The 80,749-nt window shown below is 45.7% G+C and carries 79 protein-coding genes, 1 tRNA gene and 3 pseudogenes (1 of these 83 running past the window's edge); 22 read left to right on the top strand and 61 right to left on the bottom strand.

The window, feature by feature from the left end:
• The 6 genes and pseudogenes from IPL71_RS15500 to IPL71_RS15480 all read right to left on the bottom strand — a co-directional run.
• A partial coding sequence (locus IPL71_RS15500; protein ID WP_345323142.1) for a hypothetical protein occupies nucleotides 1-205 on the bottom strand: 205 nt, incomplete at its 3' end.
• Between the two features lie 2,223 nt (nucleotides 206-2,428).
• Nucleotides 2,429-2,569, bottom strand: a complete 141-nt coding sequence (locus IPL71_RS15495) for a hypothetical protein (protein ID WP_345323140.1) — start codon at nucleotides 2,567-2,569, stop codon at nucleotides 2,429-2,431.
• A gap of 131 nt (nucleotides 2,570-2,700) precedes the next feature.
• On the bottom strand, nucleotides 2,701-2,868 hold the full coding sequence (locus IPL71_RS26060; RefSeq protein ID WP_514130797.1) for a Wzz/FepE/Etk N-terminal domain-containing protein: 168 nt from the start codon (nucleotides 2,866-2,868) through the stop codon (nucleotides 2,701-2,703).
• A 232-nt stretch (nucleotides 2,869-3,100) separates the two neighbouring features.
• A pseudogene (locus IPL71_RS15490) lies at nucleotides 3,101-3,655 on the bottom strand (sugar transferase).
• The gene (locus IPL71_RS15485; RefSeq protein ID WP_345323138.1) at nucleotides 3,652-3,774 is read right to left on the bottom strand and encodes a hypothetical protein; all 123 of its coding nucleotides are present in this window, start codon (nucleotides 3,772-3,774) and stop codon (nucleotides 3,652-3,654) included. The pseudogene IPL71_RS15490 and the gene IPL71_RS15485 overlap by 4 nt, the downstream one beginning before the upstream one ends.
• Before the next feature lie 101 nt (nucleotides 3,775-3,875).
• Nucleotides 3,876-4,379, bottom strand: coding sequence for a hypothetical protein (locus tag IPL71_RS15480; RefSeq protein WP_345323136.1), 504 nt, complete (start codon nucleotides 4,377-4,379; stop codon nucleotides 3,876-3,878).
• A gap of 446 nt (nucleotides 4,380-4,825) precedes the next feature.
• On the opposite strand from IPL71_RS15480, the gene IPL71_RS15475 reads away from it, so the two are divergent.
• From IPL71_RS15475 to IPL71_RS15465, 4 genes and pseudogenes are all read left to right on the top strand, one after another.
• Entirely contained in the window at nucleotides 4,826-5,602 is a 777-nt protein-coding gene (locus IPL71_RS15475) for an FAD-dependent oxidoreductase (RefSeq protein ID WP_345323134.1), read from the top strand.
• Nucleotides 5,557-5,926, top strand: a pseudogene (locus IPL71_RS26055) (NAD(P)/FAD-dependent oxidoreductase); the annotation flags it as partial. The gene IPL71_RS15475 and the pseudogene IPL71_RS26055, both read left to right, overlap by 46 nt.
• Nucleotides 5,900-6,421 carry a glutaredoxin domain-containing protein gene (locus IPL71_RS15470; RefSeq protein WP_514130803.1) on the top strand — a complete coding sequence of 174 codons (522 nt, stop codon included), beginning with the start codon at nucleotides 5,900-5,902 and terminating at the stop codon, nucleotides 6,419-6,421. The pseudogene IPL71_RS26055 and the gene IPL71_RS15470, both read left to right, overlap by 27 nt.
• A gap of 15 nt (nucleotides 6,422-6,436) precedes the next feature.
• Nucleotides 6,437-6,961, top strand: coding sequence for a hypothetical protein (locus IPL71_RS15465; RefSeq protein ID WP_345323130.1), 525 nt, complete (start codon nucleotides 6,437-6,439; stop codon nucleotides 6,959-6,961).
• Nucleotides 6,962-7,128: 167 nt separating this feature from the next.
• Here IPL71_RS15465 and IPL71_RS26050 read toward each other — a convergent pair whose 3' ends face one another.
• From IPL71_RS26050 to IPL71_RS26045, 5 genes are read right to left on the bottom strand one after another with little or no spacing between them, the layout of a single operon-like run.
• Nucleotides 7,129-7,284: an ATP-binding protein gene (locus IPL71_RS26050; RefSeq protein ID WP_514130796.1), complete on the bottom strand. Its 156-nt coding sequence runs from the start codon at nucleotides 7,282-7,284 to the stop codon at nucleotides 7,129-7,131.
• A complete protein-coding gene (locus tag IPL71_RS15460) occupies nucleotides 7,236-7,376 on the bottom strand; it encodes an ATP-binding protein (RefSeq protein ID WP_345323128.1) in 141 nt (46 codons plus the stop codon). The genes IPL71_RS26050 and IPL71_RS15460 overlap by 49 nt, the downstream gene beginning before the upstream one ends.
• A complete protein-coding gene (locus tag IPL71_RS15455; RefSeq protein WP_345323126.1) occupies nucleotides 7,363-7,557 on the bottom strand; it encodes a hypothetical protein in 195 nt (64 codons plus the stop codon). Before IPL71_RS15455 ends, IPL71_RS15460 begins: the two co-directional genes overlap by 14 nt.
• An 8-nt stretch (nucleotides 7,558-7,565) precedes the next feature.
• Nucleotides 7,566-7,832: a histidine kinase dimerization/phospho-acceptor domain-containing protein gene (locus IPL71_RS15450; RefSeq protein ID WP_345323124.1), complete on the bottom strand. Its 267-nt coding sequence runs from the start codon at nucleotides 7,830-7,832 to the stop codon at nucleotides 7,566-7,568.
• The gene (locus tag IPL71_RS26045) at nucleotides 7,787-8,041 is read right to left on the bottom strand and encodes a response regulator (protein WP_514130802.1); all 255 of its coding nucleotides are present in this window, start codon (nucleotides 8,039-8,041) and stop codon (nucleotides 7,787-7,789) included. Before IPL71_RS26045 ends, IPL71_RS15450 begins: the two co-directional genes overlap by 46 nt.
• Nucleotides 8,042-8,349: 308 nt before the next feature.
• On the opposite strand from IPL71_RS26045, the gene IPL71_RS15445 reads away from it, so the two are divergent.
• The 3 genes from IPL71_RS15445 to IPL71_RS26040 all read left to right on the top strand — a co-directional run bounded on the left by IPL71_RS15445 (nucleotide 8,350) and on the right by IPL71_RS26040 (nucleotide 9,825).
• Nucleotides 8,350-8,721, top strand: coding sequence for a hypothetical protein (locus IPL71_RS15445; RefSeq protein ID WP_345323122.1), 372 nt, complete (start codon nucleotides 8,350-8,352; stop codon nucleotides 8,719-8,721).
• A 232-nt stretch (nucleotides 8,722-8,953) separates the two neighbouring features.
• The gene (locus IPL71_RS15440) at nucleotides 8,954-9,562 is read left to right on the top strand and encodes a glucosamine inositolphosphorylceramide transferase family protein (RefSeq protein WP_345323120.1); all 609 of its coding nucleotides are present in this window, start codon (nucleotides 8,954-8,956) and stop codon (nucleotides 9,560-9,562) included.
• Nucleotides 9,466-9,825, top strand: a complete 360-nt coding sequence (locus tag IPL71_RS26040; protein ID WP_514130795.1) for a glucosamine inositolphosphorylceramide transferase family protein — start codon at nucleotides 9,466-9,468, stop codon at nucleotides 9,823-9,825. Before IPL71_RS15440 ends, IPL71_RS26040 begins: the two co-directional genes overlap by 97 nt.
• Nucleotides 9,826-9,928: 103 nt before the next feature.
• Here the strand turns inward: IPL71_RS26040 and IPL71_RS15435 are convergent, their stop codons facing one another.
• Complete coding sequence (locus tag IPL71_RS15435; protein ID WP_345323118.1) at nucleotides 9,929-13,165, bottom strand: beta strand repeat-containing protein; 3,237 nt, start codon at nucleotides 13,163-13,165, stop codon at nucleotides 9,929-9,931.
• Between the two features lie 337 nt (nucleotides 13,166-13,502).
• On the opposite strand from IPL71_RS15435, the gene IPL71_RS15430 reads away from it, so the two are divergent.
• Both IPL71_RS15430 and IPL71_RS15425 read left to right on the top strand, forming a co-directional pair.
• Complete coding sequence (locus tag IPL71_RS15430) at nucleotides 13,503-14,606, top strand: GNAT family N-acetyltransferase (RefSeq protein WP_345323116.1); 1,104 nt, start codon at nucleotides 13,503-13,505, stop codon at nucleotides 14,604-14,606.
• 10 nt (nucleotides 14,607-14,616) lie between these two features.
• Complete coding sequence (locus IPL71_RS15425; RefSeq protein ID WP_345323114.1) at nucleotides 14,617-15,759, top strand: GNAT family N-acetyltransferase; 1,143 nt, start codon at nucleotides 14,617-14,619, stop codon at nucleotides 15,757-15,759.
• On the opposite strand, the gene IPL71_RS15420 is transcribed toward IPL71_RS15425, so the two are convergent.
• The 12 genes from IPL71_RS15420 to IPL71_RS15365 form a co-directional block, all read right to left on the bottom strand.
• On the bottom strand, nucleotides 15,756-16,742 hold the full coding sequence (locus IPL71_RS15420; protein WP_345323112.1) for a polysaccharide deacetylase family protein: 987 nt from the start codon (nucleotides 16,740-16,742) through the stop codon (nucleotides 15,756-15,758). The two genes, IPL71_RS15425 and IPL71_RS15420, sit on opposite strands and share 4 nt — an antisense overlap.
• A 48-nt stretch (nucleotides 16,743-16,790) precedes the next feature.
• Nucleotides 16,791-18,266 (bottom strand): DUF4832 domain-containing protein, encoded by a 1,476-nt coding sequence (locus IPL71_RS15415; protein ID WP_345323110.1) that lies wholly within the window; start codon nucleotides 18,264-18,266, stop codon nucleotides 16,791-16,793.
• A 177-nt stretch (nucleotides 18,267-18,443) separates the two neighbouring features.
• Nucleotides 18,444-20,675 carry a cellulose biosynthesis cyclic di-GMP-binding regulatory protein BcsB gene (locus IPL71_RS15410; RefSeq protein ID WP_345323108.1) on the bottom strand — a complete coding sequence of 744 codons (2,232 nt, stop codon included), beginning with the start codon at nucleotides 20,673-20,675 and terminating at the stop codon, nucleotides 18,444-18,446.
• Between the two features lie 49 nt (nucleotides 20,676-20,724).
• Nucleotides 20,725-21,876, bottom strand: a complete 1,152-nt coding sequence (locus tag IPL71_RS15405; protein ID WP_345323106.1) for a glycosyltransferase family 4 protein — start codon at nucleotides 21,874-21,876, stop codon at nucleotides 20,725-20,727.
• Between the two features lie 2 nt (nucleotides 21,877-21,878).
• Nucleotides 21,879-23,042, bottom strand: coding sequence for a glycosyltransferase (locus IPL71_RS15400; RefSeq protein WP_345323104.1), 1,164 nt, complete (start codon nucleotides 23,040-23,042; stop codon nucleotides 21,879-21,881).
• A 170-nt stretch (nucleotides 23,043-23,212) separates the two neighbouring features.
• Nucleotides 23,213-24,217: a glycosyltransferase gene (locus tag IPL71_RS15395; protein ID WP_345323102.1), complete on the bottom strand. Its 1,005-nt coding sequence runs from the start codon at nucleotides 24,215-24,217 to the stop codon at nucleotides 23,213-23,215.
• A 3-nt stretch (nucleotides 24,218-24,220) separates the two neighbouring features.
• Nucleotides 24,221-25,693, bottom strand: coding sequence for a lipopolysaccharide biosynthesis protein (locus tag IPL71_RS15390; protein ID WP_345323100.1), 1,473 nt, complete (start codon nucleotides 25,691-25,693; stop codon nucleotides 24,221-24,223).
• The gene (locus IPL71_RS15385) at nucleotides 25,690-26,757 is read right to left on the bottom strand and encodes an O-antigen ligase family protein (RefSeq protein ID WP_345323098.1); all 1,068 of its coding nucleotides are present in this window, start codon (nucleotides 26,755-26,757) and stop codon (nucleotides 25,690-25,692) included. The genes IPL71_RS15390 and IPL71_RS15385 overlap by 4 nt, the downstream gene beginning before the upstream one ends.
• A 26-nt stretch (nucleotides 26,758-26,783) precedes the next feature.
• Nucleotides 26,784-27,188, bottom strand: coding sequence for a hypothetical protein (locus tag IPL71_RS15380; protein WP_345323096.1), 405 nt, complete (start codon nucleotides 27,186-27,188; stop codon nucleotides 26,784-26,786).
• A 56-nt stretch (nucleotides 27,189-27,244) separates the two neighbouring features.
• Complete coding sequence (locus IPL71_RS15375) at nucleotides 27,245-28,387, bottom strand: diguanylate cyclase domain-containing protein (protein WP_345323095.1); 1,143 nt, start codon at nucleotides 28,385-28,387, stop codon at nucleotides 27,245-27,247.
• 233 nt (nucleotides 28,388-28,620) lie between these two features.
• Complete coding sequence (locus IPL71_RS15370; RefSeq protein WP_345323093.1) at nucleotides 28,621-29,295, bottom strand: sugar transferase; 675 nt, start codon at nucleotides 29,293-29,295, stop codon at nucleotides 28,621-28,623.
• A gap of 5 nt (nucleotides 29,296-29,300) precedes the next feature.
• On the bottom strand, nucleotides 29,301-30,161 hold the full coding sequence (locus IPL71_RS15365; protein WP_345323091.1) for a diguanylate cyclase domain-containing protein: 861 nt from the start codon (nucleotides 30,159-30,161) through the stop codon (nucleotides 29,301-29,303).
• 187 nt (nucleotides 30,162-30,348) lie between these two features.
• Here IPL71_RS15365 and IPL71_RS15360 point away from each other — a divergent pair, with 187 nt between their 5' ends.
• The 5 genes from IPL71_RS15360 to IPL71_RS15345 all read left to right on the top strand — a co-directional run bounded on the left by IPL71_RS15360 (nucleotide 30,349) and on the right by IPL71_RS15345 (nucleotide 32,637).
• Entirely contained in the window at nucleotides 30,349-30,648 is a 300-nt protein-coding gene (locus tag IPL71_RS15360; RefSeq protein ID WP_345323089.1) for a glutaredoxin family protein, read from the top strand.
• 4 nt (nucleotides 30,649-30,652) lie between these two features.
• Nucleotides 30,653-30,763 (top strand): hypothetical protein, encoded by a 111-nt coding sequence (locus IPL71_RS26035; RefSeq protein WP_514130801.1) that lies wholly within the window; start codon nucleotides 30,653-30,655, stop codon nucleotides 30,761-30,763.
• Entirely contained in the window at nucleotides 30,712-31,560 is an 849-nt protein-coding gene (locus tag IPL71_RS15355; RefSeq protein ID WP_345323087.1) for an NAD(P)/FAD-dependent oxidoreductase, read from the top strand. The genes IPL71_RS26035 and IPL71_RS15355 overlap by 52 nt, the downstream gene beginning before the upstream one ends.
• A 48-nt stretch (nucleotides 31,561-31,608) precedes the next feature.
• Entirely contained in the window at nucleotides 31,609-31,875 is a 267-nt protein-coding gene (locus IPL71_RS15350; protein WP_345323085.1) for a glutaredoxin domain-containing protein, read from the top strand.
• A gap of 99 nt (nucleotides 31,876-31,974) precedes the next feature.
• Nucleotides 31,975-32,637 carry a hypothetical protein gene (locus IPL71_RS15345; RefSeq protein WP_345323082.1) on the top strand — a complete coding sequence of 221 codons (663 nt, stop codon included), beginning with the start codon at nucleotides 31,975-31,977 and terminating at the stop codon, nucleotides 32,635-32,637.
• Nucleotides 32,638-32,654: 17 nt separating this feature from the next.
• Here the strand turns inward: IPL71_RS15345 and IPL71_RS15340 are convergent, their stop codons facing one another.
• Entirely contained in the window at nucleotides 32,655-33,794 is a 1,140-nt protein-coding gene (locus tag IPL71_RS15340; RefSeq protein ID WP_345323080.1) for a sensor histidine kinase, read from the bottom strand.
• 13 nt (nucleotides 33,795-33,807) lie between these two features.
• On the bottom strand, nucleotides 33,808-34,491 hold the full coding sequence (locus IPL71_RS15335) for a response regulator transcription factor (protein WP_345323078.1): 684 nt from the start codon (nucleotides 34,489-34,491) through the stop codon (nucleotides 33,808-33,810).
• Nucleotides 34,492-34,758: 267 nt separating this feature from the next.
• On the opposite strand from IPL71_RS15335, the gene IPL71_RS15330 reads away from it, so the two are divergent.
• Entirely contained in the window at nucleotides 34,759-35,520 is a 762-nt protein-coding gene (locus tag IPL71_RS15330; RefSeq protein ID WP_514130800.1) for an NYN domain-containing protein, read from the top strand.
• Nucleotides 35,521-35,698: 178 nt separating this feature from the next.
• On the opposite strand, the gene IPL71_RS15325 is transcribed toward IPL71_RS15330, so the two are convergent.
• Complete coding sequence (locus IPL71_RS15325) at nucleotides 35,699-36,970, bottom strand: glycosyltransferase (RefSeq protein ID WP_345323074.1); 1,272 nt, start codon at nucleotides 36,968-36,970, stop codon at nucleotides 35,699-35,701.
• Nucleotides 36,971-37,071: 101 nt separating this feature from the next.
• Here IPL71_RS15325 and IPL71_RS15320 point away from each other — a divergent pair.
• The 4 genes from IPL71_RS15320 (at nucleotide 37,072) to IPL71_RS15305 (ending at nucleotide 40,126) form a co-directional block, all read left to right on the top strand.
• A tRNA-Thr gene (locus IPL71_RS15320) sits at nucleotides 37,072-37,147 on the top strand.
• Nucleotides 37,148-37,226: 79 nt separating this feature from the next.
• Nucleotides 37,227-38,078: a hypothetical protein gene (locus IPL71_RS15315; protein WP_345323072.1), complete on the top strand. Its 852-nt coding sequence runs from the start codon at nucleotides 37,227-37,229 to the stop codon at nucleotides 38,076-38,078.
• A gap of 129 nt (nucleotides 38,079-38,207) precedes the next feature.
• Nucleotides 38,208-38,600, top strand: coding sequence for a hypothetical protein (locus IPL71_RS15310; protein ID WP_345323070.1), 393 nt, complete (start codon nucleotides 38,208-38,210; stop codon nucleotides 38,598-38,600).
• Nucleotides 38,601-38,704: 104 nt separating this feature from the next.
• Nucleotides 38,705-40,126, top strand: a complete 1,422-nt coding sequence (locus IPL71_RS15305) for a PDC sensor domain-containing protein (protein ID WP_345323069.1) — start codon at nucleotides 38,705-38,707, stop codon at nucleotides 40,124-40,126.
• A gap of 269 nt (nucleotides 40,127-40,395) precedes the next feature.
• Here IPL71_RS15305 and IPL71_RS15300 read toward each other — a convergent pair whose 3' ends face one another.
• Together IPL71_RS15300 and IPL71_RS15295 are read right to left on the bottom strand one after the other, a co-directional pair.
• Entirely contained in the window at nucleotides 40,396-41,061 is a 666-nt protein-coding gene (locus tag IPL71_RS15300) for a Type 1 glutamine amidotransferase-like domain-containing protein (protein WP_345323067.1), read from the bottom strand.
• 207 nt (nucleotides 41,062-41,268) lie between these two features.
• Nucleotides 41,269-42,408, bottom strand: coding sequence for a hypothetical protein (locus IPL71_RS15295; RefSeq protein WP_345323065.1), 1,140 nt, complete (start codon nucleotides 42,406-42,408; stop codon nucleotides 41,269-41,271).
• 225 nt (nucleotides 42,409-42,633) lie between these two features.
• Here IPL71_RS15295 and IPL71_RS15290 point away from each other — a divergent pair, with 225 nt between their 5' ends.
• Nucleotides 42,634-44,631 carry a PAS domain-containing sensor histidine kinase gene (locus IPL71_RS15290; RefSeq protein ID WP_345323063.1) on the top strand — a complete coding sequence of 666 codons (1,998 nt, stop codon included), beginning with the start codon at nucleotides 42,634-42,636 and terminating at the stop codon, nucleotides 44,629-44,631.
• Nucleotides 44,597-44,857: an ATP-binding protein gene (locus tag IPL71_RS15285; protein WP_345323061.1), complete on the top strand. Its 261-nt coding sequence runs from the start codon at nucleotides 44,597-44,599 to the stop codon at nucleotides 44,855-44,857. Before IPL71_RS15290 ends, IPL71_RS15285 begins: the two co-directional genes overlap by 35 nt.
• 19 nt (nucleotides 44,858-44,876) lie before the next feature.
• On the opposite strand, the gene IPL71_RS15280 is transcribed toward IPL71_RS15285, so the two are convergent.
• From IPL71_RS15280 to IPL71_RS15155, 27 genes and pseudogenes are all read right to left on the bottom strand, one after another.
• Nucleotides 44,877-45,440 carry a hypothetical protein gene (locus tag IPL71_RS15280; RefSeq protein WP_345323059.1) on the bottom strand — a complete coding sequence of 188 codons (564 nt, stop codon included), beginning with the start codon at nucleotides 45,438-45,440 and terminating at the stop codon, nucleotides 44,877-44,879.
• 54 nt (nucleotides 45,441-45,494) lie between these two features.
• Entirely contained in the window at nucleotides 45,495-47,225 is a 1,731-nt protein-coding gene (locus IPL71_RS15275) for an aldehyde ferredoxin oxidoreductase C-terminal domain-containing protein (RefSeq protein WP_345323057.1), read from the bottom strand.
• Nucleotides 47,226-47,318: 93 nt separating this feature from the next.
• The gene (locus tag IPL71_RS15270) at nucleotides 47,319-48,683 is read right to left on the bottom strand and encodes an aspartate aminotransferase family protein (RefSeq protein WP_345323055.1); all 1,365 of its coding nucleotides are present in this window, start codon (nucleotides 48,681-48,683) and stop codon (nucleotides 47,319-47,321) included.
• Between the two features lie 97 nt (nucleotides 48,684-48,780).
• Nucleotides 48,781-50,064 carry an aspartate aminotransferase family protein gene (locus tag IPL71_RS15265; RefSeq protein WP_514130794.1) on the bottom strand — a complete coding sequence of 428 codons (1,284 nt, stop codon included), beginning with the start codon at nucleotides 50,062-50,064 and terminating at the stop codon, nucleotides 48,781-48,783.
• A gap of 65 nt (nucleotides 50,065-50,129) precedes the next feature.
• Nucleotides 50,130-51,565 (bottom strand): annotated as a pseudogene (locus IPL71_RS15260) (gamma-aminobutyraldehyde dehydrogenase).
• Between the two features lie 23 nt (nucleotides 51,566-51,588).
• Nucleotides 51,589-53,013, bottom strand: a complete 1,425-nt coding sequence (locus IPL71_RS15255) for an aldehyde dehydrogenase family protein (RefSeq protein WP_345323054.1) — start codon at nucleotides 53,011-53,013, stop codon at nucleotides 51,589-51,591.
• Nucleotides 53,014-53,051: 38 nt separating this feature from the next.
• Nucleotides 53,052-54,944, bottom strand: a complete 1,893-nt coding sequence (locus tag IPL71_RS15250; RefSeq protein ID WP_345323052.1) for an aldehyde ferredoxin oxidoreductase family protein — start codon at nucleotides 54,942-54,944, stop codon at nucleotides 53,052-53,054.
• 154 nt (nucleotides 54,945-55,098) lie between these two features.
• A complete protein-coding gene (locus IPL71_RS15245) occupies nucleotides 55,099-57,042 on the bottom strand; it encodes an ATP-binding protein (RefSeq protein ID WP_345323050.1) in 1,944 nt (647 codons plus the stop codon).
• Nucleotides 57,035-58,171, bottom strand: a complete 1,137-nt coding sequence (locus IPL71_RS15240) for a hybrid sensor histidine kinase/response regulator (protein WP_345323048.1) — start codon at nucleotides 58,169-58,171, stop codon at nucleotides 57,035-57,037. Before IPL71_RS15240 ends, IPL71_RS15245 begins: the two co-directional genes overlap by 8 nt.
• A 157-nt stretch (nucleotides 58,172-58,328) precedes the next feature.
• Entirely contained in the window at nucleotides 58,329-59,927 is a 1,599-nt protein-coding gene (locus tag IPL71_RS15235) for an APC family permease (RefSeq protein WP_345323046.1), read from the bottom strand.
• 118 nt (nucleotides 59,928-60,045) lie between these two features.
• Nucleotides 60,046-61,251, bottom strand: a complete 1,206-nt coding sequence (locus IPL71_RS15230; protein ID WP_345323044.1) for a saccharopine dehydrogenase family protein — start codon at nucleotides 61,249-61,251, stop codon at nucleotides 60,046-60,048.
• A 240-nt stretch (nucleotides 61,252-61,491) separates the two neighbouring features.
• On the bottom strand, nucleotides 61,492-61,962 hold the full coding sequence (locus IPL71_RS15225) for an Lrp/AsnC family transcriptional regulator (RefSeq protein WP_345323043.1): 471 nt from the start codon (nucleotides 61,960-61,962) through the stop codon (nucleotides 61,492-61,494).
• 152 nt (nucleotides 61,963-62,114) lie between these two features.
• The gene (locus IPL71_RS15220) at nucleotides 62,115-63,272 is read right to left on the bottom strand and encodes a polyamine ABC transporter substrate-binding protein (protein ID WP_345323041.1); all 1,158 of its coding nucleotides are present in this window, start codon (nucleotides 63,270-63,272) and stop codon (nucleotides 62,115-62,117) included.
• Between the two features lie 118 nt (nucleotides 63,273-63,390).
• Nucleotides 63,391-64,473 (bottom strand): ABC transporter substrate-binding protein, encoded by a 1,083-nt coding sequence (locus IPL71_RS15215; RefSeq protein WP_345323039.1) that lies wholly within the window; start codon nucleotides 64,471-64,473, stop codon nucleotides 63,391-63,393.
• Nucleotides 64,474-64,681: 208 nt separating this feature from the next.
• On the bottom strand, nucleotides 64,682-65,365 hold the full coding sequence (locus tag IPL71_RS15210; protein ID WP_345323037.1) for an ABC transporter permease: 684 nt from the start codon (nucleotides 65,363-65,365) through the stop codon (nucleotides 64,682-64,684).
• Between the two features lie 33 nt (nucleotides 65,366-65,398).
• Entirely contained in the window at nucleotides 65,399-65,575 is a 177-nt protein-coding gene (locus IPL71_RS15205) for a hypothetical protein (protein WP_345323035.1), read from the bottom strand.
• Entirely contained in the window at nucleotides 65,572-66,495 is a 924-nt protein-coding gene (locus IPL71_RS15200; protein ID WP_345323033.1) for an ABC transporter permease, read from the bottom strand. The genes IPL71_RS15205 and IPL71_RS15200 overlap by 4 nt, the downstream gene beginning before the upstream one ends.
• 3 nt (nucleotides 66,496-66,498) lie before the next feature.
• The gene (locus tag IPL71_RS26030; protein WP_514130793.1) at nucleotides 66,499-66,696 is read right to left on the bottom strand and encodes a TOBE domain-containing protein; all 198 of its coding nucleotides are present in this window, start codon (nucleotides 66,694-66,696) and stop codon (nucleotides 66,499-66,501) included.
• A gap of 104 nt (nucleotides 66,697-66,800) precedes the next feature.
• Nucleotides 66,801-67,547 (bottom strand): ABC transporter ATP-binding protein, encoded by a 747-nt coding sequence (locus tag IPL71_RS15195; protein WP_514130792.1) that lies wholly within the window; start codon nucleotides 67,545-67,547, stop codon nucleotides 66,801-66,803.
• Nucleotides 67,548-67,665: 118 nt separating this feature from the next.
• Nucleotides 67,666-68,334: an aminotransferase class III-fold pyridoxal phosphate-dependent enzyme gene (locus IPL71_RS15190; RefSeq protein WP_345323031.1), complete on the bottom strand. Its 669-nt coding sequence runs from the start codon at nucleotides 68,332-68,334 to the stop codon at nucleotides 67,666-67,668.
• Nucleotides 68,334-68,561, bottom strand: coding sequence for a hypothetical protein (locus IPL71_RS15185; protein ID WP_345323029.1), 228 nt, complete (start codon nucleotides 68,559-68,561; stop codon nucleotides 68,334-68,336). The genes IPL71_RS15190 and IPL71_RS15185 overlap by 1 nt, the downstream gene beginning before the upstream one ends.
• A gap of 7 nt (nucleotides 68,562-68,568) precedes the next feature.
• The gene (locus IPL71_RS15180) at nucleotides 68,569-69,027 is read right to left on the bottom strand and encodes an aminotransferase class III-fold pyridoxal phosphate-dependent enzyme (RefSeq protein ID WP_345323027.1); all 459 of its coding nucleotides are present in this window, start codon (nucleotides 69,025-69,027) and stop codon (nucleotides 68,569-68,571) included.
• Nucleotides 69,028-69,047: 20 nt separating this feature from the next.
• The gene (locus IPL71_RS15175; protein WP_345323025.1) at nucleotides 69,048-70,514 is read right to left on the bottom strand and encodes a CoA-acylating methylmalonate-semialdehyde dehydrogenase; all 1,467 of its coding nucleotides are present in this window, start codon (nucleotides 70,512-70,514) and stop codon (nucleotides 69,048-69,050) included.
• Between the two features lie 59 nt (nucleotides 70,515-70,573).
• On the bottom strand, nucleotides 70,574-71,902 hold the full coding sequence (locus IPL71_RS15170) for an aminotransferase class III-fold pyridoxal phosphate-dependent enzyme (RefSeq protein ID WP_345323023.1): 1,329 nt from the start codon (nucleotides 71,900-71,902) through the stop codon (nucleotides 70,574-70,576).
• A gap of 74 nt (nucleotides 71,903-71,976) precedes the next feature.
• The gene (locus IPL71_RS15165) at nucleotides 71,977-72,438 is read right to left on the bottom strand and encodes a hypothetical protein (RefSeq protein WP_345323022.1); all 462 of its coding nucleotides are present in this window, start codon (nucleotides 72,436-72,438) and stop codon (nucleotides 71,977-71,979) included.
• Entirely contained in the window at nucleotides 72,413-73,270 is an 858-nt protein-coding gene (locus IPL71_RS15160; RefSeq protein ID WP_345323020.1) for an aminotransferase class III-fold pyridoxal phosphate-dependent enzyme, read from the bottom strand. The genes IPL71_RS15165 and IPL71_RS15160 overlap by 26 nt, the downstream gene beginning before the upstream one ends.
• Nucleotides 73,271-73,350: 80 nt before the next feature.
• Entirely contained in the window at nucleotides 73,351-73,863 is a 513-nt protein-coding gene (locus IPL71_RS15155; protein ID WP_345323018.1) for an Lrp/AsnC family transcriptional regulator, read from the bottom strand.
• Nucleotides 73,864-74,072: 209 nt separating this feature from the next.
• On the opposite strand from IPL71_RS15155, the gene IPL71_RS15150 reads away from it, so the two are divergent.
• Nucleotides 74,073-75,635 carry a glycoside hydrolase family 36 protein gene (locus tag IPL71_RS15150; RefSeq protein ID WP_345323016.1) on the top strand — a complete coding sequence of 521 codons (1,563 nt, stop codon included), beginning with the start codon at nucleotides 74,073-74,075 and terminating at the stop codon, nucleotides 75,633-75,635.
• A gap of 31 nt (nucleotides 75,636-75,666) precedes the next feature.
• Here IPL71_RS15150 and IPL71_RS15145 read toward each other — a convergent pair whose 3' ends face one another.
• From IPL71_RS15145 to tkt, 5 genes are all read right to left on the bottom strand, one after another.
• Nucleotides 75,667-76,005 (bottom strand): 4a-hydroxytetrahydrobiopterin dehydratase, encoded by a 339-nt coding sequence (locus IPL71_RS15145; RefSeq protein WP_345323015.1) that lies wholly within the window; start codon nucleotides 76,003-76,005, stop codon nucleotides 75,667-75,669.
• The gene (locus IPL71_RS15140; RefSeq protein WP_345323150.1) at nucleotides 76,002-77,372 is read right to left on the bottom strand and encodes a phosphoglucose isomerase-related protein; all 1,371 of its coding nucleotides are present in this window, start codon (nucleotides 77,370-77,372) and stop codon (nucleotides 76,002-76,004) included. Before IPL71_RS15140 ends, IPL71_RS15145 begins: the two co-directional genes overlap by 4 nt.
• A 61-nt stretch (nucleotides 77,373-77,433) precedes the next feature.
• Nucleotides 77,434-78,684, bottom strand: a complete 1,251-nt coding sequence (gene tal, locus IPL71_RS15135) for a transaldolase (protein ID WP_345323013.1) — start codon at nucleotides 78,682-78,684, stop codon at nucleotides 77,434-77,436.
• A 113-nt stretch (nucleotides 78,685-78,797) separates the two neighbouring features.
• Nucleotides 78,798-79,190 carry a ribose 5-phosphate isomerase B gene (gene rpiB, locus IPL71_RS15130; RefSeq protein WP_345323011.1) on the bottom strand — a complete coding sequence of 131 codons (393 nt, stop codon included), beginning with the start codon at nucleotides 79,188-79,190 and terminating at the stop codon, nucleotides 78,798-78,800.
• Nucleotides 79,191-79,240: 50 nt separating this feature from the next.
• Nucleotides 79,241-80,749 carry the 3' portion of a transketolase gene (tkt, locus tag IPL71_RS15125; RefSeq protein WP_345323009.1) on the bottom strand. Its footprint extends 453 nt past the window's final position, so the window shows 1,509 of its 1,962 coding nt (coding positions 454-1,962); the start codon falls outside the window, past its right edge; its stop codon occupies nucleotides 79,241-79,243.

Below are 80,749 nucleotides of genomic sequence, written 5' to 3'. Positions count from 1 at the left end.
TAATCCCCTCAAGGAATGCGATAACCGTAACGGCGTATCCAACAAGGCCAAAATCATCCTCGGTTAATAATCGAGCGGCACAACTGTGCTGATGAAAACCATAAATTTCCGGTAAACAAGCAACATGGCGCCAGGCTGTGCCACGGTTGCCACCTTGGAAATATCGGCGTTTTGAAGTTCTCCAGCTCAACTGGAAGAACTCCATGGAATTTCCATTCTTCATCCGGCTTCATAATATTTGTCGTAATTTGCTTTTGGCTGAAATACAAAATGGCAACCAACATCCAGAACACATTGGTATACGCATTATTCTTGTAAATCGACATGAACATATATCCTGCAAGAGAAGCGAAAAGAGCTGATGTGATATACATCTCATCCCGCATCCCAATAATTTCAAAGTCTCTCTGCGCTTCCAAGAGCTTCATAAATATGGAAACCACCAATAAAAGAAATACACTGGTGCAATCACACCCTGCTCTGCTAATAATTGAAGATACAAACTCGCTGGTTCGCGCTCTTCACGACGAGGATCAAGACCAATCTCACGCGAATATTTGATATGGTTTTCTCCGTAGTTACTCAAGCCAACTCTAAAGATCGGATAATCTGAAAAACATCATCGCCGCAATGCTTCACTCGTACGTCCTCAAAGGACCATCAGCCACCACTGCAGTATCTTTTAAATGGATTCAATTCTGTTAAAGTTAGTATCCTTTCGGCAAAATTTCCCGGCAAAAACTGATTACGACAAGACTAAAACGGATACAACCAGCATTGCAGAAAAAAATTTGGACGATTAAATAGAAAATAAACAAAAATAGTGAATATTAAATTAGCAAAACCGCCGCGAGAATCGAAGTAAAGATTAAAGCCAACGCGCAAGTAACGCCCCCGCGCCTGCTACAAGACGTAATATTATTTTGATTCATGCCAGGTTCGATCCGCAAGCAACAATAAATATGATTGCCAACACTTGGGCATAAGGGTTTGGGTAAGATAGGGTCCAGTGATTTAGGGCGGCCCACATATCCAGAAAATTCATTTCCACCAAACCCCCAATATTCATTGCTAAATGTACCGGTCAAATTCTGATACACACTAATGGAGGCCATCAAAATCCCTGCAAAAATGACCGCCCAAATTGCGTTTCTCAGCGACGAAGATCCTTAATTATATAAATTGCCAGTGAAGAAATCAAAATATTCTGCGCAAGATCAATGAATTCCGTTGTTGCTGGCTCCATGTTCTGCGCCGCCAACGACCGAAACCATTAAAAACACAACATAAACTACAAGAATAAGCTGTTACGAAGCCAGTTAACGGAACGTTCGTTGAACAAGAGCATCCGAATTACGATAACCATTATTAAGAAAACCCACCAAAGGTTGTCCAGGGCCTGGCAACCCAAGAAATTCAGTAAAGGCTCTTTGGACTTGCAAAATTACAATAATAAGAGCCATCAAACCGAGGGTGATTGGAAACCGTACTAAACACCATTGCCAAAGCCGGTATCGTAACCAGTGTTAACCAGCCAAACTGCCCTACGGCAATTGAAATCAAAATGCCAAGAACTGATGCAATAACCACAGACATCAGTGACGCCTTGTTGATATCCAATAGGGATGATTTTTGCATCGGTATGGAATTTACTGTTTTGTCATTCGTAATCATTAATTATTAAACTCAATGAAACCAATTGTATTTATAAGTATCAAAAAATGCTGGAATTAATTAATGTCGTCTTTCTGAACCCAAAACGGACTACGCATTTCCCAAACATACACGGATTTAATTCATCACGTTTGGACTGATCAAGCGCTCCGATGGTTTTTTCAATCAACTCCTGCAGTAATTCCGTTACTGTATTCCCCACCACCGACATGGGGGATCCAGGTTAATTTTCGCATCATATTGATGTAAGTCTACAGGGACCAAAAGTGATTGATAAATTCGTTTAAAATATTCGGCTTGCAGATTCGGCGGAAGTCATGGGAAGCATGACAATGAAACTGTTGTCATTCCACCCCTGCCGATATTGTCGTTACCACGCAATTCTTTTCGTAAGGTATCGGTAACGCTGCCAAGCACCCGCAAAACTCCCTGAGGAGGAAGCGTACCTGTAAAATCTGACATTCCATTTAATTCGATAATACCAATCGAAAGCACATCAGATGAATTTTTGAGACTTCATCTTCCAACAAACGCGTAAAGTATCATGTTATATACGCCCGTGTCGACATCCATCTGCAAACGCTGACGATAAGCCTCAAGAGGAACTCGAATTTGTTCACTTAATATTGCCAAAACCGCCCCCTGCCAGCTCCAACAATAGCGACAACCCTGCATCCTGAAGCGGACTTGGACTATAAGGAGCAACAGGTTGTGCCGCTTCATCCAAAAGTTAAGTTCATAAATTCTATTAATACTACGGGGTAAACAAAATAGTCTGATAGCCTATTGCATTCGCCAAATCAGCCACCAATTGCGGGTCGGTTCCGGATACGTTTAACTCCAAAACACTGGACTCAGGAAGGACAACTGCATCAATGGTGTAATCCTTGGGCACGAAATTTAACACCTGGATAGCTCAACGAATCCACTAATATTCTCTGGCTACCCATAACTTCCGTGTACGTTGCGACAACAGAGGGCAAATCCAGTGTCTCCAGCCCGGCAATTGCAGTTTCCGGGCTGCCTTCACTTGTCAAGCAAAGACCCTGGTGTAATAATAAATCTTGCTGTCGTTTTATATCTAGGAATTGCCAGATATGAAGCAGTCAACGACGCAAGCAAGGAAACAAGCGCAACAAGAAGAACAAGCCACCACCCCCGTTGTAACATCCGAAAATAAAGTTTAAGTTCCATATAAATTATCCTTTCTGCTTTTTGGTAACTTTCAAAAATAAATCAAACAATCTCGAAAAACACAGACCTTGCATTTTTGCAAAGAAATAATATTATACCCGTAAGGATAATAAATTTTACTTAATGCTAGTACCAATGGGATACCCTCTTAAATTCTCGGCTCTATATCGGTAATCACTACAAAATAGATGATGCTGCACTCCCCCTCCCAAAACCCGAAACTCGCAATACGCTAATGAGCGCCTCTTTGTTTAAATACCGCAGTAACCGTATGAAAGAGAATGTTTATATCAAACCAAATGCCAGCCCGTTCGATATAGGCTATATCAAGGCGTAAACGATCATCAAACTCAAGTTGTGCGCGGCCAATGATCTGCCACAAGCCGGTCAAACCTGGCGCAACATCCAATCTTTCGGTATGCCACAGCTTGTAGGTCTCTGCTCCAAAAGAGGTTGGACGCGGTCCCACAAGACTCTTACTCGCCTTTTTAAGACATTGAACAACTGGGGCAGCTCATCCAAACTTGTCTTCGCAAGATCCTGCCTACTTTGGTGATGCGCGGATCATTGGTAATTTAAAATCCGGCCACTGCAGCTCGTTCAAATGAGCATATGTTTCTTTCAGCGCTTCAGCATTCGGAACCATTGAGCGGAATTTATACATGATAAAACGCTTGCCGCCTTTCCCGGTTCGTAATTGTGTAAACATTGCGGGGGCTCCGGGAGAGGTGATGGTAATAACTACCGCAATGACACAAATAACAGGAAGCCAAAATGGAGCACTCAAAAGGACCAGAGCAAGGTCAATCGTCCGCTTAAAGAAAAATAAGCACGCCCCGTAATGATGCGTTTCTTTGGATCAAAGGAATTAATCCATGCATTCTGATCGATAGGAGTTAGTGTCATACTTTGTCATTTTATAGCTTTCTCAGTGGCATCAATGGATCTTTGGGGTATCAACGATTGCTTTGAACGGTCTCGCGCCAAATGTAACAAGTCTTCAAAAGTTAATGCTTCATCAGGAAAGGATGCCACGCCGCAATTGACATGCAGTCCTGCGCGCTCTTCAACAATTTTACAAATGCGTTCAGCCAAAAAAATAGCGCTTTCCAAATCAGTTTCGGGCATAAAATAACAAACCGACCTACATGATCCCGAATAAGCAAATCGGTCTGACGAACCGCCTCACCAATTGACTGCCCAATACGTGCATTGGAAAGCCGGGATAATACATCGTGCTGCAAACTTTTCAACATCTCCCGTACAACTTCTTCATCTTTGGGATAGGCATGAACCACCAGCAAGGATAATGGCCGATGATAGCGCCTGCTTCGGGCAAATTCAATTTTCAACTGTTCTGAAGCAGATTCCATTTCAAGAGCACGATGAGGGAATGTCCCTTGAGCAAGAGCATCCATCAGCGATTCAGAACTTTCAATTCCAACAGCCAATTGATATGAAAGCCACACTCCAACTTCGAGTATTACAATTTCCAAAATAATTACTTCCATATCCAGTGTGGCTGTTAGTTCACGGTCAATGATCTGAAAAAGAGCAAAATAAATTGCGCCCCAGAAAAACATGGGAACAAAAACGGAAACCTTGTGCAGGAGGGAACGAAAATCATTACCGGCACAATAATGATGGCGGTAAGATAAAAATATGCAGCAAAGTTAATAATTGGCGTATTGGAACGATCCAGCTGACCAAGTACCAGTACAAGCAGCAAATAAAATGCAATCCAGAAAAATGATCTCTTAAGATTTGTCACGTTAGCACCTAAAAAATTACATATCAATTACATATCAAAATCAATGAACCGATTTTAACATAGAAATACGACAAATAAAATCGCATTCACGCTCCTTTTATATATAAGTTGTTTTTTTACAAAAACAGGTCGTCAACTGAGTAAGAATAAACGCTAAAAATCTATCTGTATACGAAAGGAAATAAAATGGACCAAAAACCGGAACTTTTCAACTTACAACCTTCTGTCATTACCATTTATAGCACTGCTTGGTGCCCTGACTGTAAACGGGCAAAAAAATTCTTTGGAGAGCATCGCGTACAATATATAAACATTGATATTGAAGAGATTCCAGAAGGGGTGACTTTTGTGGAAAATCTTAACAACGGGATGCGGGTTATTCCTACAATTATCTTCCCTGATGGCGAAATTCTTGTAGAGCCATCCAATTCCCAGCTTGCTGAAAAACTTGGACTAAAGGCCGAAGCAAGCAAAGAATACTATGATGTCATCATTATTGGTAGTGGCCCATCAGGACTAACGGCTGCGTTATATCTGGCGCGTGAGGGAATGGAGACTCTGGTTATTGAAAAATCAGGAATTGGCGGCCAGGCTGGTATAACGCAAACCTTGGACAACTTTCCGGGTTTTGATGAGGGCATCTCAGGAGCAGATTTTGCAGAGCGTTTGAGCAGGCAGGCGCGCAAATTTGGAGTGGAACTCCTGCAAGCACAGGAAGTAACCGAGATCAAAAGGGATGGGCAATACCATATTGTGCAGACCAGTTCAGGCAGACGTTATCACAGCAAGGCTATTCTGCTTACTTCTGGCGCACGTTATCGCCGTATGGATATTCCCGGTGAAGATGAGTTGATTGGCATAAACGTCCATTTTGCGCTACTTGTGACGGTGCTTTCTACAAAGGCAAGAAAGTATTGGTGGTCGGCGGAGGGAATAGCGGCTTCGAGGAAGGTCTTTTCTTAACCAGATTTGCCGCGCAGGTTGATATTATCGTAAACTCACAGGAACCAAAAGCAAGCAGAATATTACAGAACAAAGTGGCTGAGAAGGAAAATATGCGTGTCCTGCTTAATCACAACATCAAGGAGCTGCGCGGAAAAAAACAAACTTGAGTCTGTCATTGTTGAAGACAAAAATAAAAACGAAAGCAAAGAACTCAATTATGACGGCGTGTTTGTATTTATCGGACTAACCCCTAACAATGACCTGCTAAAAGGAACTGCCAATCTTGATCAATGGGGTTTTGTTAAAACTGAGTATATGATGACCAGCGTACCCGGCATTTTCGCTGCTGGCGACGTACGCGCCGGCTCCACAAAACAAGCCGCCTCCGCTGCGGGCGAGGGCGCCTCAGCCGCGCTCGCTATTCGAGAATATTTCAAAAACAATCGGCGAATAAAAGTAAATTACAATAATGTTTCGACTAAAAACGAGGAGAATAATATCTTGACTGATCTATACACCACACAACCATCACAGATTGTGATGTATGCAACCGAATATTGTCCTGATTGCCACAGGGCAAAGGCATTCTTTGACACGAATGGGATTCAATACCTGCGCGTCGGGCTGGAAGGTAACGATAAAGCAACTGAATTCGTAGTCACTGTAAACAAAGGAAATAAAAGCGTTCCAACCATCATCTTCCCTGATGGTGACGTGCTTGTTGAACCAAGCTGGGAAGAACTTCGGGCAAAACATCCAAAACATAAAAATCTACACTGTGTAAAACACAATCAAAAGCAGAGATATTCTTCAAGTGAGATTTATCTCTGCTTTTGATTTAAGCAATTTAATATGTATAATAAAAGTATGAAGAAAACATCTGCTTTCCTTATCCTTATATTTTTTCTAACTGCGTGTGATGCATGGGGTGTCTCTCCACAGCCATTCCCGGTGTGGACTCCCATTCCATCACGGACGCCGGGCATTATTACAGCCACACCCATGATTATCACGCCCACACTTTCCACCGAAATAGTACCAGGTGTAACGGTCCTTTCGCCGAGCACTCCCACAAATACCGAAATCCCATCCCCCACCTTAACGAGTACGCCGATCACCCCAACTGAAACGCCAACTCTTGCACTGATACAGTCTGTGACTGTGGATATTCTTGGTTGTAACACCAGTCTGGACATTAGCCACGGCATGGGTGAAGTGACAAACGCCTACGTCACTGTGAAAAACACAGGAACGGCGGATCTGCCGAATAATTGCGCTCTATTGCGCGCAATCGATGAAGATCGTGAACACCCCGACAAGCAGGTTTGTGTCACAAATTTACCTGCACAAAATCAAGTGACTGAAATTAACTGTTGACTCTGTGTATCAACAAAATACCATTATTCAAGTGGACATTTCTTCAAACGAAGTTGTCTTATTGCGCGTGGATAAACCATCCTGCACGGATATAGGTTTATTTGGCGGCGCTCCTTCAGATCTGGGTGTAATTAAACCAATTCAGCCTTAATGCTTCACTTCATTAATTATTTTGCCAGAGGCAGTGTAAATATAAAGACACTGCCTTTTTCTTTACCTGCACTCCTGGCCCAAATTCTGCCGCCATGTGACTCGACAAGATGCTTCGCAATCGTCAAACCAATTCCTGAGCCGCCGCGCGCGTGGGAGCGGGATTTATCCACAGGTAAAAACGATCAAAGATGCGCGCAAGATGTTCCGGAGGGATGCCATCGCCAGTGTCAGCGACGGAAATAAGCGCTTCATTTTTTGTCACGTTCAATCGAAATGGTCACAGTTCCATGCTCTGGTGTGTATTGCAAGGCATTACCGATCAAATTAGTAAGCACCTGAAGAATGCGCCCTTCATCAGCCAGAACATGTATGGGATCACGCGGCAGGCTCAAAGTCAGTTTGACACGCTTTTCATCGAATTGATATTTTAATCGCTTCGTCACCGTCTGAATTAAGAAGCCGAATCCACAGGGTGGATATCCAATTGAGTAGATCGGGATTCAACACGACTCAACTCCTGCAAGTCATCAACCAGACGGCTCAAACGTCCGGCTTCAGAATGAATCTGTTGATATGTTTCTGTAGATGCGGGGAGCACACCATCCATCAATGCTTCAGCAGTACCTTTGATCGCGGTCAGCGGCGTGCGAAGTTCATGCGCCACATCTCCGATCAATTGGCGGCGCATGGATTCAACCTGTTCGAGCTGCTCTGCCATTTGATTAAAACTTCCCGCAAACGCGAACAAACGTCAAACCCGTCCAAACCAGGCATCATAACGTCAAGGATGACAAGGTCCGGATGAATAGCATACGCCTGCCTTAAACCATCCTCGCCCAAATATGCCTGATGTACAGTAAGCTCAAGAGGCTTCAAAATTACCTCAACCAGCTTCCCTAGTTCGGGATCATCATCAATTACGAGCACTTTTTTGTTCAATTGGCTACCTCACCCTTACAATGTAATTTGATTGTTTTTCGCAGCTTAAAATTCACCCTTCCACCAATAAGATTGACATTTCCATCACTAAATTAATTATGAATTATTTCACGATTACTATATCATAATAGATTTCAAATTTCAAGTTTTAATCTGTTTGTGTGGCCTGCATAATCAGGCGGCATGTTTCCCCCTCCCCTGGCAACTTCCACAAAGTCAAAAGCCTGGGTTTTCAGGTATTTAATATAGTCGTAAGAGTAAGTTTGCCCAAGACCGAAAGATGGATGGGAGTTCGCATGGCATATGACAAAGCCTCTTCCGCTGTCAAACTCACCGAAGAACAACTCGACTTCGACAAATCCATCATTACAGTTGAATCTGAAAAAGGAAATCAATATTTACTCTCAAAGTTGATGAAGCGATTCAATTACGCAACACCCATCCCGCGGCAGGAGTATACGCCTTTGGCATCAGGTCATTGCCTGCTTCGGCTTGAAAGTCCCAAAAAGATAGAATGCCTGGAAAATCGAGAGTGGATAAATTTGCCACGGAAATATTTTGGCGATGGTGGTATTTCAAGCCCGTTTCATAGACTGGGCTTGGATCTGCAACACCTGTTGGATCGCGTCCTGATTTCTCGCTTCAGTCCTGACTGTGAACTGGTTTGAAAAATAATCGGTAGTGGTATACCGTATAGATGAAAAAGCGCGATTCAGTAACTGGAAAGAAATACCTCCAAGTCTCAGCAGGCGAGGTCAGAAGTTGAAAAAACAAATGACAATCAATATGATAGAATCTGTAAACAAATAGCCAATTCATTGCACAAAAATTTTTTTCACCATGAATGTCCTGACTAAAACATTTCCTATCCCTTTCCCTCCTAAATCGGTAGTTACCCATATGAAAAAAAACCTTATAACCCGCCTCATGAAACCGCGGCTCTTAAGCCGCATCTGGAATAAAATCCATTCCCTCTTTTATTTGGATCAATGGATTGTTCTCATAACTGCCAACACTGGATACAAATCCCTTGCGTGGGAAAATTTCAAACCCCTCATTCCACCGCTGGATCGCTTCTGGGCAGATCCTTTTATTTGGGAGCGTGAAGATAAATATTATGTGTTCATTGAAGAATTACCGTACTCAACCAACCGGGGAATTATTATCTGCATAACTCTGGATAAAGAGATGAATATCATCTCCAATCAAGTAGTGCTGGAAAAGCCATACCATCTTTCATATCCCTTTCTTTTTGAACACGAAGAACAGCTTTACATGATTCCGGAAACAAAACAAAATAACAGGATCGAACTTTATCGATGCGTTCACTTCCCGGATCAATGGGAGTATGAGAAAACGCTTATTCCCAATATTCAGGCGCTTGACACGACCCTGTTGAAAAAAGACGGGAAATGGTGGTTGTTTGCAAATATTCAGGAGGAAGGCGGCTCAAGCTGGGATACATTGCACCTATATTATTCAGACAACCCGCTCTTAACCCGATCGTAAAGGACATTTACTCCGCACGCCCTGCCGGACGTATCTTTTTAGATGGAGAACACATAATTCGACCTTCACAAGACTGCTCAGCTCTTTATGGGTATGCAATTAATTTTAATCGCATCATAACGCTTAGTGAAACCGAATACTCCGAGATTCGCGAGAGCGTATTCAAGCCACCAAGCAAAAGCAAAACCATCGCCACCCACACCTATAACTCCATTGGGAGACTAACCGCCATTGACGCAATTCAACTGAGACGCAGGTTTTGACAATCATCTTCACAGGTAAATCTTAAGTAAAATCAGTGAAACAAGAAGCTCCGTGAATTCACGGAGCTTCTTGTTTCATCTTTAGCTACACAAACAAAAAGAACTATTTTTGCACCAGCACAAATGTCCCTATAAAATTAACAGAACCTTCAAAGAAACCTTCTGCACTAACATGGCCGCCTTTTTGAACGATGCGTCCATCTCCAATATTCTGATTGTCCAATAATTCCACCCACTTCACGCCATCCCAATATAAAATCGCCAGGTCCAGGTTTTTCAAAGCATCGGGAATGGCAAAAAAGACTCGCATGAAAGGATAAATTCTATCTTCTGCGTCCACCCAGTCTGATCCGTCCCAATACACGATCTGTGCGGCAGGATCCTGCGTATTTGCATACCAGATCGAACCCGGCATATCAATAGGCTGCACAACCTGCCCATCCTTTGTGATGGATAGGTTAAAACTAGAAACCATGGTGTTCCCAGGAGGTAAATCTCCAGGCAAAGCATCCACCGGCAACTTCACCAATCGGGCAGAATCCACGATAAAACAGGGGATATAAGCGCCATCACCATTCACAAGAGTCACCAATGTACCTTGAAATTTAGTGCAGTCAAGAGCGACCGTCTGACCATCCTTGCCAATTAAATTATTGACCGGCAAAACCGGTAAAGACAGAGCATCAAAATCATCTCCAACATTCCCGCCATTATTTCCGCTACCATCATCATTATCATCATCTTCTCCATTATCTACGGGAGGATACGTAAAACACCCGTTTGAAACAAGGAGCAATTGGTCTTCATCAACACCAAGGTTACTATCAATACTTCCGCCAAAATCAACGCCATTCAAGGTAAGCAAACCCAGAAGATCAGCTTCAATTTCATATCCAATATTGTCATTCAAAACGCCACAAGTTACCGACGCAGATCCATCAGTTTCAATGTAAAGTCCATTCCCGCCATTAAAACCGGCGTACGTCTCATCAATGGCAACGTCAAGTACGGCATGCACAAAAAGGCCATCTGAATAATTATCATTAAATGTATTTACTCCAGACAATGTGAAGCTGCTCAACGAATAAAACTCTGCGCCATTCCCAAAAACGCCGCCAACACCATTGTTGTTCGCTGTAACATTCTCAACATCAATTTCGCCAAAAGCGTCCACATATAACCCAGTATTGTTATTCCCATTAAATACATTCGTGCCAACTAAAGAAAAACTTCCCAGTGTATATAACTCAGCGCCGTTTCCCAATGCATTATCAATACCATTATCGTTGACGGTCAAATTCTCAGCATTGATATCACCAACAGCATCAACATAAAGCCCAACACCGTCATTATTATTAAAAACGTTGTCCCCAACAATAGAAAGAGTGCCTGACAAATTCAATTCTGCGCCAATGGAATTATCAATAGCTGTCACATTTTCAACGTCAATATCACCAACCGCATCAATAAATAATCCTGCATCCTTGTTCCCGGTAAATGTATTCACGCCTGTCAAAGAAACACTACCCGACGAATTGAACTCCGCTCCAGTCCCAAAGATAGCGCCATTACCGCCAGCCGTTATGTTTTCAGCGTCAATATCACCGCCCGAATCAACAGATAGCCCGTTATCATTATTATCTTCAAAGACATTTGTTCCGGTCAGAGAAACATTACCTGTTGAAGAATCCAGTTCGGCACCACTGCCCGCGCCGTTACCGCTTGCGATTACATTTGAGACATCAATATCACCAAATGAATCCACAACCAGCCCTGATGTATTATTATCATTGAACACATTGGTCCCGGACAAAAACACAGCACCGGCTGAAGAACTCAAGTCTGCGCCATTGGAACCATTATTACTTGCGGTTATGTTTTCAGCATCAATATCTCCAACGACATCCACAAACAATCCGCTTTCGAAATTATCGTCAAAAAAATTTATCCCGGTCACAGAAACATTCCCCGTTGAAGAATTCAACTCTGCCCCTCCGCCAGAAACGCCCCCAGATCCATTGCCGCTTGCGGTTACGCTAATAATGTCAATATCGCCAAGTGCATCCACAACCAATCCCGTTACATCATTATCCACAAATATATTGCTGCCTGACAGAAAAACACTACCACCAGATGAATTCAAATCTGCTCCGCCGGCGCCATTATCGCTTGCGGTTATGTTTTCAGCATCAATATCTGCAAAAGCATCAACAAACAAACCAGTCAGAGTATTATCTTCAAAGACCAATGTGCCTATTAAATTAACGCCCCCGGCTGATGAAGCTAATTCGGCGCCACTACCGCCATTACCACTGGCGGTCACATTCTCCACATCAACATCACCTGTGGCCTCCACATAAAGCCCTGCATCAAAATTATCTTCAAAAGTATTTACCCCAGACAAAGTGACACTACCAGACGTTGAATACAACTCTGCCCCATTGCCAGCAATGCCGCCTGCCCCATTACCGTCAGCGCTTAAATTTTCTACATCGATATCATCAGTTGCGCTTATATATAAACCAGTATCGTCATTATCATCAAAAACATTTACACCTGTAAGGGTTACGCTCCCTAATGAAGTCAGTTCTGCACCATTGCCAGAATTATTAATGGAAGACACTTCATCCAGAGCAATATCACCAGAGGTTTCAATTTCCAAACCAGTTGAATTGGTCCCGTCAATTACAATTTGATTAATCGTGACTGGCCCGCCCCAATTAACAATGGAGACGGGAACAGAAAAAGTAGAGGAGCCAGAGACATTACTTCCAATCGTAGAGGTTCCATCCCAACCGCCCTGTAAAGTTAATGAATAATTACTCCATGTTGAAAAATTCAGGCTTGTACCATCAATTGAAATATCCGATGATGAAGCATCGTTGCCACCCATTATCCAAATTGTGCCATCTTCAGCAGGCTGGGGAATTACGCCGTTATCTATATCGTCAATTAATGAAAATAAATCCAAGTATGTAGTTGTGCAATTTCCCACACCAGGAATAGGCGGATCACCGTCTGGACACCATATCGGATCACCGACAACAAAAGTATTTGCTGCCTCCAAAGTAGCCATGGGCTCGATATGGTCATCCACCATAATGATCACGGTGATGTCTGCCGGAAGTTGGTCCAGTACCTCAGGCAATGTCGTCGGGATTTCTTGCACAACTGGATCCAGAGTTGCAGCCGGCTCCACCGTGGGAGGTATAACAGGCTCTTCAGTTGCCGTTGGCGGCGTAGAATCATCTGCAATTGCTGTTGCAGTAAAAAATAAAGATAATATCAATGAAATAGTTGTTGCCATAAACAATAGATTAAAAAATTTGTGACTTTTCATAAACTCTCCATTAAAAATATAACAAGAATACAATATAATACTGAATTTGAAAATTGACAATCAACTATTCGGGGGTAAAATCCGCAATCTTTGTGAAATTGAATACTAGTCAGATTTAAGGTTAAACTACAATCCTTGTTCCTTTTCAAAAGAATAATTCTATAATGGTACTGCCGAACCACGCAACAGTCTTGACGTAATAACAAGAATCGAATAACCTTTTAATATACGCAAGCATTCCCACTGCTAAATATAAGCCACGCCCAAAAAACATCAGGATTTTAATGCTCTTGATACTTAATAAGTTTCAACTCTACTTACAGGTGCTATTTATACGATGGTAAAAAAAACATCAATTCAACATATTCAAAGCTTAAAAGAATTCGAGGGGTTGAAACAAGACTGGGAGCATCTACTTGACCAGTATAAAAATGAAACTATATTCCTTACATGGGAATGGCTGTACGCCTGGTGGAAACATAATCAAGAAGGTAAAAGGTTATGGCTGCTAACCGCCCGGCAGGATAACAATCTGGTCGGAATAGCTCCATTAATGCTCTCATCCCAAAAAAAACACGGGATGTCTTTCCGCCTGCTGCAAACACTGGGAACACCCAATACAGATCAGAGTGATTTTATTGCACTAGATAATGACCCTGAAATTGTCATTCAGTTTTGTAATTATATTCTTACTCAAAAAAACACATGGGATGCAATTGAGCTGAACGAGCATAAAGATGAAGATGCAACCACCCATATTATTACCAACGCACTGGTAAATCACAAACTAATCACAAAAATCAACACAAACCTTCACCATCATGTAGCGATTACAGAATCCTGGGAAGGCTACTTAAAATCCCTGTCAAAAAACATGCGGCGCGACATGGAAAAATGCATACGGCACACAAAAGAAAAACAGTCGGTCAACTTAAAGTGTTTTCGCGGCCCCGATGTTAAATGGGAGCATTTTGAAACATTTTTTGAGATCAACAAAAATGGACATTTCCCGGAAAAATATAAATCAGAAACCGAACGCGCCTTCCACCGCGAATTATTTGAGATAATGCATACAAAAAACTGGATCGAGGTTGTACTGCTTTATTTCGATGATGTCCCCGTTGCCTATGAATACGGATTCAATCTCAATGGACGATTCGAGGACTGGAGAACTGGGTACGATACAAATTATTCAGACCAGGCTGTCGGCAAACTTCTGCTTATTCTATTAATGAGAGATCTATTTGAAAACGGCTACAATGATTTTGACTTTCTCCGTGGTGAGTACGAACACAAGGACCGCTGGAGGCCCTCAAGCCGCAAATTTCTCAACATTGTTGCAGTGCGCCCAAACCACCTTCAGGCGCGCATTGCATTAATAATACTTCCCAAAATATGGCATTGGGTAAAAAAACACATCCAACACAAACAAGGCAGCTAACGTTATAACAATGAACAAACTTATCATCAAAAACATACAAGACACTGAAACATTTAAGAGTATTCAAAAAAACTGGGACCAACTTCTTGCTGATAGCCCCACTAAAAGTGTATTTCTGACATGGGAGTGGTTATACAGTTGGTGGAAAGTAAACGGCAACAATAAAGAACTGTGGCTCATAACCGCCTGGCGCGGCGATGAAATCGTTGGTATTGCACCTTTGATGCGGGAAACCAGAAAAAAATTCGGGTTGTCACTACACGCCATCGTCAACCTGGGAACACCTCAAAATGACGTGGGGGGGTTTTTATTTAACCCGAAAGATGTTGATGTACCGCATTCCCTCTTTAACTATTTAGATCAAAATAAAGATAAATGGGATATCGTTGAGTTGAACGAATTCGCATCGAATGGACCTGAGCATAATCTATTAGAAAATCTGTCTCTAAATAACCGCCTCTTATGGCGTGAAGAAAAAAACTCGCACTACTTTATTACCCTTGAAAATAACTGGGAAAAATTTAGTGAGCGACTTGCGAGAAAATTTCGATATAATCTACGGCGCGCATTAAGACTGGCTGAAGAAATTGGAAAAGTTGAAATCGAGCACTTTTCTGGAAATACCGCAACCTGGGAGGCTTTCCAGACTGTTATTGAGATCAACCGTCATGCAAACTATCCGCGCTTATACAATTCCCCATCAGAACAGATGCTGATCAAGGAATTAATCGAACAAACGACATCAGGTCAAAGCTGGCTCGATATCTATATTCTTTCCGTCAACAATAAACCTGTCGCCTATGAATACGGTTTTGTATACGAGAAACGGTTTGAAGATTGGAGGTCAGGGTTTGACACAAGATTCCCGACCAATGTTTCAATCGGTAAAGTGCTTGCCATGCAAGTTGTTCAAAAATGCATTCAAGAGAATTACAACGAAATCGACTTTCTACGAGGCGACGAATCATACAAACAGGAGTGGATGCCCTCAGAAAGAAGTTTTAGCAATATCCGCCTATTTAACAATGGACGAATATTTGCCGTCTTTGCTTATTGGTGGCTTCAAAAAATCAAGCCCGCTTTAAAAAAGGGCAGGCTAAATATTAATGAAAAAAAAGATAAAATCAGGGATGAAAATAACGCAAACCCCTAATTCAAATCAAGAACTTGATGCGAAACTTCATTCATATTCAAACTTTGCATTCCATATCGTTTTTGTAATTCTTTAAATTTAACCAAAATTTTCTCTAGAAATAAAAAGTTGTCGGTTATATTGCTGCTAAAATCTTCGGGGTGCCACCAAAGGTGGAATATTTGACCCGACTGTGCGGCCTGCGTCATGGATGTCAAAATTCTTTTCAAACGTAATGGTTCAAGAATGCGAAACCGCCTCGAATAGGAACGCAGATATCTACTCGAAGGAAGATTCACGGGCAGCGATACTGCTTCGGGAAAGGGATAAGCATTCGTGCCTGAGATATTGACATACGCATCCATCAAACGCATAATACGGCGGAGCCATTGTCGATGCGCAGCCCTCTTCGATGTTCTGCGAAACCATACAGATTCATTACCGCGAAAAGCCAGTATCCCGTTTTTAGCACAAACTTCCAGATATGGATCATCGTATTGATTTCTAGGAAATACAATACTTTTTAATTTCTGATTATACTTTTCTGCGGCTCGGATGGCTGCGTGAAGGTCGCTTTCGAAATCAGAGATCGACTGACCATCTTCCAGACAATAGTAATGAGAAAAAGTATGGGTAGCCAGTTCCTGATAGGGGGTAGATAGAATTTCATGTATCAGAGAAGGGGCATAACACAGCAAATCCTCATCTTTATTGAATTCTGTTTCATTCAACAAAGAATCGTAGGGAGACAGGGTTTTATTTGAATATCCAGGCAGGGATTTAGGCAAAGCCGAAAGCAATTCAGCCTTTGATTCAAAAAAAAGAAAACCAACAGTTGCCCATGTGGCATGAATATCATATTTCTTAAACATCTCCAGCAGCATGGGAACAACCTGCCGGGTTGGTAAAATTTTATTCCTATTGCCAATCGACTCAAAGTCGCGTATTCCCCATGACAATTCAAAATCCAAGGAAATAACAAGAGCGCCTGATTTAGTAAGCATGACACCTCATTTTAATTAAATACTTTAACATAACATACCGAATGAAAACTAAGGAAGAACTACAAATTGGTCTGCACTTTCATCAACATTGCCCGAAGCGAGCAAATTCACCTCAATATTACCAACAAGATTATAGCCGTTCTGTTGTTCCCAAACTCCATCATTAGCAAAACGAACCGAATATTTCGGATTGTTTTGTAAACTAACATACGCATCAGGCATCCATAGTGCAAGTTTATATTCGCCCAGAGGAGCGTCTGCCGGTATTCGTAATCGGAAGTTAAATGATGAAACGGTATCAGGCGCCCAAAACCTTGGATCAACCGGCAGTAATGTTTGATAGCGCTCCGCTCCATCCAGAATTAAATACAACGGACGTGGGTTTTTCAAGTTTGAAAAACCACTATTGTTTAATTCCACTTTCAAGTTTAGGATTCCTCCGGGAAGTACAATTTCATTTACCACCGTAGAAATTAATGAAAAACGGTATCCCAATTTGCTTTCCACTTCATCATAACAACCTTGTTCAGCCCAGGAATTGAGCACTTCCGGATACCATCCATCGCCAATCTCATCAAAGTGAAAAAACGCCAACTCGCGCAATGCTGTCGGACAATCACTTCGAGGCGGGTTATACGCACAACTTTCGCCTCCGACAGGCACAAACCGAGTTGACAATGCCAAATATTCCACTTCTTCTTCATAACTATTAATGCCATCACGAGCATATGTGTTTTCATCATCATCACTGGCTAAAAAACAATCATTGTGAAATCCAACTCGCGCTTGATACGTACCATTAAAGGCATTCTGCGCAGATAAAGGTACTGGAAAGTTTTGGATAATATCCACAGGATAACGCAATAAAACCATCCGATCAGACGGAACGGCATCAAGCAGGGAAAATAGCACCTGCCGTTTTGCTTCAATATCATCGTCCAATCCATTCGTGGAGGTATGCCACTCTCCCCAAGCGCCGATGAAACCTGCCTCCAACCATACGATCACATCTGCATTTTTCCGAATCACAGGTGTAAGTTGTTGAATATGAAAGAGAATTTGCTCCAAATCAGCATCAGGTTCTGGAAATGGATAGGGGCCATCGTTGTAGGAAAAACGCAGTATTACCTTTACCCCACCAGCACGTATCAATGAAAACCACTCATCCAAATCAGAAAGAAATACCTGAGGCAGCTCGTTTGCCACATACTCATCCAGCCGAATAGTAGCATACACAAGCGTTGTTCCATCCTCGTAATATTGAAAGTAATCCGAATCCTCCAAGTCCAACTCGGTCGAAAACCCACGCTCTGGATTTTGTATCAATTCACTTGACGGCAGGAAAACTTTTGTAACAAGCGGTGGCTCAGAAGAGTCAAAAGGGATAGTTGCCTCAGTCTGAGGCGCAACGGGAATAAGCGGTGTTGGAGTAAAAGAAACGTTACTCAAAGGAAGATGTTCATTATTAAAAGAACAGGACACAACCCCCAATATAAGTAAAAAATTAAGTAGTACTTTTTTCATTCGTACAACTCCACGCACAACAAACGTTGAAAACAATAGATTTTATTGGAAATAACAGACTAGTACAATCCAGCGGATTCATTTCGAGCAATAGGTAATAAATAAATTGGGTGCATTTTAAAAAACGCACCCAATTTATTTGCTTTACACCACTGCCTTACTTTTATTACCTACCAATCATTTTTTATTGGGTGTCAACTTGCTTTTTCTATTGGTGTAAAGGGCAATCCCAATAACAACAAAAATCAAGAAAACAGTAACAACCAGCGCAATTGGCAATAATGCAGAGGCTGATGTGCGAGTACCTGTTGGAGTACTCGCAACATCTGTAGCAATAACATCTGAAGGAATAACGACAGCCGGCAAAGAAGCAGGATCATTTTCATTCGCGAACAAACGCGTATCAATTGAAATGACCTGCTCGTCTGTCACAACAGCAAAATTCCCGATTAATTTAGGACGGGCAGACTCGTCAAGTAAAGCATCCGCGGCCCAGGAAACTCCGAGGGGAGAATTCCCTAATACTGTAATAATTAGGTTTTCCGGGTTCCAGGGCGACGGCAATAGCTCCAAATATCCCGCCGGCATTTGAGGGTCAATTTGATAAACAACCTGTAATTCAGATTCTTGCGCAGTATCACTATCCGCTGGAAATGGAGCAGGCAACCTGTCATTAATCTCGTTCATAAATTTCATCTTGCTTGGAAAACCTATCACCAACAGATTGTAAATTGAGCGGGCAGCCTCTGGCACATCATCTGCATAAAAAACAGTGGGTGTAAAAATCACGCCATCTGAAGTTGCACCCAAATCGGCGGCAAGTTGAATGGCATAGCGCCAGGAATCAAAATTGTCTCTCTGTAACACAAAAGCAATCTGACTTAGTTCAGGCACCTGAACAAATGGGATTGGGTATCCGCCCAAATCAGGAACATCAATCGTGTTTACAGGAGCTGGCCCCAAAGGCAGGTATAAACGAGAGTCAGACCAAAGCGTAACGAATAGGCCGGCTTGATTTGGATCAGCACACTCTTCAAGCGGCTCAAGAACTGCGGTCACATCCAAAAAGTTTAATCCGGGTCGAACCGCAGAAGGCGGGACGGCAATCCGTACACGATTATTTGGTTTATTAGCGGTATCATCACTTAATCGAATGCTTCCAATCGGCTTGTCATTAAGTACAATAAACAAACCAGACCTGCTGTAATTCAAAAGCATACTATTACTTATGGAAATTTCAAAATAAGCTTCTGCAGTTACAGTTTGTCCTGTAGGAATATAAAACTGATAAGTTTCAGTATTCTCGCCGCGACCTTCAAATGTGGCGCTTTCATACCCTAAGCCGCCCAAGGTCTGGTCAACCGATGATTCGTTTATATAAACTCTGTCATTTACATCATCAATCAACGCAAGATTCGAAACATTATTTGGACGGATTACGCCGGTACTTAATGCCTGAGCAGCTTTTATCGTAGCCTGATCATTATTTCCAGAGACTACTAAAATAACCCGATCCGGACTCCACGGTGAGCTGATCATTTGCAAAACACCAGATTCTCCAGCGCTGGCAAATTGACCTTCATTTACCCCCAACGGTAGAAGAAGTTGATATAAGGCGGGCAAAGATCCGGCATTCCCCACCATAATTAAATGACTATCAGCCGAATTATCTGGAGTCAACCCACTACTGGAAACAACATCAATAAGCATGGAATTACCCGACCGCGCTTGCAAACCAGCAGCAACAGTTACAGCAGCCTGTAATTCAGCGGCAGTGGGCTGATCAGGAATAACGATACGTGCAGAGTCAACAAAAATCGAGTCTTGATATAGAGGGCGGGGAAAATTCGCCAAATTTGTATCTGGCTGAACAATCTCATGAGGAATGGTAAATCGTGAGCTGGAATGAATCACAACATCCATTTTTTGATCGATCAAACAAGCCTGGCTACTACTCAACAAAAAGGCTAATTCAACACGGCCATCCTCGCGAAGAGGGCGCAACACATCCAACGGAATAGAGATCACTTGCGTGACAGCGCCAGATTGATTTAATGGCAAAACAGCAACGGGTATGCCATTTATTGTGACGGTTAAAGTTCCACCGTATATGGAGCCGGCTTCAGCCTGCGTGGTTGAGTTTTGTATCGCAACCGTCATATTTAATTCAAGTTGGGCACCCTCCAGCAATTTCCAGTTTGCTGGCAATCCAAACAGTAAGGTTTCGGTTGCAAAAGGTCCGAACATACGTAATTCTTCCTCACGTAATTGAACAAACGTAAAAGAAGTTTCATCAGCTACAGGCATTACCACAGGATTTGCCTGAATACCCCGGGCAGACCCTATGGTGTTGGGCAACAACAACAGACAAACGCTAAAGATAATAAGAGATAATATTGATTTTTTCATTTTTTAAATTCCTTTCCGACATCAAATAATTAGCTACTGGACAAAAAACTTATTTCAGAACAGTTGCCTTTTGCATGTAGATTTTCTCAAGCGAAAGCAACATGGTTTCCATTGTGAACACTTCATCAATCTGTTTTTCAGCAGCACGACAGAGTGCCTCGGCCTGCTCAGTATCTTCAAGAATTTCGTTTATTGCATCAACCATTGCCTGAATATTTCCCTGCGGAACGAGTTTGCCGTTTCTGCCGGTCTCAATCAATTCACTTGTACCCAAGTTACTCGTCGCCACCACAGGAACTCCAGAGGCAAAAGCCTCCAAAATCACGTAAGGATACGCTTCCCATTGAGAAAGTAAAACAAAACAGTCAAAAATTCGATAAAGCGCAGGTACATCCGAGCGTTGTCCAAGCCAGTGAATTCGGTCATCCAAGCCCAGTTCGAAGGATAACTTTTTAGCCTCCAATTCCAGCGGGCCAGATCCAGCCCAGACAAAATGAACATTGGGTCTGATTTTATTTATACCAGCAGCCACCAATACAAAATCCAATGGCAATTTTGGAACCGCCAGACGACCCACTGTTCCAATTACCGGTGAATCAGCCGGAATATTAATGGTTTTCTTAATTCCGGAAATATCAATATCATTTCGAAAAGGACGCGCATCAATACCAGTGTGAATAACTGCGTACTTTTCGGGGGTACCAACCCCATACCTTAAAGCCAGGTCACGCTCATGTTGTGCGACAGCGACAATCTTTTCTGTGAAAATCGCCGCAAATTTTTCAAACAACGCAACCACCCAGGCTAAAATCCCGGGGGTGCCTTCGTGAAAAGCAAAGTTATGCGGGGAATAAATCACTGGAATACCTGTGCCAATGGCGGCCATCCGGATCAAAAATCCGGGTTTTGACGCATGTGCATGAATGATGTCATATTTTTCATGCCTGATATGAGAAGTTAATTTCAAGTAAACCCAAGCATCTGTTAATGGATTTACTTTATAACGATTCATTGCCAGATGAAAAGCTTTAACGCCATACCTTTGAGTTAACTCAGCTGCAAATTCTTTTCCATTTTCAGACAGGCACACTACCGTAATGATAAACAAATCCCGATTTAATCCACTTACCAAAGACTTAACGTAAGTGGCAACACCGCCGGTAGATTTTGAAACAATTAATAAACGAATTTTCTGCGGCATATTCAATTACCTGCTTCCGATATTTCGGAGAAATCAGAGATATCGAATCCTCTGGCTTGCAGAAGTTCAACATACAAAGAGGAAATTTTATCGATCATGGCGTTCAGACTATATTTCTTTATGACCCTCTCCTGCCCGGATTGACCCATACTTTGGCGCAGTGCCGGATTCTGAATCAATTTCAAACAAGCCTGTGCCAAATCTGCAGGATTTTTTTGAGGTACGAGAAGCGCTGTCTCATTGGGAAGAACTACACCGACAACACCATCCACTGAAGTGGATACAACCGCTCGGGCAGCTGCCATCCCCTCCAACAGAATTACCGGCAACCCTTCCCATAGTGAAGAAAGCACCAGTACATCCAAGGCCGCCAAGATCGCGGGAATATCTTTTCTCATCCCGGTAAAAATCAATGAAGGAAACAACCCCAGGCTCTTTGACTGTATTTCCAACTCTGATTGCAAGGGGCCATCCCCAACTACAAGAAAACGTGCGTTTGGCTGCTCTCGAAGCACTTCAACTGCGGCTAATAAGAATGTCGGTATATCTTTCTGAGGTTTCAATCTACCGATAATACCCAGCAAAGGCGCATCAGGCATAATGTCCAACTCTGCCCGAATACTTTTTGCCTTATCCTCATGCCCGGTAAACGCAGCAACATCAACTCCGTTTTCTATAACCACTATTTTTTGCGGTGAAACTCTGGTTTTCCTAAGATGAAACTCCCGTACTTCTGAAGAAACAGCGATAAGCCGGTCAGCCCAATACGCCGTGGCACCATAAAGACGACCGAGAAACCAGTTATTTGCCCATACATCATTGTTGTGTAAAGTTGATATGACTACCGGCACACCTGCCAAACGCGCAGCCAACCGTCCGTGAAAATCACTTTTAAACAAGTGAGTGTGTACAATTTCGGGCGGATCGCTTCGCATTAGTTTCACCATACGAAACATAAACACAGGATCGACCAAGCCCATTCGTGGAATATGCTTTAAGGTCAATCCTTTATCTGCCAACTCTTGAACAAACGGGCCGGGAGTACTATATCCAACCGTGATGCGATACCCGCGCCTTTCAAGCCCGGACGCCAAATCTCGCAGCAAGGTTTCTGCACCGCCAAAAGTCAAACCATCAATTAAGTGAAGAGCATGAATCTTTTTCATAGGAAATAATTTAATAATCTATAAGCAGCTATTTTTTTATTTGTCCAATAATTGAACATACAAAGACTCATACTGAGCGCCTACCACATTAAAATCGTAAACATCCAATATTCGCTGTTTTGCAAGTTCACCAAGCTGAAGGCGTTGTCGTTCGTTTTCAGCTAACTCAATCAATGTTTTTGACCAGGCCTGCACATCAAGCGCGGGGCCATTCTGCCATACTTACCTTTATCTAAAACTTCATTATTGCCACCCACTGGAGTCGCCACACAAGCCAGCCCGGAGGCCATAGCTTCAAGGAGTGCATTAGATATACCTTCGGTAATAGAAGGCAAAACAAATATATCCGCGGCTCGTAAATAAGGTTGTACATCCTTTTGATTGCCGGCAAAAGTAACCTGCCCTTTCATATTCTCAGCAATATCTTGCAAGAGCAGTCTTTCGGGACCGTCTCCAACAATCAACATATGCAATGAAGGGCAGGAGATTTGTGCAATCTTTAATGCTTCCAACGCTGTCGGCAAGGACTTGACCGGATCAAGCCGTCCAACAAAAAGTAGAACCGTTTTACCGGTCAGTCCCAATGATTCCTTTGCCGCAGCTTTTGATGTCTTATCAAAAACATAAGCACTTGAATCAATGCCATTATTAAAAAGCACGACACGGTCCAAGGGTATGCCAACACTGAGGGCTTCGTCGCGCATAATATCAGTGAGCACAACAACCACATCAGCCCAACGACGAATCGCAGCCAAACGCAAACGTCCTCTCCAGGTTTTACGGGAAACATTCACGTCGCCGATGGAATTGCTGCCGCCAAGTTTAACAATGACACGTTTACCCAACAAACGCCCCATAAGAACGGCAACAAATGCCGGGCCAAAAGCCAGATGGGCATGTAAAATTTGATATTGACGGCGCATTTGGTACAGAGTTATTAATGCGAACAACATAAAAGTAAGGGTGCGGATTTTTCCCGACCCTATGGTTCGCGGACGAATGATCTGAAATCCTTGACGCATTTCATTTGCAGCCAACCCAGGCGCCCGACGTGTAAGTACCCAGGTGGGCCATCCATGTCCAGCCATATAAATGGCAAGACGCTCTGCCTGTGTCTCCGCTCCACCAACTGGAAGAGGTGGAAATTCATTTACCAGCATCATTACGCCATTCACAGGTTAATTTCTCCCCAAGGCATCACGTAATCTATCCACGATGGACAAAATGATCTCGCGCTGAAAAATCCACAAACTGGCGATATAAACCAGTCCACCAACAGCCACATTTACAATCAATAAAAGCCATGGTTGTAGAAAAGCCTGAGTCTGACTCATCACCAACATAACGGCAATTGCCATAAGAGAACCCGATAATACAGCAGGACGCAATGCACTCCCAATCTCAATCATAGACAAACCAATCAACCGTGTTGCAATATAAAAATTCAGCAAAGCGCTTAAGAATGCGATTAATGCATGCATCCAACTTACCATGACAATGGACTGCGCTGACAGCACGGCCCATGATAAAGCAGGGAAAAGCATGGCAAGACGGGCCAGCCCCACCCACGTAAGAATTTGCGGGCGACCTTCAGCCCAATACACACTGCTTGTATTGTGAACAACCGAAAGGAGCATTGCATATATCGCGATTCCACGTACAACTGGTACGGCATCAATCCATTTCTCTGTAAAAAATGTGATGATAAATGGCTCAGCAACAAGAGCCAGCCCCAAACCCATTGGGATCGTCATTAAAGAGATGTAACGTGTTGCAAGAAAAAAAGCCCGTGACATATTGCCAGTTTGTTCACGCATTTGCGCATATATTGGAAACAACACATTACTTAAAGTACGGGCAAATTCAAGGATCAATAAATCAGGCATACGAAAAGCAAGAGTATAGACGCCAAGTTTCTCAGAGCCCAAATAACGGCCCACTAGTAAATAGTCTAGATTCATGAGGATAACCGCCAGCAGCTCTCCGGCTATAAAAACGACCCCATATTTTAGGAGAGCGTACCCCATCTTAAAATCAAGGATTAAGGAGGGACGCCAGGGAGTAACCACCCAATAGGAGATTGAAGAAATCAATGTGCCAATTAATTGTCCCCAGATCAAACTCCAGGGGCCAAATCCAGCCAAAGCGAATCCAATAGACGTCAACCCTTTGGCCAGAGATTTAACAAATGAAGGAATAAAGCTACGCTTAAAGGATAATCTTTTAAGTAAAACTGCTTCATGCATATATCCCAAAGCAAGGAAAGGGAAAGTTAACGAAAGAACACGCGTTATCTCCACCACACGCTCATCTCTGAAATAAATTGCTATGGCTGGAGCAAAAATCCAGGTTAAGCCGAAAAACAGAAAGCTTGTAATTTGATTAATCCAAAAGCCGCTGGAAATTCGTTTTTGATCGTCGGGAAAATAAATGATTGCAGCCGTCACACCAAGGTCACTAATCCCCTCAAGGAATGCGATAACCGTAACGGCGTATCCAACAAGGCCAAAATCATCCTTGGTTAATAATCGAGCGAGCACAACTGTGCTGATGAAAACCATAAATTTCCCGGTAAACAAAGCAACATAGCGCCAGGCTGTGCCACGGATTGCCACCTTGGAAATATCGGCGTTTTGAAGTTCTCCGCTCAACTGGAAAACTCCATGGAATTTCCAGATTCTTCATCCGGCTTCATAATATTTGTCGCAATTTGCGCGGCTGAAATACAAATGGCAACCAACATCCAGAACACATTGGTATACGCATTATTCTTGTAAATCGACATAAACATATATCCTGCAAGAGAAGCGAAAAGAGCTGATGTGATATACATCTCATCCCGCATCCCCAATAATTTAAAGTCTCTCTGCGCTTTCAAGAGCTTCATAAATATGGAAACCACCAATAAAAGAAATACACTGGTGCCAATCACACCCTGCTCTGCTAATAATTGAAGATACAAACTCGCTGGTTCGCGCTCTTCACGACGAGGATCAAGACCAATCTCACGCGAATATTTCTGATAGTTTTCTCCGTAGTTACTCAAGCCAACTCCAAAGATCGGATAATCTGAAAACATCATCATCGCCGCAATGTTTTCACTCGTACGTCCTCTAAAGGACTCATCAGCCACCACTGCAGTATCTTCTTTAAATGGATTCAATTCTGTTAAAGTTAGTATCCTTTCGGCAAAATTTCCCGGCAAAAACTGGATCACAACAAGACTAAAAACGGATATAACCAGCATTGCAGAAAAATTTGGACGATTAAATAGAAAATAAACAAAAATAGTGAATATTAAATTAGCAAAACCGCCGCGAGAATCAGTAAAGATTAAAGCCAACGCGCAAAGTAACGCCCCCGCGCCTGCTACAAGACGTAATATTATTTTTGATTCATGCCAGGTTCGATCCAAAGCAACAATAAATATGATTGCCAATACTTGGGCATAAGGGTTTGGAGTAAGATAGGGTCCAGTGATTCTAGGGCGGCCCACATATCCAGAAAATTCATTTCCGCCAAACCCCCAATATTCATTGCTAAATGTACCGGTCAAATTCTGATACACACTAATGGAGGCCATCAAAATCCCTGCAAAAATGACCGCCCAAATTGCGTTTCTCAGCGACGAAGATTCCTTAATTATATAAATTGCCAGTGAAGAAATCAAAATATTCTGCGCAAGATCAATCAATTCCGTTATTGCCGGCTCCATGTTCTGCGCCGCCACGACCGAAACCATTAAAACACAACATAAACTACAAGAATAAAGCTGTTACGAAGCCAGTTAACGGAACGTTCGTTGAACAAGAGCATCCGAATTACGATAACCATTATTAAGAAACCCACCAAAGGTTGTCCAGGGCCTGGCAACCCAAGAAATTCAGTAAAGGCTCTTTGGACTTGCGCAAAAATTACAATAATAAGAGCCATCAAACCGAGGCTTGGATTGGAAACCGTACTAAACGCCATTGCCAAAGCCGGTATCGTAACCAGTGTTAACCAGCCAAACTGCCCTACGGCAATTGAAATCAAAATGCCAAGAACCGATGCAATAACCACAGACATCAGTGACGCCTTGTTGATATCCAATAGGGATGATTTTTGCATCGGTATGGAATTTACTGTTTTGTCATTCGTAATCATTAATTATTAAATCCAATGGAAACCAATTGTATTTATAAGTATCAAAAATGCTGGAATTAATTAACGTCGTCTTTCTGAACCCAAAACGGACTACGCATTTCCCAAACATACACAGGATTTAATTCATCACGTTTGGACTGATCAAGCGCTCCGATGGTTTTTTCAATCAACTCCTGTGCAGTAATTCCGTTACTGTATTCCCCACCACCGACATGGGGATCCAGGTTAATTTTCACATCATATTGATGTAAGTCTACAGGGACCAAAAGTGATTGATAAATTCGTTTAAATATTCGGCTTGCAGATTCGGCGGAAGTCATGGGAAGCATGACAATGAAACTGTTGTCATTCCACCTGCCGATATTATCGTTACCACGCAATTCCTTTCGTAAGGTATCGGTAACGCTGCCAAGCACCCGCAAAACTCCCTGAGGAGGAAGCGTACCTGTAAAATCTGACATTCCATTTAATTCGATAATACCAATCGAAAGCACATCAGATGAATTTTTTGAGACTTCATCTTCCAACAAACGCGTAAAGTATCGATTGTTATATACGCCCGTGTCGACATCCATCTGCAAACGCTGACGATAAGCCTCAAGAGGAACTCGAATTTGTTCACTTAATATTGCCAAAACCGCCCCCCCCGCCAAGCCCAACAATAGCGACAACCCTGCATCCCGAAGCGGACTTGGACTATAAGGAGCAACAGGTTGCGCCGCTTCATCCAAAAAGTTAAGTTCATAAATTCTATTAATACTACGGGTAAACAAAATAGTCTGATAGCCTATTGCATTCGCCAAATCAGCCACCAATTGCGGGTCGGTTCCGGATACGTTTAACTCCAAAACACTGGACTCAGGAAGGACAACTGCATCAATGGTGTAATCCTTGGGCACGAAATTCTTAACACCTAGATAGCTCAACGAATCCACTAATATTCTCTGGCTACCCATAACTTCCGTGTACGTTGCGACAACAGAGGGCAAATCCAGTGTCTCCAGCCCGGCAATTACAGTTTCCGGGCTGCCTTCACTTGTCAATAAAGACCCTGGTGTAATAATAAATCTTGCTGTCGTTTTATATCTAGGAATTGCCAGATATGAAGCAGTCAACGACGCAAGCAAGGAAACAAGCGCAACAAGAAGAACAAGCCACCACCCCCGTTGTAACATCCGAAAATAAAGTTTAAGTTCCATATAAATTATCCTTTCTGCTTTTTGATAACTTTCAAAAAATAAATCAAACAATCTCGAAAAACACAGACCTTGCATTTTTGCAAAGAAATAATATTATACCCGTAAGGATAATAAATTTTACTTAATGCTAGTACCAATGGGATACCCTCTTAAATTCTCGGCTCTATATCGGTAATCACTACAAAAATAGATGATGTTGCACTCCGCCCTAAAAACCCGAAACTCGCAATACGCTAATGAGCGCCTCTTTGCTTAAATACCGCAGTAACCGTATGAAAGAGAATGTTTATATCAAACCAAATGCCAGCCCGTTCGATATAGGCTATATCAAGGCGTAAACGATCATCAAACTCAAGTTGTGCGCGGCCAATGATCTGCCACAAGCCGGTCAAACCTGGCGCAACATCCAATCTTTCGGTATGCCACAGCTTGTAGGTCTCTGCTCCAAAAGAGGTTGGACGCGGTCCCACAAGACTCATATCGCCTTTTAAGACATTGAACAACTGGGGCAGCTCATCCAAACTTGTCTTTCGCAAGATCCTGCCTACTTTGGTGATGCGCGGATCATTGGTAATTTTAAAATCCGGCCACTGCAGCTCGTTCAAATGAGCATATGTTTCTTTCAGCGCTTCAGCATTCGGAACCATTGAGCGGAATTTATACATGCTAAAACGCTTGCCGCCTTTCCCGGTTCGTAATTGTGTAAACATTGCAGGGGCTCCGGGAGAGGTGATGGTAATAACTACCGCAATGACACAAATAACAGGAAGCCAAAAAGGAGCACTCAAAAGGACCAGAGCAAGGTCAATCGTCCGCTTAAAGAAGAAATAAGCACGCCCCGTAATGATGCGTTTCTTTGGATCAAAGGAATTAATCCATGCATTCTGATCGATAGGAGTTAGTGTCATACTTGTCATTTTATAGCTTTCTCAGTGGCATCAATGGATCTTTGGGGTATCAACGATTGCTTTGAACGGTCTCGCGCCAAATGTAACAAGTCTTCAAAAGTTAATGCTTCATCAGGAAAGGATGCCACGCCGCAATTGACATGCAGTCCTGCACGCTCTTCAACAATTTTACAAATGCGTTCAGCCAAAAAAATAGCGCTTTCCAAATCAGTTTCTGGGCATAAAATAACAAACCGACCTACATGATCCCGAATAAGCAAATCGGTCTGACGAACCGCCTCACCAATTGACTGCCCAATACGTGCATTGGAAAGCCGGGATAATACATCGTGCTGCAAACTTTTCAACATCTCCCGTACAACTTCTTCATCTTTGGGATAGGCATGAACCACCAGCAAGGATAATGGCCGATGATAGCGCCTGCTTCGGGCAAATTCAATTTTCAACTGTTCTGAAGCAGATTCCATTTCAAGAGCACGATGAGGGAATGTCCCTTGAGCAAGAGCATCCATCAGCGATTCAGAACTTTCAATTCCAACAGCCAATTGATATGAAAGCCACACTCCAACTTCGAGTATTACAATTTCCAAAATAATTACTTCCATATCCAGTGTGGCTGTTAGTTCACGGTCAATGATCTGAAAAAGAGCAAAATAAATTGCGCCCCAGAAAAACATGGGAACAAAAACGGAAACCTTGTGCAGGGAGGGAACGAAAATCATTACCGGCACAATAATGATGGCGGTAAGATAAAAATATGCAGCAAAGTTAATAATTGGCGTATTGGAACGATCCAGCTGACCAAGTACCAGTACAAGCAGCAAATAAAATGCAATCCAGAAAAATGATCTCTTAAGATTTGTCACGTTAGCACCTAAAAAATTACATATCAATTACATATCAAAATCAATGAACCGATTTTAACATAGAAATACGACAAATAAAATCGCATTCACGCTCCTTTATATATAAGTTGCTTTTTTTTACAAAAACAGGTCGTCAACTGAGTAAGAATAAACGCTAAAAATCTATCTGTATACGAAAGGAAATAAAATGGACCAAAAACCGGAACTTTTCAACTTACAACCTTCTGTCATTACCATTTATAGCACTGCTTGGTGCCCTGACTGTAAACGGGCAAAAAAATTCTTTGGAGAGCATCGCGTACAATATATAAACATTGATATTGAAGAGATTCCAGAAGGGGTGACTTTTGTGGAAAATCTTAACAACGGGATGCGGGTTATTCCTACAATTATCTTCCCTGATGGCGAAATTCTTGTAGAGCCATCCAATTCCCAACTTGCTGAAAAACTTGGACTAAAAGGCCGAAGCAAGCAAAGAATACTATGATGTCATCATTATTGGTAGTGGCCCATCAGGACTAACGGCTGCGTTATATCTGGCGCGTGAGGAATGGACACTCTGGTTATTGAAAAATCAGGAATTGGCGGCCAGGCTGGTATAACGCAAACCTTGGATAACTTTCCGGGTTTTGATGAGGGCATCTCAGGGAGCAGATTTTGCAGAGCGTTTGAGCAAGCAGGCGCGCAAATTTGGAGTGGAACTCCTGCAAGCACAGGAAGTAACCGAGATCAAAGGGATGGGCAATACCATATTGTGCAGACCAGTTCAGGCAGACGTTATCACAGCAAGGCTATTCTGCTTACTTCTGGCGCACGTTATCGCCGTATGGATATTCCCGGTGAAGATGAGTTGATTGGCATAAACGTCCATTTTTGCGCTACTTGTGACGGTGCTTTCTACAAAGGCAAGAAAGTATTGGTGGTCGGCGGAGGGAATAGCGGCTTCGAGGAAGGTCTTTTCTTAACCAGATTTGCCGCGCAGGTTGATATTATCGTAAACTCACAGGAACCAAAAGCAAGCAGAATATTACAGAACAAAGTGGCTGAGAAGGAAAATATGCGTGTCCTGCTTAATCACAACATCAAGGAGCTGCGCGGAAAAAACAAACTTGAGTCTGTCATTGTTGAAGACAAAAATAAAAACGAAAGCAAAGAACTCAATTATGACGGCGTGTTTGTATTTATCGGACTAACCCCTAACAATGACCTGCTAAAAGGAACTGCCAATCTTGATCAATGGGGTTTTGTTAAAACTGAGTATATGATGACCAGCGTTCCCGGCATTTTCGCTGCTGGCGACGTACGCGCCGGCTCCACAAAACAAGCCGCCTCCGCTGCGGGCGAGGGCGCCTCAGCCGCGCTCGCTATTCGAGAATATTTAAAAACAATCGGCGAATAAAAGTAAATTACAATAATGTTTCGACTAAAAAACGAGGAGAATAATATCTTGACTGATCTATACACCACACAACCATCACAGATTGTGATGTATGCAACCGAATATTGTCCTGATTGCCACAGGGCAAAGGCATTCTTTGACACGAATGGGATTCAATACCTGCGCGTCGGGCTGGAAGGTAACGATAAAGCAACTGAATTCGTAGTCACTGTAAACAAAGGAAATAAAAGCGTTCCAACCATCATCTTCCCTGATGGTGACGTGCTTGTTGAACCAAGCTGGGAAGAACTTCGGGCAAAAACATCCAACACATAAAAATCTACACTGTGTAAAACACAATCAAAATCAGAGATATTCTTCAAGCGAGGTTTATCTCTGCTTTTGATTTAAACAATTAATATGTATAATAAAAGTATGAAGAAAACATCTGCTTTCCTTATCCTTATATTTTTTCTAACTGCGTGTGATGCATGGGGTGTCTCTCCACAGCCATTCCCGGTATGGACTCCCATTCCATCACGGACACCGGGCATTATTACAGCCACACCCATGATTATCACGCCCACACTTTCCACCGAAATAGTACCAGGTGTAACGGTCCTTTCGCCGAGCACTCCCACAAATACCGAAATCCCATCCCCCACCTTAACAAGTACGCCGATCACCCCAACTGAAACGCCAACTCTTGCACTGATACAGTCTGTGACTGTGGATATTCTTAGTTGTAACACCAGTCTGGACATTAGCCACGGCATGGGTGAAGTGACAAACGCCTACGTCACTGTGAAAAACACAGGAACGGCGGATCTGCCGAATAATTGCGCTCTATTGCGCGCAATCGATGAAGATCGTGAACATCCCGACAAGCAGGTTTGTGTCACAAATTTACCTGCACAAAATCAAGTGACCTTGAAATTAACTGTTGACTCTGTGTATCAACAAAATACCATTATTCAAGTGGACATTTCTTCAAACGAAGTTGTCTTATTGCGCGTGGATAAACCATCCTGCACGGATATAGGTTTATTTGGCGGCGCTCCTTCAGATCTGGGTGTAATTAAACCAATTCAGCCTTAATGCTTCACTTTCATTAATTATTTTGCCAGAGGCAGTGTAAATATAAAGACACTGCCTTTTTCTTTACCTGCACTCCTGGCCCAAATTCTGCCGCCATGTGACTCGACAAGATGCTTCGCAATCGTCAAACCAATTCCTGAGCCGCCGCGCGCGCGGGAGCGGGATTTATCCACACGGTAAAAACGATCAAAGATGCGCGCAAGATGTTCCGGAGGGATGCCATCGCCAGTGTCAGCGACGGAAATAAGCGCTTCATTTTTGTCACGTTCAATCGAAATGGTCACAGTTCCATGCTCTGGTGTGTATTGCAAGGCATTACCGATCAAATTAGTAAGCACCTGAAGAATGCGCCCTTCATCAGCCAGAACATGTATGGGATCACGCGGCAGGCTCAAAGTCAGTTTGACACGCTTTTCATCGAATTGATATTTTAATCGCTTCGTCACCGTCTGAATTAAGGAAGCCGAATCCACAGGATGGATATCCAATTGAGTAGATCGGGATTCAACACGACTCAACTCCTGCAAGTCATCAACCAGACGGCTCAAACGTCCGGCTTCAGAATGAATCTGTTGATATGTTTCTGTAGATGCGGGAAGCACACCATCCATCAATGCTTCAGCAGTACCTTTGATCGCGGTCAGCGGCGTGCGAAGTTCATGCGCCACATCTCCGATCAATTGGCGGCGCATGGATTCAACCTGTTCGAGCTGCTCTGCCATTTGATTAAAACTTCCCGCAAGTTGATTAAGCTCATCATTGCCGCGCAGTTCAACCCGCTCATCATAATGACCTTCTGCAATTCTCCGGCTGGCGCTGGTCATCACGGAAACAGGCCCAAGAATATTTTTACTAAAAATAAAACTGACCAGCAATGCCACCAGTGAAGCCGCAGCCACTGATATCAACAACGACTCATTAAATGATTGTTGAAAATTTTGATAAAAATCAGACATCATGCCGCCCGCGCCCAACCCCTGCCCCTGCCCATGTCCCTGCCCTGTGCCCAACTGTTGTTCCATGAATAAAAGATGGCGCGCAAACGCGCGCGGCGTGGTGATCTTGGTGATGATGCCGATCACAGCCATGCCGACCACGATCACAACAAAATATGAAAGAAATAATTTAATGCCCAAATGAGAACGGATAATTTTCATGGCTCACCAACTTTTATAAAGGTTCATCATCAAAGCGATATCCCACACCGCGCACAGTTACAATAAAATCGGGGTTGCCCAATTTTTGACGAACATGCCCAAGGTGAACATCCACTACACGCATCTCACCAAAATAAGAGCCACCCCAAACACGCTCCAATAATTGTTCACGAGTGAGCACGCGCCCGCGATTTTCAGCAAGCACGCGCAAAAGATCGAATTCACTGGTCGTGAGATCAATGAGTTGATCATCCACTGCCACCTGACGCGCATCCAGATCCATTCGCATGTGACGGAAGACCAGCACGCTTCCTTCTGCGCCCGAGCCTGATCCTGTTTGAATACGCCTCAACGCCGCTTTGACTCTCGCCACCAACTCACGCGGACTAAACGGCTTGGTCACATAATCATCTGCGCCAACTGAAAGCCCCACGATCTTATCTGTCTCTTCTGTGCGGGCAGTTAATAAGATGACATACACCTGCGACTCACGACGCAGCCGTGAAAGTAATTCAAGCCCATCCATACCGGGCAGCATTACATCCAACACGATCAAATCAGGTTTGAAAGCCCGCACAGCCTTAAGACCCGAAGGCCCATCAATGGCAGTAAAAACTTCGTACCCTTCCGGCTTAAGATAAGCCTGCACAAGATTTACGATCGCGGGTTCATCATCAATTACAAGAATTTTAATCATGAGAGGATTTTACCTAAGTTGAGTTTTCTTTATCATAAAGCAATTGTAAAGATATGGTAAAGGTTAGTAGACATTATCAGAATGATACCCTACAGCAATCATCCTGAAGTTTATTTTGAGTAAATTGAGTGCCTGGCAACAACTAAAATTATAACGGTTACAGGGCCGGGAGAATCATAACGCAAAGGGACATCAGTATCCCGGCGAATATGCTTCACTCACATCGCAATGAAACCGGTCGCGTATTTAAAAGTGTATAATATCTTTATGGCAGACGAACAGATCAACTCTCTTTCACGCAACAAGATCGCCATGCTTATTGATGGTGACAATGCTCAGGCAGCCCTGCTCTCTCAAATGCTTGTGGAGGCAGGCCGTTATGGTCAGGTAACCGTCCGCCGTATTTATGGCGACTGGACAACAACCAGCATGAACTCATGGAAGGAAATTCTTAACTTTCACGCCTTTCAACCCATTCAACAATTCCGCTATACGATTGGAAAAAACGCCACTGACAGTGCCATGATCATTGACGCCATGGATATTTTGCATTCAGGCGTGGTGGATGGCTTCTGCCTGGTATCAAGTGACAGTGATTACACCCGTCTGGCTACCCGCATTCGCGAGTCTGGCATTTTCGTCATGGGGATCGGGGAAAAGAAAACACCCAAGCCATTCGTAAATGCCTGCGATGTTTTTGTTTACACCGAGAATCTAGTCGTCGAGAAAAAAGCTGAAACGCAGCCGCGCGCGCAAAAAAGCGGAACAAAAAAGACCAAAGACGAAAAAGAAGAAGCTGATCCAATGCCTCTTCTCACTCAGGCTTTTGAAATGGCCGTTCAACAGGATGGCTGGGCATCTCTTGCAAACATGGGAAATGCGCTTTATCAACTTGACCCGGCTTTTGATCCGCGTACATACGGGCACAAGCAACTTTCAAAAATGATGAACAAATTAAAAGATCGCTTTGACATGAAAACACAGGTTATGGATGGCTCGACCTTGTTCTTCGTAAAAATCAAAGAGTAACAATATAAAAATCCGCTGACCACAAATCAGCGGATTTTTATATTTATATAGTTGAAAGAATTTTTTAGACATTCGCAAAACGAAACACGGACGCTTACATCGAACGCAAGTGCGGTGTGAACTCAGGTAAGCATGAGCAAAAAACGTTTTTTATCAGCGTTCATCTATGTCCCATTTTTCAAACTGTCAGGCCGTAAAAAAGTATTTTCCTTTTTTTCACCAGTTCTTTGTATACGTCAATAATCTGGGCAGCGATTTTATCCCACGCATAATCCATTGCATATTTTGCAGCGCGCTGCCCCATTGAACTGCGCAAATCAGCATCCCCCAATAGCCAGGATAATTTCTCACACAATGCTTCAGGCTCACTGTCTGGAATTGTATAACCAGTCACCCCGTTTTGCACAAGATAACCAAGCCCACCCACCTCAGAGGCAACAACAGGTGTGCCGCAGGCCATTGCCTCCAACGCCACCATGCCAAAAGATTCATAAAGCGACGGCATCACAACCACTTCTGCGGCAGAATAATAGTACGGCAGAGTATCCTGTCCACGTTTACCGAGAAAAACAACCATCCCACCCATGCACAGGTCATCACACATCTTTTGCAGGCGCGCCATTTCCTCAGACATATTTTCAGGAATCACATTTGGTTCACCGCCAATGATCGCCAAATGTACAGGCTTATAAGCCTGCTGCAAATCCAAACAAGACATGGCTTGTATCAGCGTATCCACCCCTTTTAATGGCTCAATACGTCCTACAAAAAGAACCATGCGATTCTCAGGTCTCAAGCCAATATACTGTTTGGCTTCATCTGCTGGAATTGGATAAAAATGACTCGTATCCACGCCGGGCGGAATGACGACCATTTTACGGTCATCTGCCCGGTAGAGAAATCTCAACTGTGTCTGCTCAGCTAACGTGGCGACAACGATCCGGTCCGCTCGACGGAGAACCTGCCTCTCCCCATTGAGTCGATCCACGCCCGCGCGTTCTCCCTCTGAACGAGCCACGCGATTCTTCATTTCACCCAGTGTGTGAAACATGTGGACGATGGGGGTTCCACCCCAGGCATCGCTCAACGCCTCTGCAGCCAAACCAGACATCCAATAGTGGCTGTGGATCACATCATAAGTAATCCCCTTTTCAGCGGCGAATTGTTTTATCCCATCCACAAAATCGGGGATGTAATTCGCCATTTGACTCTTGGCTTGCGGTTCCTCAGGGCCAGAAGGTACATGAACCACGCGATTGCCATATCCAAGATCATGCAAAACATGCGGAACATGCTCATCTTGTGAACGGGTAAAGACATCCACATGAACACCCAATCGCCCCAATTCACGCGTCAGATCGCGGACGTAGACATTCATTCCGCCAGTGTCTTTTCCGCCGAGAGTAGCTAATGGACAAGTATGGTAAGAAAGCATTGCTATACGAAGCATATAATCATTTATTCCCGTTCTTCTGACAACGTGTAAATCTAAAAACTTGCGAGTTTACCTGTAATCCTTTATAATCCCCGCCGCTCCAAAAACACTTATAAGCCACCGTAGCTCAGCTGGTAGAGCAAACGATTCGTAATCGTTAGGTCGTCGGGTCGTAGCCGACCGGTGGCTCCAAAAGATATTATTACGCCGCGCATCAGCGCGGTTTTGTTGTTAGTGTGGAAATTTTCCTTGATATAATAATGCATTCTTCTTGAAAAATCATCTTGAAATGCGGCTGGAAATCCCATTACAAACATTGAATTTATCTGAAGATACTACAAAAAACACGAGGCTTCATGCGAAAATTTTGGGCAGAATATTCAATGTGAATGATGATGAATTTGGGCTGTTTGTATTGTTGAGCATTCTGCTGTTGGGGAATACTGTTGCGCGCCAGATGACCGGAATTATCGGCATTAGCGATCTGATTAATACGGCGGGTGTAAATCAGATCCTGATCGTAAACGCAATTAATGGCGTGTTGATCTTTATCACGGCCATGCTCGCCTCCCTGATCGTAGACCGCTTTGACCGGATCGAGTTATTAAAATGGACATCGTTTGCATTTGCTCTGATGTTCGTCGTTGTTGAAATTATCAGTTTGGTGAGTTCGTCTGAAAAAATTACAGCGGCGCTTGTTTATCTTATGTCACAACAACAATGGTTGTTGTTTCCCATGTTCTTTTGGGTTCTTGCAAATGATATTTTTGAAATTGCCCAGGCAAAACGCCTGATTCCCGCCATTGGAAGCTGGAGCTTTATTGGAAAGGTGATCGGCATTGGCGCCACACTTTTGCCCGCCCTGCTTTTTAGCTTTGGGTTGATGGAAAACAAGGTGCTGTCTATTGAAGTCGTCATCAGATTAAATATTTTTTATTATCTGCTTGTTTTTATCATGATAACAATCGGTTTGAAAAAAATAACGCTCCGCCCACTCGCCAAAACCGAAGAAACCATCAAGGAAACTTTAAACCGAGGGCCGCGATTTTATTATGGAAGTGCCTTCATTTCGTTATTTATTGATCGGTGTTGTATTTATCACCGCCTGCGATGTGATACTTGAGTATCGTTTTTTCGCAGTCGCCAAAAGCACCATTACCGATCCCGTTTCCTATAAAATTTATACAGTCTGTACCTGCTGATGATTGCGTTGGCCTCTTTTGCAATACAAGGTTTCGTAACAAGCCGGATCGTGCAGCGCCTGCAATTAAAAAATGCCTTTTTAATACAGCCCTTTGTTGCACTTGGCTCCACACTCGCGATGATCCTGTCTCCTGAAATCATCGCCGCCACCCTTGGGTCAGTGGTATTGAAAATCGGGCGCAACACAATTGACGAATCAACCAGAAAATCATTTCAGGGCTTTGTGCCTGAGGAACGCAGGGGACGCGTGGCGCTCTTCACTGATAATTACGCGCCGGCTGTAGGGATGCTTTTATCAGCTCTATTAACATTGGGAATTGTGTTCGTCTGCGAAAAATTTAACATCGCAAATGCCTTTTTTCATTTATTTAGGCCTGAGTTTAATATTTGCCGGTATTGCCGTATACTTCCTTTTGAAGATGCGAAAAGTCTACGACAATAGTTTATTCAACTGGAGACTCAAACGCCGTAAACGCGGCGGGGATGTATTCAGCAAGCTGGATTTTTAATCCTTGATTACACATAGATTTACAACAGGAGCGATCCATGTCAGAAAATAATTTATCCCGAGCGTCCATTTCCATCCGCTATGCAATTCCCGGGCTGCTTGCAGTGCTGATTATTATCGCACTGGGCTTAACAGGTTGGTTTTCCTATCAAAACGGCGTTGCGTCTGTGGAAATCCTTGCAAAACGTTTAAATCTTGAAGTTACCAGTCGAATTGAAGAACGCATAGTGAGTTTTGTCGAGCCGCCAAAACTATTTCACCAGATCAATCTTGCAGTTTTAGAGTCCACAAATACCGGACTGGATCAGTACGAGCTGATACGTGAACTTTTTTGGAACGAGGTCTATATCAGCGATTCGGTTCCTTATCTTTATTACGGCACAGAAGAAGGATATTTCCTCGGGATCGACACAAAATACAAAGGCGATCAACCCGCATATAAAATATTAAATTCCGACACCACGCCCAATCGCGTCACATACAGCGTCACTGCTGGCGGGCAACCCAAAGAAGTACTCGAATCAAAAGAATACGATCCTCGTGTGCGCGACTGGTATCAAGCCGCAGTGACAGCAGATGATTTCACCTGGTCGCCAATTTATCCATTCTCTGCGCTAAAAGAACTTGGTATCTCCCCGGTCATGCCGGTCAAGGACAGTCAGGGGAAACTGCTCGGCGTTCTTGGCGTTGATCTTACGCTGGGAGAACTCAGCAACTTCCTGCGAAGCCTTGAGATTAGCCCAAACGGAGAAGCATTTATCATTGAACGTGACGGCAACATGGTGGCAACGTCCACTGATCAACCGCCGTACACACTGATCAATGACGAACAAAGCCGGCTAAATGTGAAAGACAGCGACACACAATTGGTACGTGACACCGCCGACTATCTGCTCGCTCAATATGAAAACTTTTCAAACATCAACAAGTCAGAACAAATTACATTTGAAAAAAACGGCGAAAAATATTATGCACAAGTCAATCCTTTAAATGCAAATGGACTGGACTGGCTTGTTATTGTCGTAGTACCAGAAAGTGATTTTATGGCGCAGGTAACAGAAAATCTTCGCAATACCACCGTGTTGGGCATTGCAGCGCTGATCTTATCGACCATACTGGGTTATTTGCTGGCCGGATGGATCATTCGACCGGTCTTCACCATTACTGGCGTAGCCGCAAATATTGAAGAACAAAAATGGGAATTGGATCCGCTCACAAAAGTGTCAAATCGAACTGACGAATTGGGACAACTGGCACGCGTATTCCAAAAAATGGCGCAGGAATTACGCGCACGCGAACAAGCTCTGAGACAGCAGGTAAAAGAATTAAGCATCCAGATCGATCAGGCAAAGCGGGAACAACAGGTAAAAGAAATCGTTGAAAACGATTTCTTTATCGACCTGCAAAAAAGAGCCGCAGACATACGAAAAAGAAGTAACAGAAAAAATGACGGAAAATAGCATCCGATTGAAAAGTAAAAAGGCGATCCATAACGGGTCGCCTTTTTACTTTTCAACGGTTTGCATTACTGGTGCTGGGGCGGGCGTGGACAATGCTTGGGAGCAGGAAAAATTCGAAGCGAGGGAAATGCTTGTAAAACGCGCAGAATCCCCAGCGTCCAGTACACGCTGTGTTGGGCGGTTTTTGTGATGGTCGCTATTTTGGAATGAAAAAATCAACGATAATGTTAACCAGTATGGCGCACGAACAAACCAGTTCACGGTCTCCATTAGGGCGTAAACAGTTTCCAATGGCCTTCGGAGACGACCTCGATGGTTCCGTCGACCACTTTGATGGCGGTCTCGTCGTCAATTCCATAGGTCGGCACTGGTACCTCGGCCGCCATTCTTTCCACTTTTGACATGGAGCTTTCCGGGTGGTCCTTGTGATCCATGTGCGGAAGCAACGCAAAGTCAACCAGACCCAGCCCCTTATCGATGACGAAGGGCGTATTCGGGTCGTCGTATGTCTCTCCGAAAACAGGGGCCGTCACCATACTACCGGCGCTCACCCCCACATAGACCGTCTCGCGCAACGACGGCAGGAGGTCTGCCAGCCCGGACTCGCGCATCCAGCGGCACAGATACAGGACATCGCCGCCAAACACCAGCAGAGCGTCAGCCTCCTCGACAGGAGCGACCCAATTCTCTCTCTTGATACTGGGTAGGGCGGTGAGCTCCAACACTCCCAACGACTTCCAACCCAATTCGGTAAGAGGGCTGGAAGTTGCTCCACTGATGAAACGGTAGGCCATTGTGGGCCCAATGGAGAAGGGGTATATGGCAGTGGGAATGCAGAGGGCGCTGGACTCGGCAATCGGTTTGCCCAGCAGGTCGACCAGTGCGTTGTGGATGCTCGCGTTCTTGACGCCAGCCGAGGTGAGAAGATACTTCATGGTGTCTCTCCTTTTCTCATCAGAACTCCTTTCTTTGCTTCGTCTACCGCCCAACTATTGCTTATGACACACGGCGGAAAAAAATCCGCAAAGAACACACATTATTACGAAATAGCGTAATAATCGTGTTTTTCAAAGACTCCCTACCGGGATAGTGCGGCACCAGTATTGTGAGGTTTGAAATAAAAAGTTTCATTTGGATATAGTCTATTTTCCCAAATGGAATTGGATCAAATGATGGCTATCCATTACCGGAGGTGCAGAATTAATAATTCCAGTTTCAGAATATCCCTTTAGGCTATGATTCGAGTCAATCCCTGCGCCAAAAATCACGTACGGAACCAGATCAGGAAGGTGTTTTCCAGTATCGCAAACCGTATAATGATCGGGCAAAAGAACAATCCGGCAAGGCTCGGAATACGTCTCCAGATATTGCAACAAAGGTTGAATAATTTGAGAGTCAATATCGGCTATCGACTGCGCTTTCCCAACAACATTATGAATATGCGCTTCTTCATCAGGCGCATTACAATGTATTAAACAGACATCCACGTCATCCAAATGATCCATGGCCGCCTTAAATTTAGCGTTTAGATTTGAACCGCGATAACCAGTGGCTCCATCCGGAATGATTGCCTTCCCGCCCAGCGCGGTGGCCATGCCATACAAAAAGCTCAACCCGGTAATCGTCATACTGCGATAAGGCATTGGCGGGAAGTTCCGAATTCTTCCCGCACCCCAGGGCCACAACATCAGATCTCCCCGGACAGATCGAGACATCATATCTACAAACGGCTTATAAATTTCACCTTTAAAGCGCGGCAGGATATTATCAATTGAGAGGCCCATGCATTCATGAGGCTCAAATAATTCAAGTTGCGTATCGTCAATTTCCTCTTCACGGCAAATTAATACATTTCGATAACTATTGTCGTGGTAAATTTCAAAGCCGGCTGGAATCTGCACATCGTCGAGATAAGCACGTGCCAATTCATTACTGATCTGCCCCGCCGTAAAATCCTCAAGAACTCCAGAGGAGTTCACCTTTACAATATTACAACGGCAAACAAGATCATCAGGATTGGCCTTCAAACCCAAGGCGTATGATTCAAAAATAGATCGTCCACGAGGAACATACTGCGGCGGATAGTAACCATATATTCCCATAATACCCACCAAACTCCCGAGAGGCAGCCCGTCATGCATTGTTTTCATCAATCCGACACTTCCCCGCCTAACCATCTCATCCATGCCTGGCGTTCGTGCATACTCAGCAGGAGACAAACCACCAAGTTCCTCATACTGCACATCACACATGCCGTCTGGTATAAGAATAACCAATTTCATCAGAGAATATTCTCCTTATCAAAGTAAATGATGTTTCCAAAAAATATTCATTATTTTAAATACAGCAATATAATATAAAGTATCAGAACGCTCACAAAAATTAGCGCTGTCATTTAAGAAAATTCCGCCCGGAAATTTCAGGAATTTTATCATACGTCAAAAAAATAAAACCTGAAAATAATCACAATAGCCCAGCAATCACTGCCGATATTCAAGAAATTCTTTATGACTAATTTCAATTTACCAAAGTTCTTTTTCGGAAAGTCGTCTGGACAAGAGCCGGATGGCTTCTCGTCCGGAGATCGCAAAATCGTCAATGCTGTCCTGATTGCGGGATTTTTGGGTGCGATAGCACTTGCATTGATCAATATAAACAGAAACGAAATGATCCTGCTCGGCATAATTTTTCTGCTCTCATTGATCTTGATTTATCACCGGTACGACATAACGGCCCGATGGATTTCATTATTTTCAGCATTGGTCATCATTTCCGCCCTCTTATATAAAAACTACGGCATACGCGATACAGCCGTCATGGGATTGGTAGTCGTTCTGATTTCAGCGGGATTACTCGCCGGCCGCAAAGGCACATTTATTATCGGTACAATTATTTTAATAGAGATCACCATACTCGGCTATCTGGAATCCGCAGAAATTATTGAGAATAAATTAAGTAAATTTAACAATTTTTCAGATTACCTGACAGTAAGCTTAACCATATTTCTTATCACTATTCTGCAGTGGTTGATCATAAACCGTTTGAATAAAAACATCTTAAATGCAATGCAGGAATTAAATGACCGCACCAATGTGGAAGAAAAATTACGCAAAGCGGAAAACCGTTATCGTGATTTGGTGGAAAAGATTCCTGCTGTTATTTACATTTCAGAACCGGGAGAAGTAGGTCGCTGGCACTATGTAAGTCCGCAAATTACTGAGTTAACCGGGTACACACCCGAAGACTGGTTGAACGACCCATATTTATGGTATTCCAAAATACACCCTGACGAACAGCAAAAAATCATAGCGATTGAAAAAAATGCATTACAGACAAATACAATGCCGCAAATGGAATACAGGCTGCTCACCAAAAGCGGGAAATATATTTGGATCTACGACGAGAGTCTTCTGGTCTTGGAATCGTCCACAAGTCAGATAACAGTACAGGGTTTTCTGTTTGATATTACGGCCCGAAAAACAGCCGAGGAACAGCTGCAAAAGCGCCTCGCAGAGTTGAACGCGGTCCGCGGAGTGAGCCAGTCACTCATCGCCAAAACAAATCTGCTAAATTTCTTTGAGGAAACAGGCGAACAGATACGACTCGCCTTTAATGCCTCAAACTTGTTTATTGCGATCCATGATCCACAAACAAATCTAATTCACTTTCCCTACGATTATGAAGAGAACAAAAAGCACAAAGACCTACCCATCAAATTTGGCGAAGGGATGACATCCAAAGTACTTGAGATGAAAAAGACTCTTTTAATCAATAGAGATTGGGCCAATATTGCCGCTCAACATAATGCAATTTTTAGATACGAAAAAACGGTCAAATCCTCGCTGGCGGCCCCCATGATCATCAGGGATAAGGCTATTGGTATCATTTCCATGGATAATATTGAGCGCGAGGATGCCTTTACTGAAAATGATGTACGCCTGCTCGAGACAATTGCCGCGAATCTAGCTGTAGCCATTGATAATACTTACCTACAGGAATCATTAGAGCAGGAATTAACTATTCAGAGGAAATTGATCTCGGAGCTTGAAACCAAAAATGCGGAGTTGGAACGTTTTACTTACACCGCATCGCACGATCTCAAATCTCCACTGATCACAATCCGAGGATATCTGGGCTACCTTGAGCGGGATGCACGGAGCGGAAATTTTGAACGACTTCAGGTTGATATTCAACGCATCTCAGATGCGACAGAGAAGATGCACCGCCTGCTCAGCGAATTGCTTGAGCTTTCACGTGTCGGGCGCATCATCAATGAGCCGCAGGAAATACCGTTTACGGAGATCATCAACGAAGCTTTACGGCGTGTGGAAGGACAATTGACGGCAAACCAAGTCGCGGTTGAAATCACGCATGACCTGCCCGTCGTTTATGGCGACAAAGAACGCCTTGTTGAAGTGATACAAAATTTGGTTGACAACTCCTGTAAATTCATGGGGAGCAAAAATCCCCATGATCCAGATCGGAATGCAAATCGAAAAAGATGAATACATTTTTTACGTGAAAGATAACGGTATTGGAATCAAGAAACAATTCCACGAAAAGATCTTTGGTCTGTTCGATAAACTGGATTCAAACACTCACGGAACCGGTGTAGGGCTGGCTCTGGTAAAACGAATCGTTGAAGTTCACGGCGGCAGAATTTGGGTGGACTCGAAGAAAATTCTGGAGCGACCTTCCACTTTACACTTGGGAAAAATAGTACAAACCTGAAATCAGGCAGCGCAAAACGCTACCTGGTACGGATCACCTTCACATTTGAAACCCAATTCTCCTGAGGAATACTTAATGAAATCATATCAAAGTCTCCTGACAGGTTTTGAACCAGCACAACAGCATTAAGAGATTGATTTGATATCTGGTCAAACTCATAAACAAAAACCGAATTCCCATGGATTTCAATTTCATTGACACCAAAGTTGACAGACCCCACGCTGGATAAGACATCAAAAAGAGTTACTCCTCGATATTCAGTTCCTTCAACCAGAATAGACTGAACAGCAAGGGTTGAAATAAAATCATCGTCCACACCAAATATATCCCCATTCTGTCCAATGACTACGAAAGCCCAATTTTGAGGAGAGACCATGGTGGGTAGTGGAGTTTCAAAAGTACCACCAGCAATTAAGGTCTGAGCTGCCGCAGTTTCTTTGGCAAATCTCTGGATCATATCCATTGGGTTTTCCACGGTTGGATAAGGCGTAAATATTGAGGGCTGCACAGCTAATTCTTGCGTACAACCTGATGAAACAAAAACAGTGAAAATAACAAAAACGATCAAGATATTTTTTTTCATGGATTTCCTGATAAAAAGCAGGCGATGAGTAAAAACTCATCGCCCGTATATTGTTTATTCGATCCCGTCAAAAATATGGTCGAGTATCTCAGTGTCCACATCAAACACAGAACCGTTTTCAGGCAGCGCTTCGCGTGTCATCCATTTCGGCAGGCGGTCATCTTCTTTTGTGAAGCCGGCGCGTTTATTAAACTCTCGTTCCATCTTGATGGTTTCCTTCCCTAATGCCTGCAAAATGTTATCAGGCAGATCATTCCAACCATAGCGCGCCTGCAACAAACGCTTTACAACGCCATCAGGAGTTGCTGCGTAACCAAAGCCGGCAAAGATACACGCGCCTAATGTATCATAACCGCCCATGTTCAATTGTGCATTCAGTGAAATTTCAACCTGCACATTCGGGTCAAGATGATCCACCTTCGCGCGGATGGTAAGTCCACAGGTGTGATCTGCGCCTTGCGGAGTTGTCGCATACGTGATGCCTGTGCCTTTAATTGAGCGCGGTTCATACGCACTCATCGCCTGCCGCTTCACAACGGGCACACGCTCAATTCCATATTGATCACCCATATCTGCAGCACCGTCGCCAAGTTTACGCCCAAGTTCGGTACCCTTGCGCATCTCATCGATCAATTTCATTGCGCCGTCACCATCGCCCCAGTTCATCAAACCAGCTTCAGCAGCGACACCAAGCGCCGCACCAACTTCAATCGAGTCGAGTCCCAGATCGTTCACGTGCCAGTTCAAACGTCCGATGACATCCAGCGAGTCAATGTCAATATTCGTGCCCATCAAACCGATCGTTTCATATTCAAGCGGAGAAACGATGACCTTGCCATCTTCCCCGCCAAAAACATTCGAGCATTTGATCGTACAACCAGCCATACACGCGTGAGATGGGTCAGATGGCTTTCCGCGTGTCAACGTGAATTCGCGTAAAGTCTCGCCGCTGATATTATCCACTTTATCAAATGTGCCGCGTGAAAAATTATGAGCTGGCAGCGCCGCAAAACTCTGACATAGATGCGCCATCGCAGCGGTGCCATAATCACGATATGTGACAGACTGCGGATGCTCCATGACCGACTTTGTATAATCCTTCTGTGCGACTTTAAACGCTTCGGGACTCACGATAGGCGGCTTCTGCCCACCAGCATGATCGAACACGATGGCTTTTAATCCCTTCGAGCCCATCACTGCACCAAGTCCGCCGCGAGCGGCGATACGTGCCGGGATTTTATCCTTATCAATATTCTGAATCCCCGCAGACTTCATCAACATCTCGCCGCCGGGACCGATCAATGCAATGGCAACTTTATCGCCATATTTTTCAAGCAATTTTGGCGCAGTTTCGTAGACACCCACCCCAACCAAGTCATCAGCCTTTTCCCATTTCGCGCCGTTGAGCGAAAGATGCAAAACCCAAAATCCTTCTTCCTCCGTGGGTTTATCTTCAATGATGAGCACCTTCATACCCATAAAGGCCATATGATAGCCAGTACGTCCGCCTGCATTGGCTTCCTTGATACCGCCTGTCAACGGGGATTTTCCGCCCACTGAAATTCTGTCTGTGGAAGAAAGCATGTGCCCCACCAATAATCCCGGCGCAAAGATCAGTTTATTCCCCGCACCAAGTGGATCACACTTTGCATCCATTTCATCCAGCATGATGCGTGCAAGTAATCCGCGGCCGCCGAGGCGCTCCCATGTTTGAGGGACATCTTCACGTTGTAGAGTTTGCTCACGCACATTTACGCGCCAAATTTGAGATTTGTATTCAGCCATTGTTTTACTCCTGTGAACAGGATTATATTCACATCTATTTTCAAAAAGTTTGCAAAGGCGGTAATCGGAATTTTTCTCCACCCCGATTTCCAATTATCGATTCCCGAACAACGACTCAACTGCTTCTCTAAAAACCTGTGTATGATGATCTACATCCTCTTGAGTGGTCTCAGGCGAGATGAGTGCCATATTATGAAAAGGAGTCATCAGAATGCCGCGATTGAGGGCGTAGAGATGCATGTAGCGATCCAACTCGGGATCAATGGCAGCATGAGCTTCTCCGCCATTCTTGGGCGGATTGGGACGGAACCAATATTCGGAACGATTGCCCAATTGTTTAACGATCCACGGTAATTCGAATTCCTTAATTACACCTTCTACGCCGGCCGTAAATTGTTCCTGGAGCGCTATGGCCTTGGTATAAAACTCTTCAGTTAATACATTTTGCAATGTGGCTTTCATCGCCGCAATGGACAGAGCATTACCAGCAAGTGTGCCACCGATGCCGCCTACATCTGAATCTTCCACTGAAAGTTTAGCAGTAAAAGCCTGTGACACTTCTTCGGTGAAACCATAGATCGCGGCGGGCACTCCTCCAGCGAGGGGTTTGCCGAGGGTTAAGAAATCAGGCTGAAGACCGTGCGAAGCGGTGTATCCGCCTGGACCGGTGCTGATGGTGTGAGTCTCGTCAATGATGAGATAGGTCCCATATTTGCGAGTCAATTCACGCAAGGCATCATGGAAGCCGGGTTTCGGGTGAATGATTCCGATATTGGTCATCACAGGTTCAGCAAGGACAGCGGCCACATCACGCGCGGAGAGCGCAGTTTCAAGCGCGCCAATATCATTGAACTCGATCACCTTTGAAGTTTCGCGCGGATCAATCTGCGGCCCCATATTGTTGGGACGCGACATGGGCGTACCTTCTTCATCCATCGTGATGAAGGTTTCATCCACTGAGCCGTGATAGCAATAATTGAAGACAAGAATTTTCGGCCGCCCGGTGATGTGACGCGCCATGCGCAGCGCGAAACGATTCGCATCGGTGGCAGTGAGAGCAAACTGCCAATACGGAAGTTTGAAGCGGCGCTGCAGTTCTTCACCTACCCAGATCACATCTTCAAAGGGCAGCATGAGTGTGATGCCTTTTTGGATTTGTTCTGTGATGGCTTTGACAGTTGCTTCGGGTGCGTGGCCTGTCATTGCGCCTGTATCGCCGAGACAAAAATCAATATATGAATTTCCATCAACATCGGTGAAGTGTGCGCCTTTGGCTTCTTTGGCAAAGATCGGAAATGAACCCGCCCAGCGGATCATCCATAACATCGGCACGCCGCCATGCAATGACTTGCGCGCACGCTGGTAAAGTTCAAAGGATTTGGGATGGTTTTTGTGGAAGAGTTGCTCTTCCTGTTTGAGAAGGGTTTCAAGGTGTGTGCGGTTTAGGGGTTGTGTCATGATTTTATTTTGTTTTATGTAGGGGCGGGGCTTGTCCCCGCCCTGAATTGAATAAGGATAATCATAAAAAGGCGATCACAAGGGTCGCCCCTACGGATTATTTTATGTTTTCTTTAAGGGATTCACCGAAGATCTTCAAGCCATCATTGATCTGCTCAGTTGTGACATTCAATGGCGGGATCCAGCGCAGGGTATTGTCGTAGGTGCCGCAGGAAAGCAGCAACATTCCTTTTTCTTCAGCCGAGTGGACAATATCCTTAACCAATTGCTTGGCTTTGGCCTGGCTGCCATCAATAATAAATTCGGTGCCGATCATTAAGCCTTTGCCGCGTACGTCACCGATCTGCGGATATTCCTCCTGGAATTTGCGCAGGCCGATCATTAATTGAATGCCTTTGTCAGTGGCATTTTCAAGCATCTTTTCATCACGCATGGCTTTGATCGTGGCCATACCCGCGGCACATGCAATCGCATTTCCGCCATAGGTGCCGCCAATGGAACCAACATCGAGTTTCTTCATAATTTCAGTGCGAGTAAAAACACCTGAAAGCGGCATACCAGAAGCGATACCTTTCGCTGCAGTGATGATATCGGGCATAACGCCGAAATGTTCGAGAGCAAACCATTTACCTGTGCGCCCAAATCCGGACTGGACTTCATCAAAGATAAGCATGATGCCGTGCTTGTCACAGATATCGCGCAGGCCCTTCATAAATGAGGTCGGCGGGACAATATATCCGCCTTCGCCTAAAACGGATTCAATCAAGATGGCGGCAGTATCTTTTGGAGCAGTTTGTGATGCGAGTAAATATTCCAGTTGACCTAAAGCATATTCACTGGCCTGTTCTTCGGTCATATGCATATTGAAAGCATACGGAAACGGTGAAACGTAAATTCCCGAAGGCAGTGGACCAAATCCTGTGCGATAGCCCGTCTTGGACGTGGTGAGCGCCATGGTGGCATGTGTACGCCCGTGGAAGGAGCCGTTAAAGACGATGATATTCTGTCTGCCTGTGGCGGCCTTGGCAATTTTAACAGCGTTCTCCAGAGCTTCCGCACCGGAGTTGGCGAAGTAAAAACTATCAATTGAAGGCGGCACAATTTTGCGCAATTCTTCGATGAGTTGCAACATCGGCTTATGGATGACAAGATTTGCCTGCGCATGCAGGAACAGACCCGCCTGCTCGCGGATCGCTTCCACCACTTTCGGGTGACAGTGACCGGTATTGGTCACGCCGATGCCGCTGGTGAAATCCAGCAGTTTCTTGCCGTCTTCGGTGTAAATATATGCACCTTCAGCACGGTCTGCAACAAAGTTGAAAATGCGGCTCCAGGCGGGAGTCATATGTGAGAAGTTATCTTGATAGAGTTGGGTATTCATGAATTTCCTTTTTACCCAAAAATGGACAGACTCGCGCCTGTCCATTTTTGGAATAAACAATTTCTTTACTGAGCAATCATCACATGTTTGGTGACCAAATAATCACCAACGGATTCAGAGGAGAGGTCCTTGCCAAAACCAGACTGTTTAAACCCCCTCCATGCGGCGCTTCTGAAACCAATGGGATGTGATCGTTGACCCAGACTGTTCCAAACTCCAATTGCTGGGAAACACGCATTGCACGACCCACGTCTTTTGTGAATACTGAAGCCGCAAGGCCGTAAACAACATCATTACCCAAGTGAATCGCTTCCGCCTCATTCGTGAATGAATTGATCGTGATCACAGGCCCAAAGACTTCACTCTGAATGATTTCAGATTTCTGATTGGCATCGGCAATGATGGTCGGTTCATAGTAATATCCTTGTTGGAAATCCTTGGGAATTCGTCCGCCAGTCAAAACTTTCGCGCCATCTTTTTGAGCACGTTCTACAAAACCCATTACAGATTCACGCTGTCCGCCGGAGATCATCGGGCCAATCAGAGTGTCATCGTCAAAAGGATCACCGATCTTTGTGTTACGGACCGCAGCCACAAGAGCTTCCTCAACTTTCTTTCGCAACCCTTCCGCCACATACACACGGGTGGCAGCGGTACAATCCTGACCAGTGTTAATGGTGCCGGCCAAGGCAACTTTCGCGGCGACTACATCCACATCTGCATCATCGAAAACAAGTACAGGGGCCTTGCCACCCAGTTCAAGATGAACACGCTTAATAGTATCTGCCGCTGTGCGCATTATAGTTTGCCCAACTTCGGTGGAGCCCGTTACACTAATCAAACGAATATCAGGGTGTTCAACCAGAAGACGTCCTGCATTGCGACCTGTAATAATATTGACAACACCATCGGGTATACCAGCTTTAATAAGCTCGCCAAGCATAAGGCTTGTCAACGGAGTAATAGAAGCAGGCTTAAAAACCGTGGTGCATCCAGCCGCAAGAGCCGGACCGATCTTCCAAACTCCCATCATTAGCGGATAGTTCCAGGGAGCAATTTGCCCCACTACCCCAACAGGCTCACGGCGATACATGGAAGTATAGCCTGGCATAAATTCGCCGGCATGGTTTCCATGTGTATCGCGCGCCGCACCAGCAAAGAAGCGAAGATTATCTATCGAAAACAACAAATCCGCGCCCAGGCTGACAAACTTATATGGCTTCCCTGTATTTTCAGATTCCAATCGGGCAAATTCTGCGGCATTTTTTTCAAGAAGATCGGCCAATTTCCAAAGAGCTTTTGAGCGTTCTGCTGGAGCAAGTCTCGACCAGCGGCCATCGTAGAATGCATTTTTGGCCGTCTCAACGGCAAAATTTACATCTTCCGGGCTGGCATCCACTACTTCTGCAAATTTCTTACCAGTAGCCGGGTTCTCAACAGATATTTTTCCGCCGCCTTTGCTGTCAACCCATTTTCCGTCTATCCAAAGTTTGTATTCCATAACGTCTCTCCTTGTTTTGAAAATTATGAATTCAATCGAATAGCGACCAGTTGAATATTGGTCATATCTTCCATCGCAAACTTGACGCCTTCACGCCCCAACCCGCTTTGACGGTTGCCGCCATACGGCATATGGTCGGCGCGGAAGTTGGGAGTATCGTTAATAATGACACCGCCAAAATTCAAACGTTTCACCGCTTTCAAAACGCGGTCAATATCTTTTGTAAACACACCAACCTGCAAGCCAAATTTTGAATCATTCGCCTGCTTAAGTGAGGATTCAAAGTCATCACTTGAAATCACGGATGCAACCGGGGCAAACACTTCCTCAGCGATCACCTTCATTTCATTATTGGTATCTGAAAGAATTGTTGGGTAATAGACTGTTCCGTCACGTTTACCGCCTGTTAAAACTTTTGCGCCAGAACCCTGCGCTTCCCTGACCCAGCCTTCAATACGATCAACTTCCTTTGAGTCGATCATTGGGCCAACATCCACCCGCTCGTCAAGTGGATTGCCCACCACCATAGATTCGGTGGCCTTAATAAATTTTTCAGCAAATGGTTCATAGACTTCTTTTTGACTATAAATACGCTGAACTGAAATACAAACCTGTCCCGAGTTGTAAAATGCTCCAAGTGCGCACCGGCTGGCTACAAAATCCAAATCTGCATCAGGGGCAATGATCACAGGCGAAGTATTTCCCAACTCAAGCGTTACTTTCTTAATGCCTGCAACCGCCAAAATATGACGGCCTATTTCAGGCGAGCCTGTAAAGGTGATCTTATCCACTCGCTCGTCGGTAATGAGCCATTCGCCAACTGTTCCGCCTGAACCAACAACCAGGTTGATTGCTCCGGCGGGCAAGCCAGCCTCCTGCAAAATTTGACAAAGGATAACAGCCGCAAGAGGTGTGGTAGTCGCGGGCTTGAGAACAAGCGTGTTACCAGCCGCAAGAGCCGGCGCCACTTTATGCGCAACCAGATTGAGGGGGAAATTGAAAGGACTGATGGCTGCGATCACACCTACCGGACGACGGGTCCAAAAACCAAAATAGCCTTCACCCGAAGGGACGGCATCCAATGGAATGGTTTCACCATGCAAACGTTTGGCCTCTTCAGCCGCAATGGTAAAAGTGCTTGCGGCACGGTCCACTTCGCTGCGGGCAAACTTAAGTGCCTTACCGGCTTCTGCCGCAATTACTTTTGCAAGCTCTTCTGAGCGTTCACGCAAGAGCGTGGCTGTTCTCAAGAGAATTTCAGCACGCTTATAGGCGGGCATTTCTGCCATAATATCTTCGGCACGCTCTGCGGCATCAATCGCCTGATTTAAGTCTTCGGGACTGGCAGTAGGTAATGCGCCAACTGTTGAGCCATCATATTTATTTTTTACTTCAAGAATAGAGCCGTTCCCAGTCCACTTACCGTCGATCAAAAGTTTGTATTCCATACATTCTCCAGAAATTAATTTGAGAATATTAAATTTCTTTAAATCGCCCAGGCAAGATCAAGCTTCTCAAGCGTTTCGGGGGTCGGTGCGCCATCGGCATTGAGCCCTGCCAGCTTGTAGTATTCATCTATCGCTGAATCAACTTCTTCGTGAGTCAGAGCGAAGCCTGCTGTTGGGCCGGTGCCTGCCAAAGCCTTATAAAATTTCTTTGGCAGTCTGTCATCCTTGCGTCCAAGTCCCTCGCGGGCATTGAAAGCACGGAAAAGGCTCAAGCGGCGGCGGCCAACGGTCATTAACTCTTCAAGAGTTAAATCCCAGCCTGTAACAGAGTTCATCATGGTGACAGTATCTTTACCGTCATATAGAGTCCATGCGGGTCCGTAAACAAATTGACAAATCTCAGCAGAATCCAACATGGAATAAAAAACTTCGGTCTCATACGCAAAGCGGACTTTTTCATTGGTCAGGCTGTAAGCAGGCTGCGGTGAGCCAAGACCAATTTGCTTAAGGCGATCCAGATTGAAATCGCCGACACCTTCTTCATAATATGGATCGTGCTCGCTCGATTGATGATCCGCGCCGAAAGGATTGACCGCATAAATCAGGCTAAGAGAACGCTTGGCTTGCGGCATGTGCGCAGGAGCTTCAGCACCTTTGACCGTGATCAGGAATTCATCGGAACCCTTACCCCAAACTTTCGCGGCGCGTTCAGAACCCATTCCAAGTGTTTTCCCAAATTCGCCTTCACCTTTTACCATCATATACAAAGCCTTGATCATCGCATCGGCATTGCCAAATTTGAGATCAAGCCCCGCGGTTTGTTCAGTTGTGATAACGCCTTTTTCAAAACATTCCATCGCAAAAGCGATCGTAGCTCCAGCCGCAATCGAATCAACTGCATATTCGTTACAAACTTGATTTGCCAAAGAAACCGCCGCAAGATCATCAACGCCGCAATAGGAACCGAACGTGCCAAGTGTTTCATATTCAGGTCCGCCATAACGCGGATCAACCTTATACGCGCCTTCCTTGATCTCAACCACGCGCTTGCACTTGACCACGCACGCATAACAGGTGTCGCGTTCCTTCAAAATGGTTTCAGCCATCTTCTCGCCGCTGATCGGCTCGCAGCCTTCAAACTGACCTTCGTTATAGTTACGGGTCGGCAAAGTACCAATCGTATTATTGAACAAAACCACAACCGCTGTACCAAATTTGGCGAGACCATCCATATCGCCATTCTCCGGCAGAATCTTAGGCCCCGTGCGATTCAATGCGATTAATGTCTTCGGGTCGGCCACTTCCACTTTTTTCCTGCCGCGCACAACAACAGCCTTCAGGTTTTTGGAAGCCATCACCAGCCCCATACCTGTGCGTCCATTATGGCGGTTGGACATGGAAGCAAGCGACGAAAACAGCACGCCATTTTCCGCGCCGATACCGTGTTGTAAAATTTCAGCTTTGGGGTCAACATCTTTATGAATAATATCGTCCACTTCCCCCGTCAACTTACCCATCAAATGTGCGGCATCGCGCAACTCATAATTTCCATCAATGATCGCCAGATAAACGGGTTTGGACGATTTGCCTTTGATCACAATTCCATCAAAGCCTGCAAACTTTAATTCAGCCGGAAAAAAACCGCCGCTCTGTGAATCACCAATCCCGCCGCTGATCGGAGATTTGGCATTCGCATTCAAACGGCTCTGACCGGAGATCGCCGCGCCGGTCGTCACACCTGCCATGAGGGTCAACACATTATCGGGACCGATCGGGTCTGCGCCTTTTGGCGTATCGCGCAAGATGTAATACATTCCCATCGCAGAGCCGCCGAGATATTTTCGATAAAAAGACTCCTTCGGCTCTTCAACCTCAAGCGTACCTTTCGTCAAATCAACATGCAAAATCTTGCCGTTATAACCGTTGGGCATGACATCCTCCGTATAATTATTTTTTCAATTATACAGGTCTGGCGGACTTAAGACAACGCAGGTTTTCCGAAAGTGACACATGCGGATTAAATAACCGCTTCATTCCCAAACCGAAATCTGACACAGCCTCGAATGACATTTCCGCCCTGCAGCCTTAACCTTCCCTGCCCGCCATCCTCAACCTGACGTGAAACACAGTCCCCTGATTGATCTCGCTCACGACAGAGATCGTCCCGCCCAACTCATCCACAATGGACTTAACGATATACAAGCCAATGCCGCTGCCGGGAATCTCCGCCACAGTCACATTTTTGGCACGATAGAAACGCTCGAACAAATGCGGAATCGCCTCAGGCGGAATCCCAAGCCCATGATCCCTGATCGAAATCACCACCTCATTACCGCTAACCGCAGTTGTTAACTCAACACTTTTTCCCGCCGGCGAGAATTTCACCGCATTGTTGATCAAATTAATAAAAACCTGAGAAAGACCGCCTGTTTCCCCAAAAACCCAAACAGCGCCATCTTCTGTTTTCAGTTTGATCGAGATATTTCGTCTACCCGCAATCGCCCTGACCGCTAAAATAGACTCGTTCAAAACAGGCATCAAATCCATTGGATGCGCATCAAGTTTCATCCTGCCGCTTTCCAGGCGCCCAGCAAGCAGCAACTGATTAATAAGCTCCTTCTGACGGTTCAACTCACTCACCAGCACACGCCAGTATTCAGCAATCTCCTCGTTCGTACCGCCTTGCTGTAACAATTCGGTCATCAGAATTGCAGAAGTCAAAGGCGTGCGCAACTCATGTGATGCGCGGTTGATAAAATCAGACTTCATCTGATCAAGCCGCGCCTGCTCGGTAATATCACGCACAATGATCAAGGCCTCCCCGGTGCTGATCGGATGCAAACGCGCTTCAAATGTCTGCTCGTGATTCGGCAGATTGAATCCGTATACCCAGTGAGACGCAAGAAAAGCCTGATGCGAATCGGTTTCAAGGATCATTTTTGCCACATCAGGCGGCCATAGTTCCTGTAATTTTCTGCCGATCACCAATTCACGCGGCGCAAACAACGGATGACTCGGATTCGCGTTGTAGTCGAGAATCCGTCCCGACAGATCTGTTCGCAGCAACAGATCCGGCAGCGCGTCCACGATGATGCGGTTGCGCATCTCACTGACACGGATCGTTTCCTCATAGCGCAATTTCTCCAACGCTGCGCCGATCAAATTCGCAGTCGTCTGAATCGTATCAAATTCATTCGCCAGCCATGAAAGCTGATTCTGTTTATCAAATAAGGCTAGAAATCCCCATGAGCCCATCGCGCCTTGAATCGGGATCACCAAAATGGAGATAACCGGAAATGGCGAGTTTTCAATTTTCACCCCCTTGACAGAAAACACGCGCGTGGGACTCTCTGCGATCGCATCCAGAAATGGATGAAGTGCCGCTGTGATATTAAATCCAGCCGCCTCATGATCCACCCATTGATACTGCTCCATCATCGCAGTTGCGTGAATATTGAACAACGCACAGCAAAATACATCCACCGCATACCCCAGAGATTCAAGCACTTCAGGGATAGCCAACTGGATATTGGGAGAACGGAACAACCCGGCAGTCGCCTCGCTGATCACCGCCAGTGCGAGCATATGCCGCTTCAAACTTGCTTCAGAATGTTTACGCTCTGAAATATCACGCGCCAACATTTGAATATACGCGGGCAGTCCGTTGTCATTATGGACAACCGAAATACTCAACTCCACCGGCAGCAGGCTGTCATCCTTTTTCTTTAATGTAGATTCAGAAATACTTAAATGCTTTTCAAGCAGCGCATCACGCTCGCTGGAGTTATCCAACAGCATAATATCTCCAACCGGCAGACCGATCAACTGGGATTCTTCGTAACCCAGCAAACGCAGCGCCTGTTGATTGGCTGTAATAAACTTAAAATCCAGTCCGATAATAAAAACACATTCCCCCGTTTGCTCGAATAAAGCGCGATAGTCCAGATTTCCTCCCAGCTTATTCCTCCCGCTGACCTGTACCTTTAATGTCAACTGGAAGCCTGCCAAGTGAATCGTCTTTTCATCCATACGTTATATCTTCCGGGCGCAGATCGGGCAGTATAGCCTGCACACAACAGCCAGTTTCAGTATCGAGTATTCTAACCTCACCACCCAAACTGGAGAACATCGCGCGCGCAATCGTCAACCCCAGCCCCAAACCCTGATATTCGCGCCCATCTCCCTGACTGACCTGATAAAACCGTTCAAATACTTTTTCACGCAATTCAACCGGAATTCCTCTGCCTTCATCCTGCACAGTGATCGATGCACCGCCGTTTTTCCCCGCGCTCACCAACAGCGCAACCCTGCCGCGTTCAGGACTAAACCGAAATGCATTATCCAATAAATGTACCAATGCCTGGGCAAACTCACGACGCGGCGCTTTGATTTCAACATCCAGTGAAATATCATGCACAAAGCTTAATCGCTTTGTTTCATATCGTGCCAGCCTTCTTTTGATCGGCGCCAAAATATGGTTTTCAGGATCAATTGTCTGACGCAAAGTATTTAATTTATTCTGGTCAATATCAGCCAGAAGGATAATATCCGCGATCAACGACTCCAAACGATCTGCGCTTGAATGCGCAATGCGAATAAACTCACCTTGCTCCTCAGGGGTCGTAAACTTATGGTTTACGACCATATCCAGCGACATCATTACATTGCCCAATGGAGTGCGCAGTTCGTGGCTAAAATTTTGCAAGACTTCCTTACGCAGCTTATCCATCTCCTCCTGTGCCGATTGAATCACCTGAATACGGCCGCGTTCCTGTTCTGTCTTCACACGGCGCAACACAGCCTCGATGCGCGCGATCAGCTCCTCGGTCACAAAAGGCTTCGTCACATAATCATCTGCCCCATTGCGTATCCCTGAAACCCGATCTTCACTGGCCGCCCGCGCCGTCAAAAAAATAAACGGAACAAGCGCAAGCTGTGGGTCTTCGCTCATTTGCTGCTTCATCTCAAAACCATCCAGCGCGGGCATCATTACATCTGAAATAATCAGATCGGGCTGCGCCTGTTTCGCCTTGATATAGCCATCATCGCCATTCATCGCAGTAACCACACTATACCCGCGCCGCGCAAGCGTAGCCGCCAGCCCCATGCGAATGGCCGGTTCATCATCTATTACAAGAATCATGGTCTTATCTTCCATACGTTACCTCATGGCATTACGAATGGATATATTATCCTCTCATCGCGTCTCGCAATCATTATAAGGACGTGACAAAATTTAAGGATATGAATAAAGACCCGCGTCAATTCTGAACTGTGAATTGCCCGGCCTCAAAAAGCATTTTCTACCTTTCGCCTTAATCGTCTCCCAAACCCGCCACGAACGGGTTGACATCTGGAATTCCCGGTTTAATCCACATGCGGATCGGGAAATACAGGATCGCGCCAATAACCATCGCGCCCAGCGCCCACGAAATGGATGCCATGCCTTCTTCAGTATATTGGCTGTAGATAGCGAGGCCAATAATCATGGCAGGAGCAAGTGTCACAAGGGTTAACCCAAAATAGCCGCCGGGGACTTTTTTGCGTTCCAAATGCGGCATCGAAAAACGCAATTTCCACATGGCAAAGAATTCAGCCATCAACACCAGCATGTTGAGGAATACGTCAATCACCACCAAAGCGGCAAACGCCGAAAGCGAAAAAACAGAATAGATCAATCCGCAAAACAGAATCGCGACCCACGGCGTGCCATACTTCGGGTGGACTTTCACCATGAATTTCGGCATCATGCCATCTGCGGCCATCGCAAAGGGCACACGCGTTCCGCCGAGTCCATTGCCGATGAACAAGCCAACCATGCTTAACACTGCCGAAAAGGTAACTAATGCTCCCATAACAAGAGCAAGCGTCCCGTTGGTTTGACCCGTTAATTTATCCGCCACGGCATGGGCAATATCGGGGAATTCCCATCCGACAGAACTTGCCGTATCCACACCCCAGGATTGCGCCTGCTCATGAGGAACACCGTATTCATCCAAAACAGGGCCAATGCCTTCGCCGCTTTCGTATTCTTCAATGCCCCACATTTGGTAACGGCCATCTTCGCCCGCGCCGCCATACAGACCAGCCAGAGTCGGCAAGGCATAGGTTGCAATTGCAGCGACCAGCACCAACGCCATCGCCAATGGATATGTTTTCTTTGGGTTAACGATCTCATCACCCGCTGCGGCGGGCAATTCCCAACCCATGAAATTCCACATGGCAACAAAGATGCCCGTGCTCAACGCGCCAATCGTGTTGTTAAAATTAACTTCCGCGCCGCCGGGCAGGAATGGTAATTGAACGGTTGTGCCGCCTTTGATCCATGCCATAAAACCGATGACCGTCAATGCGATCAATGGCAGCAGCATGATGATACCCAGCCAGTTGGTGAGCAGTCCTGAAAAACGCGCGCCGCGCACATTCAAGGCAGAGACCAGCCAAATTAAAGTAACTGCAACGAGAAAAGAAAGCCACGTGCTATCCACAAATACGCCGCCGATCGTTGCGCCTTCACGCAATGCCGGAAAAAAGTATCCAAGATAGTAAGCAGCGAGCACAGGATAAATGGAAACATCAACCCATGAAACCACCCAGTTCATCCATCCGCCCATGTAGCCGACGAAAGGACCAAAGGCAACTTTGAGCCAATGATAATAACCACCCTCAACCGGCATCATGGATTGCATTTCGCGCACCATCAACATATTGGGAATGCTGAAGAATAGAGGAGTTAATACAAACAGAAGCAACGCCAGACCGGGTCCTGACCAGCCGACCATTGGCTCTGCTCCGAAAGCACCGCCGCACACTGTGAAATAGATCAACCCGAACAACGGCCAAAGTGTCAATTCACGCTTGAGCTTTTTCGTCTCTGCGCTGATGACATTTCCCTCACCAAGTTTCTTATTCATTGTGCCCTCCGAAAGTATTGGAGCGCGAGAGCTTGCAAGAAAACATCAGCAAGCTGATGAACTCCATATCCAAAAAAAGAGCGGACAAACGTTCTCACGTTTGTCCGCTTTATGAACTTTATGCGGTCATTTCCTTCATCCCGTAAGGGAAGCCGTAATCGGCCATTTTTTCCATGAATGGATTAGGCGGGAAAGCCTCAGGCCCGAGGACGCCGACACCTTTCCAGACACCGTGCTGGATCAAATCCATGGCGATGACTGCGCTGAAAGCGGTTTGCGCTACTACTGCCTGACAACCCCAGGCATCCATGCAGGCCTTGTTATCTGCCACCTGATAAAGATAAACCTGGCGCGGCTTGCCATCTTTTGTGCCTTTGACCCAGGTTCCGGCACAGGTCTTGCCAGACATCTTATCTCCAAGATGAGCGGGGTCTGGTAAACAGGCCGCCACAACATCGCGCGGTGCAACCTGTACACCCTTCACTGTAATTTTTTCTTTGTTATCAAGGCCAAGCATGTGCAAGGTCTTGAGCACGCCGATGAACTGATCACCCAGACCATATTTGAATGTGGCACGTTTGGTCTTGATCCAACGCGGCATAAGCAAAACTTCTTCATGCTCCACGTTAACAATTTCCACGGGGCCGATCTCGGGGAAGTCAAAGATTTCGGGCTCCGAGAATGGCGCGGTGGTGATCCACTCGCCATCCTGCCAGATGACAGGCGGATTCAAACACTCTTCGATGGTGGTCCAGATCGAGAAGTTGGGTGCAAATTCATAGCCTGAGATGGCAATATTGGCACCGTCACGAATGCCGAGTTCTTCAATTTCATCAAAGAGATGGTCGGCGGCGTAGCGGGCGAATACATCTGCCATGCCGGGCTCCACACCAAAGCCAACGAGTGCGAGAATATTCTTCTTCTCCCAGTCTTTGGCTTTATCGAATTGATAGTCACCAAGTTTGATACCGGGTTTATTGAACGGGTCGGTTGGATGCGGCTCGGAGAGAGTCATAGCCATATCCATATAGGTTGCACCGACATTATACGCGGCGTCGAAGATCTGTTTGTTGAAGATCGGATCAACGGAATTCATGATCAAATCCACGCTATATTTTTTAGCGAGGTCTTCGATCATTTGTTGATTACTGGCGTCAATGAATTCAACGGGGAAACGACTGTTATCTCCCATTTTCTTCTGCACTTCTTCAGCGCGTTTGACGTTGTAATCTGCAAGCACCATTTGTTCCATCCAGGCGCGCGGTTTTGCAATCGCCGCAATTGCTTCGCCCACCCCGCCAACACCAACGAGTAATACTTTCATGATCTTTGCTCCATTTAGTTTTATAACTCGCGCGTATGCGAGTTAGGATTACTGTTTGGATTCATAAATAGCCCCACCATATACACTTTGGTAAAGGTTTCCCCGATCGTACGTATTGCTTTCAAAAACGCTTTCATATTTCCTTTTTTTATTGGCTCCACCGCCGTGATCTTAACTTACGGGGCAGACAAGTTTTATTCCGCTTCACCCTTTTGTGGTTAGGGGTGAAGCGTGAATTTCCTAAAAATAAATTTCCTTCATGATCTTTAAGTGAATGAAGGATTCCGTCTCGCGGATCCCATCCACTTTGGCAAGTTTCTCTGTCAGAAATTTTAGCAGGTCTTCATGGTCGCGGCAAAAAACTTCACACATGATGTCATAACGTCCGCTGACAACCACCATGTAAACGACCTCATCGAGTTTGGCTATTTTCTCGGCCACTTGTAACATCTTGCCGCCATCGGTATGGATGCCGATCAGCGCCATGGTGCGAATGCCCATCATGAGCGGATTTGTAACCGCCACCACTTTGAGATAACCAAGCTCAACAAGGCGGTTATATCTCTGGCGGATCATGCCGGGCGAGACGTTGAGCTGTTCTGCGATCTGAGCAAATGCTTCCCTGCCATCTTTACGCATGGCGTCAATAATGTATTGATCGATGTTGTCAAGGCGTCCAGATTGATTATTATTACCGATTACGCTTTCCATTGATTTATTTTATTCCTTTTTTGCATTAAAGTCAATAAATTCATGATGATTTGTTATTTCGCAGAGAATTATTGTACACAAAAAAAACCAAGACGCTGACTACACGAAGACCCAAGTCTGATTCTTACTTAATTATTGTCTACGAGAAGAAGCTACTCTCCTCCTTTAACTTCAACCCAGATGGCATCATACAGTGGAGTCGCCTCACCCACATCTTCAGTACGATGACCGCTCGCGATCACTTCAGCGGGCGTATTTGTGATCGGAGACGCCATGTACGCATCGTATAGTTCTGTTTGATTTTCTTTTGCGTAATCCAATGCAGCCTGATTTGGGTTTGTGTATGGAAAGTCACGCAGCATCATCCAAAAAATATCACCCTGCATGGTGTAGTTAAGCCAGGCATAAGCCGCATCTGCATGAGGAGCATTTGCAAGCATCGCCCAATTATCCTGCCATAAAAGCGCGCCCTCTGTTGGATAAATATATTGAATGGCAGGGTTCTCCTGTTGAGCGAGCAGTGCTTCCGCTGTCCATGTGATGCCGAGGTCTACATCTCCGGCGATCAACGCTGTTTTGGGGCTGTCGCTATCAAATAGCTTAACTCCCGGAACAAGTTCTGCCAATTTTGCTTTCGCCTCCTCCAGTTGCACAGGGTCGGTTGTATTATGTCTGTATCCAAGTGTCAGAAGCACCACACCAATGATTGTGCGAGATTCGTCAAGAAAAACCATTCTGCCAGCGTATTCGGGCTTCCACAAGTCAGCCCATGATTGTGGAATATTTTCAACCGTGTCCGTATTCACCACGATACCCTCTGTGCCCGCCTGATATGGGATGGTGTACTTGTTACCGGGATCAAACGGGAGATTGAGGTAATTTGGATCGAAATTCTTAAGTGCGGGAAGTTGAGCGTGATCAAGTTCCTGTAATAAGTCTTGACGCATCATCAATGCAATAATATAGTCAGTGGGCTGAACAAGATCATAATTTGAACTGCCCGCAGAGACTTTGGCATACATCTCCTCATTCGTGGAGTATTCATCTTGGTTAACCTTGATGCCATAGACCATTTCAAAACATTCGACCATTTCAACTGGCATATATTCGGTCCACACAAAAATGTTTAGCTCAGTGGAGGTAACCTCAACTGGAAATTCGGGCGCGGGGCAGGCAAATCCGCTGGAGGTGATTTTGGCTCCATCAGCATCTGCCACGACACTCTCTTCCCCACCACTACAAGCAGACATGATCAGGCTTGCAATCGTAAAAAACATTGATAATTTAAAAAGGTTATGTTTAATCATCATTTAGTTCCTTTAGAAGATGGATTCTTTATTCGATCAAAACAAAAATAAACCGGACAGATCAAATGATCCGTCCGGTTTATTTTACTGCAAGGCCGGTATTATCACAGGGCTGTAAGTTTTACTGGCCTTTTACTTCAACCCAGATATCATCATACAAAGGTGTTGCCTCACCCACATCCGCGATGCGATGGCCGTTCTTGATGGCATCCGCAGGAACATTGGTGATCGGAGAAGCCATGTAGGCATCATAGAGTTCCGTCTGATTGGTCTTGGCGTAATCAAGCGCGGCCTGGTTCGGGTTGGTGTATGGGAAGTCACGCAGCATCAGCCAGAAAACGTCACCCTGCATGGTGTAGTTCAACAGAGCATAAGCGGCATCAGCGTGGGGAGCATCCTTCAACATGGCCCAGTTATCCTGCCAAAGAATCGCGCCTTCGGTCGGGTACACATACTGAATAGCGGGGTTTTCCTGTTGAGCAAGCAAGGCTTCGGCGGTCCAGGTCATGCCGAGATCCACGTCACCGGCGATCAGGGCTGTCTTTGGGCTGTCGCTGTCAAAGAGTTTGATGCCGGGAACGAGCTGAGCTAATTTCGTCTTGGCTTCATCAAGTTGAGCGGGATCGGTAGTGTTGACATCGTATCCAAGGGTCAAAAGTGTCAAACCGATGGTGGCGCGGGAGTCATCAAGAAAAACCATGTTGCCGGCATATTCAGGCTTCCAAAGGTCTTCCCATGAAGCAGGGACATTTTCCACGGCATCTGTATTCACCACGATCGCATCAGTCCCAGCCTGATATGGGATCGTATATTTGTTGCCTGGGTCAAATTCAAAGTCGAGGTAGTTCGCGTCGAAATTCTTCAAGACCGGCAATTTGGCGTGGTCAAGTTCCTGTAACAGGTCCTGACGAGCCATGAGTGCAATGATGTAATCGGTAGGCTGGACAAGGTCATAATTGGAACCGCCCGCAGAGACTTTAGCGTACATCTCCTCGTTACTGGAATATTCATCGCGATTAACCTTGACGCCATAAACCAGTTCAAAACATTCGAGCATCTCAACTGGAATATATTCCGTCCACACGAAGATGTTGACTTCCGTGGAAGTGACTTCCATTGGGAATTCGGCGGCAGGGCACGCAAAACCAGTTGAGGTGACCTTGGGGCCATCAGCTTCAGACCTCGGTTGTTGCGGCGGATCCACCTCCACCGCATGCAGCTAACGCCATGCTTGCAATCACAAGCAGCGTCAGCAATGTAAATAGATTTTTCTTATTCATCTCTTCCTCCTAGAAGATATTGAAATCGTTTGGCACGCGCTATTCAAAAAGCGCGGAATACCTGATTTAACGAATCTTCCTTCTTTCCTCTTTCAAATTAAAAACGAAAGGCGAAAAGAAGAAAGATAAAACTTACGAGTGCTGCTTTGAATCACGATTTTGAAGAATTTGCAGCAACAATACAGCGAAGAATACCACCAAAATCCAAACCGTTGACAACGCATTAACCTGCGGCGTGATAATACGGCGTAACAGACCATAGACATAGATCGGGAGCGTTGTAGAGCCGGGACCGTTCGTAAAGAACGTGATCACAAAATCATCCAGCGACAAGGTGAACGCCAGCAAAGCACCGGACATAATGCCGGGCAAAATCATTGGAAGTGTCACGCGGCGGAAAGTTGTCCACTCGTTGGCACCCAAGTCCATGGCTGCTTCTTCAAAGGATTTATCAAAACCCTGCAAACGTGCTTGCACCACCAATGTCACAAATGGGACCATGAACGCAATATGACTCATCGTGACAGTTGCCATTCCAAGCGAGAGACGTGCATCTCCCTCAAGATTGAAGGTTGTATTTGCCCAGCCAAAGAACTGACTAAACAAGGTCAGAACACCAATACCCATGACGATCTCTGGAATAACAATGGGAATATACAATGCAAGCTGTGAAAAAGGCTTCATCTTGAAGTTGTAGCGTTGCAAGGCAAGGGCGGCCATCGTACCGATCACAGTGGCAATGATCGTTGCTGTAAAAGCGATGGTCAGCGTGTTTCCGGCGGCCTCGGCTACATCGTCATTTTTGCGAGATCGCAATACCAGTGAACGGTCCGCACGGACTCGACAACACTAGGCTGCCATCCATACTACATTTTCACTATAAGCGGGAATAAATCCTTCAAAGGTGACATTCGCGCGCGAGGCGTTGAACGAATACAAGATCAACCCGACAATCGGTGCATATAAAAATACATACACCAAAACTGCGGCTGCGATCACAAAGGGAGAACGGCGAAAAGGGTTCATGCGACTACGATCTCCTCTCCGAAGCCAAATTTGCGGGTGTAGAAATAGGTCACGACCAGCGTCAACACCATCAAAATCAGCGACGCGGCAGAACCAAAAGTCGGGTCACGCGCATCCAAAAATTGACGCTGGATCAAGTTACCGACCAAAATAACCTGACGTCCGCCGAGAATATCTGAAACGATAAATGTTCCCATGACTGGAATAAAAACAAGGATTGTCCCAGCCACCACACCCGGCATGGACAATGGAAGCGTCACGCGCAGAAATGTCTTAATTGAATTTGCGCCCAGATCAGCAGCCGTTTCATATAGTGAGGTGTCGATCTTTTCAAGTGAGGTATAGATCGGCAGGATCATAAACGGCAGGAATTCATAGATCATCCCTACCAATACTGCCCCCGGGGTGTACAACATCTCAAGCGGCGTAAATGGAATATTCAACGCATTCATGATCCAGCCGAGAATAATATTGATCGCACCCTCCTTACGCAGCAACATCATCCACGCATACACCCGGATCACGAAATTAGTCCACAGCGGAATCAACACCATAAACAGATACATATTACGCTGCTTTGGATGCGCACGCGCAATAAAGTAAGCCAGCGGATATGCAAGAGAGATCACAAAAAATGTAGTATTAAACGCCAACGACAATGAACGCCCGAGGATATTCACATACAACGGGTCAAAGCACGAAGCCTGTCCCTCAGGACAATCTGTGCTGTACCCAAAAAGGCGGACATAATTATCCAACGTGAAAGAATAGATCACGTTGCCATCAGGACTACGCTTGCCAAAACTCACGACCAACGTGAGGATCAACGGAATGATCAACAGCACGAACAACCAAACCGTAGTGGGAAGCGCCAACAACGTACCCTGCGCAGATTTATTTTCGCGAAGACGCTGAAGCATGGCTTAATCCTTCTTCAAAACAAGCGTATTCTCAGGCATGAGCATCAACCAAACTTCCTGACCCACCGTATAGAATGACTTCGGGTCAAGCCGTGAAATACGGTTCTGCTCCAACACCTTCAATTTTGTGCCGTTTGTATCCACATAGATATGGGTATCCGCGCCAATGTAAACCGTATTGGTCACTCTGGCATGGAACACATTTTGATTGACTACGTGCTTATCAGCAATACGAACTTTCTCAGGGCGAATGCAACATTGACTTCTTCACTCTTAACCAATCCTGCCCGAAATAAGCTATCCCGTCAACTCGGCATTTTAATCCGGGGGATGAAAATACTCGCTTCATCCTTTGAGATGGACTTGATCTTGCCTTCGAGGAAATTCGACTCCCCGATAAAGTCTGCCACAAACTTATTCGCGGGGCGTTCGTAAACTTCAACAGGCGTGCCCATCTGCTGTACCTTGCCCTTGCTCATGACCGCGATACGATCAGACATCGTCAGCGCTTCTTCCTGATCGTGCGTGACGTAGATAAACGTAATTCCCAGTTGTTGCTGCAACGCCTTTAATTCAAGCTGCATTTCCTTGCGCAATTTCAGATCAAGCGCGCCGAGAGGTTCGTCCAATAGAAGAACATCAGGAGTCTTAACCAACGCACGGGCAAGCGCCACGCGCTGCTGCTGTCCGCCTGAAAGCTGCTTGGGCTTGCGGCGATCCATACCGGTCAGCTGCACCATATCAAGCGCACGCCCCACCCGCTTCTTGATCTCCTCTTCCTTTGCGCCTTCCATTTCCAAACCAAAAGCCACATTTTGAAAAATGGTCATATGCTGGAACAATGCATAACTTTGAAAAACAGTGTTGACCTTGCGCTGGAAAGGCGGAGTATGCCCCATGGCCTTTCCTTCAATATACACCTCTCCATCGGTCGGCCACTCAAACCCGGCGATCATACGCAGAGATGTGGTCTTACCGCAGCCTGAAGAACCCAGCATGGAAAAGAACTCTCCATTCTTGATCTGCATGGTCACATGGTCCACTGCGGCCATCTCATTCCCCTCTGGTGTTATAAATTTTTTACTACATCGCGCATTTCAACTGCAAATTCACTGGTCATCTATCTTCTCCATGATGAGATTGGAAGTGCGAATCGTAAAGCCTGACAAACTACATGGTTGCGTTAATTTCTTTAAGCACTTCACTCAAACGATCTAGCAGGGTATCCATTTGCTCCTGCGAAATAATAAGCGGCGGCTCAACACGGATGGTCTGCGCGCTGGTCAATGTGCCTGCCACCACAATATTCCGTTTAAACAATCCGGCTGCAATTTTGTAACCAATCTCCGGCGTCTTGAAATGCATACCAATCAACAAACCTTTGCCCGTTATTTTCTCATAAATTTGCGGATACTGCACAGCGAGTTTCTCCAATTGTGAAATTAGATAATCTCCCTTTTCAGCAGCCTTTTCCCACAGACGTTCACGCAAAGTAACATGAATTGCCGCGATCGCAGCAGAACAAGCCAACGCGCCGCCGCCCGTGGTGGTGGTATGCATGAACGGATTCGGATACATCATCGGCTGATAGATCTCTTCAGTCGTCGTCACCGCGCTGATCGGCATCACGCCGCCGCCCAAAGATTTGGCCACGGTCAAAATGTCAGGGACGACGCCCCAATGTTCGACGCCCCACAGTTTCCCGGTCCGGCCGAGACCCGTTTGCACTTCATCCGCAATGAGCAAGACGCCATACTTCTTCGTCGCGGCACGAATGCGCGGCCAGAAATCATCCGGCGGAACGATCGCACCAGACTCTCCTTGGATCGGTTCAAACATCACAGCCGCAACACCGATGCCAACTTTCTCGCAAATCTCCAATTGCTTCTCAACCGCATCTGCGTCACCAAATGGGACATGATAAACCTGCCCGCATATAAATTACCCATCGGTGCGCGATAATCAGCCTTGCCCATCAGAGAAAGCGCGCCCATGGTCTTGCCGTGAAAAGCACGCACTCCAACAATGAATGCTGACTTGCCCGTATAAAGTTTTGCGATCTTCATCGCGGCTTCATTGGCTTCCAGTGCCGCTGGCAGCGAACCAACTATATTTCAAATCGCCGGGAGTGATGCTTGCGAGAAGCCTTCCCAGCACACCCCGCAGCGGATCGATCAATTCCTGCGAAGGCATCGGAGAACGATCTAGCTGAGCCTTCACTGCGCTAACAACATCAGGGTGACTCCAGCCCAAGTCCAACATGCCATAGCCGCCAAGAAAATCAAGATACTCGCGGCCCAGCACATCTTTAAACACCGAGCCCGAACCCGTCCACTCCACTGCCGCCCAATCACCAGACTCAGTCACTGATTTGCGATACTCCAACCAGTTGCGGTTGTAATGCTCGGCAAAGTTTAATTTTGATTCATCAATGATCTTGTGCGCTTCTTCGATTGAAGGAAATTCATTCTTATGAATCAGATCCAGCCAGCGCGATGAATAATCCAATGCGTCTTCGTAATCAACAGCCATAATTTTTCACTCCAAAAAATTTAGAACTTTCTTGTCCACTCTTTTGGCCAGCGCTCCACAACGATCTTCTTTTGTGTGAAGAACTCAACCGCATCCATGCCCTGTCCATGCATGTCACCGAAGAAGGAATCCTTCCAACCGCTAAACGGGAAGAAGGCCATCGGCGCAGCGACACCGATATTAATGCCGATATTGCCGGCATCTGCTTCGTATCTAAAACGGCGCGCAGCATTGCCGCTGGTGGTAAACAGACTCGCTTGATTGCCGTATTGTCCGCTATTTACCAGCTGGATGGCTTCATCGATGGAATTTACGTGCATCAGGCTTAACACTGGCCCAAAGATTTCCGTCCTCGAGATCTCGCTTCCAATCGGGACGTCAGACAGGATCGTCGGTCTGACGAAGGATCCACGCTCGTAGCCTTTCACCACCGTCCCGCGACCATCCACAGGGACGCCCGCGCCTTCTTTCGCGCCAAGGCCGATCAATTGCTCCACGCGCTGCATACTGGCCGTGTTGATGACGGGTCCCATTTGCACGCCGGCATCAAGTCCATAGCCGACGGTACGCGTTGAAGCCGCATCACAAATCAATTCATTGAACGTATTGCGCGCCTCACCCACTGTCACAGCCACAGAAACTGCCAGACAGCGCTGACCAGCACACCCGAAGGCAGAATCGGCAATGATCTTCGTCGCCATTTCCATATCAGCATCCGGCAAAATGATGACCGGATTCTTCGCTCCGCCTTGTGCCTGTACGCGCTTGCCATGAAATGCGGCGGTGCTGTAAATATATTTTGCAACATTGGTCGAGCCTACAAAAGTGATCGCACGAATCGCGGGATGTTCGAGAATGCCATCCACGGTTTCCTTCGCGCCGTTGACCATGTTGATCACGCCCTTCGGCAAACCGATCTGTTCGATGAGTTTAAAAATAAACTGCATCGTCATTGGAACTTTTTCAGAAGGTTTGACAATATATGTGTTGCCGGCCGCGATGGCATAAGGCAAATACCAAAAGACGATCATGCCGGGGAAATTAAACGGCGCAATCGTGGCGCACACACCCACCGGCTGGCGGATCATCAACTCGTCAATGCCGGGCGCGATATCTTCAGAGACTTCGCCCTTCATCATCATCGGCATACCACAAGCCACTTCGATATTTTCATAAGCGCGGACCATTTCAGCCTTGGCTTCTTCAAAAGTTTTGCCGGCTTCATTGGTGATGAGACGCGCAATTTCATCACCATTATCACGCATCAAATTGCGCAGTTTAAATAAATATTGCACACGATCATTGACCGGTGTTCTGCGCCAGGCAGGCAATGCTTCACTCGCCGCTTTGGCCGCCGCTTCCACATCTGCCTTTGAGCCGAGCGGAGTGCGGGCGATCACCTCACCCGTTGCGGGGTTGATGACATCGAAATATTCTTTTACATCGGGCTTGACCCATTCGCCATTTATATAGTTTAAGATTTCCATGGTTTCTCCAAAAAATGGTAATAAGTCGAAGTAAAAGTGAAAAGTCCACCGTTTTACTTTTACATTTGACTTTTATGAACTGTTTGTGTATCCATCAACTCGGCCAGACCTTCGTCGATCAACTTTAAGCCTTCGTCAATTTGCTCTTTGGTGATCGTCAACGGTGGAACGATGAAGAGGATGTTCTTGAAATTGAAAACATATACGCCATTGGAGATCAGGAAATTCTTGAGCGCGGTCAAATCCATTGGCTCTTTTGTTATGCGATTCTTCACCAATTCCATGGCAGTAAACATGCCGATGTAGCGCACGTCACCAATCGAAACGTGTTTCGTCTTTAATTCTTCAAGTTGTTCGCCAAGATATTTTCCGACCGTTTTAGCGTTCTCGAAAATATTTTCTTCTTCATACACAGCAATCGTTGCCAAGGCAGTCGCACAAGCCAGAGCGTGACCGTTATAGGTCAACCCGGCTGAGAGCATGTGACTGTCAAAGTAATTCGCAATTTTCTCGCTGACGATCACTGCACCCAAAGGCACATAACCGGAAGTAATTCCTTTCGCAGTTGTGATGATATCGGGTGTCACTTTCCAATTGTCCACGGCGAACCATTCGCCAGTGCGTCCCCAGCCTGACATGACTTCGTCAGAGATCAACAAAATTCCATACTTATCGCAAATCTCGCGCATACGCGGCCAGTATTCATCAGGCGGGATGATAAGTCCGTTCGTACCGGTTACTCCTTCAAGAATGATGGCGGCGATCTGGTCTGGACCTTCGTGCTGAATCACCTCTTCAACATGGCTGATGCATTCACGGTGACAGGTCTCTTTTGTCCACCCGAACGGGCAGCGATAGCAATATGGATCCAAAAAGTGGACAACGCCGGAAATGGCAGGCTCAGCCGGCAGACGGCGATAGTCACCAGTTAAAGCAATTGCGCCGTGAGTCGCTCCGTGATACGAGCGATAGCGGGCAAGGATTTTATGTCGGCCTGTATATTGGCGCGCGATCTTGATCGCATTTTCATTGGCTTCCGCTCCGCCTAATGAGAAGAATGTTTTCTTCAAGTCGCCAGGTGTAATTTCAGCAAGTTTCTTACCCAACAGTCCGCGCGGCTCGGTTGCCATTCCGGGAGAGACAAAAGCCAATACTGCGGCTTGATCCTGAATGGCCTTCACCACCTTAGGGTGTTGATGACCAATATTTTCGTTCACCAACTGTGACGCAAAATCGAGATAACGTTTTCCATCGGCATCCCAAAAATAAACGCCCTCAGCTTTGGTGACAGGGATCGGATTCACTTGTCCCTGATTCGACCATGAGAAAAATGTGTATTCTTTATTTAGATCAACGATTTCTTTTGCAGTTAGTTTGTTTGTCATCATTGTTTTCCTTATTTATAGTCAAAGGTCAAAGGCCAAAAGTCTTTGACGACCCTCAACTTTTGACCTTTGATAATTTATTTTTTTACTTCCTTTGCAATTTCCGCGTATATCTCCAGGGTTTTATCAACGTCGGCGTCGGTATGTTCATAACACAGGAACCATGGTTCACGCGCGTCACGATCTGGCATAATGCCGCGGGCGATGGCTTTATCAGTCAATTCAATGTAAAGGTCGTGATCGCTTACTGCCCAGTCCCGTTGACAGGTGACCGCGTCAATACCGAATGAAAAGGAAAACATGGCGGGATAGCCGGTAAACACCGCTTGAATATCATTCTCTTCAAAAATTTCCTTCAAGCCGTCCATTAGTCGTTGTCCGCGCTTTTCGATTGTTTTAAAACAGGCTGGGATTTCAAAATATTTAACGTAGGCATACGCACCGGCAATGCCCGGTTTGTTATTTGTGTAGGTTCCGCCTTGTGATACACCTTGACCAATAATGGACATGATCTCACGCTTGCCGCCGAAGGCCGCCACAGGGTAACCGTTGCCAAGGGACTTGGCATACGTTACCAGGTCCGGGTTTGATGCCGTAATATTCCTGTGCGCCGCCATTTGCGATTCTAAAACCCGTCTTCACTTCATCCAAAATAAATACACAGCCATGTTCTTCAGTGCGCTGACGGATCAACTCAAGAAAGCCGGGCTGCGGATTAATGGCCGCGCAATTTCCCTGACAAGGCTCCGTAATGACGGCTGCGATCTGCTCGCCATGTGATTTCATCACACGATCAAATCCATCAAAGTCATTGAATGGCAAAACAATGATGAAGTCGCGCATGGCGGTTGGGATGCCGGACGAAGCGGCCACAGGGATCGGACTGCGGCGATTTCCATATGCTTCAACAGGCGCATATGTTGACCATAATGTATGGTCATGCATTCCGTGATAATTTCCTTCAAACTTTACGATAATATCGCGCCCGGTGTAGGCGCGTGCTACACGAATGGCGTGCATGGTGGCTTCTGTACCGGAGCAGGCCATGCGCACCATATCGATCGCAGGAGACATGTCAACGATCATCTCTGCCACGGCCACTTCCAGTTCGCCCGTCATGGCAAATAAAATTCCCTTTTGAATTTCTTCGATTACTTTTTGGTCTACTTCATCATAGGCGTGTCCCAAAATAATAGGACCAAATGCCATGCGATAATCAATATATTCTCTGCCGTCCACGTCCCATAAATAACCGCCCTTTGCCTTTCCACATAAGGCGTAATTTCGTCCCCCCAAAAGCGGAAATTGGAATTCACCCCAATGGTATGACCTTTTGCGCGCGTTTCTGCAACGATTGCGTTTTTGGACCAAACATAAATTCTCCTTTGGGATTTAATAACAGACCTCGGAAGTTCTCTGGAAGACTCTACGATCAGGAATTCCCAAACAACTTACGAAATCTTTGATTGAACTGCCGCTTTGCCTTCAGTGATCTCTTTTGCGATTCTTTCCGGAACCCGCCACTGATACACATCTTTGATAATGATCGGCACAATGGATGTGGTCGTCTTGCGTACCCCCGTAACTTTGCGGATCACTTCTGTGACAAAGTAATAAATTTCTGCTGTATCTTTTGCCACAAGCTGAATACTGATGTCGTTTTGACCAATGCCGCAGGCAACATAAGTGACATTTTCAAAGGAAGCCAGCTTTTTCGCCACATCAAGAATAAGGTCAGACTCAACTTCCAGCCAGACATCGGCCTTAATGTTAAACCCAAGGGATTCGGGGTTGACCACCGCGCTGATCTGGATCACGCCTTCGTCGATCATACGGTCGATGCGATAACGCACTGCGCGTTCGGAAATATCCGTCATGCGGCGCGAAATCTCAGAAGCAGACATTCTTCCGTCTTCAAGGAGTAAATTTACAATTTTTATGTCAGTTTTGTCGAATTCATACATGATGAGTCCATATCTCTTCCGAATCTTACACGCCAACTATACCTTACGGCGTTTTAATCGTCAAGAGCAAGGTTGAAAACCCAGTATCCCATGCTGTCTAAGCTATACAAGAGCCAATTTACATGCCACCTATCCAATCAAGGTTAATTCGAGTATTATGCTCGCTCTTTCCATTTGATAACTAATTTTTTACAGCAAGAGACACGATCATGACATCCATTCAACTAAGTGAAATTCAAAATAAATCAAAGATCATCAAAGCCAGAGAATTGGCAATCGAGTTTACGTCAACACACATAAAATATTATCGTCACGGCTGGCAATCATGGTCACTGGCGTCGTGGACTGATCTGGGTTTTATCCCTGTCCAGAAGCCCGCCATCTTTCATCCCTTACAAGTGAACGCCGAATACGTGAATGATCAAAACCCAAATGGTTCATGGCTGGGCGCGGTGGAGTTTGAAGACGGCAATATTCTTTTGCTCGGTGCGCTTTCAACAGATGCGCACGTGCATCTCGTCGAGAATCAGTTGTCGGGTAGGTTTGATGCGGATGATGGAGAGTGGTTCACTGCCTTCGGGCAGGAGGATGTCGTCTTTGCTGAATATGCCGAACAGTTGGGAATCCGCCTTGGGAAATTAAATAAAAAGGAAGCGCCGCGCATCTGGTGTTCGTGGTACAGCCTGTATACGGCAATCGATGAAGAGATCCTTTATAAAACGTTTGACATGATCGGCGACCAGCCTTTTGATGTGCTGCAAGTGGACGATGGCTGGCAGGTCAAAGTTGGCGATTGGGATGTGAATCAAAAATTTCCATCGGGCATGCAGGCGCTGGCGGATAAAATAAAATCAACCAACAGAAAAGCGGGTTTGTGGCTTGCACCTTTGCTCGCGGTGAAATCTTCAAAACTTTTTCAAGGTCACGCGGATTGGTTCTTACGCGATGAGCGCGGACATTTCGTCTCAGCCGGATTTAACTGGAACGAACAGTTATACGCCCTCGACACCACGCATCCTGACGTAATCTCGTGGCTGGTTGCCCTCATGCAGCAGGTCCGCGCCTGGGGCTTTGACTATCTCAAACTTGACTTCCTATACGCGGGCGCACTGCAAGGCAAACGATATAAGAATATGCCGCGTGAAGCTGCGTATCGCGAATGTCTGCAAGTATTGCGCGAGGCCATGGGAAGTGACGCATTCTTCCTGACCTGCGGCACGCCGATTCTTCCAGCGATCGGTATGTGCGATGCGATTCGCATCGGCCCTGATGTTTCGTTTGAGTGGGAAAATTACCGCAACGCCCACCTGCTATACAACCCATCAACTCCTGAAACCAAGAATGCAATCCGCACGGTGACCCATAGATTATGGCTGGGATCATTGCTGCACATTGACCCAGATGTAGCCTACTTTGAATCAAAAGAAAATTCACTGACCACAGAACAAAAAAATCTTTTGCAAGATCTGGCTTATGTTTGCAAATTCAAGGCCACTTCTGATCTGCCGCAGTGGATGACAAAAAACGAGATGGATGAATTGCGTTTATTTCTTAATTCAAATCCGGTCATAAAACAAACAGGCAGATACACTTTCCAGATCAATGACCGTAAAGTGGACTTCACTCCGGCGCTTTCACTGCCCGCAGCAAAAACGGGATTACTCGGTTTATTCGCATCTCTTCTGGCGTGGCTGGGTGATAGACACATCGTATTACATTTTTTCAGAATGCTTGATGATCGTGCTCTAAGAAAAAGAAGAAACAGCCTGTAAATAAAAACGACCCTTGCGGGTCGTTTTTATTTTATCCAAATCGTTCTTCTGTTTTTGCGGCCATGATGAAATCATTGTTGTGCAGGCCTTTGATCTTATGCAACCACCACTGGACAGTCACCCTACCCCACTCGGTGATAACGAGCGGATGATGTCCCTGCTCTTCGGCGACTTCACCAATCTTGTTGGTGAACGCAATTGCTTCGACAAAGTTCTTAAAATTGAAAACTTTCTCAAGCCGTTTTATGCCGTCTACTTCTTTCACCTGCCAACCAATGACATGCAACAGCAAATCTTCGATCTCAGCATCGGTCAACACCGGCTCGCCAGCGCGGCAGGCAACACATTGACCAGCTGCAAGATTTTTCATTGCAGAGCATCCACCAGCTTGGACAAGTCAGCGGGAGAGGAAAGCAAGACTCGCAGAGTCCGCCGGCCGGCAGCGACCAGAGCTTCGTAATCACCCAAAGCCTGAGCGCGGATTAATGTGCCAAAGCTCATACCTTGTGTCGGGATCTCCATATCATTCTGTGCATCGTACACAACCTGAATGAACAATCCCTTGTTTGGGCCGCCCTTATGGAACTGCCCCGTGGAATGTTGGAAGCGCGGACCGAAGCCAGCAGAGACAGCACATTTTGTCTTTTCACGGATCGCAACACGCAAAGATTGCAGCGCATCCAAAGTTTCCTGATTACGCGGAACATAAGCATTGATGGTGAAAAATTGACCCGTCTGCGCACCGGAAACAAAAGCGTTCAACGCGGCTTTTACATCGTTGATATTTACCAGATCCGCTTCGGCCAGTTTGCCGGTCTTTTGAAAGTCAGTGATCTTCGCAATCGTGCGCAACTTGCTATCCTGCACATCGGGCTGGTCAAACGCATTGATGCCGAGAATATGGCACATGATCGAAACCGCGATCTCCCAACGGAAGAATTCCGCGCCCACATCATACGGGCTCATAAACGGGAATTCGATCACAGGGAAACCGGCATTTCTAAGCGCGGTCACATTGCCATCAAATTCGCCGGTCTGACGCAGATACACAAACAAGCGGTCACTGCCGTACATCTCAGGCGCGGCAAGCGGCTCAAGCGGAACAGGAAGCATTCCCTTGCCATGTTTACCGCTGGACTCAGCGATGACCTGCTCGATCCATCCTGCAAATGCGGATACAGGCGCATCGCTCATAACGGTCAGCTTGTCTCTGCCTGCGAGAGCAGACTCAGCGAGTAGAGCGCCCAGTGCAAAACCGGCGCTATGAACATCAGTTGAAACTTTCTTTACCTTCTCGGCCGAATTCAACAACTTGGGAATATCCATGCCGAGCAAAGCCGCAGGGACAAGACCGAAATCGGTCAGCGCGGAGAAACGTCCGCCCACGTTGGGGTCAGCATTGAACACTTTTCTAAATCCGCGGTCTTTGGCGAGTTTCTCAAGAGAAGTGCCGGCATCGGTTGTGACCATAAAACGCGAACCGTTGCCTTTGCTTAATTCCCAGAAATAATCGAACGCGGCCAGCAGTTCGGCTGTCCCGCCTGATTTACTCGCGAGAATATACAAAGACTTCTCCGGCGGATAATTTTTCGCAGCCAGAGCAACCTGCTCAGAATCAGTCGAATCAAGAATGGCGAGGCTTAATTTTGCTTCGATATTGGCAGCGGCCAATAATGAGCTCAACACTTCAGCGGTCAATGATGAACCACCCATGCCGATCACGAGTACACGGTCAATGCCTTCTTCGTGAATTTGTTTTGCAAAAGATAAATATCCATCGAGGCGGGTGCGCGCATCTTCAATGGAATGCAGCCAGCCCTAGGCGGATCTTAACTTCGGTTTGGCCGGCTTCATCGTCAGCCCAGAGTGTGGGGTCGTGTGACCAAACACGGGCAGCGACAGAATCCGCTTCCAGCGTGGATAAGCGTTTGGCGACAGAATCAGCTAAGGGATTAATGGATGAAACGGCGCTCTTCCTTCTTTCGTCCACAACATCGAGCAGCACCTTGAAGGCATCCGCAAAAGATTTAACACCTTCCTCTTCCAATTCATCGGTGACCTGATTCATCGAAACGCCAGCAGACTCAAGCTCGGCAAGCTGCGACTTTGATTCGTCAAGTCCGCGGGTGATGGTGACGGCGGCATTGCCATGATCGCGGAAAGCATCAAGCGTGGCGGGCGGAACCGTGTTGACGGTATCGGGGCCGATCAGGCTGTCAACATAAATTGTGTCTGAGTATGCAGGATTCTTCGTGCCGGTTGAAGCCCAAAGCGGACGCTGCACGCGGGCACTGAAACGGGCCTTGATCGTTGCGAAACGCGCAGAGGTAAAAGTTTCTTCAAAAGCATGATAGGCAAGTTTTGCATTTGCGATCGCGGCTTTGCCGAGCAACGCAGAATCTTTTGGAAGGCGCGGGTCAACTTCTGTATCCACCCGCGAGACAAAGAAAGATGCAACCGAGGCGATCATATTGATCGGCTCATTTGCAGCAACACGATCTTCAAGACCTGAAAGATAGGCGTCCATCACTTCGGCATAACGTTCGAGCGAGAAGATCAACGTCACGTTGACATTGATCCCGGCTGCGATGGTTTGGCGAATGGCGGGAATGCCGGCTTTTGTGGCGGGGATTTTCACCATCAAGTTCGGGCGGTTGACGCGTTCCCAAAGTTCTTTGGCTTGCTTCGCAGTAGCGTCAGTTTCGTTTGCAAGATACGGGCTGACTTCAAGGCTCACGTAGCCATCGCCGCCTTTTGTCTCATCATACAACGGACGAAAGAGATCGCAGGCTTCCTGAATATCTTCAATCGCAAGCTGCCAAAAGATCTTTTCAGCATCCCAGCCAGACCACGCCAGCGGAATCAACGCCGCATCGTAATCATTTGTCTTTGCGATCGCATTTTGAAAAATGGTCGGGTTCGATGTCACACCGCGAATATCACCGCGTTCGATCATGGCTTTGAGTTCGCCGTTTTCCAGGAGTTTTCTCTGAATGTTATCGTACCAGAGGGATTGTCCAAGGGATGTAAGTTTTTGAATGGGGGTCATATTTTCTCTCTTAATAAAAAAGATAACGTTGAGCGCATAACGCCCAACGTTTTAATTATTTTTCCAAGGCCTTTATCTTTGCCACACGTTTCGCGAGTCTTTCCCCGCCGGCATCATCCCTTGATAACGCGCGTTAAAAACGCGGGTATTAAAACCTTTACCAACTCGGGGCCGATCACACGTCCGCCAAGGCATAACACATTCATCGCATCATGCTGCACACCCTGCGCTGCAGAATATGTATCATGACAGATCGAAGCATAAATACCTCTCATTTTATTTGCCGCGATCGAAGCGCCAATACCCGAACCGCAAATTAAAATTCCGCGCTCGGCTTCATTGTTTTGAATTTTCTCACCAACTTTTTTTGTGAAATCAGGGAAGTCCACCGCATCCGCACTATACGTGCCCACATCGATCACTTCATGTCCGGCGGCCTTCACCGATTCGATCACAACTTCTTTCAACGGAAATCCGCCGTGGTCACAACCAACTGCAATTTTCATAATACTCCAACAGACCCTAAAGGTCTTTGAGACCTTTAGGGTCTGATTAATTAAAGTTCTTTCACCTTTGCGATCACATTTTCAACAGTGAATCCAAGCTTTTCAAAGATGATCTTCGCCGGAGCGGATGCGCCATAGCGCTCAATACTGATGACAGACTTCGCGTATCGCTCCCAGCCGATACCTGCTCCCGCTTCGACAGCGAGTCTCTTCTGAATGTTTTTCGGCAACACAGACTCACGATAAGCTTCATCCTGTTTCTCGAACAGTTCCCAGCTTGGGAAGGAAACCACACGCACACCTTTTCCTTCGTCCGCAAGTTTTTGCGCAGACTCAAGGATCAGGCCAACTTCAGAGCCGGAAGCCATCAAAATGATTTCAGGCGTTCCAAAATCCTTTACGATGTATGCACCTTTTTCAACCTGTGCCACAGTATCCATCGTCGCCAGATTTTGACGAGTCAACGCCAACACGGTCGGCCCGTTGCGGCGTTCGATTGCCACCTTCCAGGCCTGGGCAGTCTCGTTCGCATCCGCTGGACGAATGACCACAAGGTTTGGAATAATTCTCAACGAAGTCAGTTGTTCGATCGGCTGATGTGTAGGGCCATCTTCACCGAGTCCAACACTATCATGTGTAAATATAAAGATGGAGGGATAATGCGACAACGCCGCAAGACGAATCGCCGGGCGCATGTAATCCGCAAAAACAAGGAAGGTGGCGCCGTAAGGAATCACGCCGCCAAAGACGGCCATGCCATTTAAGACAGAGCCCATCGCGTGCTCACGCACCCCAAAGTGAAAGTTGCGTCCTTCATACGAATCTTTTTGAAAGGCAGGACTTCCGTCAATTTTTGTGTTGTTTGAGGGAGCCAGATCTGCAGAACCACCGATCAACTCGGGAAGTTTGGGGGCAAACACATTAATCGCCTTGCCTGAAGCGGCACGCGTCGCCATGCCTTTTGCGTCCACCGGGAAGACCGGCACAGCGGATTCCCAGTCTGCGGGGAATTCACCTTTCAAGCGACGCTGTAACTCTGCGCCCAACGCCGGATGAATACGTTTGTATGCATCGAAACGCATTTTCCAATCGGCTTCAAGTTCACGTCCGCGGTCAACGGCTTTGCGGTAAAAAGCAAGCGCATCATCCGGAATAAAGAAACGCGGTTCCTTCGGCCAGCCGAGGTTATCCTTTGCGGCATTGAGTTCATCATCGCCGAGCGGTTCACCATGCGCCTTGGAAGTCCCCTGGCGAGTCGGCGCGCCAAACCCAATTGTAGTGCGGCACATAATAATGCTGGGGCGTGGATCAGTTTTCGCTTCCTGGATCAGCTTATCAATCACTTCCACATCGTTGCCATCGTCTGCGCGCAAAACCTGCCAGCCATAAGCCTGGAATCGCATGGCACGGTCTTCTGTAAAAGCCAGATCAGTTGAGCCGTCGATCGAAATGTGATTGTCATCATAAAGATAGATCAAACGCCCGAGCGATAAATGACCAGCCAGAGACGCGGCTTCAGATGCCACGCCTTCCATCAAGTCACCATCAGTCACGATTGC

Source organism: Candidatus Villigracilis proximus, assembly GCF_016717045.1.
In the GTDB taxonomy this organism is placed as follows: domain Bacteria; phylum Chloroflexota; class Anaerolineae; order Anaerolineales; family Villigracilaceae; genus Villigracilis; species Villigracilis proximus.
The sequence above is the reverse complement of the archived record's forward strand: the minus strand, read 5'-3'. Positions and strand labels throughout refer to the sequence as shown.

Coding starts and splice junctions, on each gene's coding strand:
- IPL71_RS15250 (WP_345323052.1), bottom strand. CDS start 54,944: ATGCCCAACGGTTATAACGGCAAGATTTTGCATGTTGATTTGACGAAA.
- IPL71_RS15340 (WP_345323080.1), bottom strand. CDS start 33,794: ATGAAAATTATCCGTTCTCATTTGGGCATTAAATTATTTCTTTCATAT.
- IPL71_RS15480 (WP_345323136.1), bottom strand. CDS start 4,379: ATGGAAGTAATTATTTTGGAAATTGTAATACTCGAAGTTGGAGTGTGG.
- IPL71_RS15385 (WP_345323098.1), bottom strand. CDS start 26,757: ATGGAGCCGGCAATAACGGAATTGATTGATCTTGCGCAGAATATTTTG.
- IPL71_RS15280 (WP_345323059.1), bottom strand. CDS start 45,440: ATGAAAAAAAATATCTTGATCGTTTTTGTTATTTTCACTGTTTTTGTT.
- IPL71_RS15335 (WP_345323078.1), bottom strand. CDS start 34,491: ATGATTAAAATTCTTGTAATTGATGATGAACCCGCGATCGTAAATCTT.
- IPL71_RS15465 (WP_345323130.1), top strand. CDS start 6,437: ATGTATAATAAAAGTATGAAGAAAACATCTGCTTTCCTTATCCTTATA.
- IPL71_RS15220 (WP_345323041.1), bottom strand. CDS start 63,272: ATGATGATTAAACATAACCTTTTTAAATTATCAATGTTTTTTACGATT.
- IPL71_RS15270 (WP_345323055.1), bottom strand. CDS start 48,683: ATGACACAACCCCTAAACCGCACACACCTTGAAACCCTTCTCAAACAG.
- IPL71_RS15370 (WP_345323093.1), bottom strand. CDS start 29,295: ATGACACTAACTCCTATCGATCAGAATGCATGGATTAATTCCTTTGAT.
- IPL71_RS15255 (WP_345323054.1), bottom strand. CDS start 53,013: ATGGAATACAAACTTTTGATCGACGGTAAGTGGACTGGGAACGGCTCT.
- IPL71_RS15360 (WP_345323089.1), top strand. CDS start 30,349: ATGGACCAAAAACCGGAACTTTTCAACTTACAACCTTCTGTCATTACC.
- IPL71_RS15420 (WP_345323112.1), bottom strand. CDS start 16,742: ATGCTTACTAAATCAGGCGCTCTTGTTATTTCCTTGGATTTTGAATTG.
- IPL71_RS15195 (WP_514130792.1), bottom strand. CDS start 67,547: ATGGCCGCAGTGGACCATGTGACCATGCAGATCAAGAATGGAGAGTTC.
- IPL71_RS15275 (WP_345323057.1), bottom strand. CDS start 47,225: ATGGCTGAATACAAATCTCAAATTTGGCGCGTAAATGTGCGTGAGCAA.
- IPL71_RS15485 (WP_345323138.1), bottom strand. CDS start 3,774: ATGACACTAACTCCTATCGATCAGAATGCATGGATTAATTCCTTTGAT.
- IPL71_RS15265 (WP_514130794.1), bottom strand. CDS start 50,064: ATGAATACCCAACTCTATCAAGATAACTTCTCACATATGACTCCCGCC.
- IPL71_RS15185 (WP_345323029.1), bottom strand. CDS start 68,561: ATGAAGATCGCAAAACTTTATACGGGCAAGTCAGCATTCATTGTTGGA.
- IPL71_RS15450 (WP_345323124.1), bottom strand. CDS start 7,832: ATGGCAGAGCAGCTCGAACAGGTTGAATCCATGCGCCGCCAATTGATC.
- IPL71_RS15200 (WP_345323033.1), bottom strand. CDS start 66,495: ATGCTTCAGCGTCTTCGCGAAAATAAATCTGCGCAGGGTACGTTGTTG.
- IPL71_RS15235 (WP_345323046.1), bottom strand. CDS start 59,927: ATGAATAAGAAACTTGGTGAGGGAAATGTCATCAGCGCAGAGACGAAA.
- IPL71_RS15205 (WP_345323035.1), bottom strand. CDS start 65,575: ATGAACCCTTTTCGCCGTTCTCCCTTTGTGATCGCAGCCGCAGTTTTG.
- IPL71_RS15190 (WP_345323031.1), bottom strand. CDS start 68,334: ATGTTTGAACCGATCCAAGGAGAGTCTGGTGCGATCGTTCCGCCGGAT.
- IPL71_RS15415 (WP_345323110.1), bottom strand. CDS start 18,266: ATGAAAAAAGTACTACTTAATTTTTTACTTATATTGGGGGTTGTGTCC.
- IPL71_RS15295 (WP_345323065.1), bottom strand. CDS start 42,408: ATGAAATTGGTTATTCTTATACCAGACGGCATGTGTGATGTGCAGTAT.
- IPL71_RS15175 (WP_345323025.1), bottom strand. CDS start 70,514: ATGGAAATCTTAAACTATATAAATGGCGAATGGGTCAAGCCCGATGTA.
- IPL71_RS15290 (WP_345323063.1), top strand. CDS start 42,634: ATGACTAATTTCAATTTACCAAAGTTCTTTTTCGGAAAGTCGTCTGGA.
- IPL71_RS15155 (WP_345323018.1), bottom strand. CDS start 73,863: ATGTATGAATTCGACAAAACTGACATAAAAATTGTAAATTTACTCCTT.
- IPL71_RS15410 (WP_345323108.1), bottom strand. CDS start 20,675: ATGAAAAAATCAATATTATCTCTTATTATCTTTAGCGTTTGTCTGTTG.
- IPL71_RS15300 (WP_345323067.1), bottom strand. CDS start 41,061: ATGAAGTATCTTCTCACCTCGGCTGGCGTCAAGAACGCGAGCATCCAC.
- IPL71_RS15330 (WP_514130800.1), top strand. CDS start 34,759: ATGGCAGACGAACAGATCAACTCTCTTTCACGCAACAAGATCGCCATG.
- IPL71_RS15355 (WP_345323087.1), top strand. CDS start 30,712: ATGGACACTCTGGTTATTGAAAAATCAGGAATTGGCGGCCAGGCTGGT.
- IPL71_RS15230 (WP_345323044.1), bottom strand. CDS start 61,251: ATGAAAGTATTACTCGTTGGTGTTGGCGGGGTGGGCGAAGCAATTGCG.
- IPL71_RS15405 (WP_345323106.1), bottom strand. CDS start 21,876: ATGCCGCAGAAAATTCGTTTATTAATTGTTTCAAAATCTACCGGCGGT.
- IPL71_RS15430 (WP_345323116.1), top strand. CDS start 13,503: ATGGTAAAAAAAACATCAATTCAACATATTCAAAGCTTAAAAGAATTC.
- IPL71_RS15400 (WP_345323104.1), bottom strand. CDS start 23,042: ATGAAAAAGATTCATGCTCTTCACTTAATTGATGGTTTGACTTTTGGC.
- IPL71_RS15225 (WP_345323043.1), bottom strand. CDS start 61,962: ATGGAAAGCGTAATCGGTAATAATAATCAATCTGGACGCCTTGACAAC.
- tal (WP_345323013.1), bottom strand. CDS start 78,684: ATGACCCCCATTCAAAAACTTACATCCCTTGGACAATCCCTCTGGTAC.
- IPL71_RS15245 (WP_345323050.1), bottom strand. CDS start 57,042: ATGGATGAAAAGACGATTCACTTGGCAGGCTTCCAGTTGACATTAAAG.
- rpiB (WP_345323011.1), bottom strand. CDS start 79,190: ATGAAAATTGCAGTTGGTTGTGACCACGGCGGATTTCCGTTGAAAGAA.
- IPL71_RS15180 (WP_345323027.1), bottom strand. CDS start 69,027: ATGGCTGTTGATTACGAAGACGCATTGGATTATTCATCGCGCTGGCTG.
- IPL71_RS15380 (WP_345323096.1), bottom strand. CDS start 27,188: ATGATTACGAATGACAAAACAGTAAATTCCATACCGATGCAAAAATCA.
- IPL71_RS15145 (WP_345323015.1), bottom strand. CDS start 76,005: ATGAAAAATCTTGCAGCTGGTCAATGTGTTGCCTGCCGCGCTGGCGAG.
- IPL71_RS15325 (WP_345323074.1), bottom strand. CDS start 36,970: ATGCTTCGTATAGCAATGCTTTCTTACCATACTTGTCCATTAGCTACT.
- IPL71_RS15170 (WP_345323023.1), bottom strand. CDS start 71,902: ATGATGACAAACAAACTAACTGCAAAAGAAATCGTTGATCTAAATAAA.
- IPL71_RS15305 (WP_345323069.1), top strand. CDS start 38,705: ATGTCAGAAAATAATTTATCCCGAGCGTCCATTTCCATCCGCTATGCA.
- IPL71_RS26040 (WP_514130795.1), top strand. CDS start 9,466: ATGGTGGTTGTTTGCAAATATTCAGGAGGAAGGCGGCTCAAGCTGGGA.
- IPL71_RS15240 (WP_345323048.1), bottom strand. CDS start 58,171: ATGGAAGATAAGACCATGATTCTTGTAATAGATGATGAACCGGCCATT.
- IPL71_RS15445 (WP_345323122.1), top strand. CDS start 8,350: ATGGCATATGACAAAGCCTCTTCCGCTGTCAAACTCACCGAAGAACAA.
- IPL71_RS15375 (WP_345323095.1), bottom strand. CDS start 28,387: ATGGAACTTAAACTTTATTTTCGGATGTTACAACGGGGGTGGTGGCTT.
- IPL71_RS15425 (WP_345323114.1), top strand. CDS start 14,617: ATGAACAAACTTATCATCAAAAACATACAAGACACTGAAACATTTAAG.
- IPL71_RS15285 (WP_345323061.1), top strand. CDS start 44,597: ATGATCCAGATCGGAATGCAAATCGAAAAAGATGAATACATTTTTTAC.
- IPL71_RS15475 (WP_345323134.1), top strand. CDS start 4,826: ATGGACCAAAAACCGGAACTTTTCAACTTACAACCTTCTGTCATTACC.
- IPL71_RS15440 (WP_345323120.1), top strand. CDS start 8,954: ATGAAAAAAAACCTTATAACCCGCCTCATGAAACCGCGGCTCTTAAGC.
- IPL71_RS15470 (WP_514130803.1), top strand. CDS start 5,900: ATGATGACCAGCGTACCCGGCATTTTCGCTGCTGGCGACGTACGCGCC.
- IPL71_RS15150 (WP_345323016.1), top strand. CDS start 74,073: ATGACATCCATTCAACTAAGTGAAATTCAAAATAAATCAAAGATCATC.
- IPL71_RS26060 (WP_514130797.1), bottom strand. CDS start 2,868: ATGGAACTTAAACTTTATTTTCGGATGTTACAACGGGGGTGGTGGCTT.
- IPL71_RS15435 (WP_345323118.1), bottom strand. CDS start 13,165: ATGAAAAGTCACAAATTTTTTAATCTATTGTTTATGGCAACAACTATT.
- IPL71_RS15345 (WP_345323082.1), top strand. CDS start 31,975: ATGAAGAAAACATCTGCTTTCCTTATCCTTATATTTTTTCTAACTGCG.